Source organism: Paramylibacter kogurei (genome assembly GCF_002742285.1).
Taxonomy (GTDB): Bacteria; Pseudomonadota; Alphaproteobacteria; order Rhodobacterales; family Rhodobacteraceae; genus Amylibacter; species Amylibacter kogurei.
The window spans coordinates 229,078-344,420 of record NZ_MDGM01000007.1 but is presented as its reverse complement, the minus strand read 5'-3'; the positions used below and the strand labels follow the sequence as shown (position 1 = coordinate 344,420).

Below are 115,343 nucleotides of genomic sequence, written 5' to 3'. Positions count from 1 at the left end.
TCATCAGCGCTTGGTTCTCCTTTTGATGTGACAGGTGCTGCACATTTACCAGCCTTGGAAAATACCCCATCAAAAACGCTGCTCCGCATCGAGGGATTTGCAAAATCAGTGAAATATCGCGCTGATAAATTGGCGGCAAAGCTGTCGCGCTTTGGCGAGGTTTCGCAATCATATGACGATCATGATATTTGGACGGATATTCAAAATGTCACGCGATTAAGCGGCACAATCGATGCAATCTGGCGGGTTTCGGTGAAACCATCCGATGCCCCGCAATTTTGTGAAACACTCGCGAAAAACTGTCCCAATGCGGCCGTCCAACTGGATTGGGGCGGTGGGTTGATTTGGGCGCGGGTGCCAAATGATTTTGATCTACGCCAATGTTTGAACGTGGCGGGGCACGCCACGCTTATTCGCGGCGATGGGTTTGCGGCATTTCAACCCCAGCCAAGTGTATTGGCAAAGGTCGAGCAAAATTTGCGTCAAAAATTTGATCCAGTGGGAATTTTAAATACGGGAATAATGGGCTGATACATGCAAACAACATTTAGCGAAGCACAATTAAAAGATCCCGCAATTCAACGCAGCAATGAAATTCTGCGTTCCTGTGTGCATTGTGGTTTTTGCACCGCCACCTGTCCCACATATCAAGTTTTGGGCGATGAATTAGACAGCCCACGCGGGCGTATCTATTTGATCAAGGATATGTTGGAAAATAACCGCAAGCCTGATGAAAAAACGGTCAAACATATTGATCGTTGTCTGTCATGCTTGGCCTGTATGTCCACATGCCCATCGGGCGTGCATTACATGCACCTTGTTGATCATGCGCGTGACTATATCGAACAAAACTATGATCGCCCACTGGGTGATCGCGCCATGCGTTGGTTATTGGCACGAATTTTGCCATTTCCCAATCGGTTCCGTTTGGCGATGCGCGGCGCAAATTTGGCGCGCCCGTTTGCGTTTCTTTTGCCATCAAAGCTACGCAATATGGTGGAATTTGCACCCAAGAAAATCGCACCACCATCATTGAATGACCGCCCACAGGTTTTTGCCGCTGATGGGGTGCGAAAAAAACGTGTGGCGCTGATGACGGGTTGCGCGCAAAAGGCGCTGGATATCGATATTAACGATGCCACCATCCGTATTTTACGCCGTCATGGCTGCGAAGTTGTGGTGGCCAAGGGTGCGGGTTGTTGCGGTGCGCTGACCCATCACATGGGCAAAACAAATGAAAGCCACAGCGCTGCGCGAAAAAACATCAACGCATGGATTTCTGAAATGGATGGCGATGGGTTGGATGCCATTGTGATTAACACAAGCGGTTGTGGCACAACCGTTAAGGATTATGCCCATATGATGCGTAACACAGATTTGGCGCAATCTGCCATGCGGGTGTCTAATATCGCCAAAGACATTAGCGAGGTTTTGATCGATCTCGATCTCACCGTGGAAGTGGCGCAAAATAAACGCGTGGCCTATCATGCGGCATGTTCATTGCAACATGGCCAGCAAATCAAAACTCATCCTAAAACGCTGTTGAAAAATGCTGGGTTTACGGTGATGGAACCTGCGGATTCGCATTTATGCTGTGGTTCGGCGGGCACATATAATTTGATGCAGCCAGAAATTTCGACACAGCTTAAGGATCGCAAACTGGCAACATTAACGGACCTCTCCCCCGAAATTATCGCAGCGGGCAATATTGGTTGCATGATGCAAATCGGTTCGGGCACGGATATTCCAGTGGTGCATACGGTGGAATTGTTGGATTGGGCAACGGGTGGACCTGTGCCCCGAAAGCTGCAAAATCAGCACGCGCACACAAAATAGTTACCCATGGGTCATAGTTTGGGCGCATTTTCTGGACATTAAGCGCCTGATTTGTAGAGATTCTAGCATGTTAAAACGAATACTGATGATACTTGGGCTGGCGCTTGCTGGCGTACCGGCCCAAAGCGAAGATGCCGCACCGCTGCGCCAATTGCTCAGCCCGACAGATGCCACCAAATGGCAGGCCGTTGGTTTGTTGATCATGGATGGGCACGCCACCTGTACGGGTACGTTGATTGCCCCCAATCAGGTTTTAACAGCGGCGCATTGCATGTTTTTGAACGATACAAAAAAACGCTATGAAACCAATGCGATAAAATTTTTGCCCGGTTGGCGTTTGGGGCGTGCTGTTTCCTATCGCACGGCGCGGCGCGTGGTGATCCACAAGGATTATCGCAACATGGAATATGATGGCCGCACCAGACGCGATTTGGTGGCCACCGATTTGGCATTGATCGAATTGGATCGCAGCATCGGCAAGGATACGGTGAAACCCTTTGCCGTGCATGAACAACCAAAGGTGGGCGCCGAATTAACCGTTGTGTCATACGGCAAGGGGCGCAACGATGCCCCATCCATCGAAGAAGGCTGCCATGTGATGGGCAAGGATGATCGCGTATTACAGGCAACTTGCAGCGTTGATTTTGGCGCATCTGGTGCGCCAATTTTTATCATGGATAATGGCGAGCCGAAAATCGCATCTGTGGTTTCGGCCAAGGGTGAAACGAATTTTGGGCAACCGTTGTCATTTGGCGTGGCTTTGGGTGAACCATTGGATCAACTGCGCCGTCAGTTGCAATTTGATCGCAGCGTGTTTCAGGGCAAAAAGGCAGGTAAATCTTTGTCCGAACAGTTGGGGCGATAGTCACCAAACTGTGAATGGTACAAAACGAAATTTCGCAATTTCTGCTTGAACGTTTTTAAAAACTCCCCATATTTGAATTATCCGGATGCCCAGATGGGGTTCGGTAATTCACCCGCTCGCCCAGTTTGGGGAGCATTATATTCGTATCGCTTCTAAAGGAGGATGCCTTATGCGTACTTATGATTTCGCGCCATTATACCGTTCTACGGTTGGCTTTGACCGTTTGGCAACAATGTTGGATCGCGCGCTTAGCGCCGAAGTAACACCAAACAGTTACCCCCCATATAACATCGAAAAATCAGGTGATGACAAATACCGCATTACGGTTGCTGTCGCCGGATTTACCGAAGATGAGATCAGCGTTGAAATGCGCGATGGTCAGTTGGTTATTTCTGCCAAAAAGGCGGAAACGGAAACCGATGAAAATATAAACTACTTGCATCGCGGTATTGCAGCACGTGCGTTTGAAAAACGTTTCCAATTGGCCGACCATGTGCGTGCCACAGGTGCAGAATCTGAAAACGGGCTTTTGCACGTTGATCTGGTTCGCGAAGTACCCGAAGCGTTGAAACCACGTCGTATCGAAATCGCAAATCCTGCGAAAACGATCGAAGCAAAACCAAGCAAGAAAAAAGTGTTAGAGGCTTAAGCCCAACATTTGACGGCCCAAAATTGGGCCGTCATCCCCCACAGAATTTCGAACACCTGATCTGGTTCTCCCCTTCCAAGATCAGGCCGACGCGCCACCCCTGAACGTTCCCCGTGGGGTGGCGCTATTTATTTCCACCCCCGCAAAAAATATGCGCCCTAAAAAGGGCGCATATCCAATGTCAGCGAACAGTTGTTTTGGGGTAGGGGAAACCTTGTTCGGCTGTGGCATTGTTCCAACGAGTTGAACCAAGTTTCACCAGAATGATTAACATCATGGGATCCTTGGATCATATCTGCATTGCAGGTTAATGAACCAAGGATTCAGTTTTTTGAAATTGATGTGTCACAAATGTAAATTGCCCCGCTCGATGGCGGGGCAATGAATTGGTTTAACCTGTGATGTTGGTACAGATATATTTCATCTCTACGAAATCTTCGATGCCGTGGTGCGAACCTTCGCGGCCCAGCCCCGATTGTTTAACACCACCAAATGGTGCCACCTCGGTTGAAATCAGGCCAGTGTTCACACCCACAATACCGTATTCCAAACCCTCTTGCATGCGCACAACGCGGTTCAAATCGTTGGAATAGAAATAAGAGGCCAATCCGTAAATCGTGTCATTCGCAGCGGCCAAGACTTCTTCTTCGGTTTTGAATTTGAACAATGGCGCCAATGGGCCAAAGGTTTCTTCGTTTGTGACCAACATTTGGGATGTGACATCTGCCAAAACGGTTGGTTCGAAAAATGTGCTGCCCAATGCGTGGCGTTTGCCACCTGCGATGATGCGGGCACCTTTGGATGTGGCATCTTCGATATGTTCTTCGACTTTTTCCAAGCCGCCCATATCAATTAACGGGCCTGTGGTGACGCCTTCGATCAAGCCATCGCCAACAACCATTTTGTTCACTTCGGCGGCAAGTTTTTTGGAAAATTCCTCATATACGCCTTCTTGAACATAGATGCGATTTGAACATACGCATGTTTGACCGTTGTTGCGGAATTTCGAGATCAACGCGCCCTGAACAGCGGCATCAACATCGGCATCGTCAAACACGATGAACGGTGCGTTGCCACCCAATTCCAGCGATAATTTCATGATCTGCGGTGCACATTGCGCCATCAAAATGCGGCCCACTTCGGTAGAGCCTGTGAATGTCAATTTGCGCACCTTTGGGTTTTCGCAAAATTCTTTGCCGATAGGGCGCGCTTTGGATGATGTGACAACGCTAAACACACCCTTTGGCACGCCAGCGCGTTCTGCCAATGCGGCCAGCGCCAAAGCAGACAGTGGTGTTTCTTTGGCAGGGCGCGCAACAAAGGTACAGCCAGCGGCCAATGCCGGTGCCACTTTGCGTGCGATCATTGCAGATGGGAAATTCCACGGTGTGATTGATGCAACCACGCCAACAGGTTCTTTAAGAACCGTAATGCGTTTGTCGCGTTGGTGGCCGGGTATGGTTTCGCCGTAAATGCGTTTTGCCTCTTCGCCAAACCATTCGATAAAGCTTGCGGAATACAGAATTTCGCCAACAGCCTCTGTAATGGGTTTGCCCATTTCCGCTGTTAAAATCATGCCAAGATCGTCTTTGTTTTCAACGATTAGGTCGTACCATTTGCGCAAAATCGCGGCACGTTCTTTGCCTGTATGCGCCGCCCAATCTTTTTGCACAGCATATGCGGCATCAATTGCGCGTGTGGCATCGGCCACATCAAGGTCGGGAAGGTTGACCAACACATCACCGCGCGCGGGATTGGTCACTGGGAATGTTTCACCATTTTTGGCATCAACCCATTCACCAGCCACAAAGGCCTTTGTGCTCAGCAAACTTGGGTCGTTCATCAATGATTTCAAGTCGGTATGATCGAGCATTTCTCTGCCCTTTCGCGTTTAGTTTTCGTGGATTGACTAAGGGGTGGCATAATCTGTTAGCAGGTGCAACATAAATGCACCCCATCGGGCGGAGTTTTCCCAAATTTGGTGTATGTTTTTGGCAATATCACAAAGTTTTGACACTTAAAGCGCCAGCATCAGCTTAATTCGTAAACAAAATGCCAATTAATTAAGCAGCCGCCCCGATGTCAATTTCGCCAATTAATGCGGCCCAAGATGCGCCATGCATATCGCGATCTGCGGCGGACCCTTGGATTTCAGGGCGCGGAAGGCTGAATTTCACAACATTCAGATCAGACAGATCGAACCGTTTCACCACGTGTTCATCAATTCGAAAAATATCCGCAATTGTTTTTGTCGAAAGTGCCGATACCACCTGTTCATATGCATCTGGTGTTTCGCAAAAAATATCGACCGTCAACCAAAACGGCCCCGCATTTTTAGAACGAACTTTGCCAACAATTGATCCAAGATTAGCCAATGTCGTGTACCTCCAATGTGAATGCATCCATGGGATCATCCAATGTCATGACGTGATTCAGGCTGAACGTATAAATCGCCCCACGGCTGATTTCTGCGGGTGAAAATGGGAATGCAAATGTTGGTTGTTCCTCTGATTGGGTCAGGGGATGATGCAACAAATAGGGGTTCAGGATTTTACCAATCTCATTTGCCAATGCATCGCTTGTTGCGGTAACAATGCCAAGCACGCCAATTTCCACCGCATCAATCATGCGGGTTTCCAAGGCACCAAAGCTGGCGTTTTCACCGATCAACCGCAGTTCAATGTTAAAATCATCTGGCGAAAGTTTCAGGCGATCAACCACCTTGGCGCTACATTTTTCAACAATGTCATCGGCCCATTTTTGTGCGTTTTTCACATAACGTGCATCGCGCAACAAAACCAATGATATGCATTGATATCCTGCCAATGACGCCCCTTCCAATTTCACGGTATAGGGTGCGGTTGTCCATTTGGAACCCGTGACGCGCACGGATGTATCATCCAGCGCCACATATTTTGCATCTGTCACTTCCAGATACCCACCTGGTTCATACAGAATATTGGGATCACTGTTTTCATATAACATATGTGCCGAAACGGTGTGCGGCGATGCCTTGGCCCCATCGGCAAGCGGGGTCACGGTGAAACCGTCACCGTCGAAATCGATCATGATCACGCCTGATTGTGGGTTGGTTGCACAAAGTGCACCGCATTCACCAATCTTGGCGCCATGCCACGCACCGCCAACATTCGCACCTTGCATCAATGGCAATGCCGCAATGATTGCGGTGTCTGTGGTGCGCCCCGCGATAATCACATCGGCGCCTGTATTGATCGCCGCTTGAATCTGTTCAGCACCTGCAAGAGCGACAATATTTGAACAGTTTTCAATCGTTTCACGTGATATTTCATGGGCATGTTGCAATGGGCTGATGCGCCCGTTTTCATATGCATCTGCGATTTTGGCGCTGTCTTGGGATGATCGCAAAACCGCGATTTTAATTGTTTGGCCAAGCTCGGCCGCGATTTCGCGGGTGATATCCAGCATCCAATCAACGGTGCTGTCTGTTCCACAGGTGCCTGCGGTGCCAATCACCAATGGCACGTCCGCTTTGGCGCGCGCTTCCATCAATCCCTGCCATTCCACCTTGGTTGATGAACGCGAATATTTCGACATGCCCTTGCCCAGATATGCAGGGCCAGAATCCGTGGAACCGCCATCAATGGCGATAATATCTGGTTTCATTTCCAACCCGCGCATCAGCGCGGATTGGTCATAGTTTAATCCAAGGGCACCCGAAGGTACCAACACTTTGGTCATGGTTTTAATCCGTTACACGTTGCGGTTTTTTCAAAACACTGCGCAGGAACATCGGCGCAACAAAGCCTGCGATTGCCGCCAGCCACAAACCGATCGCAATGGGCGTTGAAAACAGATAGGTCGCATCGCCATCTGACAAAACCATTGCACGGCGCAGCGCGTCTTCCATATTGCCACCCAGCAAAATGCCAAGGATCACGGGAACCGTTGGAACATCCAATTTGCGCAACACATATCCCAACACACCAAACGCCACCATCAACAGCAAATCGAAATAGCTGCCTGATAACGAATAGATGCCGACAAAGGAAATCATCGTCACACCGGGCAACAAAACCCATGCGGGAACTTGCAACACGCGCACGAAAATTTTCACCATCGGTACGTTCATCAACAACAACACGATATTGGCGATCAACAAGGATGCGATCAAACCCCAGACGACCTCTGGTCGGTCAGTGAACAATGTGGGGCCAGGGGTGATATTCAGGGTCATCAACAATGCCAACAACACTGCGGTGGTGCCTGATCCAGGAACACCCAATGTCAACATCGGCACCAATGCACCACCGGCGGCGGCGTTATTGCCCGCCTCTGGTGCGGCGATCCCTTTGGCAACACCTGTACCAAAACCTGCCTTGTCACCTGCAAATGACTTTTCGCTCATATAAGCAAGAAAGCTGCCCAAAGATGCGCCTGCACCGGGTAAAATCCCTGCGATAAAGCCAACGCCGCTGGCACGTAGCATGGTCCATTTTGTTGACATGATTTCGGGCCAAGGAATTTTCACCTTGCCCAATTTCACACCAATGGCCGATCCTTTGCCGTGGCTCTCGATGAAAAAGAATACTTCGGCAATGGCGAATAAACCAACGATGGCAACCAGAAAATCAATCCCATCCATCAGGTGCAAATTGCCCCCGGTCAAACGCGGCATGCCTGAATTGTTATCAACGCCGATCATGGCGATGCCAAGCCCGATACATGATGCAATTGCGGCTTTGGCTTGGTTATTGGATGCCATCCCGCCAAGTGTGCAAAACGCCAACAGGTACAATGCGAAATATTCCGCAGGCCCAAATAAATACGCAACACGTGCCAACATCGGCGCCAGCAACATTAATCCGATTGTGGACAAAAACGCGCCGACAAATGATGCAACACCAGAAATCACCAGCGCATCACCCGCACGGCCAGATTTGGCCATTGGATACCCATCAAGCGTTGTCATCAACGCAGGCTCATCCCCGGGAATGTTAAGCAAAATCGAACTTATGCGCCCGCCATACATGGCGCCGTAATACACGGCTGTCATCAGAACCAATGCCGATGTGGCATCCAATCCCAATGTGAATGTCAGTGGGATCAAAATCGCCACGCCATTTGATGGGCCAAGCCCGGGTAATGCCCCGATAATTGTGCCCAAGAAACAGCCCACAATCGCCAGCATCAATGTATAGGGTGACAATGCCACGCTGAAACCCAGCGCGAGGTTTTCAAGAATTTCCATGATTTACCCTAACCGACCAAAAATTTTGGGAATGCAATCAATCCCAAACCCAGCGCGAATTTGAACAAGATAAACAAACCAATCGACAGACCAACACCCGACAGTGCAGCGGGTTTTATCCGTGGCGAGATTTGATAACTTAAAATCCCTGCCGTAATCGCAGTTGGAATAATGAACCCAAGCGGTTTGAGCGCATAAGCATATGCAATCAAAACCAACATGGCGAAAAACAATGCGCCAAATGTGAATTTATCTGGCCATTCTGGATCGGGGTCGGGGCGAAAAATCATCACAAGGCTGCTGATTGCCGCGACTGTTCCAACCAAAATGGGGAATGTTTTTGGCCCTACTGGGTCCGCAAGAAAGCTGGTCTGTATCTGTGTGGCGCTTGCGATATACGCAAGCGCCGCCATGAGTACGACCAGACCAAAGATCCGGTCACTGGCCATTATTGGATCACCCCAAGGTCTTTGGACATTTGGGCGATTTCAGCAACCAAACCATCAACATATGATTGGAAATCAGCGCCAACTTTGGTGAATGGTGCCAAACCGTTTGCAGCCATGGCCTCTTTCCATTCTGCGCTATCTGCCACCATTTGTAGCTTTTCCGCCCAAGAATTGAATGTGTCATCGCTCACACCACGCGGGATATACATACCGCGCCAGTTCACCGCCACAACATCAAAACCTTGTTCTTTGGCTGTTGGGATATCGTCAAAACCTGGAACGCGTTCGTCGGTTAACACGGCCAAAATGCGCACTTCACCCGCTTTTAGAAATCCAACAACTTCGGACATGTCGCCCGTCATTGCTTGGGTAAAGCCACCAACGGTTTGCGTGATCGCATCTGCGCCACCATCAACACCGATATATTTCACTTTGGTAATGTCGGTGAAACCAGCACGTTGCAAGATCATCAATGGTTTGATGTGGTCAAACCCACCCACGGCGGAACCACCTGCAAAGGCAACTGAACCTGGGTCTGATTTGATGGAATCAACCAAATCGTTCAACGATTGGAATTTGCTGTCTTTGCCAACAACAATCACACCTGGATCGGCACCAATTGCACCCACAAAGCGTACTTGATCCGCGGTCATGCCCGCATATGCGTTTTGTGCCAAACGTGTTGATGTGGCAGTTGATGCCGCAACGATCAAATCATCATCGGTGTTGCGTTCATTCACCACGTGGGTATAGGCAAGCCCACCACCCGCACCGGCCATATTTGTGACCTGCACAGGTTTATCAACCGCACCGATATCAAACATGATTTTCCCGATTTGACGGCAAGTGAAATCCCAGCCACCACCAGGGTTCGCAGGTGCGATACATTCCGCAGCAGATGCCGCGCCAGTCGCGCCAACAGTCAGAGCGGCACCCGTAATGAGCGCCTTGAAAAAGCGTTTTGTCATATATTCCTCCCATTTGACATGCGGGGAAATCCCCGAACATTATGCTAGCAGAATACACAAAGCTGACAGGAACCTGTCACGAAAGATTTTTAGGGGCCGCACTTGCGATTTTTACTGGTAGAAGACAACGCACAATTGGCCAAGGCCGTTTCGGATCGGTTCGCCCTTGATGGGCATGCCGTGGATCACGCCGCTGATCTGGGGGATGCACAGGCGTTTATTGAAACCACGGATTACGAATTGATTTTATTGGATATTATGTTGCCAGATGGTGACGGGCGCGATTTTTTGCGCCGCCATCGTAACAGCGAAAAAGGCACGCCCGTGATCGTGATGACCGCGCGTTCGCAAGTGTCGGATCGGGTCAGCTTGCTGGATTTGGGCGCGGATGATTATGTCACCAAACCGTTTGATTTTTCCGAATTAGAGGCCCGCTGTCGCGCCGTTTTACGCCGCCAAGGGGGTGTTGCGCATAACAAATTCGAATTTGCAGGTGTCACACTTGATTCGTTGGAGGGGACTTTAACCACACCGTTGGGTGTTGAAACCCTGCGCAATCGTGAATTACGCTTGATCGAAATATTTTTTGCGGCCCCCGGTCAAATATTTGCAAAGCCCCATTTGATGGATCGCTTGTTTTCATTTGCCGAAGATGTTTCCGAAAATGCGATCGAGGTTTACGTGGCGCGCATTCGCAAAAAACTGTCTGGCACACATGCCAAAATCGAAACGGTGCGTGGGCTTGGATATCGATTGGTTGATCAATCATGACCCTGCGTTTCGCATCTGGATCAATGCAGGGGCGGTTGGTGATACAACTGGCGTTGATTGCGGCCCTGTTATCACTGGTTTTGTTTTTAGTGGTGCGCACGGTGGCGGAACGTGCGGCGGCAGATACGCAGGATAATATTTTACTGGCCTCTGCCACATCCATTTCGGATGCGCTTTATTCTGAACGCGGGGCGGTGCGTTTGGAATTGCCTTACTCCGCGCTTTCAATGCTTGGTTCGATCAGCGAAGACCGCGTGTTTTACCGCATCGCGGTGGGGGGCGAAACATTGACGGGTTATGATGATTTGCCACTGCCCACATCCCTTGATGCCAATCAATTTGATACGTATCGCTACAAGGGTGAAACCGTGCGTGCGGTGGCATTGAAACGCAATTTCAGCACCGGTAATCAATCGCGTGATGTGACAATTGTGGTTGCGCAAACGCGCCTTGGGCTGGCGGCGATTTCATCGCGTATCACCAATACGGCGATGGCAACGGGTGCGATATTTTTCCTTTTGGCCACGGGGCTAAGCCTCTGGGCGGCGCAATCCGCATTGGCACCATTAACCCGCATGGCAGGTGCCGTGACGCGCCGTGGGCCAAGTGATCTGCGCCCCGTCACGGCCAAGGCGCCCGCCGAACTCGCACCACTGGTGGAGGCGCTAAACTCATTCATATTGCGCCTTAAGGCATCGTTAAACCGATCCGAAGATTTCATCGCAGAGGCCGCGCATCGCGTGCGCACTCCGCTGGCCACTGTGCGCACACAGGCCGAAGTGGTGCATCGCAGTTTGAACCAATCGCAAAACAAAACCGCATTGCGCGAAATGATCCGCGCCATTGACGAAAGCTCGCGTTCAGCGGGGCAATTGCTGGATCATGCGATGGTGAATTTTCGCACCGATCAATTTGAAACAACGTTATTGGATTTGGTTGAATTGGTGCAAGAAACCACAGATCGATTATCGCCCACCGCAGGGTTAAAAGACATCCTGATCAATGTGTCCCACGATCAATCCAGTTTTCCGTTTTCGGGTGATCCAATTTTGTTGCAAAATGCGTTGCGCAATATTTTTGACAACGCGATTAAATATTCCCCCGCCGACAGCACAATAGACGTCAATATGACAAGCGATGATGAATATCGCATTGCCGTTTTTGATCAGGGTCGCGGATTTCAGGGCGGGGATGCGCAATCTTATCTGAACCGGTTTTCCCGCGGCGAAAACGTGGATGATGTGGTGGGGTCTGGATTGGGATTAACCATCGTACAAGAAGTTGCCGCCGCACATCTGGGCCGCGTCGAAATTCAAAACAATGAAACAGGAGCAGGCGCATGCGTATCCCTTATTTTGCCGCGTGGTTAATCGCGTTCATAACCTGTGGTTCATTGACCATTGCGTTTGAAACGGAACAACAGAAATTTTATAATTCCTCCGCGGGAACGAGCGTTTTGCGCATCATTTCCACGGCGGATATTTCATCCTTTGAACCCATCTTATTGGCGTTTCAGGCCGATAACCCGACCATTGATATTGATTATGTCGTGGCGAGCAGTGCGCAAACAATGCAAGCAATCTATGACGAACAAGCGCCATTTGATTTGGTGATTTCATCAGCGATGGATTTACAAACGAAACTGGCCAATGACGGCTTTGCCCAGACATATGTTTCATCAACAACCGACAGTTTGCCAACATGGGCGAAATGGCGCAATCAGGTGTTTGCCTTTACCCAAGAACCTGCCGTTCTCGTGGTATCAGAAAAGGCATTTCGTGATCTGCCCATCCCAAACACCCGCGAAGAATTGATTGAACTGTTGCGCGATAATCCCCAAAAATTTTGGGGCCGTGTTGGAACGTATGATGTGCGCACATCGGGGTTTGGTTATATGTTGGCGACGCAAAATTCACGCAACACAGATTCATTCTGGCGCTTGACCGAGGTCATGGGGCGATTGAACACACGGCTGTATTGTTGTTCGGGTGAAATGATTGATGATGTTGCCGCTGGACGTTTGGCGATGGCCTATAATGTTTTAGGGAGCTATGCGGAAAATCGGTTGAAAACCTTGGACGGTGTGAAAATCGTGCCGATGCAGGATTTTGTATCATTGATGTTGCGCACATCCATCATCACAACAAATGCGCAAAATGCATCTGGTGCAAAACGTATGGTGGATTTTTTATCGATGATGGAAACCCGTCCTGAATTAAGCGCGGCATCTGGATTGCCAGCGGTTCAACGCCAAGAAACCACCGCCGCCAAAGGATTGCGCCCCATTCGTTTGGGGCCTGGATTGTTGGTGTTTTTGGATCGCTTGAAACGCGAAACCTTCATTCGCAACTGGCAAAATTCCATCGTGCAAAACAACCCGCTGTAAAACAATCCGCGTGCTGTGCAAAACTTGCACCTAGTAGGTTGCACCACGACGTCCTATATAGGGGCTAACACAGTTAAAGGATCGCGTGATGCTCAGTACAATCGCATATACCCTGTTTGTTTGGTCGCCTCTGTTTTTGGGGCTGCTGCTTTTGATCATAATGTTGCGCAAAATCATGCCGTCATTCATCAAAATCTGGCTGGTGAAACTGGTGGCCTATTCCATGATTGCGGCCTATGCGGTTGGGTTTTTGCATTACACATTGCCACAACGCGATATCGTTTTGGTGTTGGATGCCTATGAAAAACGTATGGATGTTTCCAGCAATTCCATGTTCTGGGGCAAACAAGACGCTGGCACAATCAGACAAGACACACGCGACGTGCGATTTATAGACACTGAAATGCCAGACGGAAGTGTGATGGTTTATCGCAACGAAGATACGGGGTTTGGTTGGCCGCCCTATTTTAAATTCGATAGCTCGGATTTAAGTGCCAAGGCAAAACAGCTTGTGTCCACACGCGACAATCCAAAATGGGTTGCCGTGCGCCATTATGGTTGGCGCAATACGGTGTTTTCCTTGTTCCCAAATGCCACATCAATGAAACAGGTTGATGGGCCAGATGTGACATTGATCCCGTGGTTCAACATCATCTTTACCATCTTTTTGGCGCTGATCTGTTTGGGCATTTATCGCTTGATGCAGCTGTTCAAACGTCGCCGCATTGATCCAATGGTTGATAGCGTCGAGGATGCATGGGATGACGTTTCCGAAACCACGCATAGCATGGGTGATCGCGTGCGCGGCTGGTTCAAACGGCTGGGTGGTGGCGTATAGTTGATTTTGCCAAATCAATCATGCAACCTGTGCGTTCATTTGCATAACAGATGTTGGATTGCCCATGTCATTGATTAAAAAATTTGTAGCGGCATTGGAAAAACCACGCGCCGAACGCCCATTTGGAAGTGGCTGGTTATCGGGCACATTGTCCTTGATCTGTGGCGTCGCCGCATTGTCACTTGCCATCGTTTTGCGATACCCACATTTGTTTTCCACGCCAGATTTGGCGGTGATCCATGAATTCATCCCGTTTCGCGTGGCCTTTCAAATATTCATCGTGTTTGGCTATGTTTTGTCATTCACATCCCTGATTTTAAGCCGCAGTTTCATGTTGTCATCGGTCGGATTTTTTCTGGTGGTTGCGGCGTCATTGATCCAAGGCCCCGCAGAATCTGGAAGCAGTAGCATGTATTTCGGGCTCGATTTTTTCGTGCTCAAGGTTCTGACGGTGGGGATTTTATTCCTCCCGCTGGAACGCATGTTTCCACACGACCCTGATCAAACGGTGTTGCGTTTCGCATGGCGCGAAGATTTCTTTTATTTCGCGGTCAGCTCGTTATTGGTGCAGGCGTTGAATTACCTTACCCTTGCCCCATCAGAGGTGGTGAACAATAATTTCGACATCACCGAAATGCGCCATTACATTTTCACATTGCCGCTGTTTATTCAGGTGTTCCTGATCATGCTGGCCACGGATTTTATGCAATATTGGTTGCATTATGCATTTCACAAGGTGCCGTTTTTATGGCGGTTTCATTCGATCCACCATTCCACACAACAGCTTGATTGGATCGCGGGTGCGCGGATGCATTTTTTCGAAATTGCGGTGCTGCGCTCGGTGACGGCATTGCCGATGTTAACGCTTGGCTTTGATCCTGCAGCGATTCAGGTTTATTTGATTATCGTCTATTTTTATTCCGCGCTGGTGCATTCAAACCTTGGGTTTAACCTGTCGTTTATTGAACGCTGGTTGGTGACACCGCGGTTTCATCATTGGCATCACGGATCGGAACGCGAGGCAATTGATATCAATTTCGCCATCCACTTTCCGCTGTTCGATTGGCTGTTTGGCACATACCACATGCCAGAGGATCGCTGGCCCGATAAATACGGTGTCGCGGGTGAAGACATGCCTAAAGGCTATTTCAAACAATTCCTGCATCCATTCCGCCCCAAGAAAAAATTACCACCAGCAGAGTAATTGTTCACGTTTGGCTGTACAGGGCTAGAAATCCGCCGCTGTTGCTGGCAAAAGGGCGAAACGAATTTACAGCACAGCAGGATAGCCAGATGATTCCTTATCGTTCCAGAACAACTACACATGGTCGCAACATGGCCGGTGCGCGCGGTTTATGGCGTGCAACAGGCATGACAGATGATGATTTTGGCAAACCGATTATTGCTGTGGTGAATTCATTCACGCAATTCGTGCCCGGTCACGTGCACCTGAAAGATCTTGGTCAATTGGTTGCCGGCGAAATCGAGGCCGCAGGCGGTGTTGCCAAGGAATTTAACACGATCGCTGTCGATGATGGTATCGCGATGGGGCATGATGGGATGCTGTATTCCCTGCCGTCACGCGAAATTATTGCCGATAGTGTGGAATACATGGTCAATGCACATTGCGCCGATGCGATGGTGTGTATTTCCAATTGTGATAAAATCACACCCGGTATGATGATGGCCGCGATGCGTTTGGATATCCCCGTGGTATTCGTGTCTGGTGGCCCGATGGAGGCTGGCAAAGTCGATATCGATGGTGATCTGCGCAAGGTCGATTTGGTTGACGCCATGATTGAGGCGGCCAACCCCGAAATGTCCGATGCCAATGTCCAAGCGATTGAAGAGGCTGCATGCCCAACATGCGGGTCATGTTCGGGCATGTTCACCGCCAATTCCATGAACTGTCTGGCAGAGGCTCTGGGCCTTGCCCTTCCGGGGAATGGTTCAACATTGGCGACGCATTCCAAACGCGAGGCATTGTTTCGCGAAGCGGGGCGTTTGATCGTTGATCTGACCAAAGATTATTACGAAAACGGTAACAAATCCCGCTCGGCGCGTGGCATCGCCACAAAGGCGGCGTTTGAAAATGCGATGACCATGGATATCACCATGGGTGGTTCCACAAATACAATCCTTCACCTGCTCGCCATTGCACGCGAAGGCCATGTTGATTTCACCGTGGACGATATTGATCGCCTATCCCGTTCAACCCCGTGTCTGTGCAAGGTTGCACCAGCCGTTGCCAACGTCCACATGGAAGACGTGCATCGCGCGGGTGGCATTTTTGCGCTGCTTGGTGAATTGGATCGGTGCGGTTTGTTGGACACATCTGTGTCCACCGTGCACACACCAACATTGGCGCAGGCCATTGCAAAATGGGATGTGAAAATTTCCAATGATGCAGCGGCGCATGATTTGTTCCTTGCCGCACCCGGTGGCGTGCGCACAACACAAGCATTCAGCCAATCGCGCCTGTACAAAGAATTGGATACAGATCGCGAAAACGGTGTGATCCGCGACAAAGACCACGCGTTTAGCCAAGACGGCGGTTTGGCCGTTTTGTTTGGCAACATCGCCCAAGAAGGCTGTGTTGTGAAAACCGCAGGTGTGGATGACAGTATCCTGAAATTCAGCGGCCCCGCCATCGTCTGCGAAAGCCAAGACGAAGCAGTGAACCGTATCTTGAACAAAGAGGTCGCCGCGGGTGACGTGGTGATCATCCGATACGAGGGCCCACGCGGTGGCCCTGGCATGCAAGAAATGCTGTATCCAACATCATATCTGAAATCCATGCGCTTGGGCAAAGCCTGTGCATTGATCACAGATGGTCGTTTTTCAGGTGGCACATCTGGCCTGTCCATCGGCCACGTTTCACCAGAGGCGGGCGAGGGCGGTAATATCGGCCTGATCGTTGAGGGTGACATCATCGAAATCGACATCCCCAATCGCACGATCAATGTGGCGTTGTCTGACGAAGAACTGGCCGCACGCCGCGCCGAAATGGAAGCCAAAGGCGATGCCGCTTGGAAACCGGCAGAGCCGCGCAAACGCAAAGTTTCACGCGCATTAAAAGCATATGCATCATTGGTTGCAAACGCATCCCAAGGTGCGGTGCGCTTGGATCCATAATCCACAAAACGCCCAATTCCCGCTTGCAGCGCAACTTGCCATAGGTCAAGGTTGTCGCATGCAACGGGAGGGGCAGATGAATATCACGATGGCAACCAATGCCATGTATCAATTGTCAAAATGCGTTGCTGCGGTTCTGACGGTGTTTGCGATCTATGTCGCAGGGTTTGGCGTTTTTGACACGGTCATCGTTTATGGCACCACCGCCGTTTTGGGCATGGCCACAGCGTTGTTAAATTTAGCGGCAACAGGGCATGCACAGGCGTCGAGTGCTGATAAAAATCTACCGCATAACAACATTATAAATATTCTTATTCATCTGTTGATGTTGGCATTGTTCATCGCAATCACGGCGCGTTGGATCGTGATCATGGCGGCCCAAGAAGACAGCTTTGTCTTTATTGGCAATATCGATATGGCGCTGGCTTGGCTGGCGTTTGGCTTGATCGGTTATGTGACCTATCGGTTTTTTGGCACACCAATGGTTGTGGTTTACGGCGCGGTTTTGCTCTATGCGCTGGCGCCTGATTGGATGGGTGGTGCGGGGCGCGATTGGGTCAGCATCGCTGATCGCATGTGGTTTTCCACCGATGGTGTATATGGCGGCCCATTACAGGTCGTATCCAGCGTGGTTCTGGTTTTCATCGTCTTTGGTGCGATATTGCAGGCATCGGGGGCGGGTGAAACCCTGTTGAAAATTGCATTCGCGGGCACTGGGCGATTTGCGGGTGGCCCTGCACATGCCGCCATTGTTGGATCGGCACTTTTTGGCACAATGTCAGGCGCGGCGGTGGCCAATGTTGTATCCACCGGTGTGTTCACCATTCCAATTATCAAACGCGCAGGATTTAAACCAAAATTCGCAGGTGCGGTCGAGGCGGCCGCATCAACGGGTGGGCAAATCATGCCCCCTGTGATGGGGGTGGTTGCCTTTATCATGGCCAAGGTGACGAATATTTCCTATTTGCAAATTGTTCTGGCCGCAATTCTGCCCGCCGTGTTTTATTACATCTCTTTGTTCATGGTGGTTCTGGTCGAGGCACGCAAACAAGGCATTGGTGCCACGCCAATTGAGTTGCGTGAAAAATTGGAACGCATGGATTGGGTGAAATCCATCGCGTTTTGGGTGCCACTGATGGTGATCATTGGCGTGTTAACCACAGGGCGCACGGCACAAAACGCGGGGTTTTATGCGATGTTGGTTGCGCTGATCCTGTGTCTGGTTTTGTTCAAACAGTTTCGCAATCCCGCCGCGTGGTGGGATGCGATGGTGCGCGCGGGCATGACATCGGCCAGTTTGATTGTGATTGTCATATCTGTTGGGCTGGTCATTGGCATTGTGAATATGACGGGGATCGGATTGGCCTTTGCCGATGCCATTCGCGCCGCATCGGGTGGCAGCCTGTTTTTCGCCCTGATCCTTGTGATGCTGGGCTGTTTGGTGATGGGGATGGGGGTGCCATCGGTGACGGCCTATTTGATCTTGGCACTGGTGATGGGGCCTGTGTTGGAACAACTGGGTTTGCCCAAAATTGCCGCGCATATGTTCATGTTATATTTTGGTGTGTTGTCGGTGGTAACGCCCCCCGTTGCCTTGGCGGCATTTGCCGCCGCACCAATTGCGGGCGCACGTCCGATGGAAACGGGATTTACCGCTGTGCGTTTGGCAATTGCGGGGTTTGTGATCCCTTTTTTGTTTGTCTATCGCCCAGAGATTTTGCTGATCGAAAATGATTTTTCCAGCACGGATCAATATTTCACCCTGATATACGCCACGGTTGGTTTTTTGATCGGCACTTGGTTGATCGCAACCGCATTGGCGCGATTTGAACGTGCACATCTGGCGCATTGGGAAACCGTTTTGCGTATTATCGCGGCAATTCTTATTTTTTGGGTGAATCCGTTGATGAATATCGCAGGAATTATTTTGGCGATGGGCGTTTTCGTGTATCACTATAGCCAAAGCGCAAAACAAGATTCAAAAATATCATAATGACGTGGGAGAAGTCGATGAAACGATTAACGAAAATAGCGGTCACAGGGGTGGCAATTGTTGGAATGGCGGCGGCGTCATTTGCGGGTGAAAAGGTGCGCATGGCAACGATTGCACCCGGGTCATCGGCCTATTTGGTGATGACAACCATGGCATCGAGCGTGAATGGCGCACAGGATAAATATGATATCACCGTTGATGCGACAGGGGCGGCCACCAAACATATGATCGAGGCCGCGCAAGGCAAGCTTGATATCGTGATGGCGTCACCTGCGATCATGGATTTCATGGCAAATGGCACCGCGATGTATGGTAGCCTGCCCAATGCCCCAGAATTGCGCGAAAACCTCAGCCTGTTGTTTTGGTTCCCATATGGTGCGTATCACACGATTGTTTACGCAGATAGCGGCATTAATTCACTGCAAGATATCAAAGGAAAGCGCGTGTTTTTAGGCCCTCCTGGTGGTGGCGCGTATAACACCGCTGCGGGGTGGATCAAGGCAACAACAGGGTTCGAAGCAGGCACAGATTACGAAGCAGTCAAAGCGTCTTGGGGAACCGCATTGCAAGGGTTCCAAGATCGTCAATTTGACGTTTACATCAATGGCGGCATCCCACCATTCCCACAGGTTGAACAACTGGCGTTAACGTCGAATCTGCGTATTCTTGGCCTGACCAAGGCAAACGCAGATGTCGCATCAGTAAGCGGTGGCGGCATTCAGGCCGCAACAACCGCGCTTGGGCGATCAATGGATGTAATCCCAGCAGGAATTTATGGAAATTCTGTGCAATCGGATGGGGATGTTTATACGGTTGGCTCATTGGTTGGCGTGGTTGCGCGTAACGATATGTCCGAAGATGCAGTTTACGAAATCACCAAATCATTTTGGGAAAGCCTGCCTGAAATTCGCAAAACAGCGCCCTATATGAATGCGGTCAATCTGGATACTGCGTTCAGTGCGGATAACGTGAAACTGCACAAAGGTGCGTTGAAATATTATCAGCAACTGGGTGTGCGTATCCCAGCGGCATTGCAATAAAACCGTCGTGGCGCGCAGCAATGCGTGCCACATATCAAACGGCGCAAAATGACCGACGCGAAAAAAAACATTCTGTTTATTATGTATGATCAGCTTCGGTTTGATTATCTGTCATGTGCGGGGCACAAAACGCTGCACACCCCTAATTTTGATCGTGTGGCACAAATGGGTGTGCGGTTCACGCGCTGTTACGTGCAATCCCCCGTATGTGGCGCATCACGGATGAGCTTTTACACAGGGCGGTATTGTCACAGCCACGGCGCACAGTGGAACGGGCATCCGTTGCGTGTGGGTGAACATACTTTGGGTGATCATCTGCGCAAATTGGGCATGGGGTGTCATTTGATTGGTAAAACCCATATGCGCGCCGATAAGGATGGCATGGAACGTTTGGGCATGTCAGAAGGTTCTGAAATTGGGCTGCGCCAATCTGAATGTGGGTTCGATAGTTATATTCGCGACGATGGGTTATGGGCGCAAGGCCCCGATGGGTTTTATGATGAACGCCGATCACCCTACAACGAATATCTCAAATCCAAAGGCTACGAAGGGCAAAACCCGTGGCATCATTTTGCCAATTCGGGCGCGACGGACGCGGGCGAAATTGCCAGCGGATTTTTGATGCAAAACGCCGATATGCCCGCCAATATCCGCGAAGAAGATTCCGAAACGCCTTGGCTTACGTCGCGCACGATTGATTTTATATCCGAACAATCGCGCGATGAACCGTGGTTGGCGCATGTGTCCTATATCAAGCCGCATTGGCCCTATATTGTACCAGCACCTTATCACAACAAATATGGCGTTGATGATATTCAACCACTGAACCGCGCTGATGGTGAATTGAATGATCCCCATCCCGTTTATGAAGGGTTCACCAGCAATGGCATCGGCAAGGCATTTCACCGCCAAGAGGTGCGCGACGTCGTGATCCCGGCCTATATGGGTTTGATCAAACAATGTGATGATCAATTGGGGCGGTTATTGAATTTCTTGGAAGATACGGATCGGCTTAAGGATACGATGATTGTCATAACATCCGATCATGGGGATTATCTGGGCGATCATTGGATGGGTGAAAAGGATCTGTTTCATGATTGCTCGGCCAAGGTGCCGTTAATCATTTACGATCCATCACCAGCCGCAGATTCCACGCGTGGCACAACATGTGATGAACTGGTCGAGGCGATTGATTGCAGCGCAACATTTATCGAATATGCAGGCGGTACTGTGCCCGATCATATCGTCGAGGGGCGATCATTATTGCCGTTTTTACATGGTGAAAAACCTGATGATTGGCGTGAATTTGCGATCAGTGAATATGACTATGGCGCAACGGCGCTTGCCGCCAAATTGGGAATGGAACCGCGCGATTGTCGTTTGTTTATGGTGGCGGATAAAGATTGGAAAATGATGCACGCAGAGGGCGGATTTCGCCCCATGTTGTTTGATTTGAAAAATGACCCCAAGGAACAAAACGATTTGGGTGCATCAGATGCGCATCGCGATGTGATTGATATGATGTATCAACGTTTGGGAAAATGGGCGCGGCGCATGTCCCAGCGTGTGACAAAATCCGAAGATGACATTCGCAATATGCGCGGACGGTCAATGCGGCGTGGTGTTCTGCTTGGCCTTTATGATGGCACAGAAGTGGACGCGGAATTATTGGTGAAATACCAAGGAAAGGTTCCCCGTGCCAGCGATTGATATTGATTTTAACGCGTTTCAAAAACCAGCGGTGTTAACCCCAGATACGTTTCTGGCAAGTGGTCTGCGATTTGCATTCGATCCCAATTCGGCGATGGAATTAACGGCCCAAACCCAACGCATCAATGATATTGATACGCTTATCATACGCGGCGAAAATCGTCGTGAAAATGATTGGTTGGGATTGGAAATTGATATTCCCGATGACTGGAACTCGGTTCATGTTCATTTCCGATACGCCCCCGCAGAGCGGATATTTCCGCGCATTTATTATCAAACCAATGGCCAAGATCATGCGCTGGATGAACCGGATCGGGCCGCACCGAGCGATTACGCCACTTTGCGATTTTCGCGTGCGCGTTGGTGTGATTTGGCGAATGTGACAACATTATCCAATGCGCGGTTATCATTGCTGTTGCCTGCGCGGGATTGGTTTGTGATGGGTCTGCGCGGTATTTCGGGGGTGATTGATGGCTAAAATATCATTCTTGATGCCCGTCTTTAATGGTGCAGAATTTTTGCGCCAAACCTTGGACAGTTTGCTGATCCAAGATTTTGATGATTATGACATCCATATCATTGACGATGGCTCAACCGATGAAAGCGCACAGATTATCAACGATCTGCACAGCGATAAAATTCATTATCATGCGCAACAAAACGCGGGGCTTGTTGCTGCGCTTAACAACGGGTTGTCACGGCTGGATTGCAAATATGTGGCACGCATTGATGCAGATGATATTTGTTATCCTAACCGCCTGTCGCGCCAGCTTGATTTTTTGCAATTTACGCAGGCTGACGTGGTGTCGTGCAAGGCAGTACATATTGATGAGCTGGGCCATCCATTGGGGATTTCAGGGGTCAGTAATGTGTATGATCCCGATCCAGAATGGTTGCCTCCCAAAGAACCCTATCTATCCCACCCGTTTATGTTTGGCCGTTTGGACGTGCTGGCGCAAACCGGATATCGCGATGCGCATTTATCCGAGGATGCAGATTTATGCTGGCGTCTGTTTGATACCCATCGCTTGGCGGTGCAAAACGCAATTCTTGGGGAATATCGCCTGCACCTGAACAGTGTAAGTGCGATGGATGTGATCGCAGGCAGAGTACAGGCATTTTACGCCGCACTCGCCGCATTAAACGCAAAACGCCGCGCGCAACATCGCGACGAAATTGATTATGACAAATCACTGGCGCAATCCAAACAGGCGGCAACGCATATTGATGGTTTGTTGGCATTGTTTGCCGATCAATTGAACGCACAAGAGCAAACATATTTACGCGCAGCGGCCTGTATGAAACTGCTCCATCTTGCGCGCTGGCGCGGCTATGACATTTCAATGGATGATGTGACAGCGGCAAAACGCGCAGTAAAACAAATGAAGCCATTGCCAGCAGAGATCGCGCAAGACACCGCACAAATTATCGCAGAGGCGGAATTGAGATTATCACAAAATGACGAACCCGCCCAAAACATCCTGTCACGCATCACAGGGTTGTTTGGAAAAACCTAAATTTTGCAATGATTTAAAGAAAGATTTTCGTGGTGCGGGCGGGGGGACTCGAACCCCCACTCCCTTACGAGAAACAGATTTTAAGTCTGCAGCGTCTACCATTCCGCCACGCCCGCACTACTGCCCAAAGGCTCGCGCAACATGGCGATTTGTGGGACATTTGTAAAGTTCAGAAAACAAGATTAGCCGAAGAAATTTTCGCCCATCTGATCACGTAGGATTTTTGCCATATCGGTACCGATTTTCGCACCGTCCTTGGCCGCGCCTGTCATCATATGTTTGATGCTTTCTGATCCATCGGGGCGCAAAACTTCGCCGCGCAATGTGATCGTATCACCATCCAGTGTGGCAAGCCCTGCAATCGGTGTTTGGCACGATCCATCAAGTCCCGCCAATAATGCGCGTTCTGCATTCAAACGAAGCCCTGAATCTTGATCATGAATAAGCGCAAGTGCGGCCGCCGCATCCGCATCATCCACGCGCCGTTCAATCCCAATGCAGCCCTGTGCAATTGCGGGCAGGATCTCATCGGTTTCAATGGGGTTTGCAATGTCGGCACTGCCCAAACGATTCAACCCCGCCATCGCCAAAAACGTGGCATCGGCCACACCGTCATCCAATTTGCGCAAACGTGTTTGCACATTGCCGCGAAATTCCACCAGTTTCAGATCGGGGCGCACAGCGGCCAATTGCGCACGGCGGCGCAGGCTGCTTGAACCCATCACCGCACCTTTGGGCAATTGGGAAATGGATTTGTATTTGCGCGAAATAAACGCATCGCGCACATCTTCGCGGGGCAAATAACAATCCAGCATCAAACCATCGGGAAATGCCACGGGCATGTCTTTCATCGAATGCACGGCAATGTCGATATCGTTGGATAACATCGCATCTTCGATTTCTTTGGTGAACAAACCCTTGCCGCCAATTTCACCCAACGGGCGATCCTGTACACGATCCCCCGTGGTTTTAATGACCACAATGTTAAATGCGGTTTCGGGCAGGCCAAGTGCACCCATCAAACGGCTGCGCGTTTCATGTGCCTGGGCCAGTGCAAGTGGCGACCCGCGGGTGCCAATTTTCAGCGGTGTATCTGGGCTAAATCTCATGTGCGCAAACTATCGCCCGCGGCAAAGGGGTGCAATCACAATGATCGCCCTTTCGCTGGACGTATTGCCGCGATAGAAGGGCGACATGAAAACTGATGAAAAACTGCTGATGCGCGCCCTTGCGGGTGAAACTTTAACCACGCCACCCGTATGGATGATGCGCCAAGCGGGACGATATTTGCCCGAATATAAGGCCACACGCGCAGAGGCGGGCGATTTTTTATCGCTGTGTTATAATTCTGATTTGGCGACAGAGGTCACATTGCAGCCCATTCGTCGATATGGGTTTGATGCCGCGATTCTGTTTGCCGATATCCTTTTGGTGCCCCAAGCATTGGGTGCGGATCTGTGGTTTGAAACTGGCGAAGGCCCGCGTTTATCAACGATTCAATCAAAGGCCGATTTCAATAAATTGGGCAATGCAGAGGATGTGCACGAAACCCTGTCCCCGATTTATCAAACCATTCGCAACCTGCGCGAAGCATTGCCAAAAGAAACCGCATTGATCGGTTTTGCCGGTGCACCGTGGACGGTTGCCACATATATGATTGCAGGGCGCGGCACCCCTGATCAGGCGCCCGCATTGGCGTTGATGAAAGATCAACCAGCGGTTTTTGATGCCTTGATGGATAAAATCACGGATGCAACGATTGAATATCTGATTCAGCAAATCAAAGCAGGTGCTGAGGTGATTAAATTATTTGATAGCTGGGCTGGTGCGCTGACTGGATTTCAGTTCCCCAAATATATCACACGCCCTGCGGCGCGCATCGCATCGGTGTTGCGCGAAGAACAACCCCATGTGCGCCTGATCGGATTTCCCCGTGGCGCCACAGCCGATGGTTATGTGAATTTTGCGCGTGAAACAGAAATGGATTGCGTTGCGATTGATGGATCAATTGATGCACAATGGGCGGCGGATAATCTGCAAACGGAAACCTGTGTGCAGGGCAATCTTGATCAACGGCTGTTGGTTTCGGGTGGTGACAAGCTTGTTTCAGAAACCAAACGGATTGTGGAAACCCTGTCGCAGGGGCCGCATATTTTCAACCTTGGCCACGGGATTACACCCGATGCAGACCCCAAGAATGTTGAAATCATGATCAAGGCCATTCGCGGTTAATCCAGCACAAAGACCCCGCAGCGCGTGCAATACCTGCACGATCTGCGAGGGGAAACATGTGTAGAACCGTGTTTCAATGTTATAAGGCGGGCCCACCATTGTGGTTGTGTTTACGGGGGTGATAACCCCGTTTTCAATGGCGATCCTGCCACGGATTGCCATGCTCACCAGTGATTGCGAAAGACGCGGGCGTTACTCCGCGCCAAAACCACGTTTTGTCGACGCCTTGGATATTGCCAGAAATGGATTGCGTTTGCGTTACAGTTGCGTTCGCTGTTTGGGGCGCAGGTTAATCGCAATAATCCCCAGCAACACAAGGATCAGGCCAACACCCACCATCGGTGTGATTGTTTCTCCCAGAAACATAACACCCAGCATGACACCAACGCCCGCGCGTAAATACGCTTGGCTCGCGACGCCCATTGATCCAAGAGTTTTGAGCAGGCGAAAATAAATCAGTAATGCAAAGCCTGTGCAAAACACCGATAACATCAATGTGGCACCAATCGCTTGCGGTGGTGGGCGCAGCTCTGTTGGGTTTTCCAAAATGAATGCCAGTGGCCATAACACCACCACCGCCCAGATCATGGTACATGTTGCTGTCACAGGTGCGGATAAATGCGACAGGCGTTTGCCATAGATCGCCGCAATCCCATAAAGGAACGCACCCATCAACGCCGCCAATTGCCCCGCCACCTGTTGGCCAAGCCCCGCCAAAACATCGACCCCGATAATTAACACCACCCCGCACAGGCCAAGCACCGCGCCGATAAAACGCAACGGATTGGTTGGTTCGTGGCGCGTGATCAAAAGGGTTATGAAAAACACGAAAATCGGTGATGTGGAATTCAGGACACTTGCCAATCCGCTGTCCACGAATTGCTGTCCCCAAGCCAAGACCACCCATGCGCCAAAGCTGTTGAAAAAGGATTGAATGAACAACTTGCGCCATGATTGCGCATCGCGGGGGAATTGATCGCGCCGCCACGCCATGACACCCATCAAAAACACCGCCGCGATGGATACGCGACAGGCGATCAATGTGATGGGCGGAATTTCGGTAACCGCAAGTTTTAGAAATAAATAGGATGAGCCCCACAACAACGCCAACACGCCCAACAAGGCAAATTCAAACGCGGGTTTTGGTGTGGTGCTCAATACCATTTCGCCACGGGTGGCAGGCTCATTAACACCGCGCTTGGGTCATGTCCGCTTTGCAATCCAAAATGCGTGCCACGATCATAGACCAGATTAAATTCCGCATATCGCCCGCGCTTGCGTAATTGAATTTCGCGATCGTCATCTGTCCACGCTTCGGTGCGGCGTTTTTCGGTGATGGGCAGGAATGCGTTTAAAAATGCACGCCCTGCGTCTTGGGTAAAGGCAAAATCAGCCTCCCAATCGCCCGTATCCAAATCATCAAAGAATATGCCGCCAACGCCGCGGGGTTCATTCCAATGTTTGATCATGAAATATTCATCGGCCCATTCTTTGAACCGTGGGTAATATGCGGGATCGTGTTTGTCACAGGCCTGTTTTTGCACATCGTGGAAAAACGCCGTGTCCTCTGGGACTTCGATCATTGGGTTCAGATCGGAACCCCCGCCAAACCATGCGGCGTGGGGTGTCCAAAACATGCGCGTGTTCATGTGAACGGCGGGGCATTTGGGGCTGTTCATATGGGCGACCAATGAAATGCCCGATGCCCAAAACCGGTGATCATCGCCAAAATCAAGATCCTTGCGCGCCGCCATGGATTTTTGCGCCATGGGTGACAGGGTGCCATGCACGGTGGAAATGTTCACACCCACCTTTTCAAACACGCGCCCACCGCGCATTACTGACATTTCACCGCCCCCACCAGCGCCACCATCGCGCATGGTTTTTGTGCGCTCAAACCGCCCAGCGGGCAGCTGCGCATGCGGGCCTGTGGTTTGCGTATCCTCAAGCGTTTCAAACGCGGTGCAAATGTCATCGCGCAGTGTTTTGAACCAATCGCTTGCGCGGGTTTTGCGGGTGTCAAAAATATCTGTCATGCCTTTGCTTTAGCGAAAGTTTTTGTTCCACGCCAGTGGGCAACAGCGATTGCAACTTATTGTCGCGCTGGTTAGCGTGGCGCACAATTTCAAAGGATTCGAAATGCCAGCCCCACATGTTCACGACAATTTCAAAGGCATGGTTTGGGCGTTGGTTGCCGTTATCACCGCCAGTGTGATGACCATTGCCATACGCGGTGCCGCCGCCGAAATGGGCAGTAGCATGATCGCAATGGCGCGATTTTCGATCACCTTGGTTTTGGTATTCATCGCCATGGGGTTATTGCCCACGTTGCGGAAACAATTGCAATTTTCACAACCTTGGCGCCATGTCATTCGCGGTGTGCTGGTCGGGTTTTCCACATTGCTTGGGTTTTATTCGATTACCAAAATTCCATTGGCAACCGTGTCGGTTTTGTTTTTCACCGCCCCGATATTTGCAACATTGCTCAGTGTGATCTTTTTCAAAGAACAAATTGGCCCAAGGCGCATCATTGCCATCGCGCTGGGTTTTTTGGGGGCGGTGATCATATTGCGCCCTGGAATGGAATTGAACATGGGTATGGTTGCCGCGTTGATTAGCTCGCTTATGTTCGCCGCTGTATTGGTTATGTCGCGTGGTCTGGCAGAGGCTGACGGCCCATTTTCAACATTCTTTTCCGCCAATGTGATGACATTATTTGTAACTGTTCCATTTGTTTGGTCTGATCCATCACTGCCAAGCCAGCCCACGACTTGGGCTTGGGTGGTGGCATTGGTTTTGTTTGGGATCGTGCGCCAAATCGGGGATATTCAGGCCTATCGCTATGGCGATGCGGCGGTGATTGCGCCGTTTGCGTATTTGCGATTGGTGATCTTGGGGATTGCGGGATATCTGATGTTTGATGAAACGCCAGATCAACTCACTTTGATCGGAGCTGCCGTGATTATCGCAGCCACATTTTATATTACACAGCGCGAACGAAAAGCGATGCGCACGAAACCCTAAACGGCCTTTCGCGCATTTAGCGCCGCTGTGATTGTGCCATCGTCCAGATAATCCAATTCGCCCCCAATGGGCACACCTTGGGCCAATGATGTGACGCTGACCCCCATGTCTTCTAGCTGATCGGCAATGTAATGCGCCGTGGTCTGGCCATCGACCGTGGCGTTCAGCGCAAGGATCACCTCGGTAATGTTTTCATCGCCAACACGCGACACCAGATTTGGAATGCGTAATTCTTCGGGGCCAACACCATCAAGCGCGGATAACACACCGCCCAAGACGTGATAGCGCCCCTTGAACACCGCCGCGCGTTCCATCGCCCAAAGATCAGACACGTCTTCGACCACGCAAATCTGGCCAATGGCGCGGCGTGGGTCGGCACACACATCACATTGATCCATGGTTCCGATATTGCCACAGGTCACACATTCACGCGCGGTTTGCGCCACGGTGAACAGGCTGTCGGCCAAGGGGGATAATAAAATATCGCGCTTTTTAATTAGATGCAGAACCGCACGCCGCGCTGATCGCGGGCCAAGCCCGGGGAGCTTGGCCATCAACTGAATCAAAATATCGATGTCTTTGTTGTTGCTGTTCACGCGTGCGATCCGAACACCCTAAAACGGGAGCTTCATTCCCGCAGGCAGGTTCAAACCTTCGGTGACTTTGCCCATTTCTTCGGCTTGTTTTGCCGCTGCTTTGGCTTGGCCGTCTTTGATGGCGGCCACGATCAAATCTTCGACGACCTCTTTGTCGTCTGGGTTGAAAATGGATGGATCAATGTTCAATCCGCGCACTTCGCCTTTGGCGGAAACGCGCACCTTGACCATGCCAGCACCTGCTTCGCCTTCGACCTCTATGTCGTTTAGCTTGCTTTGTGCATCTTCCATTTTGGATTGCATATCTTTAGCCTGTTTCATCAACTTGGCCATATCGCCCATGCCTTTAAGCATCACAATTCTCCGTCGTTTGTGTTTGATTAATATGTAGCATTAGATTGTCCAAAATGCCAGACATCCCGTGTGATGGGCTAGTCATCCTCGAACGGGTCCCAATCATCGTCAACCTCTGGGATTTCTTCCAAAAATTCGTCGCTGTCGATATCTTCGGGTTTGCGTACCTCTAGTATTTCGGCACCTTCAAAGGTGCTGAGCGCGGCCTTGACCAAGGGGTGTTCTTCGGCCTCTGCCTGAAGATTATCGCGTTCTTCAAGGCGCAATTCGTTGATTGTGGCACCACCACCATCATTTACAAGTGTTACGCCCCAACGTGCACCTGTCCATGTCTGCAAACGCTGCCCCAGACGTTGCGCCAGATCATTTGGTGCCTCGTCCGTTGGTTGAAATTCGATGCGCCCCGGTTTGTAACTGGCAAGGCGGAAATAGGTTTCAACCTCCACCAGCAAACGCATATCGCGCCGTGCGCGGATCAATTCGACCACTTGGTCAAACCGCGCATATCGTGCCAATGCTTCTTCGGGTTGGGCAATGGCAACGGCGGCGTTGCTGCCTGCGATCATTGTTGTACCAGCAGAGCCACCCGATACGCTGCCCGCCGCGCCCATATTCACATCACCCCCACCGTTTGGTGCAGGTGCGCCGCCACCATTTGGCGGTGTGGGTTGTGGGCCGTCTTGTAATTTGCGGATCAATTCTTCGGGGCTGGGCAAATCGGCGACATGGGTTAATCGGATAATTGCCATTTCGGCGGCCATCATTGCATTTGGCGCATTGCCGACTTCTTCTAATGCTTTGAGCAGCATTTGCCACATACGGGTCAATGCGCGCATCGGCAAATCCGTTGCCGCCGCTTTGCCCCGTTCGCGTTCATCAGGCGCAACCGTGGGATCATCCGCGGCCTCTGGTGAAATTTTAATGACCGATACCCAATGGGTGATCTCCGCCAAATCGCGCAGCACCGCCATTGGATCGGCGCCCTCGGCATATTGGCCAGACAATTCGGTCAACGCACCCGCGGCATCGCCCTGCATAATGAAATCAAACAGATCAAGCACGCGCCCGCGATCAGCCAAGCCCAACATCGCACGCACCTGCATGGCGGTGGTTTCACCCGCACCATGCGCGATGGCCTGATCAAGCAAGGATAGCGCATCACGCACCGAACCTTCGGCGCTGCGTGTGATGAGTGCCAGTGCATCCTCTGCGATTTGAGCGGATTCTTGATCCGCAATATTGCGCAGATGTGACATCATCACTTCGGGTTCGATCCTGCGAAGATCGAAGCGCTGACAACGTGACAGGACGGTCACGGGAATTTTACGAATTTCGGTGGTGGCAAAGATGAATTTCACATGTTCTGGTGGTTCTTCCAGTGTTTTGAGCAACGCGTTAAACGCGCTGGTCGATAACATGTGCACCTCGTCGATGATGTAAATCTTGTAACGTGCGGATGCAGCGCGGTAATGCACGCTGTCGATGATTTCGCGAATGTCGCCCACACCTGTGCGGCTGGCGGCGTCCATTTCCATCACGTCAACATGGCGACCTTCGGCAATCGCCTTGCATGGTTCACATTGATCACAGGGTGAAATTGTCGGGCCACCGTTGCCATCAGGGCCGATACAATTCATCCCCTTGGCGATGATCCGCGCCGTAGTGGTTTTGCCCACCCCGCGCACACCCGTCATTACAAATGCATGGGCGATACGATCGGATTCAAACGCGTTTTTCAGCGTGCGCACCATCGCATCTTGTCCAATCAAATCTTTGAACGTGGCGGGGCGGTATTTACGCGCCAACACCTGATAAGCAGTTTGATTTTCGACAGATTCGTTTGACATGAGGTCCGATGCGTTAAAAGTTCACAATCAAACGTAAAGCCTTGGCACGGTCACGGCAAGGAACAGTTTGGGATTACCCGCCATTTGACGTAAAAATAATTTTACGCGTTCAGCCATTTGTTTGAGATTGGAAAAATTCCCATGTTTCATCGCTGAGCCGTTGACCGATGATATAATACCAATGCGTGTGGTTTGGAATTTCGGTGAAATAAACATCATGCCCGTTTTCCGCAAGCTTTTGCGCAGATGCCAATGCCTGTCCCATAGGGAAATTGTGATCGCGTGAACCAAGGAATATTTTCACTGCTGGTGCATCTTTGCGCGGTGTGAAATTACGCCAATATGGCGTGCCGGCATGTGCCCCCACCGCCACCCATTTCAATGAACCGCCATTGGCAATTTCTTGGGCGTGGATTGCACCCGATGAATGGCCAAACAGGTAAATGCGTTCGGGATCGATCCCGTATTTTTCATCCGCTTCGGCCAATACATGGGCCAAGAATTCTTCGGTGTCATTTTCGCGTGACCAGCTGGCGCCAAATGAATCTGGAGCGATGAGCACCACATCATTGCGCCGCGATACGCCTTGCCACATGTCTAACATGGATGCGCCCGAGCGTTTGGCCCCGTGCAATAACACTATCGCAGGTTTCAATGTGTTTGATCGTTTTCCAAATCCGCGCCAGACCCGTGATTTTCCATCAAAGCGTGTTGAAAATCGCTGATCGCCAAAAATGCGCGGGCTATAGGCGCTGTTGCTGGGTGGTTTGGGCGTAAGATCACCGCGTTGTTCATAAAAAAATCGCCCTGCGATAATACCATCTGATTGATCGTTGCTGATTTCGAGGGTGTTGTTTGTGCCGATGGGAACAGGTGTTGGGTGAAACAAAAAACGTTGCACACCAATTTCCGCAAACAAATAGATGCAGAAAAAAATCACTGCGGCGCAAAAGGTGCCAAAAACAAATGAAATGAGCTTTTTCAAAAAACCGCACGCAATCAGAATAAAAGTGAGAGGCTGGACAGCGACCCAAACGGGGCTCGTTGCGGCTGCTTCCTTCCGGATCTGACCGGGTTGGCGAGGCGTCTGCCCGCGCCAACCTCTCGACTCGTCATATAATGAAACTCATGCGCGGCATCAAGGGCGCGATTGCACTTGTTATTTTTGCATGGCACAAGACGGGCATGAAACATGCAGAAACAGTCACATTTGGTGGATCGGGTTTTGATCGCGCGGCACATCTGCGCGAAACCAGCGCAACGGTTTTGTGCGAAACATCGGCACGCTTTACGTTGATATGGCGTGGAAAGCCATTGATTGATACGCGAGATCACAGTTTGGTTTATCTGGATGCGGGTCATCCGATGGTCGCAGAACATCGCGAAACTGCACTGTTTTTAGGATTACATGAAAAATCCCCGCTGTTTGCGATTGATATTTCACATTGGCAAGATCCCAATCTGGATGTGGATCAAATGAAAGCGTTTTTGGATCAATCCCAAAACCACCACCCAGATTTCCCAGAACATCAATTGTTCTGTGAATTGCGCGGAACAATGTCGTTGCTAACGCCGCGCGATGCGGAATTGGCCGCCACCAAACGGGGATTATTTGCATGGCAACAGGGGCATAAATATTGCCCACGCTGCGGGGGTGAAAATACATTCACCGCAGGCGGGTGGCGTGCGGATTGCAGCGATTGTAAACATCCCCAGTTCCCGCGCACCGATCCCGTTGTCATTATGTTAATCACACATGGCAATGATACGCTATTGGGTCGCGCACCCAATTGGCCCGAAGGCATGTATTCCTGTTTGGCAGGCTTTATGGAACCGGGTGAAACGATCGAGGCGGCCGTGCGTCGTGAAACACTTGAGGAAACAAATGTAAATGTTGGCGATGTTTCTTATTTGGCAAGCCAACCTTGGGCGTTTCCATCATCATTGATGATCGGATGCCACGGGCAAGCCACAAGCCGGGACATCACCATTGATCCTTTGGAAATTGAAACCGCCAAATGGGTGTCACGCGAAACAGTTCTGAGCGCCTATGCGGGTAAGGATGTTGGCCTTAAACCTGCAAGAAAAGGCGCGATTGCCGCATTTTTGATTGAAAACTGGTTAAAAGATACGTTGGAATGATTAACTGTGCCACATGGAACAATGATACGACGCATTTGAATTAGGGTAAATTAATGGAATTAAAAACGAAACGCACCGTTCAGGCACCAGTCGAAATGGTGTTTCAAGAATTTTCAAATTTTGTATGGTTTGAAAGTGTGGCGTTATCGCGTGGGTTAGATATCGAACGCACAGATGCATTGTTGGATGTCCAAGAGGGCATTTCGTGGCATTTGTCTGGTCGTATTCGCGGAAAACAACGCGATGTCGATATTAATGTGACCAAATACAACCCGCCAAGAGCCACAGGTTTTCGTTGTGAAAGCAAGGCAATTGATTCACAAATCGATATTCGTTTCACCCCTGATGGCCCTGCACGCACCAAGGTGAAAATCATTATTGCACCCACCGCCAAAAACATTTCGGCACGTTTGATGTTGCAATCGGTTAAGCTTGCGCAAAAGACGATTGAAAAACGCATTTCTTCGCGCATGAAAGATTTCTGCGCCTCGATCGAGAAAAAATACGCATCCAAATCATAACAAACGCGTTTAGTGTTGGTTTAAATTATCCAGGGTGTTTGGATTTATACACGCCCAAGATTTCCAAATGCGTGGTGAAATATTCCAGCTCTTCCAACGCCCGCGCAACTGCGGGTTCGTCTGGATGGCCAATGATATCGGCGTAAAACTGTGTTGCGGTGAATGATCCATCGACCATCGCAGATTCCAGTTTCACCATATTCACACCATTCGTCGCAAATCCCCCCATCGCCTTGTATAATGCGGCGGGAATATTGCGCACACGAAACACAAATGTGGTTTTCATTTCTTCGCCATTCAGGGCAGGGAGTTGATAATCGCGCGATACGATCAAAAACCGTGTGGTGTTGTTTGACGCATCTTCGATATCGCGCGCCAACACATCCAAGCCATAAAGATTGGCGGCAAATTCAGAGGCCAGCGCACCTTGGGATGGGTCATCGGATTTTGAAACATCTTCGGCAGAACCTGCCGTATCGCCACCTTTGATTGGTTTAATGCCGTGTTTATTTAAAAATGCCGCACATTGGCCAAGCAATACAGGATGGCTCAGTGCAGTTTTCACCTGTGCCAATGGCACGCCTTTTTGCGCCATCAGGCTGATCCGTACGCGCACGTAATGTTCGCCAATAATTTTCAATCCTGATTGGGGCAACAGGCGGTGAATATCGGGCACACGCCCATAGGTCGAATTTTGCACGGGCATCATTGCCAAATCGGCATTGCCATCCTTAACCGCATTCAATGCATCTTCGAACGAATGAAACGGAATTGCATCTGCATTTGGATAGGCTTCGGCACAGGCTTGGTGCGAATATGCGCCCAGCGCGCCTTGGAATGCGATTGTCAATTTTTCACGCGTCATTTTTGGCTACCTTTGAAATAAGGGCGATTGGTCGCGGTTCTACAGCTTGCAACGCCCTATGGGAAGAGGCTAGAAGGTGCCAAAGATTCGAAAACATGCAATAGCTAAAGTGAGCAAAGCCATGGACACAATGGAAACAACAAAAATCGTCGGCGGTCTGTGCGGCGCATTACTGATTTATCTGATGATCAATTGGGCTGGTGAAATTATTTATCACGTTGGTTCAGACGATCACGGCGATGGCCACGGCGAAGAAGTGGCAATGGCGCCCGCTGATATTTATCAAGTCGAAGATGCTGGTGCAGGTGCTGCCAATGCATCAGAAGGCCCATCATTGGACGAATTGCTAGCAGCCGCAGATGTTGAACGCGGTGGCAAGGTTTTCGCAAAATGTAAGGCGTGTCACAAATTGGAAGACGGTGCCAACGGCACTGGCCCACATTTGTTTAACATCGTTGATCGCCCCAAAGGCGCAGTTGACGGTTTCGCATTCTCTGGTGCAATCACTGGTTTGGGCGGCAACTGGGATGCGGCGGCGCTGGATGGTTTCTTGACCAATCCAAAACAATACGCATCAGGTACAAAGATGTCGTTCGCTGGTTTGAAAAAAGCAACGGATCGTGCAAACCTGATCGCCTATTTGGCAACAATCAAATAAATCGCAAATCTTTGCGCAAAGGGCCGCCCAATGGGCGGCTTTTTTGGTTTATGACGTTAAATTCACCAATTTTCACACAAACGCGTATTGCAGTTGATCAAATTTGCCCGATACTCTGATCCAAAGAAGAAACGGGAGTATCAGGGTGAATTTATTTTCAAAGTCAATCTGGGGTGCGGCGCTGGGCGTTGGGTTAATGACACTTGGCACAAATATCGCCAGCGCAGAAACGATCATTAAATCCCACGGTATTTCCACATTCGGCGAATTGAAATATCCCGCTGATTTTGAACATTTTGATTATGTAAATCCCGATGCGCCCATTGGCGGCACATTTTCCACATGGGGGTTTGGCACGTTCAACAGTGTGACGCCCTATATTTTAAAAGGGCAAGCGGCAACGCTTGCATCCGCTCCGTTTGAATCATTGATGACGGGCGGTGCGGACGAACCAGATGCCATGTACGGTTTGTTGGCCGAAAGCATCGAATACCCCGAAAACCGCCAATGGGCGATTTTCAACATCCGCCCAGAGGCACGTTTTTCCGATGGTTCCGAAGTCACCGCAGAGGATGTGGTGTTTTCCTATAACGTTTTATACGAAAAAGGCCGACCCAGTTTTAAGGCCGTATTCAGCGATTTTGAATCGGTCGAAGCCTTGGATAAGCTAAAGGTGAAATTCACATTCAAAGAAGGGTCCAACACCCGCGAATTACCCCAGACCGCCGCTGGGTTACCGATATTTTCCAAAGCATATTATGCCGATCGTGATTTTAGCGAAAGCACGCTTGAACCCCCACTTGGGTCGGGTCGATATATCATCGACAAGGTTGATGCAGGCAAGAGCATCACATTCAAACGCCGCGATGATTATTGGGGCAAAGATTTAAATGTGAATATCGGGCGTGAAAACTTTGACAAAATTCAAATTGAATATTTCACCGATTACACCGCCGCGTTCGAGGCATTTAAAGGTGGCGCATATCATTATCGCCAAGAATATTTATCCAAGCTTTGGGCGACATCTTATGATTTTCCATCGCTTGAAAAAGGTTGGGTAAAATCCGAAACGTTGCCCGATGGTAATCCTACGGGTACGCAGGGGTATTTTTTCAACCTTAGACGCGAAAAATTCCAAGACCCGCGCGTGCGCGAAGCAATCGGTTTGATGTTCAATTTTGAATGGTCAAATAAAACGCTGTTTTACGATCTGTATCACCGCACCGACAGTTTTTGGGAAAATTCAAATATGCAGGCATCGGGTCCAATCACACCCGAAGAACTGGCCATATTGGAACCATTTCGCGATGAACTGCCAGAATCCGTATTCACCGAAGATGCGTTTACCCCACCCGTATCCAAGCCAAGCCAAGTTGACCGCGCCGCGGTGCGCCGTGCAGGGAAATTGTTGGATGACGCAGGTTGGAAGGTCAAAGACGGTGTGCGCCAAAACGAAGCTGGCGAATATTTAACCGTGAACTTTTTAAACGATTCACCATCATCCGAACGCATCACCAATCCGTTCATTGCCAATCTGAAACGTCTGGGCATTCAGGCATCAATGGATTCCGTTGACGCCGCACAGGCCGCCGAGCGTGAAAAGGTTTTTGATTATGACATCACAACCGTGCGTTATGCGATGTCATTGTCACCGGGCATTGAATTGCGCCAGATTTTTGGATCAGCCACCGCAAATGCCGAAGGGTCGGCAAATCGCACTGGGCTTGCTAACCCCGCGATTGATGCGATCATCGAAAAGGTTGAACAGGCCAAAACACGTGATGATCTTACCGTTGCGGTCAAAGCATTGGATCGTGCGTTGCGCGCCATGCACATCTGGGTGCCGCAATTTTACAGCGGTCAATATTTCGTCGCATATCTTGATATTTACGACCACCCCGAAAATTTACCACCCTATTCGCTGGGCGAAATGGATTTCTGGTGGTACAACGCTGAGAAATACAAAAAACTACAAGCGGCGGGTGCGATAAAATAGCACCCTAAACCGCCAGCAGAGAACAGATATGGGCGCTTATATTTTACGCAGGTTATTGCTGATGATCCCGACTTTGGTTGGGATTATGGTGATCAACTTTACGCTGGTGCAATTTTTGCCCGGCGGCCCAGTAGAACGTATCCTAAGCCAATTGGAACAAGAATCCAGCGCATCCGATCGCATCAGCGGTGGCGGCGGCGAGGTGTCGGGTGGCCAAGGTGACGGCGGATATCAAGGTGCGCGTGGTCTGCCCGATGGATTTGTCGAAGATTTGGAAAAGCAATTCGGGTTTGACAAACCACCATTGCAACGGTTTTTCCTGATGATGGGGAATTATTTACGTTTTGATTTTGGCGAAAGCTATTTTCGATCCATCAGCGTGATTGATCTGATCTTGGAAAAAATGCCCGTGTCGATCACGCTTGGGCTGTGGTCAACATTGCTTGCCTATTTGATATCCATCCCGCTTGGCATCAAAAAGGCGGTCCGCGAAGGGTCGCGTTTCGATACATGGACATCCAGCATCATCATTTTCGCCTACGCGATCCCCAGTTTTCTGTTTGCGATTTTATTGCTGGTGTTATTCGCAGGTGGTTCGTACTGGCAGATTTTTCCATTGCGCGGATTAACATCCGAAGGCTTTGCCGATCTGGGCTGGTTCGCCAAGGTAAAAGATTACCTCTGGCATATCGTTCTGCCCGTCACCGCCGCATCGATTTCGGCGTTTGCCACGCTCACATTGTTGACCAAAAACTCGTTTCTGGATGAAATAAACAAGCTTTATGTCATGACCGCACGTGCCAAAGGGTTGTCGGAAAACAAGGTGTTTTATGGCCATATTTTTCGCAATGCGATGTTGATCGTGATTGCGGGGTTCCCAGGTGCATTCATTGGCATTTTCTTTGGCTCATCCTTGTTAATCGAATTGGTATTCTCATTGGATGGCTTGGGCCGTTTGGGGTTCGAGGCCGCGGTTGATCGCGATTATCCTGTGTTGTTTGGCACGCTATACCTGTTTGGGATGGTCGGGTTATTGGTGCGGCTGATTTCGGATCTCACCTATGTCTGGATTGATCCGCGTATTGATTTTGAGAGCCGCAACACATGAGCCGTATTTTCAAATCACCCATCGCCAAACGCCGCTGGAACAATTTCAAATCCAACCGCCGCGCGTTTTGGTCATTGTGGATTTTTTCGGTGATTTTCATCATCTGTTTGTTTGCCGAACTGGTCGCAAATGACAAACCATTGTTGGTTTCCTACAAAGGGGATTTATATGCCCCTGCATTCAAATTTTATTCCGAGGCCGATTTTGGCGGCGAATTTGAATCAGAGGCCGAATACCCCGCACCAGAGGTGCAATGCTTAATCCGATCTGGTGGATTAGAATCCTGTTTGGACGATCCAGAAGGCATTTATGCCGATGCCGCCGATGGGATTGTGGACGGGCAAAAAATCGACAAAGGCTGGATTTTAAATCCGCCCATTCCATACAGTTTTAACACCATCAATTATGATGTCGCCACCGCACCATCCGCGCCCGATTCAAAACATTGGTTGGGCACAGATGATCAAACCCGCGATGTGGTTGCCCGCATCATTTACGGGTTTCGCATATCCACCATTTTTGGATTGCTGGTTGTGTTCATGTCGTCCTGCATCGGGATTTTTGCAGGTGCCGTGATGGGATATTTTGGCGGCTGGGTTGATCTGATCTTTCAACGTTTGGTGGAAATCTGGGATTCAACGCCGTCACTTTATATCATCATCATATTTTCGGCGATTTTCACGATGAATTTTTGGATACTAATGTTCCTGATAACCCTGTTCAGTTGGACAGGATTGGTGGGATTAATCCGCGCCGAATTTTTGCGCGCGCGCAATTTTGAATATGTGCGCGCCGCGCGTGCATTGGGTGTATCCGACATGAAAATCATGTTCCGCCATTTGTTGCCAAACGCGATGGTGGCGACACTCACATTCCTCCCGTTTTTGGTGACGGGTGCGATTGGCACGCTGACCTCGCTTGATTTTCTGGGCTTTGGATTGCCTGCGTCATATCCATCGTTGGGTGAATTGGCATTGCAGGCGAAAAACAATCTGCATGCGCCGTGGCTGGGTTTCAGCGCGTTTTTCACATTCGCGATTATGCTCTCGCTTTTGGTGTTCATCTTTGAAGGTGTGCGCGATGCGTTTGATCCACGAAAGACATTCAAATGACCAAAGTTCTTGATGTCAAAAATCTGACTATCGCGTTTAACAAAGACGCTCCTGCCGTTGATAACATCAGCTTTGACGTGAACGCGGGTGAAACCGTGGCATTGGTGGGCGAAAGCGGGTCTGGCAAATCTGTCACTGCATTATCATCGGTGAAACTCTTGCCCGACAGTGCGAATGTTTCGGGCAGCGTGCAATATCGCGGCACGGAAATGATCGGCGCTGATGCGGCCACATTGCGCCGTGTGCGCGGCAATGACATCAGCTTTATTTTTCAAGAGCCGATGACATCGCTTAACCCGTTGCATGTGATTGAAAAACAGTTGGGCGAAAGCCTTGCGTTGCATCAAGGGGTGCGCGGCGCTGATGCCCGTCCGCGCATTATTGAATTGCTGGAACAGGTTGGCATTCGCAATGCAGAAAGCCGATTGAACGACTACCCGCATCAATTGTCAGGTGGGCAACGCCAACGTGTGATGATCGCTATGGCGCTGGCCAATAAACCCGATCTGTTGATCGCAGATGAACCGACAACCGCACTTGATGTGACCATTCAGGCACAGGTTCTGGAACTGCTCGCCGATATTCAAAAACGCGAGGGCATGGGCATGTTGTTCATCACCCATGATTTGGGTGTGGTGCGCAAAATCGCCGATCGTGTTTGTGTGATGCAGCACGGCAAAATTGTTGAATCGGGCAATACGGGCGAAATTTTCGACAACCCGCAACATCCATATACCAAAATGTTGCTCGACGCCGAACCAACGGGCACACCCGAAACCATTGTTGACGATGCGCCAGAGGTTTTATCAGCCAAAGATTTGCGCGTCTGGTTTCCGATCAAACGCGGATTGCTGCGTAAAACTGTTGGGCATGTTAAGGCCGTGAATGGGGCCGATTTCACCATTCGTGCGGGCGAAACCATGGGTGTTGTCGGCGAAAGTGGATCTGGTAAAACGACACTCGCGCTGGCGGTGATGCGCCTTATTTCATCAAACGGCGAAATCATGTTTCAGGGGCGCGATGTGCAAGGGCTGCGCAACAAAGAGCTCACCCCATTGCGCCGCGATATGCAAATGGTGTTCCAAGACCCATTCGGAAGCCTGTCACCACGCATGACCGTTGGCGAAATCATTGCCGAGGGTTTGGGCGTACATGGTTTGGAACAAGGCCAAGATCGCGAAAAACTGGTGTCGGATATATTGGTTGAGGTTGGGTTAACCCCCGATATGGCGCATCGCTATCCGCATGAATTTTCAGGCGGTCAACGCCAACGTATCGCCATTGCACGTGCAATGATTTTAAAACCCAAGCTGGTGGTGTTGGATGAACCGACATCCGCACTTGATATGACCGTACAGGTGCAAATTGTCGAATTGTTGTTGGATTTGCAGAAAAAATACGGATTGGCATATTTGTTCATCAGCCACGATTTACGCGTGGTGCGCGCACTAAGCCACCAAGTGTTGGTGATGAAACAAGGCGATATCGTTGAAACGGGCACAGGCAGCGAAATTTTTAACGCGCCCAAAACCGAATACACCCGTGCATTGATCGCGGCTGCGTTCAATTTAACCGCCAGCGATGCCGTGTCCCAATAAAATACCTGTCAAAAACTTGCATTTGCCTCTTGCAAACCCGTGCCAGCCCGCGTAAATCCCCCCTCACGGACCGATAGCTCAGCTGGATAGAGTACTTGACTACGAATCAAGGGGTCGGGGGTTCGAATCCTCCTCGGTCCGCCATTTCCCCCCTTTTTGCAATTCCTATGAATGCGATTTAATCGCTTAAGCATTTGTAAAATATGGAATTTATCAGATTTTCTGATTTTGCGGGCTTTTGTTCAAATATGCTCATTTCATTACCTTGAATGGTATAGAATGAGGTAGGTTTTGATTGGCGATATCTGGAAAACTCACAAATAGGTTGGTCGAGAATCTTGGCGCAGGTCACTATTGATATCGACAAAATTGCGCTCAATAAACATTTAACATAGCTGCAGTTATTTCAAAATTTGCGTCAACCAGTGGGAACGGTATAGTTTCGTGCATAACTATAATTTGGTTCGGTGAGTTACGTTGGAGCTAAACTTTGTAAAAAGTAAGGGGTGAAAGTGGCAGACGCAATACGAGGTGGTATTGTTATCAATGAATTTCTGGCTGATCCAACTGGATCAACAGGAAGCACGGACACTGATGGCAACGGTAACAGCAATGGCAATGACGAATTTGTCGAAATTTATAACACATCAAGCAGCGCAATAGATATTAGTGGTCTGGAGCTCTGGGATTCTGGGCGAGGGAACTGGTTTACCTTTCCCGAGGGAACAATTCTTGAGCCCGACGCGCGCGCCGTTGTTATTCGAAACGCCGATTCATTGCCCGCGCCAGGTGGGCCAAATGATTTAGCTTTTGATGCGAATTATACGCAAAACGTTATTAATAACGGTGGTGACAACATCGTTCTATACGATCCGGCGGGTGATGAATATGTTGTGGCAACCTTCAACGGTGATACGTTGGATAGCCCAGAAATAGATTACACTGGGTTTTCACCAACAGCCAGTTTGGTTGGATCTAGCGAAAATTTTGGCAATGATATTGACGGCTTTTCGATACAGCGTGCGGGTGATGGTTCCGATACGTTTGTGAACGATATGACATCAACCCCAGGTGCAATGAATTTTGTATGTTTTGCTGGGCATAGTTTGGTGGAAACACCAGATGGGGCAAAACGTATCGGATCGTTACGTGTCGGCGATTTGGTGAAAACCAAGGATCATGGTGATTTACCCATTTTATGGATTGGTAAAAAACGTTTGATTTTTAATGATTCAGTAAGTGATTTGCGCCAGTTTCCCGTTGAAATTAAGCGCCACGCATTGGGGTTTAATAAGCCCAGTAAAACGCTTTTGGTTTCACAACAACATCGTATTTTGGTTCAAGGTGCCGTTGTTCGAGAATATTGTGAAACGAACGAAGTTTTGATTGCGGCTAAGGATTTAGTTGGCTTGAACGGCGTGCGCATCAAAACGGAACAACGCCAGATCACTTATGTTCATGTGCTGTTGGATGGGCATCAACTGCTAAAAGTTCATGGGTTAGAAGCAGAGTCGTTATACCTTGGAGAGCAGACATTACGTAGTTTACGGGCGAATGGGCGAAAAGAGGTTTTGTCGCTCTTTCCCGAGCTTTCACAAATGCCAGTTGAATTGGTGTGTGCTGTGATCACGGGAAAACATGCACGTGAAATGCTCGCGCGACAATATCAATCATGGGGAGCATCTCCTTAATAACGGGATACACCGCCTTTTTGTCTCATTCCGTGCCAAGATTAAATTTTTACTGTCCGTAAAGAGTTCTGACCAAATGATTGTATGCTGTCAAAGAGCGAACATATAGGTTGGCCAATTTAGCGTCTGTTTTGTTTGCTGATTTGCTTGCAACTGAAGCAGTAACGCTAACTTTGACGAATGTGTGTGCTGGCGATAGGACACACATCATAGGTATTTTTTATTCAGCAAACATTTTACTCTTTCTGACCCTCACCGCACCAATTGCAGGGTGTGTGGCAACGCCAGCCTTATATGGAATGGTTGTATTGACAGCGGAAATCTATTGTAGAGCAAATTACCTGTGACGAATTAGTTTTTGTTATAATTTGTATAATTTATGAACAAATTTGAGCAATATTTGAGTCATATGTCTAAAAATATGTAAAATTTGTCTTGATTTGTAAAAATTAGGCGCTTAACCTAATTGCAGCTTCAACGACTTCGCCCCAATTGGGTTAAGTCCGAGCAAGCAATACGCCGAGACGAAAGAGGAGGATCGTATCATCTACATCGGAGGCACAGCCCACTTACGTTAACGCAGTGAACACTCACGGCGCCGAGCCGGCAAAGTACAGCTTTTCTGGAATAATCGGTGCACGACATCTGTATAGGAGGAACAGAATTATGTTTTACAAAAGCTTGAAAGCCACACTCGGCATTGCACTTGGTGCAGCCAACCTTGGGACATCTTTGGCCGCGGCGGATTTTCCGACCCGCGATATTCGACTGATCGTGCCTTGGCCCGCAGGCGGCGGCGCAGACGCAATTTCACGCAAGATCAGTAATATCGCCGAGCAAAGTTTACCAAAGTCCATCTATGTGGAAAACATTGCCGGTGCAGTCACTGCGACTGGGCTGATCCAGATGTCCAATGCGCGTCCCGATGGACACACCGTTGGCGTCCTCACTTATGACAGTGTCATCACCCTGCCGCGCGGCGAAATGGTACCGGGCTATTCGCTCGACAACATGAAGTTAATTGCGCGCATCACTTCTGAGGCCGACGCCATTGTTGTCTCTAAGCATTCGGGGATTGAAAGCTACGAGGATCTGATTGCCCGTGCCAAGGAAAACCCCGGCCAAGTACGTGTCGGCGTGGCCCCCAAGGGCTCTGGCCCCTACCTCTCCGTTATGCAGCTGGAAAAACTGCTAGACGTGGACTTTAATGTCATCACCTATGCTGGCTCGTCCAGCGCAGAAGCTGAAGCGCTGCTTTCTGGCGAATTGGATGCGGCAATCTCAAGCCTCGGAGACTTTAGCGGCATCTTAGCCTCTGGCGATGCCAAGGGCGTGGTCGAATTGACTTCGGTACAAAACGCCACTTACACCGACGTGCCTACACTGAAATCCAAAGGTCACGACTTACAGACGGGTAGCTTCATCGTGCTCGCCGCTCCGGCAAACACGCCAGATGATGCGGTCGAAACACTGGAGACCACCTTCAAGTCGGCCTATGACAGCGCCGAATTCCAGGAATGGTTAGCGCAGATTGGCGTAACCGCCGATTGGTTGGGGTCCGATGAAGTTGTCACATGGACCGAAAATCTGCAAACCAAGACGTTCACGTTGATGGATGAACTGGAGCTGTAATCCTCCACACCAAAGACATGGCTTTGGTGGAGCCAGCGACGCTGATGACGGCGCCGCTGGCAAAACGCCAATTTTTTCGCGCTAAGGGCAAATGTGAGGTCATCCGTTGCAACCGACCGCACCGACGACCGCCCTACATTGACGCGATCGATCACACCCAACCTAGGAGAAGACAATGTTCTTACATAGGCAAATGATATTTCTGTATGTCACTCTCGCAGTGTCCGCTGGTTATTTAGTCACGGCTCTGAGTTTGGGCCCTCCGATTGCCGAGAGCGGGTTGACGCCCGCCTTCTTTCCAACCCTTGTAGGCGGTGCGGCGATTGTCTTTTGCAGCATCTTGATTGTGCAGGCGCTGCAAGCCAAGCCAGAAACCGCACCTGCGGATGACGCGCGAAGCTACACACATTTTTGGGTCGTGGTGGCTATCTTTTTCTACATTGTGGCGTTCAAGCCGCTTGGCTATTTCCTGTCGTCCGGCCTTTTCGTCTTTGCGCTCATACTGCTGTTTTCAAACTTCGAGAAGTTAATCCTCAAGGCCATTATCTCGGCGGCAATCGTCGGGATTGCCTTTGTCATGTTTCAACAATTGTTCGGGGTCCGACTCCCGACTTTGTGGGGTTAAGTCATGGATTTCATCTTTCTCGTTTTCAGCAGCTTGTCTTTGCTGGCCGATCCACTCAACCTCACTTACGTAATCCTTGGCTTTGTGATCGGCACAGTATTTGCCGCCATTCCCGGCCTGACTGCGACGTTAGCAATGGCATTACTCTTGCCACTGACCTATTCGCTCAGCGTCGACACCGCGCTGATGGCCTGTGCGAGCATCTATATGGCCGGCATGTGCGGCGGATCGATCACGGCCACAACGATCAACATTCCCGGCGCGCCGTCCTCTATGATGACCGCGCTTGACGGCTATCCAATGCAGCAGCAAGGCAAAGGCGCACTGGCGCTTGGGCATGCGGCGCTTGGCTCGATGTTTGGCGGTGCGGTGGGTGCGTTATTGTTGATTGCGGTGGCACCTTTCGTGGCTGAATTATCGCTGTTGGTAAAGACCACTGGGAAGTTTTCACTTCTAGCCTTCGCTTTGATAGTCGTAGTGATCGCGCAACGCGGTCGCATTCCGCAGGCCGGGCTGGCGGCCTGTATCGGACTGATGCTGGCCACTGTTGGGCTTGATGCAATGGAGCCTATTACCCGCTTTACTTATGGCTATTCCAGCCTGACCGCTGGGATCGACCTGATGCCGGTGATTATAGGCACTTTTGCCATTGCCGAGGTATTGATGCAATCATGTACGCGTACAGATATCAGTGCGGCGACCGCTGCCGCCAATAAGGTCAAAATCCGCCGTCGCGATTTCTTGCCACCATTGTCAGACATCCGAAAGATCGGCTTTGGCTGCTATTTCAAATCCTGCTTGATAGGCTATTTCGTTGGCACATTGCCAGGTGCGGGTGGTTCGATGGGATCGTTCCTCGCTTATACCGAAGCCGTGCGCACCTCTTCCGAGCCGGAAACGTTTGGCAAGGGTAACCCTCAAGGTATCGCCGCGTCGGAAAGCGCGAACAATGCTGTCTGTGGTGGAGCGATGGTGCCTATGTTGACCTTTGGTATTCCTGGCGATCCGATCACCGCGATCATGCTTGGTGTTCTGGTGATCAACGGCATTCAGCCAGGACCGCAACTGATGGCTGATCAAGCTGGGCTAATTGCCCCGATGCTGGCCACGCTTTTGTTCAGCGCGGTGGTGCTGATCCCCCTAACGCTCTGGCTGATAGGGCCATATTTCATCAAGATCGTATCGGTGCGCAAAGATGTGCTATATGCTGTGATCGCGCTTCTGGCCGTCGTGGGCAGCTACGTTGCAACTTATTCTACTTTCCAAATGTTCATGGCGCTTGGAATGGGAGTTTTGGCCTTTTATTTGCGGCGCAATGGATTTCCGGTGATCACCATGTTGCTCGGTTATATCCTCGGGCCAAACTTGGAAGAGTTTTTGCGGCGGTCTTTGGCATTGTCAAATGGCGATCCAACGACCTTCTTTACCAACCCCGATAGCTTATTCTTTGTCATCTTGACGTTGGTGTTCGTCTACTTTTTGGTGATCCGCAAACCTGCACAGAAGCCTGCAGCTATCAAAACCAAGTAGGTTTCAGCTCTCTGGCCATCCCTTTCCAAAGGGGTGGTCGCATGTATTTTAGGCTCGCGTGCGCTGTTACTGTATTTTATACTTTGATGCGGTCTATAAAGAGCTTTACGCGAACGCCCAACCCTCAAACAAGGAGACCAAGTTGTCAGAGACAAGGCTACACTCATTGGCAGATCAAGTTTACGATCAGCTATTGACCAAGATCCTCGAAGAAGAATTCCCAGTGCATAGTCGATTGCCCACCGAAGAAATGCTCGCTGAAAATTTTGGCGTCTCGCGACCGGTCGTGCGTGGGGCGCTGTCCCGACTGCGAGATGATGGCATCGTCCAATCGCGCCGTGGTTCGGGAAGCTATGTTCTGTGCCGTCCTGACCGCGAGTTGATTAGCTTCGTACCATTAGAATCAGTCTCGGATGTTCAGCGTTGTTATGAGTTTCGCATTGATGTTGAGGGCGCTGCTGCTGCTTGGGCTGCGCGGCGGCGCGACGACGAGGATCTGGAAGCGATGGATGCAGCTTATCAAGAGTTGGAGCAAACCTATCAGCAAAACGCCCTTGGAGTAGATGCCGATCAACGCTTACATTTAACAGTGGCTCGTGCGGCAAAGAACCCATTTTTCTCTTCAGTGCTAGAATCCTTGAGCGAGCAAATTGCAAATGGGGTTAAGCTGTCGCGTTCCCTGACACTACTGGATTCTCCCGTTCGTCAAGAGCTAGTATTGGCGGAACACCGTGCCGTGCTCGACGCGATCCGCTTGAAGCAGCCCGAGGTAGCGCAAGCAACGATGCGCCACCACATCACCGCCGCAAAAGATCGGATGTTCGTGGGAACACAAGAAGATTGACGCCACTTTGCATCGCCTGAGCAAGGTAGAAATGATATAGGGTTTTTGGCGAAATGGTCGGTAAGATTGTATTACAATTGGTCAAGGACTTCATGGAAGCTGGGATAAGGCGGCTGGCAGGCGATACTACACGTCAAGCGTCCACGCCTACTGTCAGACAATGGCCCGTGCTTTGCATCGGGCAAGTTGGCTATATTCTTAGAAGGTAAAGGCATGCCGCACACGCGTGGCGCACTTTGCCATCCGCAGCCTCAAGGCAAGATCCCCTCTCGGGATTTACTATATAAACCCTACGAGCAACGGAACGTGGGCATCAGCCGATGAAGAACCGCGTACTGCTGGGAAACTATTTCTTTCCAGACGACCTAAAGGATCAAATTACCGCATTCGTTGGCCATTACAATAAACAACGATACCATGAGAGCCTATATAATCTGACACCATCTGACATTTCACTGAGCATGGGCAAACCATTTTACTCGAATGTGAAAAGACGAAAAGGAGAACCATGAAACAAAGGCGCTTGCGGCCCGCTAGGTCTGCTACTCAAATGAAACCAGATGATCAATGAAACAGCACAGTCAAAACGCCATCTGTCTCAAACTATTTGATGACGGACACCTTGGATCAAAGCTCGAAGATAGCAAAAAATTAGTATGAATTCAACGGCGGCTTTGTCTCGCAAAGCTGATATTCGTGATGGTTAAACAATTGCTGCCAATGCAGGTATTCGGTTAGTGAAGATGATTTTGTGTGCAAAATACAGGATCCCCCAATTACCGGTGTTCTTTTAACCAGAAGAGGTCGAATCGTATTTTTTGCGAATTGAATATTGAGTACCTATAGGTACTTTAAGGGCGAATTTGCGGTCTCTTTGCAGTCCCGTGCCCTAAGTAGGAGAGACGCCAATTTGCATATCTCGTTAACTTGTTGTTATTTAAGGGAAATTTGGTAGCGGGAGAGGGACTTGAACCCCCGACACGCGGATTATGATTCCGCTGCTCTAACCACCTGAGCTACCCCGCCAAAGGTGGGGGCTAATTACGGTGCATCGTTGCAGGCGTCAAGGGGAATTGATGCTTGATTTTGCAAGTTTTTCAGAAAAAGACTGCGATCAAAGGAGAATGCACATATGCGATGTTTAATTCAGCGGGTTTCAGAGGCAAGTGTTACGGTTGATGGCGCGATTATCGGGCAGATTGGGCAAGGCTTGTTGATACTGGTGTGCGCCATGGATGGGGATGATGCCGCGGCAGGGCAAAAGCTGGCCACAAAAATATCCAAGCTGCGTATTTTTCGTGATGACGATGGGCGCATGAACAAATCAGTGAGTGATATTGGCGGAAGCTGTTTGATTGTCAGCCAATTTACATTGGCTGCGGACACATCGCGGGGTAATCGCCCAGGGTTTTCAGGCGCGGCAGCGCCCGATGTTGGGCGTGTGTTATATGACAAATTCTGTGATCAAATGCGTGTGCTGGATCTGCCCGTTGAAACGGGCGAATTTGGCGCAGATATGAAAGTGGCGTTGATCAATGACGGCCCCGTCACCATCTGGATGGATAGCGACGCCTGACGATTTCTTGTGTTTTTGTGGATATTTTTGCAAAATGGAGGAAAGTGTCGCGTACCAATTGAAAGGTTGTTTCAAATGCAAAAGTATTTTGCGCTGACGGCGGTTTTATTGATCACGGGATGTGGGTTAAGTGAAAAAGCCTGTGTCGAGGGTGATTGGCGTGGCATAGGTGCGCGTGATGGTGCGGCGGGGCGGTCGCCTGAATTTGTTGCGAACCATGCGGAATCCTGTGCGAAACACGGGATTAGTCCCGATTTAAAAGCATGGGAAGAGGGGCGGCAAATTGGGTTGAAAACCTACTGCACGCCATCAAGTGCGTATGAGGTTGGCGCGAACGGGCAATCGTTGCGTGATGTTTGCCCCGATGCTGATTTGGCTGCCATGCAAAAGGCGCATAAAAAGGGGCTTTGGTATCATCGTGTCACGGGGGACATCAATTCATTGGAGCGCGAGCGCCGTGCAGTGTTGAACGAATTGGCAAGCCTGCCCAATGATGGCACCGCCGCTGCACGCCATGCATCATTGCGCAGTCGATTGTTATCCATCGATTCACGTTTGCGCTTTTTGTATCTGGATCGACGTCGGTATTCCGAATTTTAACAAATACGACAGGATTGGTCGCATTTGAGACGGGCAGCACGGTTTGGTTTTTGCAGTCTGATAGACACTGAACCAAAACCAAAAGGTTTGAATCATGTCTGATAAATCGCTGCCCACCCATGCCAAGGTTGTTATTGTTGGGGGCGGCGTTGTTGGCTGTTCCATCCTGTTTCATCTGGCGAAATTTGGTTGGAAAGATGTGGTTTTGTTGGAGCGTGATGAATTGACCAGTGGGTCAAGTTGGCACGCGGCGGGGCAAATTCACACGATTAGCTCTGATCCAAATATCAGCCGCCTGCAATCTTACACGATTGATCTTTACAAAGAGATTGAGGAATTGTCAGGCCATTCGGTGGGGTTACATATCACTGGCGGGTTTTATTTGGCGAGCACGCCTGAATGGTATGATTACCTGAAACGCGAACGATCCAAGGCGCGGTATATGGGATTGAACCAAGAATTCATTTCCCCCGCCGAGGTGGCCGAGCGCCATCCGTTGATTGACCCCAAACATTATTTGGCGGCGTTATGGGATGATCAGGATGGCGATCTGGATCCATCGGGTGCAACATATGCATTTGCCAAGGCTGCGCGGGTTCACGGCGCACAGTATTTCACGCACACGCCCGTGGTAGAAACCAATCAACGCGCGGATGGAACATGGGATGTGACCACACCGCGTGGTAGCATTCATGCGGAAATGATTGTGAATTGTGGTGGGTTATGGGCACGAGAGGTTGGCGCCATGGCTGGACTGCGCGTGCCTGTGCAACCCATGGAACATCATTATTTGATCACCGAAGAAATCCCAGAGGTGGCCGCGCGTGAAACACGATTACCCGCAGGCATTGATTATGAAGCGAATATTTATTTTCGCCAGGAACGCACGGGCATGTTGCTTGGCACTTATGAACCCGTTTCCACCCCGTGGAAGGTGGACGGCACCCCGATGGATTTCGGCCATGAATTGTTGAACCCTGATTTGGATCGCATTGCGGATCGACTTGAAAAATCGTTTGAACGCATCCCTGCGATTGGTGCGGCGGGGATTAAAAACATCATCAATGGCCCGTTTACGTTTGGCCCTGATGGCAACCCGATGATTGGCCCAGTTCCGGGCATTCGCAATTACTGGTGCGCGGTGGGTGTGATGGCGGGGTTTTGTCAGGGGGGCGGCGTTGGGTTGACCATGGCGGAATGGATGATTGATGGCGAGCCATCGATTGATGTCTGGGCGATGGATGTTGCACGATTTGGCGATTGGGCATCACCCGATTGGGGCACGATAAAATCGAGCGAAAATTATGAACGTCGGTTCGTGATGACATTTCCCAATGAAACCCTGCCAAAGGGGCGCAAACAGAAAACCACGGCATTGTATGATCGGTTAATCGCCAAGGGTGCGCGGATGGATCAAGGTTTCGGCTTGGAACACGCGCTTTGGTTTGGCGACGGCCCCGATGATGCGCATGAAGAGCCGACATTCAAGCGCAACAGAAGCCATGATTATGTCGCACGTGAAGTGGCGGCGGTACGCAGTGGCGTTGGCGGGATCGAGATTGCCAATTTCGCCAAGCATGAATTTAAGGGCGCGGGTGCGCGCGCGTTTTTGGATAAAATGCTGGCGGGGAATATTCCACGCGCGGGGAGGATTATTCTGACGCCGATGTTGACACCAAAGGGCAAATTATATGGTGATTTAACTGTGTCCTGTTTGGGCGCGGATCATTTCATGTTATTTGGATCGGGTGCGATGCAAGAGGCGCACCGCCGTTGGTTCGAACGCCATTTGCCAGATGATGTGCAATATCGAAATGTATCCGATGATTGGCACGGCATTGCGATCAGCGGACCAAAATCGCGGGAACTATTGCAACGTATAACGCGCGATGATGTATCCAATGCAGCGTTCAAATTTCGTGACATTCGCGAAACCTATGTCGGCGATGTGCCAGTAATCCTGTCACGCATTTCGTTTAGTGGCGAGCTTGGCTATGAAATTTATTGCAAACCGCAATATTTGATCCGCCTGAGCGAGGCTATAGAAGATGCCGGCGCCGATTTGGGCTATCGTTGGTATGGTGCGCGCGCGTTGTTATCGATGCGATTGGAAAAATCATGGGGGGTGTGGACGATGGATTACCGCCCTGATTTCACACCTGCGGAATCTGGGCTGGATATATTCATTGATTGGGACACTGATTTTATCGGCAAAGATGCTGCATTGGCGGAACGAAAAACTGGGCCCAAGCGTAAATTGGTGTGCATGGTGATTGATTGTGACGGCATCGATGTATCGGGCGACGAAGCAGTGATCAAAAATGGTGCAGCGATTGGTTATATATCGTCTGGTGGCTATGCCCATCATGTGCAACAGTCCGTGGCAATGGGATATGTTCCCAGCGTTGAGGCGGTCGCGGGTAACAAAGTACAGGTGGAAATTTTAGGCGCGTTTTATGATGCGGTGATCCAAGGTCCGCCCCTGTATGATGCCAATGGTGCCAATATGCGTGGTTAATGAAACGACGAGGATATTGGTATGCAACCAAAATTGGTGATTTTCGATTGTGATGGCGTGTTGGTTGATAGTGAACCCGCAACAATTGCGGTTCTGTCACAAAATATTGCGCGGTATGGTATTCACATGAGCGAAGCAGAATGCACCCAAACATTTCTGGGGCGCACCATGTCTGTTATTCAGACGACATTGCGGGATATGGGGGCGGAATTGCCCGATGATTGGGTCGCGCAAATTTACGCAGAAATCTATGCCAAACTTGCCGATACGGTTGAAGAAATTCCGGGTATCAAACTGGTTCTGGATGATCTGGTGGCGAAAGGTATTCCGTTTTGTGTCGGATCTAATGGCAGTCGTGAAAAAATGGGGATCACGTTGGGGCGAACGGATTTGATGCGTTATTTTGACGGGAATATTTATTCTGCGCATGAAATTGGCGTGGGCAAACCAGACCCGACGATGTATCTCACTGCTGCGTTACAATTTGGGGTCGATCCTGCCGATTGTTTGGTGATTGAAGATAGCCCAAGCGGGGCAGAGGCCGCGAAACGCGCGGGAATGCCCTGTTATGGATTTATCCGCGAAACGCCACGCGAACGTATGGAACCTTGGTGTCATATTGTGTTCGACGATATGGCAAAACTTCCCCAATTGATTGCAGAAAGATAGAATATGAAAGCAGCCGTTTGTCGCCAATTCAATGCCCCATTGTGTATCGAAGATATCACCCTATCCGCGCCAACCACCGGACAGGTTCGTGTAAAACTTGCCGCTTGTGCGATATGTCATTCTGATTTGGCATTTATGGATGGCACATTTGGTGGGCATTTGCCCGCGGTATACGGGCACGAGGCATCGGGCCATATCGCCGAACTTGGTGATGGGGTTTCGGAATTTGCATTGGGCGATCCGGTTATTGTGACCTTGATCCGATCATGTGGATCGTGTTGTTCTTGTGCGACGGGGCATCCGACATCTTGTGAAACACCTTATGATCGCCTAGGCCAAAGCCCGCTTGTTGATGCAAAGGGAGATGCATTGGAACACGGTATGGCAACAGGCGCATTTGCCCAAGAGGTGGTCGTCGATCAAAGCCAGATTGTGAAATTACCCCAGGATATGGATATGGCAGTGGCCAGTCTGTTGGCCTGTGGTGTGATTACGGGATTTGGCGCCGTGACCAATTCGGCAAAAATGCCAGCAGGTGCAAATGTGGCGGTGATCGGCGCGGGGGGTGTTGGGCTCAACACCATTCAAGCGGCGGCGATTTGTGGTGCAAACAAGGTAATCGCGGTTGATCTGGGCCAAGAAAAGCTTAACGCAGCAATGGAATTTGGCGCAACAGATGCGTTGATTTCAGATGCGGATTTGAACGACAATATCCGTGCACTTACCGATGGGCGCGGGGTTGATTATGTATTTGTCACCGTTGGTGCGGTGCAGGCATTTAACGCCGCCCCCGATTTATTGGCCCCGCGCGGCGAAGTGGTGATGGTTGGTATGCCACCTGTGGGTGTTAAGGCCGAATATGAACCCGTTAATTTGGCGGGCATGAGCCAATCCATGCGTGGATCAAAAATGGGCGAGGCTGTGTTGCAACGCGATATTCCACAATTGATTGATCTTTATCGTCAAGGGCGTTTGAAATTGGACGAATTGATTTCAAATACCTACAGTTTAGATCAGATAAATGATGCGATTGCCGACACGCGCAAGGGCGTATCACGGCGCAATGTGATCTTGTTCGATCAGTAAATCGAGAGGCCACCTAAACGAAAGGCGACAAGATGAAATTACAAGAGCTAGAGGTTTTTGTTATTGGAAATCCGCCCCCAGGTTGGGGTGGGCGTTATTTCATCATGGTGAAAGTAACCACGGATAATGGCATTGTGGGTTACGGCGAGGTGTATTCCGCATCTGTTGGTCCAGACGCGATGAAGGCGGTGATTACAGATGTTTTTGAACGCCATTTGATGGGTGAAAACCCTGAAAATATCGAATTGATGTTTCGCCGTGCCTATTCATCTGGGTTTACGCAGCGCCCTGATTTAACCGTCATGGGCGCGTTTTCAGGTTTGGAAATTGCATGTTGGGATATTCTGGGCAAGGCACATGACCGCCCTGTTTATGCAATGCTGGGGGGGCTGATGAATGACCGGATTCGTGCCTATACCTATCTGTATCCATTAGCGCATCATGATGCATCTGCGTTTTGGACCAGCCCCGATATGCAGGCGGAATCCGCCAGTGAAATGGTAAAGCTGGGCTTTACAGCGGTGAAATTCGATCCCGCTGGTCCATATACCGTGCGCGGTGGGCATATGCCCGCGATGAGCGATATTGATTTATCGGTACGCATGTGTGCCGCCATTCGCGATGCGGTTGGGAACAAGGCGGATTTATTATTTGGCACACATGGACAGTTTTCCGTGGGCGGTGCGGTGCGATTGGGGCGGGCGTTGGAACCCTATGATCCGCTTTGGTATGAAGAGCCCATTCCACCAGATAATGTTGGCGCAATGGCAGAGGTGGCGCGAAAGGTGCGCATTCCTGTGGCGACGGGTGAACGGTTAACGACCAAGGCCGAATTTGCACCTGTGTTGCGCGAAGGGGCGGCGGCAGTTTTGCAACCCGCGCTAGGGCGTTCTGGTGGGATTTTGGAAACCAAAAAAATCGCTGCGATGGCCGAAGTGTATAACGCACAGGTCGCGCCGCATTTATATGCTGGGCCAGTGGAATGGGCGGCGAATATTCAACTGGCCACGAATATTCCCAACCTGTTGATGGTGGAAACCATTGGAACTGGGGGTGGATTTGCGGGTGATTTAATCAAACACAGCATCACGTTGGATGATGGGTTCATTGTGGCGCCAACCGCACCTGGTTTGGGCATTTCATTTGACGAAGAGTTGGCGCGTGCAAATCCATATACGGGCGCAGGGTTGCATTTAGAAATGCAAGAATCACCGTGTGATTATGCAAAGGGTAATGCGTTTCAAGGTGGCGCGGCAGATTAAAAATATTACGGGCCTTGCAATGAGTTGCAAAGCCCGTTTTTTGGATATTTGAACAAAATGGAGGTGGGGGAGAGTTCCCCAATCACGCTTAGTGCCCGCCGCCAATGCGCCCCGTTGCGATTTCATAATCAATCGCCATTGAATAATCTGGATCTTGATCTTCATCGACAATCAATTGCCCTGCGCCCGATAGCAATGCGTGACAATCCTTGGACAGGCCACGCAATTTCAGGGTCTTGCCCGCGGATTTGTAATTATGTGCCACGGCTTCTACGGCCTGAAGCGCGCTTCCATCGACAAGGCGGGATTGGTTGAAATCCAAGATCACGGTTGCAGGATCTTTCTTGGGATCAAAGATTTCTTGAAACCGCGCTGCAGAGCCAAAGAAAAGCGGGCCTTTGATATCATAAACACGCGCACCTTTTTCCGAATGAGATTTGCGATGTGTCGCGGTAATTTGAGATGCAGCATTCCATGCATAAACCAGAGCAGATACGATAACACCGACCACAACCGCAACGGCAAGGTCTTTGTAAACCGTAACAGCGGTGACAAGCACAATCACCAATGCATCTGAAAAGGGAACGCGGCGCATCACGTTAAATGATTGCCATGCGAATGTGCCAATCACCACCATGAACATCACACCAACCAATGCGGCCAATGGGATCATTTCAATGATGCCAGATGCGAATAGGATAAAGATCAAAAGGAACAGCGCAGCCGCAATACCAGACAGGCGGCGGCGACCACCAGATGTAACGTTGATCATGGATTGCCCGATCATGGCACAACCACCCATCCCGCCAAAGAAACCCGTGATCACATTGGCGCCACCTTGGGCGACACATTCCTTGGATGCGCCACCACGTTGCCCCGTGATTTCGCCAACCAAGTTTAACGTAAGCAAGCTTTCGATCAGACCGATTGCGGCCAAGATCACGGCATATGGGAGAATGATATGAAGCGTTTCAAGGTTCATCGGAACGCTTGGGATTGCAAATGATGGCAAGCCACCCTTCACACTGGCCATGTCACCGACATTTGGCACAGGAATATTAAACAACACCACGGCGACAGTGATCAGACCGATTGCCGCCAAGGGAGCGGGGAAGGCCTTGGTAATTTTTGGTGTCACCCAGATGATTGCCATCGTGGCCGCAACCAAACCAAGAGTGAGCCAAAGCGTGCTGCCAGTCATCCATGTTTCATGCCCTGATGCATCGCGAATTTGAAATTGTTCCATTTGAGCAAGGAAAATCACAATCGCCAAACCGTTTACAAAGCCGAGCATCACCGTATGCGGTACCATGCGGATAAATTTACCGAGTCGGAAAACACCCGCTAAAATTTGCAAAATCCCCATCAACACAACGGTTGCAAACAGGTATTGCACACCGTGATCGGCAACCAATGCCACCATCACAACAGCCAGTGCACCCGTGGCACCAGAGATCATTCCGGGACGCCCACCAAAGATCGCGGTGACAAGGCCAACGATGAATGCGGCGTACAGACCGACAAGGGGTTCTACACCCGCAACAAATGCGAATGCGACGGCTTCTGGAACCAATGCCAGTGCCACGGTTAAACCGGACAGAATTTCTGTTTTCGCCTCTGACAGGCTTGGCCCGTTGCGCGTGGCGATGCGACGTTCAACGCGCAAACGGCGGGAAAATTGTGAAAGCAATGTGCGTGTCATTGGTTGGCCTTGATGATTGTGGTTATGCGCGCCCTACAAGGTGAAACAGCAATTGTCAAAGGCGAAGCCCTGTGCATATGCTGCGATTGGTCATTCGGTGACGGTTTGCATGAAATTTTAGCAGGTTGGGATGTGATGGGTTTATCCAAAGACGATTTGGCAAAGCTGGTGGCGCTGCGCCATGAATTGCACCAACATCCAGAAGTTTCGGGTCAAGAAGAGCAGACCGCGGCACGCTTGGTGGCATTCCTAGATCGCAATGGTTTACGACCCGATGCAATGCACCACGATTTGGGTGGGCATGGATTGGCGTTGGAATATATCGGCGCGGATGATGGGCCAACGGTGATGATCCGCTGTGAATTGGATGCACTGCCGATTGTTGAACAAAATGCGATTCCACATCGTTCATCCCATGAAGGCGTTGCGCATCTGTGTGGGCACGATGGGCATATGGCCACAGTCATCGCATTGGCATTTCTGTTGCGCGATCAACCGTTGAAACGCGGGCGGGTGATTTTATTATTCCAAGGGGCCGAGGAAACGGGTGCAGGTGCACAAGCCTTGTTGGATGATGCGCGGTTTGAACCGCTTTATCCCGATTATATATTTGCGTTGCATAATTTGCCCAAGCTCCCTCTTGGAGAAGTTCAATTGGGAACGGGGGTTGTATGTTGCGCATCGCGCGGTATGAAAATCACATTGATTGGAAAAACATCCCATGCCGCCGCCCCCCAAGACGGGGTTTCACCCGTTGGTGCCATGGCCACGTTGATGAAAGACATTCCCACGTTTTGCACGGGCGCGCGTCGCGATGAAAACTTCGTGCTGACAACGATCACGCATGCCAATGTTGGTGTGCCCAATTTTGGGGTGGCACCTGCGGATGCAACGCTTTGGGTGACATTGCGCACGGTAACGCAATCGCGCATGGATGCATTGGTTGACGATATGGAACGTCTTGTTGCAACAGAAGCTTTCACGAATGGGCTGGCATTTGATGTGCAATATCAGGACGTGTTTGATGCCACCGAAAATCATGGTGACGCGGTTGCGCACATTTCAAAAGCGGCGCGGATCAATGGCATAACACCACACGATTTACCTGAACCGATGAGCTGGTCAGAGGATTTCGGGCGATTTGCAAAAACGGGTGCCAAGGCGGGAATGTTTTTTCTGGGCTCTGGAATTGATCAACCGCAATTGCATAATCCAGATTTTGATTTCCCAGATGAATTGATCCCCATTGGCGCAAAACTTTTTTGGGACATAATAAGTGACGTAATGGGATAGCTTGCGGTTTTACTGCATTGGCCTATATCATTTCCATTCCTTTATGAAAGTATGCAAATGTCACGCAAGTTGGCCGTTTATTTTGTTTTGATGACCATCGTGATTGATGCAATGGGGATCGGGATTATCATGCCCGTGATGCCCGATTTGATCCGCGAATTGCGTGGCGCTGATTTGTCGGATGCGGCACTTTGGGGGGGCGTGTTAAGTTCATCCTTTGCCGTGATGCAGTTTTTATGCGGCGCTGCCGTTGGGAACCTGTCCGATCGATACGGGCGGCGACCAATTTTGCTGGCATCCCTTGGCGTGGTTGCTGTGGATTACATCATCATGGGGTTCACCAATTCGATTTGGATTGTGTTTTTGGGACGTATTGTTGGGGGCATCGCCAGTGCAACACAATCCACCGCCAGTGCCTATATGGCCGATATATCCAAGCCTGAAGAAAAAGCGCAAAATTTCGGCCTGATCGGGGCTGCGTTTGGGATCGGATTTATCTTGGGGCCATTGCTGGGTGGGTTGTTATCCGAATTTGGAAGCCGCGCACCGTTTTTCGCCGCCGCCGCATTGGCGACATTGAACATGTGTATGGGTTATTTCGTATTAAACGAAACCGTCACCGATACCATTCGACGCCCGCTGGAAATACGCCGCATGAATCCGTTTCGTGCACTGAAACATGTGGGTAGCTTTCCAGGGCTTGGCATGTTGCTTGGTATGTTCTTTTTCCATCAGGTGGCGTTTTTCGTCTATCCGACGGTTTGGGCCTATTACACGCAGTTGCGATATGATTGGCAGGCGTTGCAGGTGGGCATTTCTTTGATGGCCTTTGGTATTGGCATGGCAGTGGTGCAGGGGGGATTGATCCGCTTGATCGTGCCGCGCATTGGTGAATGGAATACGGTGATCATGGGATTGGTTGTGTCGATCATTGCGTTTATCTTGATTGGGAGTGCAACACAGGGCTGGATGATTTATGCAATTATTCCGCTATGTTCGATTGGGTTGATAACATCCCCTGCATTGTCTGGTATCATGTCACGTGCAACACCCGATAATGCGCAAGGGGAATTGCAAGGCGTGATGACAGCCGTTGGTGCCATCGGCACGATCATCAGCCCGTTGATGATGACGGGCAGTTTTAGCTACTTCACTCGCCCCGATGCACCTGTCCATTTTCCATCCGCGCCATTTGCATTGGCGATGGTGTTGGAATTGATTGCGCTTGGGTTGTTTATGGTTGCAATGCGTGGGCAAGTGGTGCGTGCGAAATAGAAAAAACGGAGGAAGATATGAAGATATATGTGACGAGCGTTTTTGTAGATAATCAAGATATCGCCGAGAAATTTTACACGGATATCCTAGGGTTTCAAGTGAAACATAATATTCCAATGGGCGAAGATCGTTGGTTAACTGTAGTATCACAAGAAGACCCAGAGGGTACCGAATTGCTGTTGGAACCAAGCACGCATCGCGCGGTGAAACCATACAAGCAAGCATTGGTATCTGACGGCATCCCAGCACATTCGTTTCAGGTAGAAAACCTAGATCAGGAACACAAACGGTTGGTTGGTCTTGGCGTCGAATTTGTAACAGCACCGATGGACGCAGGCCCCGTGCGGATGGCAGTGTTCGATGACACTTGTGGGAATCTTATCCAATTGATCGAGATGAGCGCGGTTAGCGGTGGTTGATGAAATTTCGAAGCGTTGTCTGCGATAAGTGGGCTGGATGTTAAACTTGCTTCGTCTCGATACTCCAATTCAAACCTCTACTTCTTTGACAAAATATTCACTGTTCAACGTCAGTGATGCGGTGCGTAGCCAAGAGCGCTTACGGTTTCCAGCTCGACTTTTAAACAACCACCCATAAAAAAGCCCGCGCGGTTGCGCGGGCTTTCGCAATTGAATTTTGATCGGCTTATTGAGGAATTTCGCCTTCGATACCTTCAACATAGAAATTCATTGTTGCCAATGTGCCATCATCCGCAGTTTCACCTTCGGCGAGCCAAGGCGTGCCGTCTTGTTTGTTGATCGGGCCGGTAAAGCTGTGGGTTGTGCCTGCAACGATACCATCTTTCAATGCGGTTGCTGATGCTTGAACATCGGCAGGGATTTTGTCGGAGAATTCACCGATTTCAACCATGCCTTCTTTGATGCCATCCCATGTATTGCCAGATTCCCAAGTGCCATCCATCACGGCCTGTGTGCGTGCGATGTAATATGGCGCCCAGTTATCAATGATTGATGATAGGCGTGCATTTGGACCAAATTGTTTCATGTCAGACGCTTGGCCAAAGGCAAGGATGCCTTTTTCTTCGGCGATGGTCATGGCCGCAGGTGAATCTGTGTGCTGCATGATGATGTCTGCACCTTGTTCGATCAATGCGGTTGCGGCATCTGCCTCTTTGCCCGGATCAAACCATGTGTAAACCCATACGATTTTCATCTTAACATCGGGGTTCACGGCCTTGGCCGCAAGGTATGATGCGTTGATGCCGCGGATCACTTCTGGGATTGGGAATGATGCGATGTAACCGATTGTATCGGTTTCGGTCATGTGACCAGCGATATGGCCGATAACAGAGCGACCTTCATAAAAACGTGCGGAATATGTGGATACGTTATCCGCCTGTTTGTAACCCGTTGCATGTTCAAATTTCACATCAGGGAATTTTTTCGCAACGTTGATTGTTGGATCCATGTAACCAAATGACGTGGTGAAAATAAGTTTTGCACCAGAGAGCGCCATTTGAGTCATCACACGTTCGGAATCCGCACCCTCTGGCACGCTTTCTACGAATGTTGTTTCGACCTTGTCGCCGAACGCCTCTTCCACGGCTTTGCGGCCTTGGTCATGTTCGTATGACCAGCCAAAATCGCCCACAGGGCCAACGTATACAAAACCAACCTTGGTTTTGTCTTGGGCATGGGCCATTCCACCCAGTCCAACAACCAGCGCAGCGCCAGCCATAAGTGTTTTAAGCAGCTTCATTTTTCTCTCCTGTTAGTGGGGCGGTGTTTGCCCCGAATTTGCGCCCCTAGTTTGAGGCATGGAATATCCGGCCCAAAGAGGCAGGCGCATTCAATGATGCGCGTTTACGGTCGGCGGACATGATAACCAGAACGATGATGGTGACAAGATAGGGCGCCATAGAAAGATATGAAACGGGGATATCAACGCCCACTGCCTGTAAATTAAGCTGTAAAATTGTGACCCCGCCGAAAAGGTAGGCACCCAGAATAATCCGCCATGGTTTCCATGATGCAAATACCACGATGGCAAGGGCAATCCAGCCTGCGCCTGCGGTCATGCCCTCGGTCCATTGGGGGACGCGGATCAATGACAGATATGCACCACCCAGCCCCGCACAAGCACCACCAAACATGATGGCAAGAATGCGAATGCGGATAACTTTGTACCCCAATGCATGCGCCGCATCATGGTTTTCACCAACGGCGCGCAAAACCAAACCTTTGCGCGTGAATTTAAGGAAATACCAAACACCGGCCACCAGCAGGATCGAAAAATAGATCATGTAGTCATGATTGAACAGGATCGGCCCAACCACGGGCAGATCGCTTAGGATCGGTAAATCCAGTTTGGGTGATGATGGTGGTTTGATCCCAGTGTATTGGTGGCCAAGCAATGCAGCAAGCCCAAGACCAAACAATGTGAGTGCCAACCCAGATGCCACCTGATTGGCCAGCAAATATTGCGTCAAAATCGCAAACAGGAATGATAACGCCGCCGATCCAGCGGCCGCGGCAATAAACCCGATCAGGGGGCTGCCTGTTTCCACGGCTGCGATAAATCCGCAGATCGCACCGAAAATCATCATGCCCTCAACCCCAAGGTTTAGAACACCTGATTTTTCAGTGACCAGTTCACCAATCGCCGCCAACAATATGGGGGTGGCGGCAACCATTAAGGTTGCAAGCAATGATACAACAGAGATCGCAGAAAAATCCATCACAACCCCCGTTTGAAACGAATGCGGAAATGCACCAGCACATCCACCGCAAGAAGGAAAAACAATAACATGCCCTGAAACACCTGAATCGATGCTTTGGGCAGGGACAGGTTCGCCTGAATGACATCACCCCCCACATATGTCACCGCCAATAATAACCCCGCGAGCAAAATGCCAATCGGATGCAGTCGCCCCAGAAATGCAACGATAATAGCGGTAAATCCGTATCCCAACGGGAATGTTGTGGTTAGCTTGCCTGCAGGGCCCGTGACCTCGTATAACCCAGCCATACCGGCCAATGCACCCGACAGGCCAAGGCAAATCGCGACCATTTTATTGGGGTTCACCCCGCCAAATTTAGCAGCACGCGGGGATTGCCCTGCTAGGCGAATGTGAAATCCAAAAATGTGTCGCGTCAACAAGATATAAGCCACAATGACCAAACCCATCGTCACCAAAACACCCCAGTGAATGCCAGACCCCGCGATCAATTCTGGATTGCTGGCAGCATCCCATTGTTGGAAACTGCGGCTTTCGGGAAAGTTAAACCCATCTGGATCACGCAACGGTCCCGTAACCATGCCGGCCAAGAAATTGAACGCGACATAAACCAGCATCAGCGATACCAAAATCTCATTCGCGTTGAATTTGATTTTCAGATAGGCAGGGATCAACGCCCAGAGCAATCCACCAAGCGTGCCCGCGATCAGCATGATCGGAAATACGAATATCGATTCAGATGGATAAAGAGCGAGCCCTGCCGCCGCACCGATCACGCCACCCATGATAAATTGGCCTTCAGCGCCGATATTCCAGATGCCAGCGCGAAACCCAAACGATAGGCCAAGCGCGATCATGATTAATGGCGCGGCCTTAACCAAAATTTGCCCACGATAATAAAACGCATGTTCACCCAAAACGGGATCCCAGAAAATCATGCGGATCGCTTCGATTGGATTTTTACCAAGAGCGGAAAACAAAAAACCACCCGCGATCATCGTGGCGAGCACCGCCAAGATCGGAGTGAGCGCAATCATTGCGCGTGATGGTTCGGTTCTGGGTTCAAGGCGGATCATGCGATTTCGCTACCTCCCATCATCAAGCCAATTTCCTCGATTGTGACGCCCTTGGCGCTTTGTGGTTTGGATAAACGTCCTTCGGCAAGGATGGCGAAATTGTCCGATACTTCCATCAATTCATCCAAGTCTTGGCTGATGACCAAAACGCCCGCACCATTGCTGGCCAATTCAAGTAGTGCTTGACGAATGGCCGCTGCCGCTGCGGCGTCAACACCCCATGTCGGTTGGTTGACCACAAACACAGTTGGGTTTTGCACAATCTCACGCCCCACCACAAATTTTTGCAAATTACCACCAGACAGTGATTTTGCGGTGTTGGTTATGCCCGGGGTGCGCACGTCAAATTGCTGAATGATCGCTTTGGTGAAATTTTCACTGGCCTGTTTGTTCACAAATCCCCGACGCCCCAAACGCTGGCGATAAAATGCAGTCAGCAAGCTGTTTTCCGTCAACGACATATCAGGTGCCGCCGCATGGCCAAGCCGTTCTTCGGGTGCGGCGAGCAATCCGCGCAATCGTCGTGGTGTGGGGCCAAGCTGGCCAATGAATTCACCCTTAAGGCTAATGGCATTGGCATCGACCAATTCTTCGCCAGAAAGCGCCAGCATCAATTCATCCTGTCCATTGCCAGCAACGCCGCCAATGCCCAAAACTTCGCCAGCGCGGAGAATGAAGGAAATGTCACGCAAGCTGGTGCCAAACGGGTCTTTGGATTGTAGCGACAGATTTTCCAGTTTCAACAAAGGTTGCCCCAATTCGGTCGCAGCCTTTTTAGGTGTTTGCAATTTTGCACCCACCATCATTTCCGCAAGGCTCTTGGCGGTTTCTTGTGATGGCGTGCAGGTGCCCACCACCTTGCCGCCGCGCAAAACGGTGGCGCGTTCGCAAAGTGTGCGAATTTCATCAAGCTTGTGCGAAATATAAAGGATCGATGTGCCCTCTGATTGCAATTTTCGCAAGGTCACAAACAGGGTTTCAACCTCTTGTGGGGTTAAAACAGATGTAGGTTCATCCATGATCAACAATTTTGGGTCTTGGAGCAAACAGCGGATGATTTCAACGCGTTGGCGTTCGCCTGCGGACAAATCACCAACCAAACGATCAGGATCAATGGTCAGACCGTATTTTGCGGATACTTCGCGAATTTGTTGGGATAAAACCTTGGCGCGGGGTGGGTTTTCCATACCCAATGCGATGTTTTCGGCAACGTTTAATGCCTCGAACAAGGAAAAATGTTGGAATACCATCGCCACGCCCGATTGGCGTGCGGCGCGTGGTTCGCTTGGCGCGAATGACTGGCCCAAAAATTCCATTTCACCGCTATCTGGTTTGACCAGACCATAGATCATTTTCACCAAGGTTGATTTGCCAGCGCCGTTTTCACCCAAAAGCGCGTGAATTTCACCAACACCAATATCAAAGCTAACCGCGTTATTCGCGATGACCCCAGGATAGGCTTTGGTCAGACCGTTCAGGCGCAACAGATTTGACAAGATCGGACTTTCATTCAGATTAAGCAGCGATACCCACGCTAACGCAGGTTCGCATTCTGTTGCAAACAGTTTTGTTGCCAAAATCAAACTTTTCGTCGTGGCGTTTTGCAAAATGCTTGGCTAGTTTAACAGAATGTCAAACACCGATCCGCGATTCATCCACCTCCGATTGCATTCTGCTTATTCCTTGCTGGAAGGGGCGCTGCATATCAAAACCTTGCCTGATTTGTGCAAGAAAATGAATATGCCAGCAATTGCTGTGACGGATACGAATAATATGTTCGCAGCGTTGGAATTTTCCGATATCGCTGCGGGTGCAGGCGTACAGCCGATTATTGGGTGTCAGGTTGACATCGCCTATGCCGCGGCGGCCCGCCCCGACGCACCACCGCCAAAGGCATTGCCAATGGTATTTTTGGCGCAGAACGAAGCGGGCTACATGAATTTGATGAAGCTTAATTCATCGCTGTTTTTGCACAGCGGCGATGCGTTACCGCATGTGACATTGGATGAATTGTCGGGTCATACTGATGGGTTGATTTGCTTAACGGGCGGTGCACTTGGCCCCATTGGGCAATTGTTACAAGATGGGAATACGGATCGTGCACGTGCGTTAATGACGCGTCTGTCGGAAATGTTCCCTGATCGCATGTATGTGGAATTGCAACGTCATCCCCATGAAAACGGTAAACACACACCCGCCGAGGCGGCAACAGAACGTGGGTTTATCGAAATGGCCTATGCCATGGATTTACCACTGGTTGCGACCAATGACGTGTATTTTCCAAATCGCGATATGTATGCGGCACATGATGCGTTGATCTGTATCGCCGATGGCGCCTATGTCGATCAACAGGACGGGCGGCGTGTTTTGACACCCGAACATTACCTCAAAACGCCCGAGGAAATGGAACGTCTGTTTTCCGATTTGCCAGAGGCCGTGCAAAACACTGTTGAAATTGCCAAACGTTGTGCGTTCAAGGCATATAAGCGCGATCCTATCCTGCCCAAATTTGCCGAGGATGAGGTGCAAGAATTGCGCCGTCAGGCCAATGAGGGATTGCAAAAGCGCCTTGCCGTTATTCCCCATGCAGCATCGGTTGAAGAATACCAAGCACGACTGGATTTCGAGCTTGGCATTATCGAGGGTATGGGATTTCCCGGATATTTTTTGATCGTTGCCGATTTTATCGCTTGGTCCAAAGATAACCATATTCCTGTGGGACCCGGTCGTGGTTCTGGTGCGGGTTCGCTTGTGGCCTATGCACTCACGATTACTGATCTTGATCCGCTGCGCTATTCATTGCTGTTCGAGCGGTTCTTGAATCCTGAACGTGTGTCCATGCCTGACTTTGACATCGATTTTTGCATGGATCGCCGCGAAGAGGTGATTCAATATGTGCAGGAAAAATATGGTCGCGATAAGGTGGCACAGATCATCACATTTGGTGGCTTGTTATCCAAGGCCGCCGTGCGCGATGTGGGGCGTGTTTTACAAATGCCCTATGGACAGGTTGATCGGTTGTCTAAACTGATCCCAGTTGAGGGTGTAAAACCCGTGAGCATCGCCAAGGCATTGGCGGACGAACCACGCTTGCGCGAAGAGGCCAAAGCAGAAGAAGTCGTTGATCGGTTGCTCACCTATGCTCAACAGGTCGAAGGCTTGTTGCGTAACGCATCAACCCACGCGGCGGGTGTGGTGATTGGTGATCGACCATTGGATGAATTGGTCCCACTGTATCAGGATCCCCGTTCCGATATGCCCGCAACCCAGTTCAATATGAAATGGGTTGAAAAGGCAGGCTTGGTAAAGTTCGACTTTTTAGGTTTGAAAACCCTGACGGTTATTCAGGGTGCGGTTGATTTGTTGAAAGATCGCGGGATCGAAATTGATATCGGTGCGATTGATCTGGAAGATCAGAAAACATTCGACCTTTATGCATCTGCGAAAACGGTTGCAGTTTTTCAGGTGGAATCAACGGGGATGATGGATGCGCTTCGGCGTATGAAGCCCACTTGCGTTGAGGATATCGTGGCACTTGTGGCGCTTTATCGTCCGGGGCCAATGGAAAACATTCCGAAATTCTGTGACGTGAAAAACGGCAAGGCAGAGCGCGATTTAATGCATCCCAGCATTGATCACCTGTTGGACGAAACCCAAGGCATTATTGTTTATCAGGAACAGGTGATGCAAATCGCCCAAGAAATGGCGGGCTACTCTCTTGGTGGTGCGGATTTGTTGCGCCGCGCGATGGGTAAAAAAATCCAAGAGGAAATGGACAAGGAAAAGCCCAAGTTCCTGAAAGGGGCCGCTGAAAACGGGGTGGATGACAAAAAAGCCAAAGAGGTTTGGGATCTGTTGGATAAATTCGCCAACTATGGTTTTAACAAATCCCACGCGGCGGCCTATGCGGTGGTGTCGTATCAAACCGCATGGCTCAAGGCGAATTATCCCGTTGAATTTATGGCCGCTGTTGCCAATTGCGATTTGCACCTGACCGATAAATTGAATGTGTTCCATCAGGAAATTAAACGCCTTGGGATCGAGGTGATCCCACCGTGCGTGAACCGATCAGAGGCAAAATTTTCCGTATCCGAGGGGCGCATTGCTTATGCGCTGGGCGGGTTGAAAAATGTGGGTGTGGAGGCGATGAAATTAATCACCGATGCCCGCGCGGACGGCCCATTCCTTGATTTGTTTGATTTTGCGCGTCGTGTTGATTTGAAACGTGTTGGCAAACGCCCGATGGAGATGTTGGCGCGTGCGGGCGGATTTGATATGTTGGATTCCAATCGGCGCAAGGTTTTGGCATCAATTGATGCGTTGGTCGGGTATTCCGCCGCAACGCACGAAGATCGCAATTCCGCACAAGCAGGATTATTTGGCGATGCAGGCGAAGATTTGCCCGCACCCCGCCTGCCCATGCCCGATGATTGGTTGCCCACCGAACGATTGGCAGAGGAACACAAGGCCATCGGTTTTTATCTGTCTGGGCATCCGCTTGACGATTATTTGCCCGCATTAAAACGCAAAAAGGTTTTAACACTGGCGGAATTGGAACAACGCGCAACGGCCGGTGGTGTGGTTGCAAAAATTGCGGGCTCTGTTGCGTCCAAACAGGAACGAAAATCTGCACGTGGCAATCGGTTTGCCTTTGTACAACTGTCTGATCCAACAGGTCTTTATGAAGTGACGGTGTTTTCTGATACGCTTGAAAAGTTTCGCGATTATCTGGAGCCGGGGCAAAATGTTGTGCTCTCGGTCGAGGCAAAGTTAGAAGCGGATCAATTGAAATTGTTATGTCGTGGGGCACAACCTGTTGACGTATCTGTGCAAGATGCCGCCGCCATGGGGCTTAAGGTTTTTGTTAACGAAGAATCCGCAATATTTAGCGTGGCAACACGGTTGAACGAAGTGGCCAGAGATAAAAGCATCCGCGGCCGTGGTCCTGTGCATTTAGTATTGAGCCACGCAGATTTACCAGGCGAAGTCGAAGTGGCGCTAAAGGGTGAATATCCCATGAACCCGCAAATCAAGGGCGCGTTAAAACATATCAACGGCGTCCAATTCGTCGAAGAATTTTAAGCTTATGCCGCGCTGTCAAACAATGCAGGCAGATCACCCAATTCTTTGGCGCGATCAATCATCACAGCGATATCTTGATCCAATAAAGCATTAAGTTGTTCAAAGCTATCGATCACGAAATATTGGGGTTGAACAATGTCAATCCGATAGGGGGTGCGCAGCATGGTAAGCAAATCCGCATTCGCGTAAATGGCATCCCCCGAACAGGCAAATTTTGCCTCTGATGGGCTTGAAACGATCCCGGCGCCGTAACCGCGCAAACCGTCATTCGTGCGGATCATGCCAAATTCCACCGTGAACCAAAACAGGCGAAATAGATGCCAAGAATAACCTTTGCCCAAGGATTGCGCCAATTTGCCGATCTTTTCCAAAAAATCGCTGTAGGGTTTGTTGCATAACAGCGGGCAATGGCCAAATACCTCGTGGAAAATATCAGGTTCTTCGATGTAATCCATATCTTCGCGGGTGCGCAGGAATGTCGCCACGGGAAATCGGCGATCCGCGAGCAATGCGTAAAATTCGGACGGGGGAATAATAGCGGCAACACCTTTGACGCCAAAATCGCTTACCTTATTCAACCGCGCTGAAATTTCACCAACCTGTGGCACGTGATCGGCGGTTAGGCCAAGTTGGGCTGCCCCATCAAAATATTCTGCGCATGCCTTGTCTTGCAAAAAATCCATCTGGCGAATGTAAAGTTCACCCCAAATCGCATCCTCTTCTGGCGTGTAGTCATACAGCCCATTGGCCAGCGGCTCCTTGGATGCATATTTCGATGGTTTCTTTTTCATGACGTATTCCTCCATTGGAAAGTTTACGCCGTTTTGTGGAAAATAATTTCCAAAATTTCGCCTATTCTGCTAAAAAATGAGAAATATTTTTTAAATTAGGTTAATCCATGAAGTGTTCAGATCAAGATTTGCAGGTATTGCGAGAATTACAATCCGATGCGACGCTATCACTGGCACAGTTGAGCGAACGCACGGGTATTGCTCAAAGCACGCTTTGGCGTAAATTGCAGGAATTTGATAAACGCGGGTTGATCATGCGGCGGGTGTCGATCCTTAACCCCAAGCTGTTGGATTGTGGGCTTTGCGTTTTGGCGCATATTTCACTGGCTGATCATAGTTTGGAAACCGTGAATGGGTTTTTGCGTTTGGTGAATGCACACGGCGAAATTCAGGAATGTCACAAAACATCGGGGTCGGCGGATTACATTTTGAAAATCCGTGTCAAAGATATGGATGAATACGAAGAATTCTTAACCCACAATTTTTTGCGCAGCGGTTTTGTGCAAAACGTATTGTCGAATTTCGTCATGAAATCGGAAAAAGATGTGACCGAATTACCGATCTGATCACCAATGGGGTGGCTTTGCATCGCCAAGAGCCACACCATTCATTGCCTGTGCTTCAGCATCGGCGGCGCGTTCCATAAGCATCTGAATCCGTTGTTCCGCGATTTCCAAACGCTTGGCCTGATCCGCGACGATATCGGACAATTCATCCATCATGCGTTGTGCTTCGGACAGTTTGATTTGCAAATCAATGATATCTTGTGTTGGTTCCATGCAAATCTGATACGCCGATGCGTTGATATGCGCAAGTCAACTTGCCCCATTCTGTGCAATCCGTTAGACGTGGCGCCAAGATAAGGAACCACCACCATGGCCAGAAACAGAGAAAAGAAACCACAACGCCCAAAGGCGCTCCCGCCCAAGGGGTTTCGTGATTATTTCGGTGCCGAAGTTGCACAGCGAAATGACATGTTAAATGCGATCACATCTGTTTATCATCGCTATGGTTTTGACGCGCTTGAAAGCAGCGGTGTTGAAACGGTAGAGGCACTTGGAAAGTTCCTGCCAGACGTGGATCGCCCGAATGAGGGTGTGTTTGCATGGCAAGACGAAGACGACACATGGATGGCGCTTCGTTATGATCTGACCGCACCATTGGCGCGGGTTTATGCGCAAAATCGAAATGACCTACCAACGCCGTACCGTCGTTATGCAACGGGTCCAGTGTGGCGCAATGAAAAACCAGGCCCTGGGCGGTATCGCCAGTTTTATCAATGTGATGCGGATACCGTTGGTACGGCCAGCATGGCCGCAGATGCGGAAATTTGTTCGCTATTATCCGATACATTGGAAACCGTTGGCATTCCCCGCGGGGATTACATCGTGCGTGTGAATAACCGCAAAGTGTTAAACGGTTTGTTGGAAACGCTTGGCCTTGCGGGTGAGGGCGCGACAGTATCAAGCGATGACATTTTGCGCACGGTCGATAAATACGACAAGGTCGGCGAAGAAGGCGTTCGTCAATTGCTCACCACCGGTCGCACCGATGCATCGGGCGCTGAAATCGATGGCGTTGGATTGACATTAGAACAGGCCAATATCGTTTTGAAAATCTTGCTGTCCAAGGGTGCAAATAACGTTGAGACCATTGCCAATTTGCGCGACGCTATTGCGGGTTCGGATGAAGGTGGCAAAGGTGTCGATGAACTTGAAGAAATCGCCAACCTGTGCGCCGCACAAGGGTACGGCGAAGATCGCATTGTCATCGACCCATCCGTTGTGCGCGGGCTTGGGTATTACACTGGGCCTGTTTACGAGGCTGAACTGACCTTTGAAATTTTGGATGAAAAAGGCCGCAAACGCCAGTTTGGTTCGGTTGCGGGTGGTGGGCGTTATGACGATTTGGTCAAACGTTTCACTGGACAGGCGGTGCCTGCAACGGGTGTGTCAATCGGTGTTGACAGATTGCTTGCCGCGCTTCGCGAAAAGGGTCGTATTGATGCGCAATCCAAGGGGCCAGTTGTGGTGACGGTCATGGATCGTGATCGCATGGGCGATTATCAGGCGATGGTTTCGGAATTGCGCAACGCAGGTATCCGCGCCGAAGTGTATTTGGGCAATCCAAAAAATTTCGGCAATCAATTGAAATATGCCGACAAACGCGAAAGCCCCGTTGCCGTGATCGAAGGTGGCGATGAAAAAGAGCGCGGCGTGGTACAGATCAAGGATCTGGCGCTGGGTGCGCGATTATCTGCAGAAATCGAAACCACCGAAGAATGGAAAGCACAGCCCGCGCAGATGGAAATCAAACGCGGCGATCTGGTTGACGAGGTGCGTAAAATGATTGCTCGCGCCGAAGGGGCCGTGTGATGTTAAATGACAATCGTGCAGCCATTCGTGAACAGGCCGCAACATTAGAAACCGCATTTCGCAATGCGGGTGCGTTGCATGTGGAATCGGATGCATTGTTGCCAGCGGATACGTTGTTGGATTTATACGGCGAAGATATTCGCGCACGTGCCTATGTCACCCAAGACCCCGTGTTGGGCGAACGCATGTTGCGCCCCGATTTTACCGTTCCAATTGTTGAACGCCATATGTCCGAGGGCGCCGAGCCTGCGCGATATTGTTACAACGGTTCGGTCTGGCGCAAACAGGATGCAGGGTCACAAAAGGCGAGCGAATTTATTCAGGTCGGTTTCGAATTGTTTGATCGCACCGATCCCGCCGTGGCAGATGCCGAAGTATTCGCATTGTTTCGTGAAATCTTGCCGGATGATTTAACCGTTGGTACGGGTGATATCGGGATTTTGCGTGCCGCAATTGCGGGGCTAACCACCAGTGATAAACGCCGCGCGGCATTGTTACGCCATTCATGGCGACCCACACGGTTTCGTCAATTACTGGATCGTTTTGGCGGGAAAACAACGCCCATTGCATCGCGCGTTGAGTTGATCAAAGCGGCGAAGGCCGATGGAATTGATACGCTGATAAAATCGAGCGGAAAATTTTTGGGTCTGCGTAGCAAGGCAGAGGTTCACACACGTATCGAAAGCCTCATCAATGATGTGGATGAGCCCAATTTACCAAGCGGTGAATTGGCTGTGATAGAAGCCATTTTGAACCTTGATTGCACCGCAACGCAGGCTGTGGAAAAACTGCGCGAATTGCAATCTGATTTACCTGCAATCGCTGGTGCGATAGCGGTGTTTGAAACACGTCTGGCAGCATTGTCAAAACACGGCGTTGATGTGAATACGCTCGCGTTTGAAGGCAGCTATGGCCTGACCAGTATGGAATATTACGACGGGTTTGTATTTGGGTTCCAGCGTGGCGAACAGGTGATCGCCAGCGGTGGGCGATATGATGCGCTGACATCCGTGTTGGGCAATGGGCGCGACATTGCCGCTGTGGGTGGTGTGATCCGCCCTGATTTATTGCTGGGGGTTGCGTGATGTTGAAACTGGGTGTGCCGTCAAAGGGGCGGCTGCAAGACGACACAATTGCATGGTTTGCACAACATGGCATTACCTTGGAACGCACAGGTTCCGATCGCGAATATGCGGGGCTGGTTTCGGGTGTGGATGGTGTGCAATTGGTGTTGCTATCCGCAGGTGAAATTCCCAAAGAATTGGCCGCAGGTCGCATTCATCTGGGTGTCACAGGGCTTGATTTGATCCGCGAAAAATTATTGCCATGGCAAGAAAAGGTCGCGGTACTGGCGCAAATGGGATTTGGTTTTGCCGATTTGATTATTGCGGTGCCAAAGGGTTGGGTCGATGTGGAATGTCTGGAGGATCTGGATGCGGTGGCGGCACAGTTTCGAAAAGTTCACGGGTTTCGTTTGCGCATCGCCACCAAATACCACAATTTGGTGCGCGGTTTTTTGCAATCCAAGGGCGTTGCCGATTATCAACTGATCGACAGTCAAGGTGCCACCGAAGGTACGGTGAAAAACCTGACCGCCGAGGCGATTGCTGATATCACATCCAGCGGTTCCACGCTGGAAGCGAACCATCTGAAAATTCTGAACGATGGGTTGATATTAAAATCAGAGGCCACATTATTTGCATCGCGATTTGCAGATTGGAACGATGATGCGCGTGCGTCATTGGCGCAAATGCAAGCGCTGGTAAAATGGGATGACATCACGTTATGACCAGCCCCACCATTTTTCGCACCGTCGCCGAAATGCGTGACCAAGTTGCCGATTGGCGCGGGCAAGGATTGCGTATTGGGTTGGTGCCCACAATGGGTGGTTTGCACGATGGGCATATGACGCTGGTACGTAATGCATTGGAGAAAACAGATCGCGTCATCACCACAATTTTTGTCAATCCAACCCAATTTGGTGCTGGCGAAGATTTGGATAGCTATCCGCGTACCGAAGCTAAAGATAGCGAAATGATTGGCGCTGTTGGTGGACAAGCGGTGTTTATTCCATCGGTGCGTGAAATGTACCCCGAAGGGTTTTCAACCCGCGTTGTGGTGGATGGTTTGACGACGGTATTGTGTGGCGCATCGCGCCCCGGTCATTTTGACGGGGTGAGCCAGGTCGTAACCAAACTGTTGAATCAGGCAGGTGCCGATATGGCATTTTTTGGTGAAAAAGATTGGCAGCAATTGGCCGTCATTCGTCGTTTGGCGCGTGATTTGGATATCGCTACAGAAATCGCAGGTGTTCCAACGGTGCGCGATGAATATGGATTGGCACTCTCATCGCGCAATGGATATTTATCGGGTGCGCAAATTGATATCGCACGCCAATTCAATGTGGTTTTGAAAAAGGCGGCGTATGATATTGCGACGGGTGGTTTTGCATCGGAAATTTGCGCCGCGGCGGGCGACAAATTATTGTCGTTGGGATTTGAAAAGATCGATTATATCGAATGTCGCGATGCGATCAGTTTGGAAACCGTGGAACGAGTGGATCTAACATCCTGTCGTATTTTTGGCGCGGCCTATTTGGGGCGCGCACGGCTGATTGATAATCATCTGGTCGTTTAGCATTAAATCAATCCAATATCGGCCAGTGCGATTTCCAATTCCTGTGGCAATTCATCATCATCTGCACGTTGTTTTGGTAAATCTGGTGGGGAATCCGCGATGTTTAAATAGCGCCACCCTTGGAACGGGCGTTTTTGCACGGTACTGGTGCGGATGATTTCAGGCTCCAACACAATTGCACAGCGGCGAATGCCATCATCGCCAATCACTTCGTCCAAGCGAATGATTTTTTGGCGTGCTTGAATAAACCCTTTGATCACCCAAAAAATCGAACCACCATTTAAAATCTCGGCCTCGCGCCGTGGCCACATGCGGGTGATATGGCGCGGTAAACCGTCGCTTCCTTGGGCTTGTGGCGATGTCTGCCACGCGGCCAAGGTTTCGGGCGTTTCGGTGCCGACACTTAATTTGATAAGGTTGATTGTAGAATCCATTCGTTCAAAATAAACATAGAAAATCAGATGTAAATCGTTTACGTTATGTTCCTGCCCAATCAAAAACCGAAAGACAAATATATGAGCCGCTTTTCCGCACCTATCGCCGAACAAATCTGGGATATGAAATACCGTTTCAAGGATGCGGAACAAACCCCCATTGATGGCAGCGTGGAGGATAGCTGGCGCCGTGTTGCACGTGATTTGGCGCGTGTTGAAACCACGCCTGACGCGTGGGAAGACAAATTTTATTCCGCGCTAGAGGATTTTAAATTTCTGCCAGCGGGGCGTATTTTGGCGGGTGCGGGGACAAAGCGTTCGGTGACATTGTTCAATTGTTTTGTCATGGGCACGATTCCCGATGACATGGGCGGTATTTTTGAAATGCTTAAAGAGGCCGCATTGACCATGCAGCAAGGCGGCGGAATTGGGTATGATTTTTCCACCATTCGCCCCAAAGGCGCAGATGTAAAAGGCGTGGCCGCCGATGCATCTGGCCCAATGTCATTTATGGATGTGTGGGATGCGATGTGTCGTACGATCATGTCCGCTGGTTCGCGCCGTGGAGCAATGATGGCGACCATGCGTTGTGATCATCCCGATATTGAACAATTTATTTCTGCCAAACAGGACGCGGCGCGGTTGCGTATGTTTAACCTGTCGGTTCTGGTGACTGATCCGTTTATGGAGGCGGTCAAGGCCGATGCCCCGTGGGAATTGGTGTTTGATGGCAAGGTTTATCAAACGGTTCAAGCGCGAGATTTGTGGAACAAAATCATGCAAGGCACGTATGATTATGCCGAACCAGGTGTGATTTTCATTGATCGTATCAATCAGAAAAACAACCTGCATTACGCTGAAACGATTGCCGCAACCAACCCATGTGGCGAACAACCGTTGCCGCCATATGGTGCGTGTTTGCTCGGGTCGATCAACATGGCACGCCTTGTGGCCAACCCGTTCGAGGCTAATGCCGATTTGGATTTGGTCGCATTGGATGATTTGGTGCGCACCGCCGTGCGGATGATGGATAACGTGGTCGATGCATCGCGTTTTCCGTTGGATGCGCAACGCGCCGAGGCACAGGCAAAACGTCGTATCGGTTTGGGTGTAACAGGGCTGGCCGATGCATTGTTGATGGTGGGTGAGCGTTACGGATCAGAATCCGCTGCACAACAAACCGAAACATGGATGAAAGCGATTGCGCGAGCGGCATACCTTGCATCCGCCGATTTGGCAGCGGAAAAGGGCGCGTTCCCATTATTTGACAAGGATGCGTTCTTGGCATCAGAAACCATGTTGGAAATGGACGATGATGTGCGCGCCGCAATTGCCAAAAACGGCATTCGCAACGCGCTTTTGACATCCATCGCGCCCACGGGCACGATCAGCCTTTATGCAGGCAATGTTTCATCTGGCATCGAGCCAGTGTTCGCCTATGCCTACACCCGCAAAGTTTTGCAAAAAGACGGATCACGCACCGAAGAAGAGGTCGTGGATTACGCCGTTCAAATGTGGCGTGACAAGTTTGGCGATACCGAATTGCCGGATCATTTTGTGAATGCGCAAACGCTCGCACCATTGGATCACGTGCGCATGCAAGCAGCGGCGCAAAAATGGATCGACAGCTCGATTTCCAAAACCATTAATTGCCCAGAAGACATCAGTTTTGATGATTTCAAAGAGGTTTATATGGCCGCGTGGGATCAGGGCTGTAAGGGGTGCACAACCTATCGCCCCAATGATGTAACAGGTTCGGTTTTGAGCGTGTCCGAGGATACTGAAAAAGCGCCAGAGGTGGATACAGGTGCGGATGTTGTCTACCTTGCGGAACCGCTTGATCGCCCTGAATCGCTGGAAGGGCATACCTATAAATTGAAATGGCCGGAATCCGAACATGCGATGTATATCACCATCAATGATGTGATCGCCAACGGCCAGCGCCGCCCGTTCGAGGTGTTCATAAATTCAAAAAACATGGAACATTATGCATGGACGCTCGCGCTCACACGGATGATTTCCGCTGTGTTCCGTCGTGGTGGTGATGTGTCCTTTGTGGTCGAAGAGCTTAAGGCCGTGTTCGACCCACGCGGTGGTGCATGGGTGCAGGGCAAATATATCCCGTCCATTTTGGGCGCAATTGGTGGTGTAATCGAAACCCATATGATCGCAATAGGTTTCATTGCCGGCGAAGGCGAGCATTTGAAATCCGACCCCGAAGCCAAGGTCGTGGCAATGGGTCAATCTGGCGGAAAATCCTGCCCAAGTTGTGGCACACCCGGAATGCGCATGATCGAAGGCTGTATGACATGCGCATCTTGTGGTCACAGTAAATGCGGTTAAGTACTTTATAGATTTTTGTGATGCTGTCTTAGGTTTCAGGGGCTTTTGTAGCATTATAAAGCGTTTCAATTTCAATTAGTCGCTGTTTACGCCACAACCCGCCACCATATCCTGTGAGCGATCCGTCTGCGCCGATCACGCGGTGACATGGTATCAGCAACGCAATTTGGTTGGCACCATTTGCCCGCGCAACAGCGCGGACGGCATTTGGGGCATTAATTGTGCGTGCAATTTGGGAATAGCTGCGGGTCTGTCCCGCTGGTATTTCACGAAGTGTGCGCCAAACTGAGCGCATAAATGGTGTGCCATGCATGGCGACAGGGGTGCGAAATTCGGCGGACTTTCCAGCGAAAAAATCGGTGAGCTCTTCACGAATTTGCTCACTTGGTGGCATGGTACCAATCCCAATATCACCGCGCACCTGTTGCGAAAGTTTTTGCAGCTCTTTAGGCAGTGCCTTGCGGTCAATGAATTCCAAAAGATGCAGAAACTTTGAACAGGATACTGCAATCATGGGGCCAAGTGGGGTGTTGTTCCAATCGGCCTTGAGCATCGCGTCTTTGGCAAAATTTGCTGGCGATTTACCCATAAGTTTTGCAAATGCAGTGCGAAATGCACTGGCAGATTCAAAACCAGCATCAATTTGCGCATCGATAATACGCCCGCCATCAGAAAGGGTGGTGAAACTTTCGCTTAGGCGTCTTTGGCGTGCCATTTCCAAAAAGGTTTGCCCAAAATGACGCTTAAAGGCACGGCGTACCGTGGATGGATCAAACCCCATTTGGATGATATCGTTTTCCGTCCAGCGATAATGCGGACGATTTTCCAACGCATTCATCAGGGCAATAATCGCAGGATCCGCATCCGCCATCGGGGTCATTGGGTGGCATCGTTTGCATGCGCGAAACCCTGCGTTCACGCAATCGCTGACGGTTTCAAAAAATTGACAGTTTTTGCGCAAAGGTTTTCGTGCAGGGCAGGTAAGACGGCAAAAAATGCCAGTTGATGTAACACCGACAAAGGCGCGCCCATCATATGATGGATCACGCGCAACAAGAGCTGTATAAAGTATATCTGGGTTTAAGCGTTCATATAACATATGCCCAATGTACATATTTCAGCGCTGCGGTGCGCCGAAAATCGGGCGTATATTAAAAATTATATCCGAATACGCTTTTCGCTGTCTGTGTCGAAATACATAACTGTGTCTCGGTCAAAGGAAATGCCAACACGGTCGCCTTCGTTGGAACGAATATCCCCGCGTTGTTCCGCGATAAGCTTTTCACCATTATCTGCGCGTAGATGCACATATGAAACCCCACCCAAACTTTCAGATATTTCAACGCTGAATGTGTCACCGGTTGGATCAATGGTGATAAATTCGGGACGAAGACCAATCGTGACAACGCGCCCATGATAGGGCGATGGCAATTTATGTTTAAGCGTATCGCCTGTTGCGCCGATTTTCACATTGGTTTTTTGCACCTGCCCAGAAATGAAATTCATAGCGGGTGATCCAATGAAACCTGCCACGAATTTATTGTCTGGGTCACGGTACAATTCCATTGGTGCGCCAACCTGTTCAATTACACCTGCGCGCAGAACCACGATTTTATCGGCCAGTGTCATCGCCTCGACCTGATCATGCGTGACATAAATCATGGTGGCACCAATTTCGCGGTGCAAACGCGCAATTTCCACACGCATTTCCACACGCAATTCGGCATCCAGATTTGAAAGCGGTTCGTCGAACAAGAATACTTCTGGCCCACGAACGATGGCGCGACCAATGGAAACACGTTGGCGTTGACCACCTGAGAGGGCAGCGGGTTTGCGTGACAGGTATTCATCCAGTTTCAAAATGCGGCTGGCTTCTGCGACCTTTTCTTCGATAACGGACTTGGGGTGGCCGTTCATTTTCAAACCAAACCCCATATTTTGTTTCACCGTCATATGCGGATAAAGCGCGTAAGTTTGAAACACCATCGCAACTCCACGCTGTGATGGATCCATGGTGGTGACATCACGATCACCAATATGGATTTGACCATCGGTTGTGTCCTCTAGCCCTGCTATCATTCGCAACAGCGTGGATTTACCACAGCCCGATGGCCCCACGAATACACAAAACTCGCCATGATCGATTTCAAGATCGATGCCGTGGATAACCTGTACATCGCCGTATTTTTTAATCGCTTTATTCAGTGTGACGCCTGACATGCTATGCCCCCATCGTTTGTGATTTATTAAGATCTGGAAAACGCCAATCCTGTGCCTCTGCGGCAATGGCTTGGCTGGTTTTTGATAATTCTGGAACCAGCTTTTCCATCGCGGCCAAATTGGTGCGGGTGGTTGAACTGGTCACGGACAATGCGCCCAAGATGCGCCCGCGTGGTGTTAAAATTGGCATGGCGACACAGATGATGCTGGGTTCGTGTTCTTCACGATCGAACCCATATCCATTGGCGCGAATTTCGGCCAGTTCGGCACGCAATTCCGTTTCATTTTTCAATGTAGAAGGCGTAAATTGGTGAAATGATTGTTGAGCGATCACGCTTGATAATGTGTCCTCGTCCAAAAAGGCCAGCATCGCTTTGCCCACGCCAGTGCAATAGGCCGGGCCAACCTTGCCTGCTTCTGAAAACATGGCGATGGGTTGGGTGGCGTTGCGCTTGTCGACGTATAACACTTGTGCATTATCAAGCTGTGCCAGATGCACAGTTTCGCCGACGATTTCGCTCAGTCGATCAATATGTGGGCGCGCAATGGGCGCGAGCGAGCTTTGTTCCCACGCCGCATGTGCCAGACGCATCAGACGTGCACCGGGTGCATATGTGTTGCGATCAGGATCAAAACGCAACATGCGTTGATTCGTCAGCGCCTGCACATAACGAAACAAAGTTGCCTTTGGGAATTCTGACCCATCTAGCAATTCCGAAAATTTCACAGGGCGGCCGAAATTGGCCACTTGATCCATTACACTAAGGGCTTTGCCAATCGTTCCGTCGCCGTCACGTTGCGCCATATTTATCCTCCCGCGTCGTTTAGAATTTTATCTGTTTGGCCTCCTCGCCGTGAACAGATTTCATCTAAATTCTTGACAAGCATAGGCGAGTCGCGCTTAAGTATCAATAATCAAAACTAAGTTTCACATAGTGGAACTCGTTTTATTTGGAAGCACCAGGGAGGATTCACATGCGTTCCATCACAAAGGCGTCCATTGCGGCGCTCGCTGCCGTTACGGCAACCACTTCTTTTGCGTTTGCAGACGGGCTGTCAGGGGATTTGAAAATCTTCCTTGATACATCAAACCCTGCGCCGCGCGAAACATTTGAAACAATGATCGCTGAATTTCAGGGTATGCATCCTGATCTGAAAATCGAAACAACCATTATCGATCGCGAAGCGTATAAAACGCAGATCCGCAACTTCTTGACCGCGAATGCGCCAGACGTTGCAACTTGGTATGCGGGCAATCGTATGTTGCCATATGTGCAGCCGGGTTTGTTCGAAGATGTATCTGATCTTTGGGAAGGTGAATTGGGTGAAAACCTTGCATCAACCAAGGCGGCGATGACCATTGATGGCAAACAATGGGGTGTACCTTATTCATATTACCAATGGGGTGTTTATTACCGTGCGGATATCTACAACGAATTGGGTCTGACAGAGCCAAAAACATTTGAAGAAATGAAATCCAACTGTCAGGCGGTTTTGGATTCTGGTCGCAAATGTTACACAATTGGCACGAAATTCCTTTGGACTGCTGCGGGTTGGTTTGATTATTTGAACATGCGCACAAATGGTTATGAATTCCACATGGATTTAACCGCTGGACGTGTTGCATGGACAGATGATCGCGTGAAGCAAACATTCGCAAATTGGCGCGAGCTGATCGACATGGGTGCGTTTATCGACAACCACACTGCATACAGCTGGCAAGAAGCAATCCCATTCATGGCCAAAGGCGAAGCCGCGGCATATTTGATGGGTAACTTTGCTGTTGATGCGATCAAAGACGCAGGTGTCACCGATGATCAATTGGATTTCTATCAATTCCCAATGATCGTTGAAGGTGTGCCAATGGCCGAAGAAGCACCAACAGACACATTGCATATTCCATCGAATGCGAAAAACAAGGCAAACGCCAAAGCGTTCTTGCAATATGTTGCATCAGCGGATGTTCAAACAGAAATCAACGCCAAATTGGGACAGTTGCCTGTGAACAATAAATCATCAGTGAATGCAGATGATAAATTTGTATCCCAAGGGTTTGAAATGCTGAATGGCGCGTATGCGCTTGCGCAATTCTTTGACCGTGACGCGCCTGCGGAAATGGCCAAGGTCGGCATGGAAGGTTTCCAAGAATTCATGGTTCGCCCTGATAATCTTGATGCCATCCTGACGCGCTTGGATGCGGCGGCAAAGCGTATCTACAAATAATAAAATGTACCTCTGGTGGGCGTGTTATGCGCCCGCCATTTTTGTCTGTTTTTGGGGGTAGCTATGTCCATGCAAGCCGATCATTCAAATCGTTCGTGGTATAAACGCAATGAAATTGCGTTGACACCTTGGTTGTTCCTGATCCCAGGCATTTTGATGTTTCTTTTCTACGTCATATTGCCCGTATTCCAGAGCTTTTATATTTCCACCCTTGATTGGGATGGATTGGGGCAGGGCACATCGGTCGGTTTGGAAAATTACCGTGAATTGTGGCATGACCCGGCGTTTTATATATCTTTGCGCAACAACCTGATCTGGCTGGCCTTGTATTTGCTGGCGATCCCTGCGGGGCTGTTCATTGCATTGTTTTTGAACCAAACGGTGACGGGGATACGGTTATACAAATCCCTATTCTTTTTCCCATTTGTCATTTCACAAGTCGTGGTTGGTTTGGTGTTTACGTGGTTTTATGATCCGACATTTGGATTGTTAAATACGTTTATCGGTTGGTTTGGCTTTGGCCCAATCAATGTGCTGGGCGATCCGACATATGTCACATATGGCATTATCGCTGCGGGTCTGTGGCCGCAAACAGCCTATTGCATGATTTTGTATCTGACAGGTTTAAACGCCGTTGATCCAGAACAGATAGAAGCAGCACGCCTTGATGGTGCCAAGGGTTGGCGCATGTTGTGGTATGTGATTATTCCACAACTGAAACCGGCTACATTCATTGCATTTGTTGTGACCGTGATTGGGGCGCTGCGATCATTTGATTTGATTTCAATCATGACCAATGGCGGCCCTTTTGGGGAGAGCCGTGTGTTAAGCTTTTACATGTTCGAAGTGGCACTATCCGAATACGGTTTTCGCATGGGATATGGCGCCGCCATCGCGGTGGTTCTGTTCCTGATCATGCTGTGTTTCATCACCTATTTCTTGTACTCCATGTACAAAGAAGAAAGAGGGCATTGATATGTTTCCAACACCTATCGAAAAATCGTCACGCACGTGGCAATTAACATATCAATCCTTGCTGCCAGTAGCGCTTGTTTTGTGGCTCTTACCGCTTATTGCGGTGGCATTGTTTTCAATCAAACCCGCGGGTGATTTTTCTGCAGGGAACTACTGGAATTTACCATCGCAATTTGCAGGCTTTGAAAATTACGGGCGGGTGTTTTTGGAATCTGACATGCCGCGCTATTTGTTGAATTCCGTGTTCATCACCATTCCCACCGTGATCGGTGCAGTTGCGCTGAGCGCGATGACGGGATTTGCGCTTGGCATTTATCGGTTCAAGCTGAACTTGGCGGTGTTTTTCCTGTTTGTTGCAGGCAACTTTGTACCCTTTCAAATCTTGATGGTGCCTGTGCGTGATCTGACATTACAAATGGGTTTGTATAATACGAAAACGGGCTTGGTTTTATTCCACATCGCCTTTCAAACTGGGTTTTGTACACTGTTCATGCGCAATTTCATCCGCGCATTGCCGTTTGAATTGATCGAGGCCGCGCGCGTCGAAGGTATCGCGGAATGGCGCATTTTCTGGTATGTGGTTTTGCCCTTGATGAAACCTGCCATCGCGGCACTTGCGGTTTTGATTTTTACCTTTATTTGGAACGATTATTTTTGGGCGGTTGTTCTGACCCAAGGGGTTGAAAGCCAACCCGTCACCGCAGGAATTACATCGTTTAATGCACAGTATCGCGCCGCCTATCATTTGATGAGTGCAGGATCAATCGTGGCGGCTATTCCGCCTGTTGCGATGTTCTTCTTGATGCAGAAACACTTTATTGCTGGCCTGACTTTGGGCGCTGTGAAATAGGATAAAACCATGCCAAAGAAAATTACCTTTATCGGTGCTGGCTCCACAATTTTTATGAAAAATATTGTGGGGGATGCGCTGCATTATAATGCGCTTTCTGATGCAACAATTGCATTGATGGATATTGACCAATCCCGTTTGGATGAATCTGAATTGGTTGCGAAAAAAATGATCGCGTCTATGGATGTTGGTGCAACTGTTGAAACCTACACCGATCAACGCGCCGCGCTGACGGGGGCAGATTTCGTTGTCGTTGCTTTTCAAATCGGTGGGTACAAACCTTGCACGGTGACAGATTTTGAAATCCCCAAACAATATGGTTTGCGCCAAACGATTGCAGATACATTGGGCATTGGCGGTATCATGCGCGGGCTGCGCACAGTGCCACATTTGTGGAATATCTGCGAAGACATGCGTGCGGTTTGCCCCGATGCATTGATGTTGCAATATGTAAATCCAATGGCAATTAATACTTGGGCGATTGCGGCGCGTTATCCCGATATCAAACAGGTGGGCCTGTGCCATTCGGTACAGGGCACGGCGGCAGAGCTGGCGCATGATCTGGGCGTTGATGTTGATAAACTGCGTTACAAGGTGGCGGGCATAAACCACGTTGCATTTTTTCTGGAATTGGAAGAACGACTTGCAGATGGATCATATGCCGATGTTTATCCACGCCTGTTTGATGGTTATCGCAATGGAACCTATCCGCGTACAACAGGTGCGAATGAACGTTGCCCAAATTTAGTGCGCTATGAAATGATGAAACAGCTTGGTTATTTTGTGACGGAAAGCTCAGAACATTTTGCTGAATATGTGCCGTGGTTTATTAAATCTGGGCGCGATGATTTGATTAAGCGGTTTCAAATCCCTTTGGACGAATACCCGACCCGATGCGAAGAACAAATCGCCGATTGGAAATCACAGGCAGAGGCGTTCAAAAAGGCCGATAAAATCGAAGTCCCCAAAAGCCATGAATACGCAGCTACAATCATGAATGCGATGTCTACCAATACGCCAGCCGTGATTTACGGCAATGTCGCCAATCATGGATTTATTCCACAATTGCCAGTGGGTGCGGCGGTAGAGGTGCCGTGTCTGGTTGATGCCAATGGCATCAGCCCAACAGTGGTGGATAATATACCACCTCAATTGATCGCACTGATGCGGAGCAATGTGAATGTTCAGGAACTGACCGTGGCAGCGTTGCTGACGCAAGATCGCGAACATATTTACCACGCTGCAATGATGGATCCGCACACCGCCGCCGAATTGGATTTGGATCAGATCCGCGCCATGGTGGATGATCTGTTGGCGCAACATGGCGATTGGTTGCCCGAATGGGCACGTACACAGGTGGCAGCATGACAGATAACGTAACCTTTCGCGATTTAGCAGGGAAATCGGTGTTTATCACCGGTGGTGGATCGGGCATTGGTGCCGCGCTCACCGATGGGTTCTTGGCACAGGGTGCCAAGGTTGCATTCGTCGGGCGATCCGATGCAAGCGCGTTTTGCGATGAAATGGAACAAAAACACGGCGGCAATCGTCCCCATTTTATGCAATGTGATATTACCGATATTCCCGCATTGAAAAAATGCATCACGCAAGCTGGCGAACACCACGGCCCCATCAGCGTTTTGGTAAATAATGCGGCCAACGATGCCCGTCACTCCGCCGATGAGGTGGACGAAAAATTTTGGGAATTTATGTTGGATGTGAATCTCAAGGCATATTTTTTCGCAGCCCAAGCTGTGGTTGACGGTATGCGCGAACACGGTGGTGGTTCAATTATCAATTTTTCTTCCATCAGCTATATGATGGGGAATGCGGGATATCCTCTTTATACCATGGCGAATTCAGGGATTAATGGTCTGACGCGTTCATTGGCGCGTGAATTTGGCTCTGATCATATTCGGGTAAATGCATTGGCGCCCGGCTGGGTTTTGACCCAAAAACAAAAAGATATGTGGGTCACCGAAGAAGGGCTAAACGCGCATATCGCACGACAATGTTTGCCTGACCCTCTGGCACCAGAAGATATCGTTGATGGCGTCTTGTTTTTGGCATCCAAATCATCCAAAGCGATGACAGGCCAAGCCTTGGTAATTGATGGCGGTGTTGTGGTAACAGGATGAGCGAAGACAAAAATATTTCACCCGATTGGATCGCGGTTGATTGGGGCACAACAAATCTACGTGCTTGGGCTGTTTCAAAATCGGGGCGTGCATTGGATATGGCTTGTTCATCTGATGGGATGGGCGGGCTGGAACGCGATCAATTTGAAACAGTGTTGCGTAAATCTATTGCTTGCTGGAATTTAGGTGGATCAACAACCGTTGTCGCCTGTGGCATGGTTGGATCGCGCCAAGGCTGGATCGAAGCACCATATACAAAGGCACCGTGCAAACCATTGCCAGATGGCCTGATCAAAGCACCCGTAAATGGGGACGATTTATCGGTTTATATCGTACCCGGTATTCGACAAGATAACCCAAGCGATGTGATGCGCGGAGAAGAAACCCAGATCGCCGGTTTCATCGCAACCAATCCTGATTGGGATGGGGTTATTTGTTTACCCGGTAGCCATACCAAATGGGTGCACATTAGCGCAGGCGAGGTTGTTTCGTTTCAAACATTCATGACAGGTGAAATGTTCGATACGCTGTCTCAAAACACGGTTCTTCGCCATTCGATTGCCAATGAAGGTTGGGATGACGACGCATTCATCGATGCCGTATCTGACAGCATGTCCAAACCTGAACGCATCGCAGGGCGTTTGTTTTCATTGCGTGCAGATGGGTTGCTGGCAGGGCAATCGGCACAGGTTGCACGCGCCCGTTTATCGGGCCTGTTGGTTGGTGCAGAATTGGCAGCGGCACGCCCATATTGGCTGGGGCAACAAATCGCGATTTTGGGCGATGAGAAGCTGGCAAAAATATATAGTGCTGCTTTGCTTGAACAAGGTGTGTCAGCCATGCGTACCGATGCCGATCACATGACAGTGGCAGGTTTAAACGCTGCCTATCAATCGCTAAAGGAAACAGCATGAGCCGCCCCTTAATCGCCATTTTGCGTGGTGTAAAACCGACCGAAGCGGTGGAAATTTGTGCCGCTGTGATTCAAGCGGGATTTGATCGTGTCGAAGTGCCGCTGAACTCTCCCAATCCGTTTGATAGCATTGGGATGATGGTTGAAAAATTTGGAGATGTCGCCGCTATTGGGGCGGGTACAGTGTTAGCCGTCGATGATGTTGCACGCGTTGCTGATGTGGGTGGTCGCATGATTGTTTCGCCCAATTGCGATATTGACGTGATCAAAAAAACCAAATCACTGGGAATGCAAAGCTATCCAGGTGTTTTGACCCCAACCGAATGTTTCGCCGCATTGCACGCAGGTGCCGATGGGTTGAAATTTTTCCCAGCGGGGTTGCTTGGCGTGTCTGGATTAAAAGCATTGCGCGCTGTTTTGCCGGCGCAAACGGAAACCTATATGGTTGGTGGTGCGGGTGCTGATAATTTTGGCGAATGGTTGGCCGCGGGTGCGACAGGGTTTGGTATTGGCACAGCACTTTATACACCCAATAGTTCAGCAAAAGATGTCGGAAAACGCGCACGCGCGATGGTTGCCGCCTATGACGAGGCGGTGAAATGATATTTGATGATCGTGCCTGTAAATTGGGCGAAGGCCCATTGTGGCATCCAATCCGCAAACAATTTTTCTGGTTTGATATCAACCGCAAGACATTGCTGACCTCGGATCGCGAATGGCAATTCAACGATCATGTTTCTGCGGCGGGATGGATTGACCAAGATCATCTGTTGATTGCATCTCAATTTGCATTGTTAAAATTTCATATCGAAACGGGTGAACATCAGAAAATTGCCCCGCTGGAAGCGGACAATAAGATCACCAGATCAAATGATGGCCGCGCCGATCCATGGGGTGGATTTTGGATTGGCACCATGGGGCGCAATGCAGAACCGGATGCGGGGGCGATCTATCGATATTATTGTGGTGAGTTGCGTCAACTTTATGCGCCGATTACCATTTCCAATGCGATCTGTTTTAGCCCCGATCGACGCTTTGCTTATTTTACAGATACACCAAGCAAAAAGATCATGCGCCAAGATTTGGATGCAAATAATGGTTGGCCAGTTGGCGCACCCATTGTGTGGCTTGATCTACATGATCAAGATTGGTCGCCAGATGGTGCAGTGATTGATGCGGATGGAAATATGTGGCTGGCGAAATGGGGTGGGGCCGGAGTTGCTTGTTTTGCACCCGATGGTAATTTTTTGCGCGAAGTTCGATGTGATGCGGAACAAATCACATGCCCCGCTTTTGGTGGCGCAGATTTGCGCGATCTTTATTGTACATCAGCAACCCAAGGATTGGGTGCGGAAGAACTTGCCAAAAACCCTGACAGCGGAAAAACATTTCTTCATATGAACATCGCCCAAGGGCAACAGGAACATCAGGTTATATTATGAAACGAACGCTTGGCGTATGTTATTACCCAGAACATTGGCCGATGGATCAATGGGCGCAAGATGCCCGCGATATGGTTGCGGCGGGTCTGTCATGGGTGCGCATTGGTGAATTTGCGTGGTCGCGTTTGGAGCCATCAGAGGGCGATTTTCAATTTGAATGGTTGGATCAGGCGATTGAAACGCTGGGTGGGGCAGGGTTAAAAATTATCCTTGGCACACCTACGGCAACGCCGCCAAAATGGGTTTTGGAAAAACACCCTGATATGTTGGCTGTTGATGAACAGGGGCAACCACGCAAATTTGGTTCACGCCGTCATTATTGTTTTAGTCACGAAGGTTACAAATCTGAATCACGGCGCATTACGCGTATTTTGGCAAAACGATACGGAAAAAATCCCCATATTGCTGCGTGGCAGACGGATAATGAATACGGCTGTCATGATACAACGCGAAGCTATTCGAATGCTGCGCGTGTTGCGTTTCAGGATTGGTTGGCGCAGCGGTATCAATCAATCGATGCGATGAACCGAGCGTGGGGCAATGTGTTCTGGTCGATGGAATATGATACATTTGATCAGGTGGATTTACCCAACCTGACCGTGACAGAACCGAACCATCCACATATGTTGGCGTTTCGCCGGTTTAGTTCGGATCAGGTGGTTGTTTTTAACCGCATTCAGGTCGATGAAATTCGTGCACATTCTGATGCGCCAATCATCCATAATTATATGGGGCGGGTGACAGATTTTGATCACTATGCGGTGGGCGCGGATTTGGATATCGCCAGTTGGGATAGCTATCCCATTGGATTTTTATCTGATCGGCTTGAGGCAAGCGATGAACACAAGGCGCGGTATCTGCGTCAAGGTGATCCAGATATGCAAGCCTTTCACCATGATCTTTATCGGGCTGTGGGCAAGGGGCGATGGTGGATTATGGAACAACAGCCAGGCCCTGTGAATTGGGCGCCGTATAATCCAGCGCCTCTCAATGGAATGGCGCGGCTTTGGGCGTGGGAGGCATTTGCGCACGGGGCGGAAACCGTATGTTATTTTCGCTGGCGCCAAGCCCCCTTTGCCCAGGAACAAATGCACGCAGGCCTGAAACGCCCCGATGGGGTGGATGCACCCGCAATGGCGGAATGTAAACAAGTGGCGGATGAAATCGCGCAACTGTCTGATGTGGGAACGGTGAGCGCAGATGTTGCACTGATATTTGATTATCATTCCTGTTGGGCGTGGGAATCTCAACCTCAAGGTGCGGATTTTGATATGTTCCGTTTGGCATTGGCCAGCTATCGCGCGCTGCGCCGTGCGGGATTATCTGTGGATATTATATCGCCCAATCATGCGATTGACGGATATAAATTGGTGCTCGCACCCGGTTTGATGCACATAAATGATAATCTGCACCAACGGCTTGCAGAATTTGATGGTTTGGCCTTGTTGGGGCCGCGCACAGGTTTGAAAACGGACGAACTTTCTATTCCCATTCCAATGGGGCCAAATGTTCCAATGCTTGATGCCACGGTATCATTGTTAGAAAGCATTCCGCCAAACAGCGCGATTGCACTTGATGGCGGTGGACAGTTTTTGCACTGGTTTGAACATCTCGAAGGGCAAGGCGAGGTTGTTCGCAAAACGCGTGATGGCAAACCTGCGATCATGCGTGCGGGTGGTTTACATTACATGGCGGGCTGGCCCGATGATGATACATATTTGGACATCGTTAAAACGCTTTGTTCTGCGGTTGAAATCGAAACGCTTAACTTGCCGGATGGTTTGCGTGTGCGCGATACACCATCACATCGATTTTATATCAATTACGCACCAGAGCCCTGCGAATTTGACGGGGTCAGAATTAATGCCGCGGACGTGGTTTGGGTGGAACGCGTTTAAATTACATCCACGGACAATTCACCAACACCAGCGATTAAGCCGAACATTTTATCACCACGTTTGATCGCACCCACGCCCGCAGGCGTGCCGCACATGATCAAATCCCCTGCGCCAATTTCGAAATATTGCGATAGGTATTGGATCATTTCAGGCAGCTTCCAAATCATCTGGTTAAGATCACCAATCTGGCGTTGATCACCATTGACCCAAAGCGAAATTTCCCCGCTGTTTGGGTGGCCAATATCACTGGCTGGTACAAACGCACTCATCGGTGCGGAATGTTCAAATGCTTTGCCAATTTCCCACGGGCGACCCATTTTTTTCATCTGCCCTTGCAGATCGCGCCGCGTCATATCTAACCCAACGCCGTAGCCAAAAACATGGCTTAGCGCATCGTCAAAGGCAATGTTACGCCCGCCCGATTTCAACGCCACAACCAATTCAATCTCAAAATGCACATCATCGCTGTGATCGGGATAAGGGAATACACCAGAATTATCGGCATTCTGTGGATTTTTTTGGAAAAAAAACGGTGGTTCGCGGTCGGGATCATGCCCCATTTCAATAGCGTGATCGGCAAAATTACGCCCCACGCAATAGATGCGCCGCACAGGAAATTTTGCATCCGTCCCCACCACATCAACACCACAGGTTTTGGCAGGTTCAATTACATATTTCATCACGGATACCTTTGTTTTGACCGGATGTTATCGAAGATAGTTTTACGCGACAAGCCAAAGCATGTTGCAACAAACCATTCACAACACTAGCCTTTCTTTCAAGAGGACAATTTTAACATTCGGGAGGTTTCGCATGCTTGGCCAAATGATGCATCGCCAGTTGACGATCAGTTCACTGGCAGAACACGCCGCAAATTATCATGGCACAACAGAGGTCGTTTCGGTTGAAACCGACGGTTCTGTGTTGCGCACAAATTGGAAAACCATCGAGCAAAACGCACGCAAATTGGCAAATGCTCTTGATCAGCTTGGAATTCAATCAGGTGCGCGTTGTGCAACGATTGCGTGGAATAACGCCCGTCATTTGGAAATCTATTTTGGTGTCGCCGGTGGTGGCATGGTGTGCCACACCATAAATCCGCGTCTGTTTCCCGAACAGTTAATTTACATAATTAATCACGCCCAAGATCAGGTTTTATTCGTTGATAAAACCTTTTTGCCTATCGCGGTTAAGCTGGGCGAACATTTAAAATCACTAAAGGCTGTGATCTTGATGGGGCCGCGCGATGACGAAGCGGCGGCGATGTTGGATGGGTTGTTGTTTTACGATGAATTGTTATCGGATGCTGACGCCAATTTTAAATGGCCAGATATTGATGAGAATAGCCCATCCAGCCTGTGTTACACATCAGGCACAACCGGCAATCCAAAGGGTGTTTTATATTCGCACCGTTCAACGGTTTTACATTCGTTGGGGGGAAATCAGCCGGATGGGTTGGCGATTTCGGCGCGCGATACGGTGCTACCAGTGGTGCCGATGTTTCATGTGAACGCATGGGGTGTGCCATATATCGCTGCGGGTGTTGGGTGCAAATTGGTGTTGCCCGGTCCTGGAATGGATGGGGACAGTTTGGTGCGTTTGATCGACGGTGAAAACGTCAGTATCGCGCTTGGCGTGCCGACCATTTGGATGGGGTTGCTTGGTGCATTGGAAGCCTCTGGCAGCAAAGCAAAATCATTAAAACGCACCGTTGTTGGCGGTTCTGCTTTGCCGCCATCGATGATCCCAATTTTCCGTGACAAATACGGGGTGGAATTAATTCATGCGTGGGGCATGACGGAAACCAGCCCGCTTGGCACCATGAATAACTTGCTGCAAAAACATTCTACCCTGTCCGACGCCCAACAGGCAGAGTTACGCCGCGGTCAGGGACGCCCGCCATATGGTGTGGAGTTGCGTCTGGTTGATGATTCAGGGGCGATATTGCCACATGATGGAACCACGCAGGGCGATTTGCAAATTCGCGGGCACTGGATCGTTGATACTTATTTTGAATCAAACAAAACCGCATGTACCGATGATGGCTGGTTTGACACAGGTGATGTGGCAACGATTGACGGCGATGGCTATTTAATCATCCGCGATCGATCAAAGGACATCATCAAATCAGGTGGTGAATGGATTTCAACGGTGGAACTGGAAAACATCGCCATTGCACATCCAGATATTGCCAACGCGGCGGCGATTGCTGCGCGTCATGAAAAATGGGATGAACGCCCCGTGTTATTGGCGATAAGGGTCGAGGGAACCACGCCAAGCGAACAAGAGATTTTGGAATTTTACGATGGTAAAATTGCCAAATGGCAAGTACCCGATCGCGTGATCTTTGTTGATGAACTGCCCCTTGGCGGGACAGGTAAAATTTTGAAAAATAAGCTGCGCGAACAATATGGCGACGTGTTGCTATCCGCCAACTGACAAGGATTGCATCCGCTTTTGTCGGCGCAATACCAGTTGCGCACAGACAAAGGCGGCAATGGCGCATAACGCAATCGCACCAATCATCGGCAATGCCGTGCCATCAAAAAATGGTGCGGTTGCAACGATAATGAGGCCACCCATGACCATCTGAATTGCGCCACCCAAAGATGAGGCAAGCCCAGCAATTTCACCATGAGGATCAAGCGCCATTACCATCGTTGATGGGATCACAAGCCCAAGCCCAGCGTTGGCACAGAACAAGCAGACAATAATTACAGGCAATGTGGCAAATCCCAAAAGCGCCAAGAGACATAACAACACCGCAAAGAATGTGAAAACGCTGGTGCCCCAGAATACAACGCGCGCCATTGTGATCCGCTCTCCCAATGGGCCTGCAAATTGTGATGCGCTGAAAAATCCGATGGCATTGACTGCGAATGCCAAGCTGAACTGCACAGGCGAAAGCCCAAATTCCCCAGTGTATACGAATGCCGCGCTGGATAAGAATACGAAAAAGCTTCCCATACCAAAGGCCCCAATCAGGGTGAGCATCATAAAATATGGATCGCTTAACAATGTTTTGCTGCCACGTTTCATGGCGCGAAAATTGATCGGAATCCGTTTTTCAGTGGGCAATGTTTCTGGCAGGATAAAAATCGCTAACAAAATGCTGATCAATGCAGCTGCGCAGAGGAAATAAAATATCAAACGCCAGCTTCCAATTGCAATCACACCGCTTCCAGCCAACGGGGCAAGCATTGGTGAAACACTAATGACCATCATAATTAACGCCATCAGGCGCGCGGCCTCTGGCCCTGTGTGCAAATCGCGAATAATGGCGCGTGGCACCACCATCACGACGGCCGCACCCAAGCCTTGGACAAATCGCCAAGCAAGCAATGCCTCTACGTTTGCTGCAACGGCACATCCAAACGAGCCGATGATAAAGATGGTCAATCCGACCAAAATCGGGCGCTTGCGCCCTGATTGATCTGCCCATGGGCCATATACCAATTGCGCCAAACCAAAAGCGGCGAAATAGGTTATGATTGTTGCTTGAACCGTTGTTTGCGCAACGCCCAAGTCATCAGCAATTGCTGGCATTGCAGGCAGATACATATCAATTGCAAACGGCCCAACAGTAGACATAAGCCCCAACACAATAGCGGCGCGAAATAATGAAATTTGCATAAGTATTCCAATGTAGTGATTTGATGCTGTTTTAACGTAGCGTCACAAACATGCAAGGGCTGCATTAAATTTGTTGGCGATAAACCCAACCCAACCTAAGGCAGACAACGCAAGTGCACAAAAAACCTGCTGCGGGTGCCTGTGTTTATGGTTGAAACCCGCGTGGCGATTATCGCCAAACTTGTATTTTAATATCGTGACGTCACAAAATCCCAATAAATTAGTGTCGCAACGTAAATGGTGCACTGCAACATTTCGGTGTTATATGCGTTTCACCACCCAGGGCACGGCCTGATTAATACATAAAAGGAATAAACAAATGACTGACACAAAGAAAACTGCAAAAACTGCAGCAGACAAAACAGCTGAAACAGTTCAAGACGTAAACAACACATTCACAGATGCAAAATCTGCTGTGAGCGAAGCTGCTTCTGCTTACGTTTCTGGTGTAACTGCAATCACCAAATCAGTTTTTGGTATCGGCAAAGAAATCGCACAAGAAACTGTTGATCACGGCAAGATGAGCATGAAAGCAAACTGCATGCGCAGCCTTGTTGAAATGCAAGCTGGTTACGTACAGCACCGCGTTGAATCATCAACTGTACACTTCAAAACAGTTGCTGACGTTACGACAGAAAGCGTGAAAAACGTATATGCACCGATTGCTGAGCTGGTCAACAATCGCAAAGCTGCTTAATATTTTTTGAAAGGGCAGCGTTCTTGCTGCCCTTTTTTTATAATATAGGGAGGGGAGAACCTATGTCTCGACATTGGCAAGATAGCTATGATGATGGCGTTCCAGCAGAAATCAATGCAGAAGCATACAAAGATGTAAGCGCATTATTTCAAGACGCTGCGATCAAGTTTTCAGATAAACCCGCGTTGGAATGTTTTGGTCACACGACCAGCTATGAAACATTGGAAACGCTTTCCCGAAATTTCGCAGCCTATCTTCAAGGTTCGCTCAACATCAAACGCGGTGATCGTATCGCGTTGATGGCCCCAAATGTGCCGGCATTCGTGATTGCGATGTTTGGCATTATCCGTGCAGGTGCAGTGCAGGTGAATGTAAATCCGCTGTATACGCCGCGTGAATTGAAACATCAGCTGAATGATGCAGGTGCAGAAACCATCGTGGTTTTTGGCGGGGTCTCTGCGACATTGGCCGAAATCATTGACGACACACCAATCACCAAAGTTATCGGTTTGGATTTGGGTGATGGCACCCAATTGCCAATCCCAAGCCCTGCATTGGATGAACGTCTTACCGATACAACGCCGCTAGCATCTGCATTGGAAATGGGTGCAAGCATGGAATTGCGTGATCCGGGTTTAACCAATGCCGACACGATATTTTTCCAATACACGGGTGGCACAACAGGTCTGTCCAAGGGTGCAGTGTTAAGCCATCGCAATATCGTTGCGAACGCAGAACAATACAAAGCGGTGGTACCACAAGCGTCGAATGTTGGTTCTGAAATCATGGTTGGCGCGCTGCCAATGTATCATATTTTTGGGCTGATGTTGTCCATCGCCTATCTGTCGTTGGGTGGGAAAATCGTATTGATCCCCAACCCACGCGATATGGACAGCTTTATCGACAGCATCAAGAACGCAAAAATCACGGTGATGCCAGGTGTGAATACGCTGTTCGCCGGATTGGCAATGCATCCACGTGTGAACGAGATCGATTTTTCAGACCTAAAAATTTCGATCGGTGGCGGGGCTGCTGTGATCGAAGCAACATCTGAAAAATGGAAATCCATTACAGGCAAACATATCAAAGAAGGTTATGGCCTGTCCGAAACATCACCGTTGTTATGTATTAATCCCGCATCTGTTGAATTTTTCTCGGGCACATGTGGTTTGCCTGTTTCATCATCTGATGTGAAATTGCTGGATGAAAACGACAATATCGCCCCCATTGGTGAGCGTGGTGAAATTTGTTGCACTGGCCCACAGGTTATGTCGGGCTATTGGAATAATGATGCGGCCAACGCCGAAGCATTCACCAAAGACGGATATTTTCGCACAGGTGATATCGGTATTTTTGACGAAGCTGGATATTTGAAAATCGTTGATCGCAAGAAAGACATGATCATCGTGTCTGGCTTCAACGTATTCCCAAATGAAATCGAAGCAATCGTCACCGCCGCTGATGGTGTTGCCGAATGCGCATGTATTGGGGTGAGCGATGAAAAAACGGGCGAAGCCATCAAAATTTTCGTCGTAAAATCAGCCGATTCCACAATCACAGAAGACCAATTGATCGCGCATTGTCGCACCGAATTAACGGGGTACAAAATCCCACGCCACGTTCATTTTTTAACAGAATTACCAAAATCAAATGTAGGGAAAATCTTGCGACGCGAGTTGCGCGATAACTGAAAGGATTACTAACATGTCTGCACCCAAAGGCTATGCACTATCCACATTAAAAGATCACATCGACCACGATTTTGGCTCTTCCGAGCCAATGAAAATTACACAGCATCGGATCAATACATTTGCCGATGCCACGGGCGATTATCAATGGATTCATACAGACGTTGCCAAGGCAAAAAAATATAGCCCCTTTGGTGGCACGGTTGCGCATGGGTTTTTATCATTGTCCTTCGTTGCAGGTGCAATGGCATCAACAGGTATCGTTCCCAAAGAAGCAAAAGGTGTTTTGAATTACGGCGTAGAGGGTGTACGCTTCTTGTCACCTGTTCTGTCTGGTTCTGAGGTCACCGCAAGTTTTGTGCTCAAGGACGTGGTAGAAAAAGGCAAAGGCCAATACCTAATTCATGTTGATGCGACCGTAAGTGTGCCCGGTGCCGAAAAACCCGCACTTGTTGGTACATTTCTCGCAATGGTTATGGGGTAAATACGATGTCAGACAACAAACTTGAATCAAGCACCCAAATGATGATGGAGATGCTTTCGTTTTACACCAAGGCATTTTCCAATCCGATGTTGACCGCAGCACAAATGCAAGCGCTTGGCACAGGGTATTTTAACATGATGACAGGTAAATCGCCGATCATGCCACCAAAGGGTGATAAACGCTGGCGCGATCCTGTTTGGGCCACCAACCCGTTTTACGGCATGATGATGCAAAGCTATCTGTTGTGGTGCCAAGAATTGGAAAAATGGTTGTCAGGGCTTGGTCTGGACGAGCGAAGCGAAATGCGTGCCAAATTGGCATTGTCATTGTTAACCGATACCGTTTCGCCAACCAACACATTGGCGGGCAATCCAACCGCGATGAAGGTCACGCTGGATCACGGTGGTAAAAATCTGGTTCAGGGTTTCAAAAACTTTATGAGCGATATGAAAGACAATAATGGTCTGCCATCAACCGTTGATAAATCGAAATTTGAAGTCGGCAAAAATCTTGCGACCAGCGAAGGTCAGGTAATTTATCGCGAAGAACAGCTAGAGCTGATCGAATATGCGCCAAAAACCGAAGAGATTTTCGAAACACCAATTTTCATCGTTCCACCACAAATCAACAAATTTTACGTCTGGGATTTGGCAAAGGGGCGTTCAATCGTTGAATATCTGACGGAACGCGGACATCGCGTGTTTATTGTAAGCTGGCGTAACCCATCATCGGATCAATCCGATTGGGGTTTGAACAGCTATATCGAAGCATTGGATCGCGCAACAGAGGTCGCATGTGAAATCAGCAAATCAGACAAGTTGAATATGATCGGCGCATGTTCTGGTGGTTTGACGGCGGCGGCGCTTCAGGCTTATTGGGGTGCGCGTAAAATTGATCGTGCCAATACATTCACGCTTTTGGTTGCGATTTTGGATATCGAAGGTGGCAAAAACACATCCATGGGATTGTTTGCCAATATCGAAACCCTTGAAATTGCCAAGATGTTTTCAAAATCCAAAGGCGTGCTAGAGGGCAAAGATCTGGAACGCGCATTCGCATGGTTGCGCCCGAATGATTTGATTTGGGCATATTGGGTGAATAACTATCTATGTGGCAACAGCGCGCCAACATTTGATATTTTGTTCTGGAATGCAGATACAACCAACTTGCCCGCGACATTCCACCGTGACTTGATTGATTTGCTATCAAATGGCGGTTTTGGTGATGGGCCAAATTGGGATGTGAATGGTACAACGATTGATTTGAAAAACGTGACTTGTGATACATATATCGTGGGTGGCGAAACCGATCATATCACGCCGTGGGATGGTTGTTATTTGACAACTGGTCTGTTGGGCGGCAACACTGAATTTGTACTGTCACAAGCGGGACATATTCAATCGTTGATTAACCCTCCGGGCAATCCACGCGCCAAGTTTATGACTAATTCTGGCAAGCACAGCACAACCGAAGAATTCTTGGAAGGTGCCGAGCAACATTCAGGAAGCTGGTGGCCACACTGGATGAATTGGACCGAGCAACGCTCTGGTAAAAAAATCAAGGCGCCTAAAAAATTGGGGTCCGCAAAACATAAACCATTGTGCCCTTCACCTGGTACATATGTGTCAAAAAAACCGGAGAAAGCAACCTGAATGGAAACCTTGACGAAAACGATTTGCGGGCTTGAAATTCGCGTTGGTATATTTGGGAAACAAGATTCCGAACGCACGATCCTGTTTTTCAATGGGATCGGCGCACGCCTTGAAGCAGCGGAAAAATTCGCTGATTTCTTGCCTGAATGCCGCATCGTAACATTTGATGTCCCCGGCGTTGGTAAATCACCAGCACCAAAGGCACCATATCGCCCCGTTCTTTTGTCAAAAATGGCCGCCATTTTGCTGGATAAATTGGGCATCGACAAAGTTGATGTATTTGGCATTTCATGGGGCGGTGCAATCGCGCAGCAATTCGTCAAGGATCACCAAGATCGTTGTAACACCATGACCTTGGCCGCCACATCCGCTGGGATGGTGATGGTTCCTGGGAAATTGAGCGCCATGTTGAAAATGGTTACACCCAAGCGGTATTTTAACCCCAACTATATGTTGGAAGTGGCACCAAAAATTTACGGCGGAACCATTGGTGAAAACATCGAACAACTGGAAGAATTCGCAAAAATGGTGATGGGCGGGTCAACCCGTGGTTATCTGTATCAATTGCTTGCGGGTTACGGTTGGACAAGCTGGCTTTGGCTGCCACAAATCAAGGTTCCAACTTTGATTTTGATGGGCAATGCAGATCGTATCGTTCCCCCATCAAATGGGCGGATATTGAATAGTCGTTTGCCAAACAGTCGTTTGGAATATCTGGATTGCGGGCATTTGTTTATGATGACAAAGCCACAAGAAACCACGCAGCTCATGCGGGATTTCTACGCAGAACACTAATGAAAATGTCCAATGCCGCGATCCGTTTCAACAGAGTTCAGGCGTAACAAGGCAATCGCAACGGGGTTGCTGTTGATCACAACGGCAATCTTCGTTGCAACATTGTTTGTGCCGTCACCATCAAATTGGGTTTTGTTTATCCAAGCGGTCGCAGAGGCGGGCATGATTGGTGGTTTGGCCGATTGGTTCGCTGTCGAAGCATTGTTTCGCCATCCTTTGGGCATTCCCGTTCCCCACACGGCCTTGCTCCCCAAAAGCAAAAACCGCGTTGCCAAAAACGTGGGTGATTTCATCACCAAACATTTTTTGAAACCAGACCTGATCCGTGAAAAACTATTCGATATGAATGTTGGTGCGGCCGTCAAAGATTGGTTGCTGGTGCCGAGCAATACGCAATTGATTTCTCAAAAGGCGGCGATCGTTTTGAAATCAAACCTGCACGAAACGGGCCCATCGGAACCACCAGCATTTTTCAAATTAATGTTGCGCAGCTTGCTCATGCGGCCACAACGCGAAGCGTTTTTTAATCGTATGATCACCAAATTGATGGCGTCAGATTTACGCGATGATGTGATTGATTATGGGCTTATTGCCGTGAAAACCTTGATCGACGATAGCCGCGATAGCGTCACAAAATTGGTCCAAGATCGAAGCCGCTGGTGGATCGCATCCACGGCGGACCGTCGTTTTTCGCAAATGTTGATTGATGAAATGATCAAAATGATCGACGAATTATTGGATCATAAATCCGAATTACGCGCCCAGTTTGACAATGCAATGACGGGTTTTACAACTGACCCAAAACAAAGCGCAAATATCGGGCGCACAGTACAAGGCGTTTTGTTGCAATTGGTGGATAGCGATGAATTTGACGAAATTGTTGCGACTTTCATTCGAGGATTGAAACGATCACTTGATGAAGATTTGCAAAATGACATTGGCCATACCACGGGTTTCATCGAAAACACATTGTTATCCGTGGCGCAAAAACTGGACGCAAATCCAGATGATTTGGCCATATTGAACCAAGAGCTTTCCAACGGGGCGGGCGAATTTGTTGAACGCCTATCCGCCAGCGCATCAGAATTTATTGCCAGCACAATTAAAACGTGGGACGAGGCAGAGATGGTCGAACTTTTCGAAAGCCAAGTGGGCAGCGATCTGCAATTCATCCGTATGAACGGAACATTGCTCGGCGGTCTTATTGGTGGCGTTCTGTTTTTCCTATCCGAAGCATTAAAGCATTTTATGTGATCAGGCGGCTGTCGTTTTAAACGCCTTTATCATTTGCCCATTCAAGGATCATATTTGGAATTGCGGTTTCCAGCGTGCGATGGGCGCTGTCAATTTTACCAGCTTGGCGTAATACGGCCCCACCGATCAGGGTTGCGATCAAAATATCGACCTTGGATTGAATGTCCAAATCGGGCTTTAGTTCCCCCCGATTTTTACCCAGTTCCAACGCATCAACGAAACAGCGCCGCAAGTTTTCGAAATATTGTTCAATGCGATGATCAACATCTTGGTCGCCACGCGGAAATTCGTTAACAGCCGTGCGCAACAGGCAACCTTTTTCCTGCGCTTCTTTGAAATACTCGCGTTGCGTGATGTTTTCGAACCACTGCGTGATTGCGGGTAATACCTGTCCTGATGGCAGCGGTAAAAAGATCGTGAAGTCGGTGCTTAGATAATGATCAAGTGTCGCCAAAAAGAAAGATTTTTTACCGCCGTATTCGCGTTGCAACGTGAAGCGAGTCAGGCCGGTTTGTTCTTCGATTTGCCTTGTACTCACCGCGTTATAGCCGTTTTGCCAGAATAAATCCTGTGCCGCATCCATCGCTTGTTGATGTGTTACATTTCGCGCACGCGCCATTTTGAATATCCTGTTGCAATTTGTTTTCATTCAGCTAAACGCATTTCTATCCGCGCGGATAGCATGGATAATATGAATGTTACAATCAATTATATGAATGCAAACGAAACTGACCGTCGTGTTCGTTTGTGTGATCTCAAGGAACGCAGTTATGTCGCTTTTTCGGTTCATTTCAATTCTTGCCCTGCTATTTTCAACCCAATCGGTATTTGCACAAGACGCAATAAAAGCAGCGAAAATTTTCACCGTTCCATCTAATGAAACAACCGCAACACGACAGTTTTTTGGCAAGGTTGTTGCCAAAGAAACGGTTGATCTGGCCTTTCGTGTTGGCGGGCAAATCGAAAATTTCCCAGTGATCGAAGGTGAATTTATTGCCAAGGGTGACTTGATCGCCGAATTGGATCGCGAGATTTTTGAACTGGCGTTGGATCAGGCGCGACTAGAGATGGATCAATCCAAACGTACACTTGATCGGTTGAATAAATTGCGTGGCAATACGGTGAGCCAAACGGCAGTTGACGATGCACGCACGGCATTTGAATTATCCGAACTTGCGGTGCGCCGCGCTGAACGCGATTTGCAAGAAACCAGAATTGTTGCGCCGTTTGATGCATTGGTTGCATCCCGCAATGTTGCCAATTTTTCATCCGTAAATGCAGGCACCGCGGTCGCACGTTTACATGATATGTCAGAAGTACGCATCGAAATCGATGCACCAGAGGTTTTGTTTCAACGCGCAGGTTTGAACCCAAAAGTGGACGCATGGGCAAAATTTCATCTTAACGATCAAAAATTTCCATTGGAAATTCGCGAATTTAACGCCGAGGCATCTGCAATTGGTCAAACATTGACGGTGACATTTGGGATGGAACCACCTAAAAACATGCTGATTATTCCTGGATTATCGGCGTCGGTGTTTGCGACGTTGAAATCACAACAAGCATTCCCAACCATCCCATCATCAGCTGTGCACACGAAAAACGATGGCACCCCCGTTGTGATGGTATTTAATCCCACAGATGAACCCAACGGAACCGTAACCGAGGTTGAGATTGAAATCAGACCAAGCCCAACTGGCAAGGTCGAAGTCATTAGCGGATTAACAGCGGGGCAAGAAATTGTCGCAAGCGGTGGTGCAAACCTTAACACAGGTGACAGCATCAAACGCTTCTCTGGTTTTGCGAATTGAGTTGAAAAATGAATATTGCACGCGCGTCGATTGAGCGACCATTACAAACTTGGTTGGTGATCCTAATTTGCCTGTTAGGTGGCATTTGGGGTTTCTTTAATCTGGGACGATTGGAAGATCCCGCATTCACAATTAAAACCGCGATTGTCATCACACAATATCCTGGTGCCGATGCGGAACAGGTTGCGCGTGAAATTTCCGAACCATTGGAATCTGAAATCCAAAAAATGTCCGAGGTGAAGGATATTAAATCCATGAACCAACCGGGCCTGTCATGGATTACCGTTGATATGAAAGACACATATGACGGTGATCAGCTGCCTGAAATCTGGACGAAATTGCGCAACAAGGTCAACGCATCCAACCTGCCCAGTGGCGCATCTACGCCCGTGGTGAACGATGGGTTTGGTGACGTGTTTGGGATGTATTACGCGGTTACTGCACCTGGGTATAGCGATGCTGAAATCTACGAACTGTCTACATTTTTGCGCCGTGAATTGTTAACCGTTGAGGGTGTTGCAGATGTTGTGACCTCTGGCGTTCCAAACGAGGTGATCTATGTCGAACCTGATCTAACGATCAGCTCTAATCTCGGCGTGCCACCTACCACTTTGCAATCGGCATTGAGCAGTGCGGACAATGTTGTTGATGGGGGTGCAATTGAATCTGTCGAAGGGCGCACCTTGATCCAAGGGCCAAGTGGCAATGATAGCGTTTCCGAAATCGCGGGTCTTTCGGTTGGCGTTGCAGGGAATGTTTTAAATTTTTCCGATTTTTCAAATGTATTTCGTGGGCGCGAGCAAAACCCAAATCTGATCATTCGCCACAATGGCGCGGAGGCATTCACAATCGGTGTTGCGGGTATTGCAACTGAAAATATCGTGGATGTTGGCAAACGTGCCGATGCGAAACTCGCCGAACTGGACGCTGATATCCCATTGGGGGTAGAGCTTCATCCGATTTATCAACAACATAGCGTTGTTGAAGAAGCGTCCAACGCATTTTTGGTTAACTTGGCCATGTCCGTTGCCATTGTTGTCATCGTTCTGGCGCTGTTCATGGGGTGGCGTGCAGCGATTGTTGTGGGATCAACGCTATTGCTAACGGTGATGGGCACGTTGTTGTTCATGGCAATCTTTTCGATTGAAATGGAACGCATTTCGCTTGGCGCATTGATTATTGCGATGGGGATGTTGGTGGATAACGCCATCGTTGTTGCCGAAGGGATGCAAATTGGTATGAAGCGCGGGCAAAATGCCCATGATGCCGCCGATGACGCAGCACAGAAAACCCAAATTCCCTTGTTGGGTGCAACGGTAATCGGGATTATGGCCTTTGCCGGTATCGGGTTGAGCCCTGATGCAACAGGCGAATTTTTGTTTTCTCTGTTTGCTGTGATTTCGATTTCTCTGCTATTGTCTTGGATCCTTGGTCTGACCGCGACACCATTGTTGGGGCATTACTTTTTCAAACAAGGTTCGGGGGATGACGGCGATGCCTATGGCGGGCTGATGTTCCAAATATATGGGCGCATGTTGCGCGCTTGTCTGCGCTTTTGGTGGGTTGTGATACCGGGTCTGTTGGCAATTACGGTGGTATGTTTCGGCCTGTTTGGGCAAATCAAACAACAGTTTTTCCCAGACAGTAATACGCCGCTATTCTTTGTGCATTACAAATTGGAACAGGGCGCATCAATTCACGAAACATCGCGCGATCTGCGCATCTTGGAAAAATGGTTGTCAGAACAAGACGACGTGGTCGCCGCAACAAGTTACGCTGGCGAAGGTGCCGCACGTTTCATGTTGACCTATCAATCAGAAGACCCAAATCCCAGCTATGGCCATATCATTGTGCGCACGCAAACTGTGGATATGATTGCGCCCCTCATCGCACGCATGGAAACATTCGCAGAAATGGCCGTGCCACAGGGTGAGTTCCGCGCCAAACGTTTGGCCTTTGGTCCAGGTGGCGGTGCGCCAATCCAAGTGCGTTTTTCTGGGCCTGATCCAACCGTATTGCGTGACTTGGCAGATGCCGCAATTTTGCGTCTTACGGACGCCTCGTCAAATGTGTTGAAACCGCGTGTGGATTGGCGCGAAATGGAACAAGTGCTGCGCCCAATCTATGCCACGCAACGCGCCCAAGAGGCGGGTATCACACGCGATCAAATTACCACCACTTTGCGATTTGCCACAGAAGGATTGCAAGCGGGTGTCTATCGCGAAGGCGAACGTCAAATCCCGATCTTGTTGCGCGTAAACCCCGATGCGAACGTGGCATTGACGGATCATCTGCTCTTTTCAGCCAGCAGCAATGAAATAATCCCTTTTGAACAGGTGATTGATGGGCTGAGATTTGAATCCCAAAATACATTGGTTCACAGACGGGATCGTGTTTACACCATCACCGTCAGCGCCGAAGTTTCAAAATCTTTGACCGCGGCACAGGTGCAATCGGATGTCCAAGAAACCATTGATACCATGCCCTTGCCAGATGGTTACAAAATGGAATGGGGGGGCGAATACGAAAGTTCGCGCGACGCCCAAGCCAGCTTGGCCGGCCAATTACCGATCAGCGCATTGATCATGGTGTTGATCTCGGTCCTTTTGTTTAATGCTTTGCGCCAACCGTTGATCGTTTGGTTGTTGGTTCCGATGTCTGTGAATGGCGTCAGCTTGGCATTGTTGGGAACAGGATTGCCGTTTACCTTTACCGCGCTCTTGGGGTTGCTGTCGTTGTCGGGGATGCTGATCAAAAACGGTATTGTTCTGGTCGAAGAAATCGACATCGTGCGTCGCGAAAAATCCCATCTTACATTGCAAGACGCGATTATAGAGGCGTCAACATCGCGTCTGCGTCCGGTTATTTTGGCTTCTGCCACAACAATCTTGGGGATGATCCCGCTGATCTGGGATGCGTTTTTCCAATCCATGGCGATTACCATCATGGGTGGGCTTGCCTTTGCATCGATCCTGACGCTGATTGCGGCACCTGTATTTTACTACGTGTTTTTCATGCGTGAAATGGCCAGAGTGTGAAGGTGCCGCACCCTCAGCAAATGATAGATATGACGTTGGTTCTGATTTTGAGGTATTGGCTGGGTCGGTAGGACTCGAACCTACAATCTACGCTACCAAAAAGCGGTGCATTACCATTATGCTACGACCCAACTGCGCTGCTATTTACTGCGAGCGGGGGTGTCCTGCAACCCCTAAAACGCAGAAATCTGATGCTTGTTTGTCATTGCGATACAGCGTAACGCATTTCTTATGAAAAAGGTAGATGTGATCATTATTGGTGCGGGCGCTGCTGGCATGATGTGCGCGATCGAGGCAGGTCGTCGTAGGCGTTCGGTTCTGGTCTTGGATCACGCGAAAAAAGCGGGTGAAAAAATCCGTATATCGGGTGGTGGACGGTGCAATTTCACCAATATGAATATCGCACCTGATCGTTTTTTGTCGCAAAATCAACGATTTGCCCTGTCAGCGTTGAAACGCTATACGCAATGGGATTTTATTGACCGCGTGGCACGTGCGCATATTCCATATCATGAAAAAACACTGGGACAATTGTTTTGCGATAACTCCGCACAAGACATTATCGACATGTTGTTGAATGATATGGACGCCGTAGGTGTCTATCTTGAATTGGAAACCTCGGTGGTTTCTGTGGAAAAGGACGACAATTTTATTGTTGAAACCAGCCAAGGGCGCGTCGAATCGCAATCGCTGGTTGTCGCTTGTGGCGGTAAATCGATTCCGAAAATGGGGGCCAGTGGGCTTGGCTATAAAATCGCCGAACAATTTGGGTTGAATATCGTTGAAACCCGCCCTGCGCTTGTCCCGCTAACCTTTGCCCAACAAGATTTGGAACCGATCAAGGCGATGGCGGGTACATCCGTGTTTGCGTCTGTTACATGTAACAACACCACATTTGACGAGGGTTTTTTGTTCACACATCGGGGGTTATCTGGCCCGTCGATTTTGCAAATCTCATCCTATTGGCGCGAGGGGGATGCGTTATCGGTGAACCTATTGCCCGCATATGATGTGGTTGAAAAACTTCGCGATGCACGGGCCACTGCTGGGCGTGTTGCACCCCATACCGCACTGGCAAAACATTTGCCCAGAACACTGGCGGCATATGTGGCACAACAGGCTGGGTTAACAGGGAATTTGGCGGATCAATCCGATGAACGATTGGCGCATCTGGGGCGCGCTGTTCATCAATGGCAAATTAAACCTGTCGGATCAGAGGGGTATCGCACCGCAGAGGTTACTTTGGGTGGGGTGGATACCGACGATCTGGATGCCAAAACCATGCAGGCACGCGATGTCGATGGGCTTTATTTTGTTGGCGAGGTTGTGGATGTCACGGGCTGGCTTGGTGGGTATAATTTCCAATGGGCGTGGTCGTCGGGCTGGGCCGCGGGACAGGTTGTTTAACCTTTGCTTTGCGCATCCAGTTTGCGTTCGATCTGCGCCAAACGTTCCAATACTTCATCGCGATAACTTTCGGTCAGAACACCTTCTTCTTCGTGATGGGCATCTTGCATGGAATTCACGATCAAACCCACCAACAGGTTCACAACCGCAAATGTGGTGGCCAGAATGAACGGGATGAAAAACATCCATGCTAGCGGATACACCACCATTACGGGGCGCACGATACCCATAGACCAGCTTTCAAGCGTCATGATCTGGAATAATGAATAGGCCGATCGGGGCAGGTTGCCAAACCATTCGGGGAATTGATCGCCAAACAAATTTGTCGCAATGACCGAGCTGATGTAAAAAATAATGGCCATTAGCAAAAATACCGACGCCATGCCAGGCAGGGCGGTAACGAACCCTTCGACCACACGGCGTAAACGGGGGGCGGCGGACAGCACGCGAAACACGCGCAACACACGCAAGGCACGTAGTGCTGACAGGCTCTGCCCCGCAGGGACAAGAGCAATAGCCACAATCAGAAAATCAAAAATGTTCCACCCATCGCGGAAAAACCGCAAACCACGGGCGTAAATCTTCGCAGCAATTTCGGTGATAAAAATCGACAGGCAAGCGAAATCAAGCACGCGCACCATTCCAGAAAACCGCGCCATAACCGAATCCACGGTTTCCAGCCCCATCAATGCGGCATTAAATATAATGACGCCAAGGATGAAATTTTTGGTGAAAGATCGGTCAAGTATTTTCGCGATAGTTTCGCGCATGATCGCTGTGCCTGTATTTGATATTCGTCCACGGTGATATGGCGCGAACGCGCGCGCCATTCAATGGGAAAGGATGCCGCAATAACGCGGATTTTATCGGCGCAGCGAAAACGCGCCAATGATGGCGTTAAATCGTTTGGTCGTAATCGCCAACGGATGGCTCTGTTCGCACCACCGCATCGATATCGGCAAAAATTGCACGCATTTCATCATCTGATTCAGGGCTTTCGCAGACCACAACCAAATTGGGTGTGTTGGATGATGCACGCACCAATCCCCAAGCGCCATTATCCAAAATCACACGGGCGCCATTCACCGTAACGACCTGTGTAATTTTGCGCCCCGCGATGGTTTCGCCCGCCTCTGATTTGGCGACCAGTTTTTTCACCAAACGTTCCAACACATCGTATTTTTCGGTATCGGCGCAATAGGGCGACATGGTTGGTGTGGCATATGTTACCGGCAATGCTTTGCGCAGATCAGACATCGACATATCAGGGTTGCGATCCAACAGTTTGCACATTTCAACCGCAACACGCATGCCACAATCATATCCGCGCCCCACTGGTTCCGCCAAAAAGTAATGCCCTGATTTTTCAAAACCTGCGAGCGCATCCAATTCTTTGACGCGGCGTTTCATATGGCTGTGGCCGGTTTTCCAATAATCCGCCTTGGCCCCATGTTTTTGCAATTCAGGATCAGATGCAAATAACCCTGTTGATTTCACATCCGCCACAAATGTTGAATCAGGATAAATCTTGGACAGATCACGCGCCATGATCACGCCGACCTTATCGGCGAAAATCTCTTCGCCTTCGTCATCAACAACACCACAACGATCGCCATCGCCATCAAACCCAAGCGCCAGATCCGCGCCCGATAATTTTACCGATGCGGACATGTCATGCAACATTTCCATGGCTTCGGGATTTGGGTTGTAATGGGGGAATGTATAATCCAATGCGTTGTGTGATGGCACAACTTCCACCCCAATACGACGCAGGATTTCAGGTGCAAATGCGCTGGCCGTGCCATTACCAGTGGCACAAACCACTTTTAATGGGCGCGACATTTTGAAATCACCGCACAGATCGTCAATATATGCCTCTTGCACGCCATCAACAAATTCGTATTTGCCGCCATCACGTGCAACCGTTTCACCGTTCAAAACGATATCACGCAATTCTGCCATTTCATCGGGGCCGTGGGTGAGCGGGCGTTCAAATCCCATTTTCACACCTGTCCAACCGTTTGGATTATGGCTGGCTGTGACCATCGCCACCGCAGGGGCGTCCAGATGGAATTGCGAAAAATAGGCCATTGGCGATAACGCAGGACCGATGTCTTTTACATGGATACCCGCACGCATCAAACCCAACATCAGCGCGTTTTTGATGGTCAGGGAATAATCGCGATAATCATTGCCTACGGCAATCACAGGTTCAATGCCACGCTTAAACATTTGTGTGCCCAACCCCATGCCAAGTGCGGTAATGCCCGGCAGATTGATATCATCGGGATATTTCCAACGCGCATCATATTCGCGAAACCCGGTTGGCGTAATCATCGGATCGCGCAAAAATTCCCATGTGTTTTGTTGCACATCTGCGTTTGGTTTGGTCATCATATGCTCCGCAATATTCTTAAAACAGTGTTAAAGTCGAATTGGATTTGTTTTGGCAATTTCGTCAAATAATTTTAAAGATTCGATTAAATTTGGCATTTCATCCAAGGCTATCATATTTGGGCCATCAGAGGGCGCTTTTTCTGGTTGATCATGGGTTTCGATGAAAACCCCCGCAATGCCTAGGCTGATTGCGGCGCGCGCCATGACAGGGGCAAATTCGCGTTGCCCACCCGATGCACCGCCCAACCCACCTGGTTGCTGTACGCTATGTGTGGCATCCATAATGACAGGATATCCAGTTTTTGCCATTTGCGGTAGGGCGCGCATATCAGTGATCAGCGTGTTATAACCAAAGCTGGTGCCGCGTTCGGTCAGCAACACACGATCATTGCCAGCATACGTAACTTTATCGATGACATGTTCCATGTCCCAAGGCGCCAAAAACTGTCCCTTTTTAATGTTAATCACCGCATTGGTTTTAGCAGCGGCTTGTAACAAATCTGTTTGGCGGCACAAAAATGCAGGGATTTGCAAAATATCGGCTACTTCTGCCACGGGATCGCATTGTTCGGGGTGGTGAACATCGGTGATAATCGGGCATCCGATATCGGATTTTATCGCGGCCAATGCCGCCAATCCCGCATCAATACCCATACCGCGTTGTCCGGCATGGGATGTGCGGTTTGCCTTATCAAACGATGCTTTGAATACAAAGCCAACGCCGAGTTTGGCGCAAGCCTCGGCCAAGCGACCAGCGATCATCGCCCCGTGATCCGCGCTTTCCAATTGGCAAGGCCCAGCAATCAGAACAAAAGGTTCATCATTGCCAATTGTAACCTGTCCAACCGAAATGCGTTTCATATCAATTGCTGACTTGTTCACGCAAAATCGAACCCGTCAATGACACCATCAAAAATATGCCCATAAAAACCAAGAACGATAATGCGGTGTTTTCGAATTTTTTGGGATAGCTTGGCTCGTCTGGCAAAACGGGTGGCACGCTTAGCGTTAGGTATCGCGTTTGGCGAATGGCCTCTGCGGTGGCGACTTCGCGTGCTTGCAGTGATGATGCCAGCATGGTTTGGCGCATTTCAACGCGCCCCTGTGCAAGGCTTAGTTCCGCTGTGACCTGTGCGATGGATTGAACATCGCCTTGGCCTTCGGTCAATTCACGGTTCAATTCTTCGATCACACGTTCCAATTCTGTGATGGATGCGCGCTGGGCGTCCACCTTTGGTTTGCTGGGGCGTTCGTTGCTTTCAAGTTGAACCAGAACCAACCGTCGTTCGATCAACTGTGAACGCAATGCAGAAATTTCCGAGGTCAATTGCTGGATTTTCAAATCCCCACTGACGGTTTTGTATTTTTCCTGAATGGCCAGCAATTCGGCCTGAGCATCATAATATGCCTGTTCTTGTTCGTTGTAGTTTTTTTCCGCCTCGCGCATGGAATCATTGCGTTTGCGTTCGGATTGTTGGTTCACATGTTCTTCCGCATAAGACACAAGCGCTTGTGTAAAATCGTATGATTTTTGTGCTGTTGGGGCGATTACCTCCATGCGCAGCACACCTTCGGTTGGGTCATAGCCAACTTTGACATGCTTTTTATATGTTCGATATGCTTTTTCATTGCTTGAATCAGATTCAAGCCGTTGCAGCGGGTCCACCTGTTCATTTGCAAATGTGGCGCGGAAATTTTGATCTTGGTCAAGCCGCTCCAACGCCGAACGTGACGTGATGTATTCCTGCGTTCCAACGGAATCGGTGCTGGTGGAAATACCTGCACGCGCAAACACGCTTTGGGCGGTGCTGGACGCAGCCGATGCATCGGCGTTTTGAATCTCAAACACGCTGAATGTAGAATACATCGGTGTTGCAACCGCATAAAAATAGTATGCAGCAAGTGCTGTGGGTAGCCCCACAAACATAAATAATTTGGCAACCATCTGCATCATGCGACGACGACGGCGTTTCACCAAATCGCGCTGAATTTTGCGAATTTCTTTTAACCGTTTTGTATCATCCATTTCCATGGGTGCGCCAACCTCTTGGGATTGCGCCTTGACAGGAAGCTGGATCGTACCAATCGCTTGACCAGCAGCGGATTTTTCGGGGGCAGGGGCACCTGTAAGTGCCGCATCATTGGAAAACGGATCAATCCCTTGTCGGCGCAATACGCGTACTGCATCCAAATCCGATGTGGCCTCGATATTATGTTTTTGCGCCAAACGCCGTGCCATGCGCAATTGTTGGCCGGACAGGTCTTCTTTTTTAATCAACTCGATTTCGTCACGAACGGATAAAATACCGGCGCCATCCGCAGCGGCTGCGTTTTGGTCTGCATTGTTATCATCACTCATTGTTTTGCCCTAAATCCTGAATTCTAACTGACATTCGCGTCAAAGATACCTTGTTTGGAATAGTCATAAACGGCCTTGGCCTCTTCTAGGCTGTTAAACATTAATAACTTGCCATCACGTAAAACGGCCGCGGTTTTACAGAATTTCTCGATCACATTTGCCTGATGGGAGACGATTACAACCGTTCCTTTTTCCAAGCGATCACGCAATACAGTTCCTGCCTTGCGATTGAATTCTGGGTCCGTTGTGTTTGGCATGCCTTCGTCGATCAAATAAATGTCAAATTCCAACGACAAAAGCAATGCAAGCGAAAACCGATTGCGCATCCCCGATGAATAGGTGGACAGCGGCATATCAAAATATTCTTTCAGATCACAGATATAGCGACAGAATGCTTCGGTATAATCAGGGTCCAACCCATATAACCGCGCAATGTAACGACAGTTTTCAACCGCACTATGTTTGCTGTTGATCCCACCCATAAAACCCAGCGGAAAAGAAATGCGTGATGATCGGATAATTTCGCCTTCGTCGGGTTTTTCCAGCCCACACATCATATTGATCAGCGTGGTTTTACCCGTGCCATTAGGGGCCAAAATGCCAATGCTCTGCCCCAACTCCACGCGAAACGAAGCCTGATCAAGGATCACCTTTCGTTGCGTGCCAGTCCAGAAAGACTTGCTGACATTTTTAAACTCGATCATTCACTTGTCCCAAATTCGATCATCTGTTTCATACAGCAATTCATCTAATAGTTAATTCCTAATCGGCAATATTGTTTACGTTTTCGTTATGTAACGTGGGATAATCGCCGATCCCATTGATGCGCAAACAGTATTTAGTGGTGAAATATGGTCGTGATGTGTCGAATTGTCGTAGGAATTATGGAATCGGCTTTTACCTTTTTGGGAAATCAGATATGTTGAAAAAAAAGACAAAAACGAGGGATAATGTGCGCGCAATATTAACTATCATTACATTGTTTGCTCTGTGGTTATTGATGTCGGGTATCTATAAACCATTGGTCGTTTGGTTGGGCTTTTTCTCCTCTGTTTTTGCGGTTTATGTGATGCGTCGCATGGATCAAGCGGCGGATGCCGAAACCATGACGATACGTCTCAAGCCCTTTCAAATGGTGAAATATTTGCTGTGGCTTTTGGTGGAAATCGCCAAATCCAATTGGGCGGTTACAAAGACGATTTTGTCACCTGCGATGCCGATAAATCAACATATGTTTGATGTGCCCTTCACCCAATCCACGGATCTGGGGCAAACTATTTTTGCCAATTCAATCACGTTAACACCTGGCACCATCACCGTAGAGGTGAATGAAAACAGTTTCCTCGTCCATGCATTGCAATATAGCGATGATGATCCCGTTGCGATTGGGGATATGGATGCGCGTGTTACAAAAACAGAGGCGGTGAAATAATGTTTCTGGTTGCTGCAATTGCATTGTTTATTGCAATGGTTTTGGTGTTGATCCGTCTTTACGCGGGGCCAACATTGTATGATCGCGTGTTGGCGAGCAATTCGTTTGGTACGCATACGGTGTTGTTCATCGGCGTATTGGGGTTTTTGAACGGGCGTCCCGACTTTTTGGATATTGCGCTGTTGTATGCGTTGATCAACTTTGTTGGCACCATCGCCATTCTTAAATTTTTCCGCTATCGCGCGATTGGCGATATGCATCAACGAAATGGTGCGAAAAAATGACAACAGTTTTGGAAATCATCAGCTGGATTTTGATCCTGTCAGGCAGCTTTTTCTCGATCATCGGGGCGCTGGGCAGTTTGCGTTTTCCTGATTTTTGGTCACGCCTTCACGCCGCATCCGTCACCGATTCAGGTGGGATGATTTTGTTGCTCGCGGGCATGTGTGTGCAAGCGGGGCTTGGTCTGATCACGGTGAAATTGATCCTGATCGGCGTTTTCTTGTTTATCACAGGTCCCACCGCCACCCATGCGGTTGCCAATGCGGCATTCGTTTCTGGATTGAAACCGACGGGCAACAAAAAGACGGATAAGGGGTGATTATGACCGAGACAATTATCAACTTTATCCTCTTTGCAATGCTGATCAGCACGGCATTTGCCATCGTGCGCATGACTAGCCTGTTTGCCGTGATTATGCTCGCAAGCGTGTTTAGCTTGCTGACCGCATTGTTGTTTGTCACGCTTGATGCGGTTGATGTGGCATTCACAGAGGCCGCGGTGGGCGCGGGCATTTCAACAGTGTTGATGCTCGGTACGATGGCGCTAACCGCGCGTCATGCAAAGCCACAAACGCAATCAAATGCGATTCCGTTTTTGGTGGTCTGTGTCACAGGTGCGGCCTTGATTTATGGCACGTTGGATATGCCAAACTTTGGCGATCCAAATGCCCCTGCACAGGTGCATGTGGCGCCTGAATATCTGGAACGTAGCATCGAAGAAATCGATGTGCCAAACGTGGTGACCGCCATTTTGGCCAGCTATCGTGGCTATGACACGCTGGGCGAAACCGCTGTGGTTTTTGCCGCTGGGATTGGCGTTTTGCTGTTGCTCAGCAGTTTGGCGCGGCGGCGTCGCGATGACGAAGAAGAGGGCGATATCTAATGCATCACCATCATCTCATTCTGCGCGTGGTTACAAAACTACTTGCAGGAACAATCATTCTCTATGCGCTTTATGTTCAATTTCACGGGGATTTTTCACCCGGTGGTGGATTTCAGGCGGGCGTAATTATGGCCGTTGCATTCATTCTGTATGGCATCGTGTTCGGTTTGGTTGCCGTGCAACGCGTTTTCCCGCCGTGGTTGGTGCATAAAATCGTTGCCCTTGGTGTTCTGATTTATGCAGGCACGGGCATTTATGCGATGATGTTGGGTTACGAATTCTTGGATTACGGTGCGTTTGATCCGGGCCACCCAAGCCATGGCCAACATAACGGTATCTTGGCGGTTGAACTGGGCGTTGGTGTCACCGTAACGGGCGTGATGGTTGCGATTTATTACGCATTCGCAGGTCGTGCGCCGCGTATTTCGGACGAGGATTGGTAAGATGGATTGGGATTTTATCGCAGGGCATGTGAATTACTGGATGTTCATCGTGTTGATGATGACGGGGCTATACATCGTCGTGTCCAGCGGCAATTTGGTGAAAAAAATTGTCGGCCTGAATATTTTTCAGGTGGCTGTTTTCATGCTTTATATTTCGATTGGTAAAATCACGGGCGGCACTGCACCCATTTTTCCATCAAACAGCAAAGGCTATTTGGAAATTGATCCCAGCATCGTTTATTCCAACCCGTTGCCACATGTATTGATCCTAACGGCGATTGTGGTTGGGGTTGCAACAACCTCGCTTGGTTTGGCTTTGATCATTCGTATCCGCGAAGAATTTGACACGGTCGAAAGCGATGATTTGGTGAAAATTGAACAACAGCTCACCAGTGCTGACAACAAAGAACACGGTGATGCAATGGGTGGTATGGCATAATGGCGGGTACAGTTTCCCCACATGACGCAAAAACGTTAATCGAACAATTGCCGATCTTACAAGTGCTGGTGCCGTTTTGTACTGCACCACTGATCGTGTTGATCGGCAACCGCCATATGGCGTGGTTGCTGGCCTTTGTGGCGTCGGTCATTTCGTTGGTGATTTCTTATGTCCTGTTAACACAGGTTTATGGCGGTGGTTTCATCAGCTATCAACTCGGGGGGTGGGCACCACCACTTGGCATTGAATATCGCGTTGATGCAGCGAATGCATTGGTGATGCTGCTTATTTCTGCGATTGCGACGCTGACATTGCCATTCGCGTATGAAAGCGTGAAAGACGAAATTAAAGCTAAGGATCATACCTTATTTTATGCCTGTTTCATGCTCTGTTACACAGGGTTGATGGGCGTTGTAATCACGGGCGATGCGTTCAACGTCTTTGTGTTTTTGGAAATTTCATCCCTTTCAACATATGTGCTGGTGGCACAGGGGGCAGGGCGTGACAAACGTGCGCTTACGGCGGCCTATGATTACCTGATTATGGGCACGATCGGGGCGACGTTCTTTGTGATCGGGATTGGCTTTTTGTTCATGTCCACGGGCACATTGAACATGGCGGATCTGGCGGATCGTATCGCGAATGAGGGCACAAATCGCACCATTCGCGCGGGCTTTGCCTTTATCATTGTCGGCATGGGATTAAAGGCTGCGATGTATCCGCTTCATCTGTGGCTGCCTAAGGCATATACATTCGCGCCATCCGCCGTCACCGTGTTGTTGTCGGCGACATCAACCAAGATGGCGATTTAC

Annotated in this window: 104 protein-coding genes, 4 tRNA genes, 1 other RNA gene and 1 pseudogene (2 of these 110 only partly in view); 73 read left to right on the top strand and 37 right to left on the bottom strand. The window is 49.6% G+C overall.

All coding sequences use genetic code 11. From position 1 onward, the window contains the following. The 4 genes from BFP76_RS03775 to BFP76_RS03760 all read left to right on the top strand — a co-directional run. Positions 1-531: the final stretch of an FAD-binding protein gene (locus BFP76_RS03775; RefSeq protein WP_099591824.1), read on the top strand. Its footprint begins 597 nt before the window's first position; 531 of the gene's 1,128 nt are visible here — the last part of the coding sequence; its start codon lies beyond the left edge, outside the window; its stop codon occupies positions 529-531. A 3-nt stretch (positions 532-534) separates the two neighbouring features. After that, complete coding sequence (gene glcF, locus BFP76_RS03770; protein WP_099591823.1) at positions 535-1,836, top strand: glycolate oxidase subunit GlcF; 1,302 nt, start codon at positions 535-537, stop codon at positions 1,834-1,836. Positions 1,837-1,903: 67 nt separating this feature from the next. Continuing rightward, positions 1,904-2,701 (top strand): trypsin-like serine peptidase, encoded by a 798-nt coding sequence (locus BFP76_RS03765; protein WP_099591822.1) that lies wholly within the window; start codon positions 1,904-1,906, stop codon positions 2,699-2,701. A gap of 169 nt (positions 2,702-2,870) precedes the next feature. After that, the gene (locus BFP76_RS03760) at positions 2,871-3,350 is read left to right on the top strand and encodes an Hsp20 family protein (protein ID WP_099591821.1); all 480 of its coding nucleotides are present in this window, start codon (positions 2,871-2,873) and stop codon (positions 3,348-3,350) included. 391 nt (positions 3,351-3,741) lie between these two features. Here the strand turns inward: BFP76_RS03760 and BFP76_RS03755 are convergent, their stop codons facing one another. The 6 genes from BFP76_RS03755 to BFP76_RS03730 all read right to left on the bottom strand — a co-directional run bounded on the left by BFP76_RS03755 (position 3,742) and on the right by BFP76_RS03730 (position 9,997). Then, the gene (locus BFP76_RS03755) at positions 3,742-5,223 is read right to left on the bottom strand and encodes an NAD-dependent succinate-semialdehyde dehydrogenase (RefSeq protein ID WP_099591820.1); all 1,482 of its coding nucleotides are present in this window, start codon (positions 5,221-5,223) and stop codon (positions 3,742-3,744) included. 190 nt (positions 5,224-5,413) lie between these two features. Beyond that, positions 5,414-5,725 carry a DUF4387 family protein gene (locus tag BFP76_RS03750; protein ID WP_099591819.1) on the bottom strand — a complete coding sequence of 104 codons (312 nt, stop codon included), beginning with the start codon at positions 5,723-5,725 and terminating at the stop codon, positions 5,414-5,416. After that, positions 5,718-7,070: an acyclic terpene utilization AtuA family protein gene (locus tag BFP76_RS03745; protein WP_099591818.1), complete on the bottom strand. Its 1,353-nt coding sequence runs from the start codon at positions 7,068-7,070 to the stop codon at positions 5,718-5,720. Before BFP76_RS03745 ends, BFP76_RS03750 begins: the two co-directional genes overlap by 8 nt. Before the next feature lie 4 nt (positions 7,071-7,074). Beyond that, complete coding sequence (locus BFP76_RS03740; protein WP_099591817.1) at positions 7,075-8,580, bottom strand: tripartite tricarboxylate transporter permease; 1,506 nt, start codon at positions 8,578-8,580, stop codon at positions 7,075-7,077. A gap of 8 nt (positions 8,581-8,588) precedes the next feature. Next, a complete protein-coding gene (locus BFP76_RS03735; RefSeq protein ID WP_099591816.1) occupies positions 8,589-9,029 on the bottom strand; it encodes a tripartite tricarboxylate transporter TctB family protein in 441 nt (146 codons plus the stop codon). After that, a complete protein-coding gene (locus tag BFP76_RS03730; protein WP_099591815.1) occupies positions 9,029-9,997 on the bottom strand; it encodes a Bug family tripartite tricarboxylate transporter substrate binding protein in 969 nt (322 codons plus the stop codon). The genes BFP76_RS03735 and BFP76_RS03730 overlap by 1 nt, the downstream gene beginning before the upstream one ends. Positions 9,998-10,099: 102 nt before the next feature. Here BFP76_RS03730 and BFP76_RS03725 point away from each other — a divergent pair, with 102 nt between their 5' ends. From BFP76_RS03725 to BFP76_RS03675, 11 genes are all read left to right on the top strand, one after another. Then, positions 10,100-10,768 (top strand): response regulator transcription factor, encoded by a 669-nt coding sequence (locus BFP76_RS03725; RefSeq protein WP_099591814.1) that lies wholly within the window; start codon positions 10,100-10,102, stop codon positions 10,766-10,768. Further along, positions 10,765-12,138: a sensor histidine kinase gene (locus tag BFP76_RS03720; RefSeq protein ID WP_099591813.1), complete on the top strand. Its 1,374-nt coding sequence runs from the start codon at positions 10,765-10,767 to the stop codon at positions 12,136-12,138. Before BFP76_RS03725 ends, BFP76_RS03720 begins: the two co-directional genes overlap by 4 nt. After that, positions 12,108-13,154, top strand: coding sequence for an ABC transporter substrate-binding protein (locus BFP76_RS03715; protein WP_099591812.1), 1,047 nt, complete (start codon positions 12,108-12,110; stop codon positions 13,152-13,154). The genes BFP76_RS03720 and BFP76_RS03715 overlap by 31 nt, the downstream gene beginning before the upstream one ends. A gap of 88 nt (positions 13,155-13,242) precedes the next feature. Further along, on the top strand, positions 13,243-13,992 hold the full coding sequence (locus BFP76_RS03710; protein ID WP_240513972.1) for a DUF1523 family protein: 750 nt from the start codon (positions 13,243-13,245) through the stop codon (positions 13,990-13,992). A gap of 64 nt (positions 13,993-14,056) precedes the next feature. After that, positions 14,057-15,196: a sterol desaturase family protein gene (locus tag BFP76_RS03705; RefSeq protein ID WP_099591811.1), complete on the top strand. Its 1,140-nt coding sequence runs from the start codon at positions 14,057-14,059 to the stop codon at positions 15,194-15,196. Positions 15,197-15,285: 89 nt separating this feature from the next. Next, positions 15,286-17,127: a dihydroxy-acid dehydratase gene (gene ilvD, locus BFP76_RS03700; protein WP_099591810.1), complete on the top strand. Its 1,842-nt coding sequence runs from the start codon at positions 15,286-15,288 to the stop codon at positions 17,125-17,127. A 76-nt stretch (positions 17,128-17,203) separates the two neighbouring features. Further along, positions 17,204-19,120, top strand: a complete 1,917-nt coding sequence (locus tag BFP76_RS03695) for a TRAP transporter permease (protein WP_165775655.1) — start codon at positions 17,204-17,206, stop codon at positions 19,118-19,120. Between the two features lie 17 nt (positions 19,121-19,137). Continuing rightward, the gene (locus BFP76_RS03690) at positions 19,138-20,160 is read left to right on the top strand and encodes a TAXI family TRAP transporter solute-binding subunit (protein WP_165775654.1); all 1,023 of its coding nucleotides are present in this window, start codon (positions 19,138-19,140) and stop codon (positions 20,158-20,160) included. 48 nt (positions 20,161-20,208) lie between these two features. Continuing rightward, positions 20,209-21,870 (top strand): sulfatase-like hydrolase/transferase, encoded by a 1,662-nt coding sequence (locus BFP76_RS03685; protein WP_099591935.1) that lies wholly within the window; start codon positions 20,209-20,211, stop codon positions 21,868-21,870. Then, entirely contained in the window at positions 21,857-22,348 is a 492-nt protein-coding gene (locus BFP76_RS03680; protein ID WP_099591807.1) for a hypothetical protein, read from the top strand. The genes BFP76_RS03685 and BFP76_RS03680 overlap by 14 nt, the downstream gene beginning before the upstream one ends. Next, positions 22,341-23,387, top strand: coding sequence for a glycosyltransferase family 2 protein (locus BFP76_RS03675; protein WP_099591806.1), 1,047 nt, complete (start codon positions 22,341-22,343; stop codon positions 23,385-23,387). The genes BFP76_RS03680 and BFP76_RS03675 overlap by 8 nt, the downstream gene beginning before the upstream one ends. 30 nt (positions 23,388-23,417) lie before the next feature. Here BFP76_RS03675 and BFP76_RS03670 read toward each other — a convergent pair. After that, positions 23,418-23,503: transfer RNA gene (locus BFP76_RS03670), tRNA-Leu, on the bottom strand. Positions 23,504-23,569: 66 nt separating this feature from the next. Beyond that, entirely contained in the window at positions 23,570-24,496 is a 927-nt protein-coding gene (gene hemC, locus BFP76_RS03665; protein ID WP_099591805.1) for a hydroxymethylbilane synthase, read from the bottom strand. An 85-nt stretch (positions 24,497-24,581) separates the two neighbouring features. Between hemC and hemE the strand changes: the two genes are divergently transcribed. Continuing rightward, positions 24,582-25,619: a uroporphyrinogen decarboxylase gene (gene hemE / locus BFP76_RS03660; RefSeq protein ID WP_099591804.1), complete on the top strand. Its 1,038-nt coding sequence runs from the start codon at positions 24,582-24,584 to the stop codon at positions 25,617-25,619. A gap of 258 nt (positions 25,620-25,877) precedes the next feature. On the opposite strand, the gene BFP76_RS03655 is transcribed toward hemE, so the two are convergent. Continuing rightward, on the bottom strand, positions 25,878-26,777 hold the full coding sequence (locus BFP76_RS03655) for a DMT family transporter (protein ID WP_205661368.1): 900 nt from the start codon (positions 26,775-26,777) through the stop codon (positions 25,878-25,880). Further along, positions 26,774-27,655, bottom strand: coding sequence for an oxygen-dependent coproporphyrinogen oxidase (hemF, locus tag BFP76_RS03650; protein ID WP_099591802.1), 882 nt, complete (start codon positions 27,653-27,655; stop codon positions 26,774-26,776). The genes BFP76_RS03655 and hemF overlap by 4 nt, the downstream gene beginning before the upstream one ends. Before the next feature lie 103 nt (positions 27,656-27,758). Between hemF and BFP76_RS03645 the strand changes: the two genes are divergently transcribed. After that, entirely contained in the window at positions 27,759-28,643 is an 885-nt protein-coding gene (locus BFP76_RS03645) for a DMT family transporter (protein ID WP_133117383.1), read from the top strand. On the opposite strand, the gene recR is transcribed toward BFP76_RS03645, so the two are convergent. The 5 genes from recR to ffs form a co-directional block, all read right to left on the bottom strand. Further along, entirely contained in the window at positions 28,640-29,239 is a 600-nt protein-coding gene (gene recR / locus BFP76_RS03640) for a recombination mediator RecR (RefSeq protein ID WP_099591800.1), read from the bottom strand. The genes BFP76_RS03645 and recR overlap by 4 nt on opposite strands. 18 nt (positions 29,240-29,257) lie before the next feature. After that, positions 29,258-29,593 (bottom strand): YbaB/EbfC family nucleoid-associated protein, encoded by a 336-nt coding sequence (locus BFP76_RS03635; protein WP_099591799.1) that lies wholly within the window; start codon positions 29,591-29,593, stop codon positions 29,258-29,260. 77 nt (positions 29,594-29,670) lie between these two features. Further along, a complete protein-coding gene (locus BFP76_RS03630; protein WP_099591798.1) occupies positions 29,671-31,440 on the bottom strand; it encodes a DNA polymerase III subunit gamma/tau in 1,770 nt (589 codons plus the stop codon). A 109-nt stretch (positions 31,441-31,549) separates the two neighbouring features. Then, complete coding sequence (locus tag BFP76_RS03625; RefSeq protein ID WP_133117382.1) at positions 31,550-32,341, bottom strand: alpha/beta hydrolase; 792 nt, start codon at positions 32,339-32,341, stop codon at positions 31,550-31,552. Positions 32,342-32,449: 108 nt separating this feature from the next. Continuing rightward, positions 32,450-32,546, bottom strand: an RNA gene (gene ffs / locus BFP76_RS03620) — signal recognition particle sRNA small type. Positions 32,547-32,568: 22 nt separating this feature from the next. Between ffs and nudC the strand changes: the two genes are divergently transcribed. Together nudC and BFP76_RS03610 are read left to right on the top strand one after the other, a co-directional pair. After that, on the top strand, positions 32,569-33,582 hold the full coding sequence (gene nudC / locus BFP76_RS03615) for an NAD(+) diphosphatase (protein WP_338064496.1): 1,014 nt from the start codon (positions 32,569-32,571) through the stop codon (positions 33,580-33,582). Between the two features lie 53 nt (positions 33,583-33,635). After that, positions 33,636-34,103, top strand: a complete 468-nt coding sequence (locus BFP76_RS03610; RefSeq protein WP_099591796.1) for an SRPBCC family protein — start codon at positions 33,636-33,638, stop codon at positions 34,101-34,103. A gap of 25 nt (positions 34,104-34,128) precedes the next feature. Here BFP76_RS03610 and BFP76_RS03605 read toward each other — a convergent pair whose 3' ends face one another. Next, positions 34,129-34,968, bottom strand: a complete 840-nt coding sequence (locus BFP76_RS03605; protein WP_099591795.1) for a prephenate dehydratase — start codon at positions 34,966-34,968, stop codon at positions 34,129-34,131. Between the two features lie 121 nt (positions 34,969-35,089). Between BFP76_RS03605 and BFP76_RS03600 the strand changes: the two genes are divergently transcribed. From BFP76_RS03600 to BFP76_RS14715, 12 genes and pseudogenes are all read left to right on the top strand, one after another. Beyond that, positions 35,090-35,626: a c-type cytochrome gene (locus BFP76_RS03600; RefSeq protein ID WP_099591794.1), complete on the top strand. Its 537-nt coding sequence runs from the start codon at positions 35,090-35,092 to the stop codon at positions 35,624-35,626. A gap of 145 nt (positions 35,627-35,771) precedes the next feature. Further along, a complete protein-coding gene (locus BFP76_RS03595; RefSeq protein ID WP_240513971.1) occupies positions 35,772-37,622 on the top strand; it encodes an extracellular solute-binding protein in 1,851 nt (616 codons plus the stop codon). A 28-nt stretch (positions 37,623-37,650) separates the two neighbouring features. After that, entirely contained in the window at positions 37,651-38,730 is a 1,080-nt protein-coding gene (locus BFP76_RS03590) for a microcin C ABC transporter permease YejB (protein ID WP_099591793.1), read from the top strand. Then, a complete protein-coding gene (locus tag BFP76_RS03585; protein WP_099591792.1) occupies positions 38,727-39,842 on the top strand; it encodes an ABC transporter permease in 1,116 nt (371 codons plus the stop codon). The genes BFP76_RS03590 and BFP76_RS03585 overlap by 4 nt, the downstream gene beginning before the upstream one ends. Next, complete coding sequence (locus tag BFP76_RS03580; protein WP_099591791.1) at positions 39,839-41,440, top strand: ABC transporter ATP-binding protein; 1,602 nt, start codon at positions 39,839-39,841, stop codon at positions 41,438-41,440. Before BFP76_RS03585 ends, BFP76_RS03580 begins: the two co-directional genes overlap by 4 nt. A 67-nt stretch (positions 41,441-41,507) precedes the next feature. After that, positions 41,508-41,584 (top strand) — tRNA-Arg (locus BFP76_RS03575). A gap of 368 nt (positions 41,585-41,952) precedes the next feature. Beyond that, positions 41,953-43,131, top strand: coding sequence for a Hint domain-containing protein (locus BFP76_RS03570; protein WP_165775653.1), 1,179 nt, complete (start codon positions 41,953-41,955; stop codon positions 43,129-43,131). Positions 43,132-43,797: 666 nt separating this feature from the next. Beyond that, on the top strand, positions 43,798-44,763 hold the full coding sequence (locus tag BFP76_RS03565; protein ID WP_099591789.1) for a Bug family tripartite tricarboxylate transporter substrate binding protein: 966 nt from the start codon (positions 43,798-43,800) through the stop codon (positions 44,761-44,763). A 175-nt stretch (positions 44,764-44,938) separates the two neighbouring features. Then, complete coding sequence (locus tag BFP76_RS03560) at positions 44,939-45,388, top strand: tripartite tricarboxylate transporter TctB family protein (protein ID WP_099591788.1); 450 nt, start codon at positions 44,939-44,941, stop codon at positions 45,386-45,388. Positions 45,389-45,391: 3 nt separating this feature from the next. Beyond that, positions 45,392-46,918, top strand: a complete 1,527-nt coding sequence (locus BFP76_RS03555) for a tripartite tricarboxylate transporter permease (protein WP_099591787.1) — start codon at positions 45,392-45,394, stop codon at positions 46,916-46,918. A gap of 166 nt (positions 46,919-47,084) precedes the next feature. Beyond that, positions 47,085-47,762: a FadR/GntR family transcriptional regulator gene (locus tag BFP76_RS03550; protein WP_240513970.1), complete on the top strand. Its 678-nt coding sequence runs from the start codon at positions 47,085-47,087 to the stop codon at positions 47,760-47,762. 138 nt (positions 47,763-47,900) lie between these two features. Then, positions 47,901-48,211, top strand: a pseudogene (locus BFP76_RS14715) (integrase core domain-containing protein); the annotation flags it as partial. Positions 48,212-48,711: 500 nt separating this feature from the next. Here the strand turns inward: BFP76_RS14715 and BFP76_RS03540 are convergent. Then, positions 48,712-48,788 (bottom strand) — tRNA-Met (locus tag BFP76_RS03540). Between the two features lie 106 nt (positions 48,789-48,894). Between BFP76_RS03540 and dtd the strand changes: the two genes are divergently transcribed. The 6 genes from dtd to BFP76_RS03510 all read left to right on the top strand — a co-directional run bounded on the left by dtd (position 48,895) and on the right by BFP76_RS03510 (position 55,473). Continuing rightward, positions 48,895-49,338 (top strand): D-aminoacyl-tRNA deacylase, encoded by a 444-nt coding sequence (gene dtd / locus BFP76_RS03535; protein WP_099591785.1) that lies wholly within the window; start codon positions 48,895-48,897, stop codon positions 49,336-49,338. A gap of 75 nt (positions 49,339-49,413) precedes the next feature. Further along, on the top strand, positions 49,414-49,938 hold the full coding sequence (locus tag BFP76_RS03530; RefSeq protein WP_099591784.1) for a DUF2799 domain-containing protein: 525 nt from the start codon (positions 49,414-49,416) through the stop codon (positions 49,936-49,938). A 94-nt stretch (positions 49,939-50,032) separates the two neighbouring features. After that, positions 50,033-52,456 carry a GcvT family protein gene (locus tag BFP76_RS03525; protein ID WP_205661366.1) on the top strand — a complete coding sequence of 808 codons (2,424 nt, stop codon included), beginning with the start codon at positions 50,033-50,035 and terminating at the stop codon, positions 52,454-52,456. Positions 52,457-52,477: 21 nt separating this feature from the next. Next, positions 52,478-53,125, top strand: coding sequence for an HAD family hydrolase (locus tag BFP76_RS03520; RefSeq protein ID WP_099591783.1), 648 nt, complete (start codon positions 52,478-52,480; stop codon positions 53,123-53,125). Positions 53,126-53,128: 3 nt separating this feature from the next. Then, on the top strand, positions 53,129-54,211 hold the full coding sequence (locus tag BFP76_RS03515) for a Zn-dependent alcohol dehydrogenase (RefSeq protein WP_099591782.1): 1,083 nt from the start codon (positions 53,129-53,131) through the stop codon (positions 54,209-54,211). A 32-nt stretch (positions 54,212-54,243) separates the two neighbouring features. After that, on the top strand, positions 54,244-55,473 hold the full coding sequence (locus tag BFP76_RS03510; RefSeq protein ID WP_099591781.1) for a mandelate racemase/muconate lactonizing enzyme family protein: 1,230 nt from the start codon (positions 54,244-54,246) through the stop codon (positions 55,471-55,473). Between the two features lie 88 nt (positions 55,474-55,561). Here the strand turns inward: BFP76_RS03510 and BFP76_RS03505 are convergent, their stop codons facing one another. Further along, complete coding sequence (locus BFP76_RS03505; protein ID WP_099591780.1) at positions 55,562-57,175, bottom strand: SulP family inorganic anion transporter; 1,614 nt, start codon at positions 57,173-57,175, stop codon at positions 55,562-55,564. A 24-nt stretch (positions 57,176-57,199) separates the two neighbouring features. On the opposite strand from BFP76_RS03505, the gene BFP76_RS03500 reads away from it, so the two are divergent. Genes BFP76_RS03500 through BFP76_RS03490 form a run of 3 tightly spaced genes read left to right on the top strand, consistent with a single transcriptional unit; the run spans position 57,200 to position 60,162 of the window. After that, the gene (locus BFP76_RS03500; protein WP_338064495.1) at positions 57,200-58,468 is read left to right on the top strand and encodes an amidohydrolase; all 1,269 of its coding nucleotides are present in this window, start codon (positions 57,200-57,202) and stop codon (positions 58,466-58,468) included. 57 nt (positions 58,469-58,525) lie between these two features. Next, positions 58,526-59,743: a TCR/Tet family MFS transporter gene (locus BFP76_RS03495; protein ID WP_099591929.1), complete on the top strand. Its 1,218-nt coding sequence runs from the start codon at positions 58,526-58,528 to the stop codon at positions 59,741-59,743. 17 nt (positions 59,744-59,760) lie between these two features. Beyond that, on the top strand, positions 59,761-60,162 hold the full coding sequence (locus BFP76_RS03490; RefSeq protein WP_099591779.1) for a VOC family protein: 402 nt from the start codon (positions 59,761-59,763) through the stop codon (positions 60,160-60,162). Positions 60,163-60,388: 226 nt separating this feature from the next. Here the strand turns inward: BFP76_RS03490 and BFP76_RS03485 are convergent, their stop codons facing one another. Genes BFP76_RS03485 through BFP76_RS03470 form a run of 4 tightly spaced genes read right to left on the bottom strand, consistent with a single transcriptional unit; the run spans position 60,389 to position 65,016 of the window. After that, positions 60,389-61,462, bottom strand: coding sequence for a BMP family ABC transporter substrate-binding protein (locus BFP76_RS03485; RefSeq protein ID WP_099591778.1), 1,074 nt, complete (start codon positions 61,460-61,462; stop codon positions 60,389-60,391). Between the two features lie 46 nt (positions 61,463-61,508). Continuing rightward, positions 61,509-62,441 carry an ABC transporter permease gene (locus BFP76_RS03480; protein WP_099591777.1) on the bottom strand — a complete coding sequence of 311 codons (933 nt, stop codon included), beginning with the start codon at positions 62,439-62,441 and terminating at the stop codon, positions 61,509-61,511. Continuing rightward, positions 62,441-63,517, bottom strand: a complete 1,077-nt coding sequence (locus tag BFP76_RS03475) for an ABC transporter permease (RefSeq protein ID WP_099591776.1) — start codon at positions 63,515-63,517, stop codon at positions 62,441-62,443. Before BFP76_RS03475 ends, BFP76_RS03480 begins: the two co-directional genes overlap by 1 nt. Continuing rightward, a complete protein-coding gene (locus tag BFP76_RS03470) occupies positions 63,514-65,016 on the bottom strand; it encodes an ABC transporter ATP-binding protein (RefSeq protein WP_099591928.1) in 1,503 nt (500 codons plus the stop codon). The genes BFP76_RS03475 and BFP76_RS03470 overlap by 4 nt, the downstream gene beginning before the upstream one ends. Positions 65,017-65,146: 130 nt before the next feature. Here BFP76_RS03470 and dnaE point away from each other — a divergent pair, with 130 nt between their 5' ends. Further along, entirely contained in the window at positions 65,147-68,599 is a 3,453-nt protein-coding gene (gene dnaE, locus BFP76_RS03465) for a DNA polymerase III subunit alpha (protein ID WP_099591775.1), read from the top strand. 2 nt (positions 68,600-68,601) lie between these two features. On the opposite strand, the gene BFP76_RS03460 is transcribed toward dnaE, so the two are convergent. Beyond that, positions 68,602-69,390, bottom strand: a complete 789-nt coding sequence (locus tag BFP76_RS03460; RefSeq protein WP_099591927.1) for a phenylalanine 4-monooxygenase — start codon at positions 69,388-69,390, stop codon at positions 68,602-68,604. A 107-nt stretch (positions 69,391-69,497) separates the two neighbouring features. Here BFP76_RS03460 and BFP76_RS03455 point away from each other — a divergent pair, with 107 nt between their 5' ends. Then, entirely contained in the window at positions 69,498-69,956 is a 459-nt protein-coding gene (locus BFP76_RS03455) for an Lrp/AsnC family transcriptional regulator (RefSeq protein WP_099591774.1), read from the top strand. Here BFP76_RS03455 and BFP76_RS03450 read toward each other — a convergent pair whose 3' ends face one another. Further along, complete coding sequence (locus tag BFP76_RS03450; RefSeq protein WP_099591773.1) at positions 69,957-70,169, bottom strand: SlyX family protein; 213 nt, start codon at positions 70,167-70,169, stop codon at positions 69,957-69,959. 96 nt (positions 70,170-70,265) lie between these two features. Here BFP76_RS03450 and hisS point away from each other — a divergent pair, with 96 nt between their 5' ends. From hisS to panC, 4 genes are read left to right on the top strand one after another with little or no spacing between them, the layout of a single operon-like run. Continuing rightward, on the top strand, positions 70,266-71,765 hold the full coding sequence (hisS, locus tag BFP76_RS03445) for a histidine--tRNA ligase (protein ID WP_099591772.1): 1,500 nt from the start codon (positions 70,266-70,268) through the stop codon (positions 71,763-71,765). Beyond that, on the top strand, positions 71,765-72,850 hold the full coding sequence (locus BFP76_RS03440) for an ATP phosphoribosyltransferase regulatory subunit (protein ID WP_099591771.1): 1,086 nt from the start codon (positions 71,765-71,767) through the stop codon (positions 72,848-72,850). The genes hisS and BFP76_RS03440 overlap by 1 nt, the downstream gene beginning before the upstream one ends. Beyond that, positions 72,847-73,554, top strand: coding sequence for an ATP phosphoribosyltransferase (hisG, locus tag BFP76_RS03435; RefSeq protein ID WP_205661364.1), 708 nt, complete (start codon positions 72,847-72,849; stop codon positions 73,552-73,554). The genes BFP76_RS03440 and hisG overlap by 4 nt, the downstream gene beginning before the upstream one ends. Beyond that, complete coding sequence (gene panC, locus BFP76_RS03430) at positions 73,551-74,402, top strand: pantoate--beta-alanine ligase (protein WP_099591769.1); 852 nt, start codon at positions 73,551-73,553, stop codon at positions 74,400-74,402. Before hisG ends, panC begins: the two co-directional genes overlap by 4 nt. 2 nt (positions 74,403-74,404) lie before the next feature. Here panC and BFP76_RS03425 read toward each other — a convergent pair whose 3' ends face one another. Beyond that, a complete protein-coding gene (locus tag BFP76_RS03425; RefSeq protein ID WP_099591926.1) occupies positions 74,405-74,836 on the bottom strand; it encodes a DUF1489 family protein in 432 nt (143 codons plus the stop codon). An 81-nt stretch (positions 74,837-74,917) separates the two neighbouring features. On the opposite strand from BFP76_RS03425, the gene BFP76_RS03420 reads away from it, so the two are divergent. Continuing rightward, the gene (locus BFP76_RS03420; protein WP_099591925.1) at positions 74,918-77,179 is read left to right on the top strand and encodes an adenosylcobalamin-dependent ribonucleoside-diphosphate reductase; all 2,262 of its coding nucleotides are present in this window, start codon (positions 74,918-74,920) and stop codon (positions 77,177-77,179) included. Between the two features lie 28 nt (positions 77,180-77,207). On the opposite strand, the gene BFP76_RS03415 is transcribed toward BFP76_RS03420, so the two are convergent. Genes BFP76_RS03415 through BFP76_RS03405 form a run of 3 tightly spaced genes read right to left on the bottom strand, consistent with a single transcriptional unit; the run spans position 77,208 to position 80,204 of the window. Continuing rightward, positions 77,208-78,278, bottom strand: a complete 1,071-nt coding sequence (locus tag BFP76_RS03415) for a bifunctional transcriptional activator/DNA repair enzyme AdaA (RefSeq protein WP_099591768.1) — start codon at positions 78,276-78,278, stop codon at positions 77,208-77,210. Between the two features lie 59 nt (positions 78,279-78,337). Next, the gene (locus BFP76_RS03410) at positions 78,338-79,399 is read right to left on the bottom strand and encodes an ABC transporter ATP-binding protein (RefSeq protein WP_099591767.1); all 1,062 of its coding nucleotides are present in this window, start codon (positions 79,397-79,399) and stop codon (positions 78,338-78,340) included. A gap of 1 nt (position 79,400) precedes the next feature. Beyond that, positions 79,401-80,204 (bottom strand): IclR family transcriptional regulator, encoded by an 804-nt coding sequence (locus BFP76_RS03405; protein WP_099591766.1) that lies wholly within the window; start codon positions 80,202-80,204, stop codon positions 79,401-79,403. 170 nt (positions 80,205-80,374) lie between these two features. Between BFP76_RS03405 and BFP76_RS03400 the strand changes: the two genes are divergently transcribed. The 9 genes from BFP76_RS03400 to BFP76_RS03360 all read left to right on the top strand — a co-directional run bounded on the left by BFP76_RS03400 (position 80,375) and on the right by BFP76_RS03360 (position 89,838). Next, a complete protein-coding gene (locus BFP76_RS03400; RefSeq protein WP_099591765.1) occupies positions 80,375-81,622 on the top strand; it encodes an ABC transporter substrate-binding protein in 1,248 nt (415 codons plus the stop codon). A 63-nt stretch (positions 81,623-81,685) separates the two neighbouring features. After that, a complete protein-coding gene (locus tag BFP76_RS03395) occupies positions 81,686-82,597 on the top strand; it encodes a carbohydrate ABC transporter permease (RefSeq protein ID WP_099591764.1) in 912 nt (303 codons plus the stop codon). 1 nt (position 82,598) lies between these two features. After that, the gene (locus BFP76_RS03390; protein ID WP_099591763.1) at positions 82,599-83,447 is read left to right on the top strand and encodes a carbohydrate ABC transporter permease; all 849 of its coding nucleotides are present in this window, start codon (positions 82,599-82,601) and stop codon (positions 83,445-83,447) included. A 9-nt stretch (positions 83,448-83,456) separates the two neighbouring features. Then, positions 83,457-84,815, top strand: coding sequence for an alpha-glucosidase/alpha-galactosidase (gene melA, locus BFP76_RS03385; protein ID WP_099591762.1), 1,359 nt, complete (start codon positions 83,457-83,459; stop codon positions 84,813-84,815). Next, a complete protein-coding gene (locus BFP76_RS03380; protein ID WP_099591924.1) occupies positions 84,812-85,585 on the top strand; it encodes an SDR family NAD(P)-dependent oxidoreductase in 774 nt (257 codons plus the stop codon). The genes melA and BFP76_RS03380 overlap by 4 nt, the downstream gene beginning before the upstream one ends. Then, entirely contained in the window at positions 85,582-86,499 is a 918-nt protein-coding gene (locus tag BFP76_RS03375; RefSeq protein WP_099591761.1) for a 2-dehydro-3-deoxygalactonokinase, read from the top strand. The genes BFP76_RS03380 and BFP76_RS03375 overlap by 4 nt, the downstream gene beginning before the upstream one ends. Then, complete coding sequence (locus BFP76_RS03370; RefSeq protein WP_099591760.1) at positions 86,496-87,101, top strand: 2-dehydro-3-deoxy-6-phosphogalactonate aldolase; 606 nt, start codon at positions 86,496-86,498, stop codon at positions 87,099-87,101. Before BFP76_RS03375 ends, BFP76_RS03370 begins: the two co-directional genes overlap by 4 nt. Beyond that, the gene (locus BFP76_RS03365) at positions 87,098-87,940 is read left to right on the top strand and encodes an SMP-30/gluconolactonase/LRE family protein (protein ID WP_099591759.1); all 843 of its coding nucleotides are present in this window, start codon (positions 87,098-87,100) and stop codon (positions 87,938-87,940) included. Before BFP76_RS03370 ends, BFP76_RS03365 begins: the two co-directional genes overlap by 4 nt. After that, positions 87,937-89,838 (top strand): beta-galactosidase, encoded by a 1,902-nt coding sequence (locus tag BFP76_RS03360; protein ID WP_099591758.1) that lies wholly within the window; start codon positions 87,937-87,939, stop codon positions 89,836-89,838. The genes BFP76_RS03365 and BFP76_RS03360 overlap by 4 nt, the downstream gene beginning before the upstream one ends. Here the strand turns inward: BFP76_RS03360 and BFP76_RS03355 are convergent. Further along, positions 89,835-90,518, bottom strand: a complete 684-nt coding sequence (locus BFP76_RS03355; RefSeq protein ID WP_099591757.1) for a fumarylacetoacetate hydrolase family protein — start codon at positions 90,516-90,518, stop codon at positions 89,835-89,837. The genes BFP76_RS03360 and BFP76_RS03355 overlap by 4 nt on opposite strands. 133 nt (positions 90,519-90,651) lie before the next feature. Here BFP76_RS03355 and BFP76_RS03350 point away from each other — a divergent pair, with 133 nt between their 5' ends. Continuing rightward, positions 90,652-92,277 (top strand): long-chain fatty acid--CoA ligase, encoded by a 1,626-nt coding sequence (locus BFP76_RS03350; protein WP_099591756.1) that lies wholly within the window; start codon positions 90,652-90,654, stop codon positions 92,275-92,277. Here the strand turns inward: BFP76_RS03350 and BFP76_RS03345 are convergent. Continuing rightward, positions 92,263-93,471: a multidrug effflux MFS transporter gene (locus tag BFP76_RS03345; protein WP_099591755.1), complete on the bottom strand. Its 1,209-nt coding sequence runs from the start codon at positions 93,469-93,471 to the stop codon at positions 92,263-92,265. The two genes, BFP76_RS03350 and BFP76_RS03345, sit on opposite strands and share 15 nt — an antisense overlap. 319 nt (positions 93,472-93,790) lie before the next feature. Between BFP76_RS03345 and BFP76_RS03340 the strand changes: the two genes are divergently transcribed. The 6 genes from BFP76_RS03340 (at position 93,791) to BFP76_RS03315 (ending at position 100,041) form a co-directional block, all read left to right on the top strand. Beyond that, the gene (locus BFP76_RS03340; RefSeq protein ID WP_099591754.1) at positions 93,791-94,168 is read left to right on the top strand and encodes a phasin family protein; all 378 of its coding nucleotides are present in this window, start codon (positions 93,791-93,793) and stop codon (positions 94,166-94,168) included. A 62-nt stretch (positions 94,169-94,230) separates the two neighbouring features. Beyond that, a complete protein-coding gene (locus tag BFP76_RS03335) occupies positions 94,231-95,859 on the top strand; it encodes an AMP-binding protein (RefSeq protein WP_099591753.1) in 1,629 nt (542 codons plus the stop codon). A gap of 13 nt (positions 95,860-95,872) precedes the next feature. Beyond that, on the top strand, positions 95,873-96,340 hold the full coding sequence (locus BFP76_RS03330) for a MaoC family dehydratase (RefSeq protein WP_099591752.1): 468 nt from the start codon (positions 95,873-95,875) through the stop codon (positions 96,338-96,340). Positions 96,341-96,345: 5 nt separating this feature from the next. Further along, the gene (locus tag BFP76_RS03325) at positions 96,346-97,992 is read left to right on the top strand and encodes an alpha/beta fold hydrolase (RefSeq protein ID WP_099591751.1); all 1,647 of its coding nucleotides are present in this window, start codon (positions 96,346-96,348) and stop codon (positions 97,990-97,992) included. Continuing rightward, the gene (locus tag BFP76_RS03320) at positions 97,993-98,787 is read left to right on the top strand and encodes an alpha/beta fold hydrolase (protein WP_099591750.1); all 795 of its coding nucleotides are present in this window, start codon (positions 97,993-97,995) and stop codon (positions 98,785-98,787) included. Positions 98,788-98,799: 12 nt separating this feature from the next. Continuing rightward, positions 98,800-100,041 (top strand): DUF445 domain-containing protein, encoded by a 1,242-nt coding sequence (locus BFP76_RS03315; protein WP_099591749.1) that lies wholly within the window; start codon positions 98,800-98,802, stop codon positions 100,039-100,041. Positions 100,042-100,057: 16 nt separating this feature from the next. On the opposite strand, the gene BFP76_RS03310 is transcribed toward BFP76_RS03315, so the two are convergent. Beyond that, a complete protein-coding gene (locus BFP76_RS03310) occupies positions 100,058-100,660 on the bottom strand; it encodes a TetR/AcrR family transcriptional regulator (RefSeq protein WP_165775652.1) in 603 nt (200 codons plus the stop codon). A gap of 151 nt (positions 100,661-100,811) precedes the next feature. On the opposite strand from BFP76_RS03310, the gene BFP76_RS03305 reads away from it, so the two are divergent. Both BFP76_RS03305 and BFP76_RS03300 read left to right on the top strand, forming a co-directional pair. Next, the gene (locus tag BFP76_RS03305) at positions 100,812-101,852 is read left to right on the top strand and encodes an efflux RND transporter periplasmic adaptor subunit (protein WP_165775651.1); all 1,041 of its coding nucleotides are present in this window, start codon (positions 100,812-100,814) and stop codon (positions 101,850-101,852) included. Positions 101,853-101,860: 8 nt separating this feature from the next. Beyond that, positions 101,861-104,890: an efflux RND transporter permease subunit gene (locus tag BFP76_RS03300; RefSeq protein ID WP_099591746.1), complete on the top strand. Its 3,030-nt coding sequence runs from the start codon at positions 101,861-101,863 to the stop codon at positions 104,888-104,890. 56 nt (positions 104,891-104,946) lie between these two features. Here BFP76_RS03300 and BFP76_RS03295 read toward each other — a convergent pair. Beyond that, positions 104,947-105,021 (bottom strand) — tRNA-Gln (locus BFP76_RS03295). A gap of 100 nt (positions 105,022-105,121) precedes the next feature. Between BFP76_RS03295 and BFP76_RS03290 the strand changes: the two genes are divergently transcribed. Continuing rightward, positions 105,122-106,297: a BaiN/RdsA family NAD(P)/FAD-dependent oxidoreductase gene (locus BFP76_RS03290; RefSeq protein WP_099591745.1), complete on the top strand. Its 1,176-nt coding sequence runs from the start codon at positions 105,122-105,124 to the stop codon at positions 106,295-106,297. Here BFP76_RS03290 and BFP76_RS03285 read toward each other — a convergent pair. The 5 genes from BFP76_RS03285 to BFP76_RS03265 all read right to left on the bottom strand — a co-directional run bounded on the left by BFP76_RS03285 (position 106,294) and on the right by BFP76_RS03265 (position 111,757). Continuing rightward, positions 106,294-107,067 (bottom strand): ion transporter, encoded by a 774-nt coding sequence (locus tag BFP76_RS03285; protein WP_099591923.1) that lies wholly within the window; start codon positions 107,065-107,067, stop codon positions 106,294-106,296. The genes BFP76_RS03290 and BFP76_RS03285 overlap by 4 nt on opposite strands. A 127-nt stretch (positions 107,068-107,194) precedes the next feature. Then, positions 107,195-108,691, bottom strand: coding sequence for a phosphomannomutase/phosphoglucomutase (locus tag BFP76_RS03280; protein ID WP_099591922.1), 1,497 nt, complete (start codon positions 108,689-108,691; stop codon positions 107,195-107,197). 30 nt (positions 108,692-108,721) lie between these two features. Beyond that, complete coding sequence (gene kdsA, locus BFP76_RS03275; protein ID WP_099591744.1) at positions 108,722-109,555, bottom strand: 3-deoxy-8-phosphooctulonate synthase; 834 nt, start codon at positions 109,553-109,555, stop codon at positions 108,722-108,724. A 1-nt stretch (position 109,556) separates the two neighbouring features. Next, positions 109,557-111,053 (bottom strand): KpsE/RkpR family capsule polysaccharide export protein, encoded by a 1,497-nt coding sequence (locus tag BFP76_RS03270; protein ID WP_099591743.1) that lies wholly within the window; start codon positions 111,051-111,053, stop codon positions 109,557-109,559. A gap of 23 nt (positions 111,054-111,076) precedes the next feature. Continuing rightward, positions 111,077-111,757, bottom strand: a complete 681-nt coding sequence (locus tag BFP76_RS03265) for an ABC transporter ATP-binding protein (protein ID WP_099591742.1) — start codon at positions 111,755-111,757, stop codon at positions 111,077-111,079. Positions 111,758-112,005: 248 nt separating this feature from the next. Here BFP76_RS03265 and BFP76_RS03260 point away from each other — a divergent pair, with 248 nt between their 5' ends. The 7 genes in view from BFP76_RS03260 to BFP76_RS03230 are tightly spaced (at most 2 nt apart) and all read left to right on the top strand, a layout consistent with a single transcriptional unit that may run on beyond the window. Next, positions 112,006-112,485 (top strand): Na+/H+ antiporter subunit E, encoded by a 480-nt coding sequence (locus tag BFP76_RS03260; RefSeq protein ID WP_240513969.1) that lies wholly within the window; start codon positions 112,006-112,008, stop codon positions 112,483-112,485. After that, positions 112,485-112,769 carry an MrpF/PhaF family protein gene (locus BFP76_RS03255; RefSeq protein WP_099591740.1) on the top strand — a complete coding sequence of 95 codons (285 nt, stop codon included), beginning with the start codon at positions 112,485-112,487 and terminating at the stop codon, positions 112,767-112,769. Before BFP76_RS03260 ends, BFP76_RS03255 begins: the two co-directional genes overlap by 1 nt. Then, entirely contained in the window at positions 112,766-113,086 is a 321-nt protein-coding gene (mnhG, locus tag BFP76_RS03250; RefSeq protein WP_099591739.1) for a monovalent cation/H(+) antiporter subunit G, read from the top strand. The genes BFP76_RS03255 and mnhG overlap by 4 nt, the downstream gene beginning before the upstream one ends. 2 nt (positions 113,087-113,088) lie before the next feature. Continuing rightward, a complete protein-coding gene (locus tag BFP76_RS03245) occupies positions 113,089-113,649 on the top strand; it encodes a DUF4040 domain-containing protein (protein WP_099591738.1) in 561 nt (186 codons plus the stop codon). Further along, positions 113,649-114,092 (top strand): Na(+)/H(+) antiporter subunit B, encoded by a 444-nt coding sequence (locus tag BFP76_RS03240; protein ID WP_099591737.1) that lies wholly within the window; start codon positions 113,649-113,651, stop codon positions 114,090-114,092. The genes BFP76_RS03245 and BFP76_RS03240 overlap by 1 nt, the downstream gene beginning before the upstream one ends. Before the next feature lies 1 nt (position 114,093). Continuing rightward, positions 114,094-114,531, top strand: coding sequence for a cation:proton antiporter subunit C (locus BFP76_RS03235; protein WP_165775650.1), 438 nt, complete (start codon positions 114,094-114,096; stop codon positions 114,529-114,531). Next, positions 114,531-115,343, top strand: partial view of a monovalent cation/H+ antiporter subunit D family protein gene (locus BFP76_RS03230; protein WP_099591736.1) — the 5' portion only. It continues 717 nt past the right edge of the window; 813 of the gene's 1,530 nt are visible here — the first part of the coding sequence; its start codon is at positions 114,531-114,533; the stop codon falls past the right edge of the window. Before BFP76_RS03235 ends, BFP76_RS03230 begins: the two co-directional genes overlap by 1 nt.

Coding starts and splice junctions, on each gene's coding strand:
- glcF (WP_099591823.1), top strand. CDS start 535: ATGCAAACAACATTTAGCGAAGCACAATTAAAAGATCCCGCAATTCAA.
- BFP76_RS03765 (WP_099591822.1), top strand. CDS start 1,904: ATGTTAAAACGAATACTGATGATACTTGGGCTGGCGCTTGCTGGCGTA.
- BFP76_RS03760 (WP_099591821.1), top strand. CDS start 2,871: ATGCGTACTTATGATTTCGCGCCATTATACCGTTCTACGGTTGGCTTT.
- BFP76_RS03755 (WP_099591820.1), bottom strand. CDS start 5,223: ATGCTCGATCATACCGACTTGAAATCATTGATGAACGACCCAAGTTTG.
- BFP76_RS03745 (WP_099591818.1), bottom strand. CDS start 7,070: ATGACCAAAGTGTTGGTACCTTCGGGTGCCCTTGGATTAAACTATGAC.
- BFP76_RS03740 (WP_099591817.1), bottom strand. CDS start 8,580: ATGGAAATTCTTGAAAACCTCGCGCTGGGTTTCAGCGTGGCATTGTCA.
- BFP76_RS03735 (WP_099591816.1), bottom strand. CDS start 9,029: ATGGCCAGTGACCGGATCTTTGGTCTGGTCGTACTCATGGCGGCGCTT.
- BFP76_RS03730 (WP_099591815.1), bottom strand. CDS start 9,997: ATGACAAAACGCTTTTTCAAGGCGCTCATTACGGGTGCCGCTCTGACT.
- BFP76_RS03720 (WP_099591813.1), top strand. CDS start 10,765: ATGACCCTGCGTTTCGCATCTGGATCAATGCAGGGGCGGTTGGTGATA.
- BFP76_RS03715 (WP_099591812.1), top strand. CDS start 12,108: ATGCGTATCCCTTATTTTGCCGCGTGGTTAATCGCGTTCATAACCTGT.
- BFP76_RS03710 (WP_240513972.1), top strand. CDS start 13,243: ATGCTCAGTACAATCGCATATACCCTGTTTGTTTGGTCGCCTCTGTTT.
- BFP76_RS03705 (WP_099591811.1), top strand. CDS start 14,057: ATGTCATTGATTAAAAAATTTGTAGCGGCATTGGAAAAACCACGCGCC.
- ilvD (WP_099591810.1), top strand. CDS start 15,286: ATGATTCCTTATCGTTCCAGAACAACTACACATGGTCGCAACATGGCC.
- BFP76_RS03695 (WP_165775655.1), top strand. CDS start 17,204: ATGAATATCACGATGGCAACCAATGCCATGTATCAATTGTCAAAATGC.
- BFP76_RS03690 (WP_165775654.1), top strand. CDS start 19,138: ATGAAACGATTAACGAAAATAGCGGTCACAGGGGTGGCAATTGTTGGA.
- BFP76_RS03685 (WP_099591935.1), top strand. CDS start 20,209: ATGACCGACGCGAAAAAAAACATTCTGTTTATTATGTATGATCAGCTT.
- BFP76_RS03675 (WP_099591806.1), top strand. CDS start 22,341: ATGGCTAAAATATCATTCTTGATGCCCGTCTTTAATGGTGCAGAATTT.
- hemC (WP_099591805.1), bottom strand. CDS start 24,496: ATGAGATTTAGCCCAGATACACCGCTGAAAATTGGCACCCGCGGGTCG.
- hemE (WP_099591804.1), top strand. CDS start 24,582: ATGAAAACTGATGAAAAACTGCTGATGCGCGCCCTTGCGGGTGAAACT.
- hemF (WP_099591802.1), bottom strand. CDS start 27,655: ATGACAGATATTTTTGACACCCGCAAAACCCGCGCAAGCGATTGGTTC.
- BFP76_RS03645 (WP_133117383.1), top strand. CDS start 27,759: ATGCCAGCCCCACATGTTCACGACAATTTCAAAGGCATGGTTTGGGCG.
- BFP76_RS03635 (WP_099591799.1), bottom strand. CDS start 29,593: ATGCTTAAAGGCATGGGCGATATGGCCAAGTTGATGAAACAGGCTAAA.
- BFP76_RS03630 (WP_099591798.1), bottom strand. CDS start 31,440: ATGTCAAACGAATCTGTCGAAAATCAAACTGCTTATCAGGTGTTGGCG.
- nudC (WP_338064496.1), top strand. CDS start 32,569: ATGCGCGGCATCAAGGGCGCGATTGCACTTGTTATTTTTGCATGGCAC.
- BFP76_RS03610 (WP_099591796.1), top strand. CDS start 33,636: ATGGAATTAAAAACGAAACGCACCGTTCAGGCACCAGTCGAAATGGTG.
- BFP76_RS03605 (WP_099591795.1), bottom strand. CDS start 34,968: ATGACGCGTGAAAAATTGACAATCGCATTCCAAGGCGCGCTGGGCGCA.
- BFP76_RS03600 (WP_099591794.1), top strand. CDS start 35,090: ATGGACACAATGGAAACAACAAAAATCGTCGGCGGTCTGTGCGGCGCA.
- BFP76_RS03590 (WP_099591793.1), top strand. CDS start 37,651: ATGGGCGCTTATATTTTACGCAGGTTATTGCTGATGATCCCGACTTTG.
- BFP76_RS03585 (WP_099591792.1), top strand. CDS start 38,727: ATGAGCCGTATTTTCAAATCACCCATCGCCAAACGCCGCTGGAACAAT.
- BFP76_RS03580 (WP_099591791.1), top strand. CDS start 39,839: ATGACCAAAGTTCTTGATGTCAAAAATCTGACTATCGCGTTTAACAAA.
- BFP76_RS03565 (WP_099591789.1), top strand. CDS start 43,798: ATGTTTTACAAAAGCTTGAAAGCCACACTCGGCATTGCACTTGGTGCA.
- BFP76_RS03560 (WP_099591788.1), top strand. CDS start 44,939: ATGTTCTTACATAGGCAAATGATATTTCTGTATGTCACTCTCGCAGTG.
- BFP76_RS03555 (WP_099591787.1), top strand. CDS start 45,392: ATGGATTTCATCTTTCTCGTTTTCAGCAGCTTGTCTTTGCTGGCCGAT.
- dtd (WP_099591785.1), top strand. CDS start 48,895: ATGCGATGTTTAATTCAGCGGGTTTCAGAGGCAAGTGTTACGGTTGAT.
- BFP76_RS03530 (WP_099591784.1), top strand. CDS start 49,414: ATGCAAAAGTATTTTGCGCTGACGGCGGTTTTATTGATCACGGGATGT.
- BFP76_RS03525 (WP_205661366.1), top strand. CDS start 50,033: ATGTCTGATAAATCGCTGCCCACCCATGCCAAGGTTGTTATTGTTGGG.
- BFP76_RS03520 (WP_099591783.1), top strand. CDS start 52,478: ATGCAACCAAAATTGGTGATTTTCGATTGTGATGGCGTGTTGGTTGAT.
- BFP76_RS03515 (WP_099591782.1), top strand. CDS start 53,129: ATGAAAGCAGCCGTTTGTCGCCAATTCAATGCCCCATTGTGTATCGAA.
- BFP76_RS03510 (WP_099591781.1), top strand. CDS start 54,244: ATGAAATTACAAGAGCTAGAGGTTTTTGTTATTGGAAATCCGCCCCCA.
- BFP76_RS03505 (WP_099591780.1), bottom strand. CDS start 57,175: ATGACACGCACATTGCTTTCACAATTTTCCCGCCGTTTGCGCGTTGAA.
- BFP76_RS03500 (WP_338064495.1), top strand. CDS start 57,200: ATGCGCGCCCTACAAGGTGAAACAGCAATTGTCAAAGGCGAAGCCCTG.
- BFP76_RS03495 (WP_099591929.1), top strand. CDS start 58,526: ATGTCACGCAAGTTGGCCGTTTATTTTGTTTTGATGACCATCGTGATT.
- BFP76_RS03490 (WP_099591779.1), top strand. CDS start 59,761: ATGAAGATATATGTGACGAGCGTTTTTGTAGATAATCAAGATATCGCC.
- BFP76_RS03485 (WP_099591778.1), bottom strand. CDS start 61,462: ATGAAGCTGCTTAAAACACTTATGGCTGGCGCTGCGCTGGTTGTTGGA.
- BFP76_RS03480 (WP_099591777.1), bottom strand. CDS start 62,441: ATGGATTTTTCTGCGATCTCTGTTGTATCATTGCTTGCAACCTTAATG.
- BFP76_RS03475 (WP_099591776.1), bottom strand. CDS start 63,517: ATGATCCGCCTTGAACCCAGAACCGAACCATCACGCGCAATGATTGCG.
- dnaE (WP_099591775.1), top strand. CDS start 65,147: ATGTCAAACACCGATCCGCGATTCATCCACCTCCGATTGCATTCTGCT.
- BFP76_RS03460 (WP_099591927.1), bottom strand. CDS start 69,390: ATGAAAAAGAAACCATCGAAATATGCATCCAAGGAGCCGCTGGCCAAT.
- BFP76_RS03455 (WP_099591774.1), top strand. CDS start 69,498: ATGAAGTGTTCAGATCAAGATTTGCAGGTATTGCGAGAATTACAATCC.
- BFP76_RS03450 (WP_099591773.1), bottom strand. CDS start 70,169: ATGGAACCAACACAAGATATCATTGATTTGCAAATCAAACTGTCCGAA.
- hisS (WP_099591772.1), top strand. CDS start 70,266: ATGGCCAGAAACAGAGAAAAGAAACCACAACGCCCAAAGGCGCTCCCG.
- BFP76_RS03440 (WP_099591771.1), top strand. CDS start 71,765: ATGTTAAATGACAATCGTGCAGCCATTCGTGAACAGGCCGCAACATTA.
- panC (WP_099591769.1), top strand. CDS start 73,551: ATGACCAGCCCCACCATTTTTCGCACCGTCGCCGAAATGCGTGACCAA.
- BFP76_RS03425 (WP_099591926.1), bottom strand. CDS start 74,836: ATGGATTCTACAATCAACCTTATCAAATTAAGTGTCGGCACCGAAACG.
- BFP76_RS03420 (WP_099591925.1), top strand. CDS start 74,918: ATGAGCCGCTTTTCCGCACCTATCGCCGAACAAATCTGGGATATGAAA.
- BFP76_RS03415 (WP_099591768.1), bottom strand. CDS start 78,278: ATGTTATATGAACGCTTAAACCCAGATATACTTTATACAGCTCTTGTT.
- BFP76_RS03410 (WP_099591767.1), bottom strand. CDS start 79,399: ATGTCAGGCGTCACACTGAATAAAGCGATTAAAAAATACGGCGATGTA.
- BFP76_RS03405 (WP_099591766.1), bottom strand. CDS start 80,204: ATGGCGCAACGTGACGGCGACGGAACGATTGGCAAAGCCCTTAGTGTA.
- BFP76_RS03400 (WP_099591765.1), top strand. CDS start 80,375: ATGCGTTCCATCACAAAGGCGTCCATTGCGGCGCTCGCTGCCGTTACG.
- BFP76_RS03395 (WP_099591764.1), top strand. CDS start 81,686: ATGTCCATGCAAGCCGATCATTCAAATCGTTCGTGGTATAAACGCAAT.
- BFP76_RS03390 (WP_099591763.1), top strand. CDS start 82,599: ATGTTTCCAACACCTATCGAAAAATCGTCACGCACGTGGCAATTAACA.
- melA (WP_099591762.1), top strand. CDS start 83,457: ATGCCAAAGAAAATTACCTTTATCGGTGCTGGCTCCACAATTTTTATG.
- BFP76_RS03380 (WP_099591924.1), top strand. CDS start 84,812: ATGACAGATAACGTAACCTTTCGCGATTTAGCAGGGAAATCGGTGTTT.
- BFP76_RS03375 (WP_099591761.1), top strand. CDS start 85,582: ATGAGCGAAGACAAAAATATTTCACCCGATTGGATCGCGGTTGATTGG.
- BFP76_RS03370 (WP_099591760.1), top strand. CDS start 86,496: ATGAGCCGCCCCTTAATCGCCATTTTGCGTGGTGTAAAACCGACCGAA.
- BFP76_RS03365 (WP_099591759.1), top strand. CDS start 87,098: ATGATATTTGATGATCGTGCCTGTAAATTGGGCGAAGGCCCATTGTGG.
- BFP76_RS03360 (WP_099591758.1), top strand. CDS start 87,937: ATGAAACGAACGCTTGGCGTATGTTATTACCCAGAACATTGGCCGATG.
- BFP76_RS03355 (WP_099591757.1), bottom strand. CDS start 90,518: ATGAAATATGTAATTGAACCTGCCAAAACCTGTGGTGTTGATGTGGTG.
- BFP76_RS03350 (WP_099591756.1), top strand. CDS start 90,652: ATGCTTGGCCAAATGATGCATCGCCAGTTGACGATCAGTTCACTGGCA.
- BFP76_RS03345 (WP_099591755.1), bottom strand. CDS start 93,471: ATGCAAATTTCATTATTTCGCGCCGCTATTGTGTTGGGGCTTATGTCT.
- BFP76_RS03340 (WP_099591754.1), top strand. CDS start 93,791: ATGACTGACACAAAGAAAACTGCAAAAACTGCAGCAGACAAAACAGCT.
- BFP76_RS03335 (WP_099591753.1), top strand. CDS start 94,231: ATGTCTCGACATTGGCAAGATAGCTATGATGATGGCGTTCCAGCAGAA.
- BFP76_RS03330 (WP_099591752.1), top strand. CDS start 95,873: ATGTCTGCACCCAAAGGCTATGCACTATCCACATTAAAAGATCACATC.
- BFP76_RS03325 (WP_099591751.1), top strand. CDS start 96,346: ATGTCAGACAACAAACTTGAATCAAGCACCCAAATGATGATGGAGATG.
- BFP76_RS03320 (WP_099591750.1), top strand. CDS start 97,993: ATGGAAACCTTGACGAAAACGATTTGCGGGCTTGAAATTCGCGTTGGT.
- BFP76_RS03315 (WP_099591749.1), top strand. CDS start 98,800: ATGCCGCGATCCGTTTCAACAGAGTTCAGGCGTAACAAGGCAATCGCA.
- BFP76_RS03310 (WP_165775652.1), bottom strand. CDS start 100,660: ATGGCGCGTGCGCGAAATGTAACACATCAACAAGCGATGGATGCGGCA.
- BFP76_RS03305 (WP_165775651.1), top strand. CDS start 100,812: ATGTCGCTTTTTCGGTTCATTTCAATTCTTGCCCTGCTATTTTCAACC.
- BFP76_RS03300 (WP_099591746.1), top strand. CDS start 101,861: ATGAATATTGCACGCGCGTCGATTGAGCGACCATTACAAACTTGGTTG.
- BFP76_RS03290 (WP_099591745.1), top strand. CDS start 105,122: ATGAAAAAGGTAGATGTGATCATTATTGGTGCGGGCGCTGCTGGCATG.
- BFP76_RS03285 (WP_099591923.1), bottom strand. CDS start 107,067: ATGCGCGAAACTATCGCGAAAATACTTGACCGATCTTTCACCAAAAAT.
- BFP76_RS03280 (WP_099591922.1), bottom strand. CDS start 108,691: ATGACCAAACCAAACGCAGATGTGCAACAAAACACATGGGAATTTTTG.
- kdsA (WP_099591744.1), bottom strand. CDS start 109,555: ATGAAACGCATTTCGGTTGGACAGGTTACAATTGGCAATGATGAACCT.
- BFP76_RS03270 (WP_099591743.1), bottom strand. CDS start 111,053: ATGAGTGATGATAACAATGCAGACCAAAACGCAGCCGCTGCGGATGGC.
- BFP76_RS03265 (WP_099591742.1), bottom strand. CDS start 111,757: ATGATCGAGTTTAAAAATGTCAGCAAGTCTTTCTGGACTGGCACGCAA.
- BFP76_RS03255 (WP_099591740.1), top strand. CDS start 112,485: ATGTTTCTGGTTGCTGCAATTGCATTGTTTATTGCAATGGTTTTGGTG.
- mnhG (WP_099591739.1), top strand. CDS start 112,766: ATGACAACAGTTTTGGAAATCATCAGCTGGATTTTGATCCTGTCAGGC.
- BFP76_RS03245 (WP_099591738.1), top strand. CDS start 113,089: ATGACCGAGACAATTATCAACTTTATCCTCTTTGCAATGCTGATCAGC.
- BFP76_RS03240 (WP_099591737.1), top strand. CDS start 113,649: ATGCATCACCATCATCTCATTCTGCGCGTGGTTACAAAACTACTTGCA.
- BFP76_RS03235 (WP_165775650.1), top strand. CDS start 114,094: ATGGATTGGGATTTTATCGCAGGGCATGTGAATTACTGGATGTTCATC.